The sequence below is a fragment of the Streptomyces sp. NPDC086549 genome, assembly GCF_044746205.1.
GTDB lineage: Bacteria > Actinomycetota > Actinomycetes > Streptomycetales > Streptomycetaceae > Streptomyces.
Genome location: NZ_JBIVBS010000015.1, coordinates 1 through 115,343 on the forward strand (window position 1 = coordinate 1; position 115,343 = coordinate 115,343).

95 protein-coding genes and 5 pseudogenes (1 of these 100 running past the window's edge) are annotated in these 115,343 nt (G+C 70.6%); 60 read left to right on the plus strand and 40 right to left on the minus strand.

The features are described from left to right. Positions 1-20: 20 nt before the first annotated feature. The 3 genes from ACIPSA_RS36745 to ACIPSA_RS36755 form a co-directional block, all read right to left on the minus strand. On the minus strand, positions 21-635 hold the full coding sequence (locus tag ACIPSA_RS36745) for an ATP-binding protein (protein ID WP_402642754.1): 615 nt from the start codon (positions 633-635) through the stop codon (positions 21-23). A gap of 5 nt (positions 636-640) precedes the next feature. Next, entirely contained in the window at positions 641-1,576 is a 936-nt protein-coding gene (locus ACIPSA_RS36750; RefSeq protein WP_402642757.1) for a transposase, read from the minus strand. 1,191 nt (positions 1,577-2,767) lie between these two features. Then, positions 2,768-5,035 (minus strand): (Fe-S)-binding protein, encoded by a 2,268-nt coding sequence (locus ACIPSA_RS36755; protein ID WP_402642759.1) that lies wholly within the window; start codon positions 5,033-5,035, stop codon positions 2,768-2,770. 262 nt (positions 5,036-5,297) lie between these two features. Here ACIPSA_RS36755 and ACIPSA_RS36760 point away from each other — a divergent pair, with 262 nt between their 5' ends. From ACIPSA_RS36760 to ACIPSA_RS36780, 5 genes are all read left to right on the plus strand, one after another. Next, positions 5,298-6,332 carry an MraY family glycosyltransferase gene (locus ACIPSA_RS36760; RefSeq protein WP_402642762.1) on the plus strand — a complete coding sequence of 345 codons (1,035 nt, stop codon included), beginning with the start codon at positions 5,298-5,300 and terminating at the stop codon, positions 6,330-6,332. A 94-nt stretch (positions 6,333-6,426) separates the two neighbouring features. Continuing rightward, positions 6,427-8,274, plus strand: coding sequence for a molecular chaperone DnaK (gene dnaK, locus ACIPSA_RS36765; RefSeq protein ID WP_402642764.1), 1,848 nt, complete (start codon positions 6,427-6,429; stop codon positions 8,272-8,274). Continuing rightward, positions 8,271-8,936, plus strand: coding sequence for a nucleotide exchange factor GrpE (gene grpE / locus ACIPSA_RS36770; protein WP_402642767.1), 666 nt, complete (start codon positions 8,271-8,273; stop codon positions 8,934-8,936). Before dnaK ends, grpE begins: the two co-directional genes overlap by 4 nt. A gap of 33 nt (positions 8,937-8,969) precedes the next feature. Continuing rightward, the gene (gene dnaJ / locus ACIPSA_RS36775; RefSeq protein WP_402642769.1) at positions 8,970-10,151 is read left to right on the plus strand and encodes a molecular chaperone DnaJ; all 1,182 of its coding nucleotides are present in this window, start codon (positions 8,970-8,972) and stop codon (positions 10,149-10,151) included. A gap of 5 nt (positions 10,152-10,156) precedes the next feature. Next, the gene (locus ACIPSA_RS36780) at positions 10,157-10,609 is read left to right on the plus strand and encodes a heat shock protein transcriptional repressor HspR (RefSeq protein ID WP_402642771.1); all 453 of its coding nucleotides are present in this window, start codon (positions 10,157-10,159) and stop codon (positions 10,607-10,609) included. A gap of 52 nt (positions 10,610-10,661) precedes the next feature. Here the strand turns inward: ACIPSA_RS36780 and ACIPSA_RS36785 are convergent, their stop codons facing one another. Further along, positions 10,662-12,653: a fibronectin type III domain-containing protein gene (locus tag ACIPSA_RS36785; protein ID WP_402642773.1), complete on the minus strand. Its 1,992-nt coding sequence runs from the start codon at positions 12,651-12,653 to the stop codon at positions 10,662-10,664. A 294-nt stretch (positions 12,654-12,947) separates the two neighbouring features. On the opposite strand from ACIPSA_RS36785, the gene ACIPSA_RS36790 reads away from it, so the two are divergent. Then, positions 12,948-14,054 (plus strand): substrate-binding domain-containing protein, encoded by a 1,107-nt coding sequence (locus ACIPSA_RS36790; RefSeq protein WP_402642775.1) that lies wholly within the window; start codon positions 12,948-12,950, stop codon positions 14,052-14,054. On the opposite strand, the pseudogene ACIPSA_RS36795 reads toward ACIPSA_RS36790, so the two are convergent. After that, positions 14,047-14,277, minus strand: a pseudogene (locus tag ACIPSA_RS36795) (hypothetical protein); the annotation flags it as partial. The gene ACIPSA_RS36790 and the pseudogene ACIPSA_RS36795 overlap by 8 nt on opposite strands. 350 nt (positions 14,278-14,627) lie before the next feature. Here ACIPSA_RS36795 and ACIPSA_RS36800 point away from each other — a divergent pair. After that, complete coding sequence (locus ACIPSA_RS36800; protein WP_402642778.1) at positions 14,628-15,674, plus strand: LuxR C-terminal-related transcriptional regulator; 1,047 nt, start codon at positions 14,628-14,630, stop codon at positions 15,672-15,674. A gap of 21 nt (positions 15,675-15,695) precedes the next feature. Here the strand turns inward: ACIPSA_RS36800 and ACIPSA_RS36805 are convergent, their stop codons facing one another. Continuing rightward, positions 15,696-16,733, minus strand: a complete 1,038-nt coding sequence (locus ACIPSA_RS36805) for a helix-turn-helix transcriptional regulator (protein ID WP_402642780.1) — start codon at positions 16,731-16,733, stop codon at positions 15,696-15,698. Between the two features lie 273 nt (positions 16,734-17,006). Here ACIPSA_RS36805 and ACIPSA_RS36810 point away from each other — a divergent pair, with 273 nt between their 5' ends. After that, entirely contained in the window at positions 17,007-17,342 is a 336-nt protein-coding gene (locus ACIPSA_RS36810; RefSeq protein WP_402642781.1) for a hypothetical protein, read from the plus strand. Positions 17,343-17,580: 238 nt separating this feature from the next. On the opposite strand, the gene ACIPSA_RS36815 is transcribed toward ACIPSA_RS36810, so the two are convergent. Beyond that, a complete protein-coding gene (locus ACIPSA_RS36815) occupies positions 17,581-17,994 on the minus strand; it encodes a pyridoxamine 5'-phosphate oxidase family protein (protein ID WP_402642784.1) in 414 nt (137 codons plus the stop codon). Between the two features lie 131 nt (positions 17,995-18,125). Between ACIPSA_RS36815 and clpB the strand changes: the two genes are divergently transcribed. Continuing rightward, on the plus strand, positions 18,126-20,723 hold the full coding sequence (gene clpB, locus ACIPSA_RS36820) for an ATP-dependent chaperone ClpB (RefSeq protein ID WP_402643266.1): 2,598 nt from the start codon (positions 18,126-18,128) through the stop codon (positions 20,721-20,723). 3 nt (positions 20,724-20,726) lie between these two features. Here the strand turns inward: clpB and ACIPSA_RS36825 are convergent, their stop codons facing one another. Further along, a complete protein-coding gene (locus ACIPSA_RS36825) occupies positions 20,727-21,227 on the minus strand; it encodes a hypothetical protein (RefSeq protein WP_402642786.1) in 501 nt (166 codons plus the stop codon). A gap of 139 nt (positions 21,228-21,366) precedes the next feature. Here ACIPSA_RS36825 and ACIPSA_RS36830 point away from each other — a divergent pair, with 139 nt between their 5' ends. Further along, entirely contained in the window at positions 21,367-21,900 is a 534-nt protein-coding gene (locus tag ACIPSA_RS36830; RefSeq protein ID WP_402642787.1) for a YbjN domain-containing protein, read from the plus strand. Positions 21,901-21,919: 19 nt separating this feature from the next. Here the strand turns inward: ACIPSA_RS36830 and ACIPSA_RS36835 are convergent, their stop codons facing one another. Continuing rightward, positions 21,920-23,128, minus strand: a complete 1,209-nt coding sequence (locus ACIPSA_RS36835) for a hypothetical protein (protein WP_402642790.1) — start codon at positions 23,126-23,128, stop codon at positions 21,920-21,922. Positions 23,129-23,331: 203 nt separating this feature from the next. Here ACIPSA_RS36835 and ACIPSA_RS36840 point away from each other — a divergent pair, with 203 nt between their 5' ends. Then, on the plus strand, positions 23,332-23,646 hold the full coding sequence (locus ACIPSA_RS36840) for a hypothetical protein (RefSeq protein WP_402642792.1): 315 nt from the start codon (positions 23,332-23,334) through the stop codon (positions 23,644-23,646). A 106-nt stretch (positions 23,647-23,752) separates the two neighbouring features. Here the strand turns inward: ACIPSA_RS36840 and ACIPSA_RS36845 are convergent, their stop codons facing one another. Beyond that, the gene (locus ACIPSA_RS36845) at positions 23,753-24,949 is read right to left on the minus strand and encodes a pyridoxal phosphate-dependent aminotransferase (protein WP_402642794.1); all 1,197 of its coding nucleotides are present in this window, start codon (positions 24,947-24,949) and stop codon (positions 23,753-23,755) included. Between the two features lie 883 nt (positions 24,950-25,832). Here ACIPSA_RS36845 and ACIPSA_RS36850 point away from each other — a divergent pair. The 18 genes from ACIPSA_RS36850 to ACIPSA_RS36935 all read left to right on the plus strand — a co-directional run bounded on the left by ACIPSA_RS36850 (position 25,833) and on the right by ACIPSA_RS36935 (position 45,058). Continuing rightward, on the plus strand, positions 25,833-26,372 hold the full coding sequence (locus tag ACIPSA_RS36850; protein WP_402642797.1) for a DUF2617 family protein: 540 nt from the start codon (positions 25,833-25,835) through the stop codon (positions 26,370-26,372). Between the two features lie 102 nt (positions 26,373-26,474). Then, positions 26,475-28,115 carry a polyamine aminopropyltransferase gene (locus ACIPSA_RS36855; RefSeq protein WP_402642800.1) on the plus strand — a complete coding sequence of 547 codons (1,641 nt, stop codon included), beginning with the start codon at positions 26,475-26,477 and terminating at the stop codon, positions 28,113-28,115. A gap of 205 nt (positions 28,116-28,320) precedes the next feature. Then, positions 28,321-29,151 (plus strand): SRPBCC domain-containing protein, encoded by an 831-nt coding sequence (locus ACIPSA_RS36860; protein ID WP_402642802.1) that lies wholly within the window; start codon positions 28,321-28,323, stop codon positions 29,149-29,151. Between the two features lie 54 nt (positions 29,152-29,205). Next, a complete protein-coding gene (locus ACIPSA_RS36865) occupies positions 29,206-29,994 on the plus strand; it encodes an aldose 1-epimerase (protein WP_402642805.1) in 789 nt (262 codons plus the stop codon). Positions 29,995-30,004: 10 nt separating this feature from the next. Further along, positions 30,005-30,553, plus strand: coding sequence for an orotate phosphoribosyltransferase (gene pyrE / locus ACIPSA_RS36870; RefSeq protein ID WP_402642808.1), 549 nt, complete (start codon positions 30,005-30,007; stop codon positions 30,551-30,553). 202 nt (positions 30,554-30,755) lie between these two features. Then, positions 30,756-31,778 (plus strand): class II fructose-bisphosphate aldolase, encoded by a 1,023-nt coding sequence (gene fbaA, locus ACIPSA_RS36875; protein WP_402642811.1) that lies wholly within the window; start codon positions 30,756-30,758, stop codon positions 31,776-31,778. 66 nt (positions 31,779-31,844) lie between these two features. After that, positions 31,845-33,296 (plus strand): MFS transporter, encoded by a 1,452-nt coding sequence (locus tag ACIPSA_RS36880; protein ID WP_402642813.1) that lies wholly within the window; start codon positions 31,845-31,847, stop codon positions 33,294-33,296. Between the two features lie 144 nt (positions 33,297-33,440). Beyond that, entirely contained in the window at positions 33,441-33,854 is a 414-nt protein-coding gene (locus ACIPSA_RS36885; RefSeq protein WP_402642815.1) for a DUF3151 domain-containing protein, read from the plus strand. A 146-nt stretch (positions 33,855-34,000) separates the two neighbouring features. Then, positions 34,001-34,849, plus strand: coding sequence for a tryptophan 2,3-dioxygenase family protein (locus tag ACIPSA_RS36890; RefSeq protein WP_402642818.1), 849 nt, complete (start codon positions 34,001-34,003; stop codon positions 34,847-34,849). Continuing rightward, positions 34,842-36,065 (plus strand): kynureninase, encoded by a 1,224-nt coding sequence (gene kynU / locus ACIPSA_RS36895; RefSeq protein WP_402642820.1) that lies wholly within the window; start codon positions 34,842-34,844, stop codon positions 36,063-36,065. The genes ACIPSA_RS36890 and kynU overlap by 8 nt, the downstream gene beginning before the upstream one ends. A gap of 221 nt (positions 36,066-36,286) precedes the next feature. Then, entirely contained in the window at positions 36,287-37,201 is a 915-nt protein-coding gene (locus ACIPSA_RS36900; RefSeq protein ID WP_402642823.1) for an alpha/beta hydrolase family protein, read from the plus strand. Between the two features lie 156 nt (positions 37,202-37,357). Further along, positions 37,358-38,413, plus strand: a complete 1,056-nt coding sequence (locus tag ACIPSA_RS36905; RefSeq protein ID WP_402642826.1) for an alpha/beta hydrolase — start codon at positions 37,358-37,360, stop codon at positions 38,411-38,413. Then, complete coding sequence (locus ACIPSA_RS36910) at positions 38,406-39,623, plus strand: acyltransferase (protein ID WP_402642829.1); 1,218 nt, start codon at positions 38,406-38,408, stop codon at positions 39,621-39,623. The genes ACIPSA_RS36905 and ACIPSA_RS36910 overlap by 8 nt, the downstream gene beginning before the upstream one ends. 10 nt (positions 39,624-39,633) lie before the next feature. Further along, on the plus strand, positions 39,634-41,016 hold the full coding sequence (locus ACIPSA_RS36915) for a sensor histidine kinase (protein WP_402642831.1): 1,383 nt from the start codon (positions 39,634-39,636) through the stop codon (positions 41,014-41,016). Further along, complete coding sequence (locus ACIPSA_RS36920; RefSeq protein WP_402642833.1) at positions 41,013-41,693, plus strand: response regulator; 681 nt, start codon at positions 41,013-41,015, stop codon at positions 41,691-41,693. The genes ACIPSA_RS36915 and ACIPSA_RS36920 overlap by 4 nt, the downstream gene beginning before the upstream one ends. 100 nt (positions 41,694-41,793) lie before the next feature. Beyond that, complete coding sequence (locus ACIPSA_RS36925) at positions 41,794-43,146, plus strand: histidine kinase (RefSeq protein WP_402642835.1); 1,353 nt, start codon at positions 41,794-41,796, stop codon at positions 43,144-43,146. Then, positions 43,143-43,808, plus strand: coding sequence for a response regulator (locus tag ACIPSA_RS36930; protein WP_402642837.1), 666 nt, complete (start codon positions 43,143-43,145; stop codon positions 43,806-43,808). Before ACIPSA_RS36925 ends, ACIPSA_RS36930 begins: the two co-directional genes overlap by 4 nt. Before the next feature lie 44 nt (positions 43,809-43,852). After that, positions 43,853-45,058, plus strand: a complete 1,206-nt coding sequence (locus ACIPSA_RS36935; RefSeq protein WP_402642840.1) for a cytochrome P450 — start codon at positions 43,853-43,855, stop codon at positions 45,056-45,058. 10 nt (positions 45,059-45,068) lie between these two features. On the opposite strand, the gene ACIPSA_RS36940 is transcribed toward ACIPSA_RS36935, so the two are convergent. Next, a complete protein-coding gene (locus tag ACIPSA_RS36940) occupies positions 45,069-46,664 on the minus strand; it encodes an ABC transporter permease (protein WP_402642842.1) in 1,596 nt (531 codons plus the stop codon). Next, positions 46,661-47,557, minus strand: a complete 897-nt coding sequence (locus tag ACIPSA_RS36945) for an ATP-binding cassette domain-containing protein (RefSeq protein WP_402642844.1) — start codon at positions 47,555-47,557, stop codon at positions 46,661-46,663. Before ACIPSA_RS36945 ends, ACIPSA_RS36940 begins: the two co-directional genes overlap by 4 nt. Positions 47,558-47,629: 72 nt before the next feature. Between ACIPSA_RS36945 and ACIPSA_RS36950 the strand changes: the two genes are divergently transcribed. Continuing rightward, on the plus strand, positions 47,630-48,133 hold the full coding sequence (locus ACIPSA_RS36950) for a GbsR/MarR family transcriptional regulator (protein WP_402642847.1): 504 nt from the start codon (positions 47,630-47,632) through the stop codon (positions 48,131-48,133). Positions 48,134-48,214: 81 nt separating this feature from the next. On the opposite strand, the gene ACIPSA_RS36955 is transcribed toward ACIPSA_RS36950, so the two are convergent. Then, on the minus strand, positions 48,215-49,051 hold the full coding sequence (locus tag ACIPSA_RS36955; protein WP_402642849.1) for a diacylglycerol kinase: 837 nt from the start codon (positions 49,049-49,051) through the stop codon (positions 48,215-48,217). A 212-nt stretch (positions 49,052-49,263) separates the two neighbouring features. Here ACIPSA_RS36955 and ACIPSA_RS36960 point away from each other — a divergent pair, with 212 nt between their 5' ends. Both ACIPSA_RS36960 and ACIPSA_RS36965 read left to right on the plus strand, forming a co-directional pair. Continuing rightward, positions 49,264-50,547 carry an adenylosuccinate synthase gene (locus tag ACIPSA_RS36960; RefSeq protein ID WP_402642852.1) on the plus strand — a complete coding sequence of 428 codons (1,284 nt, stop codon included), beginning with the start codon at positions 49,264-49,266 and terminating at the stop codon, positions 50,545-50,547. 159 nt (positions 50,548-50,706) lie between these two features. Next, positions 50,707-52,524 carry a bifunctional metallophosphatase/5'-nucleotidase gene (locus ACIPSA_RS36965; protein WP_402642854.1) on the plus strand — a complete coding sequence of 606 codons (1,818 nt, stop codon included), beginning with the start codon at positions 50,707-50,709 and terminating at the stop codon, positions 52,522-52,524. An 87-nt stretch (positions 52,525-52,611) separates the two neighbouring features. Here the strand turns inward: ACIPSA_RS36965 and ACIPSA_RS36970 are convergent, their stop codons facing one another. The 4 genes from ACIPSA_RS36970 to ACIPSA_RS36985 all read right to left on the minus strand — a co-directional run bounded on the left by ACIPSA_RS36970 (position 52,612) and on the right by ACIPSA_RS36985 (position 57,946). Next, on the minus strand, positions 52,612-53,262 hold the full coding sequence (locus tag ACIPSA_RS36970) for a hypothetical protein (RefSeq protein ID WP_402642857.1): 651 nt from the start codon (positions 53,260-53,262) through the stop codon (positions 52,612-52,614). A 73-nt stretch (positions 53,263-53,335) separates the two neighbouring features. Continuing rightward, on the minus strand, positions 53,336-55,762 hold the full coding sequence (locus ACIPSA_RS36975; RefSeq protein ID WP_402642860.1) for a glycosyltransferase: 2,427 nt from the start codon (positions 55,760-55,762) through the stop codon (positions 53,336-53,338). Further along, complete coding sequence (locus tag ACIPSA_RS36980; RefSeq protein ID WP_402642863.1) at positions 55,759-56,451, minus strand: GntR family transcriptional regulator; 693 nt, start codon at positions 56,449-56,451, stop codon at positions 55,759-55,761. Before ACIPSA_RS36980 ends, ACIPSA_RS36975 begins: the two co-directional genes overlap by 4 nt. 139 nt (positions 56,452-56,590) lie before the next feature. Continuing rightward, positions 56,591-57,946: an aspartate aminotransferase family protein gene (locus tag ACIPSA_RS36985; RefSeq protein WP_402642865.1), complete on the minus strand. Its 1,356-nt coding sequence runs from the start codon at positions 57,944-57,946 to the stop codon at positions 56,591-56,593. A gap of 178 nt (positions 57,947-58,124) precedes the next feature. Between ACIPSA_RS36985 and ACIPSA_RS36990 the strand changes: the two genes are divergently transcribed. Further along, positions 58,125-60,281: a protein kinase gene (locus ACIPSA_RS36990; RefSeq protein ID WP_402643267.1), complete on the plus strand. Its 2,157-nt coding sequence runs from the start codon at positions 58,125-58,127 to the stop codon at positions 60,279-60,281. A gap of 152 nt (positions 60,282-60,433) precedes the next feature. Then, positions 60,434-61,969, plus strand: a complete 1,536-nt coding sequence (locus ACIPSA_RS36995) for a substrate-binding domain-containing protein (RefSeq protein WP_402642867.1) — start codon at positions 60,434-60,436, stop codon at positions 61,967-61,969. A gap of 71 nt (positions 61,970-62,040) precedes the next feature. Here the strand turns inward: ACIPSA_RS36995 and ACIPSA_RS37000 are convergent, their stop codons facing one another. Next, positions 62,041-62,790, minus strand: coding sequence for an SLATT domain-containing protein (locus tag ACIPSA_RS37000; protein WP_402642868.1), 750 nt, complete (start codon positions 62,788-62,790; stop codon positions 62,041-62,043). A gap of 247 nt (positions 62,791-63,037) precedes the next feature. Here ACIPSA_RS37000 and ACIPSA_RS37005 point away from each other — a divergent pair, with 247 nt between their 5' ends. The 7 genes from ACIPSA_RS37005 to ACIPSA_RS37035 all read left to right on the plus strand — a co-directional run bounded on the left by ACIPSA_RS37005 (position 63,038) and on the right by ACIPSA_RS37035 (position 69,448). Continuing rightward, complete coding sequence (locus tag ACIPSA_RS37005; RefSeq protein ID WP_402642870.1) at positions 63,038-63,382, plus strand: YbaB/EbfC family nucleoid-associated protein; 345 nt, start codon at positions 63,038-63,040, stop codon at positions 63,380-63,382. Positions 63,383-63,437: 55 nt separating this feature from the next. Then, positions 63,438-64,037 (plus strand): recombination mediator RecR, encoded by a 600-nt coding sequence (gene recR / locus ACIPSA_RS37010; RefSeq protein WP_402642872.1) that lies wholly within the window; start codon positions 63,438-63,440, stop codon positions 64,035-64,037. Further along, positions 64,030-64,689, plus strand: a complete 660-nt coding sequence (locus ACIPSA_RS37015; RefSeq protein ID WP_402642875.1) for a DUF5063 domain-containing protein — start codon at positions 64,030-64,032, stop codon at positions 64,687-64,689. Before recR ends, ACIPSA_RS37015 begins: the two co-directional genes overlap by 8 nt. Positions 64,690-64,850: 161 nt before the next feature. Beyond that, positions 64,851-66,128, plus strand: a complete 1,278-nt coding sequence (locus tag ACIPSA_RS37020; RefSeq protein WP_402642877.1) for an aspartate kinase — start codon at positions 64,851-64,853, stop codon at positions 66,126-66,128. Further along, positions 66,128-67,195: an aspartate-semialdehyde dehydrogenase gene (locus ACIPSA_RS37025; protein WP_402642880.1), complete on the plus strand. Its 1,068-nt coding sequence runs from the start codon at positions 66,128-66,130 to the stop codon at positions 67,193-67,195. Before ACIPSA_RS37020 ends, ACIPSA_RS37025 begins: the two co-directional genes overlap by 1 nt. A 490-nt stretch (positions 67,196-67,685) precedes the next feature. Further along, positions 67,686-68,282, plus strand: a complete 597-nt coding sequence (locus tag ACIPSA_RS37030) for a SigE family RNA polymerase sigma factor (protein WP_402642882.1) — start codon at positions 67,686-67,688, stop codon at positions 68,280-68,282. Further along, entirely contained in the window at positions 68,279-69,448 is a 1,170-nt protein-coding gene (locus tag ACIPSA_RS37035) for a hypothetical protein (protein ID WP_402642883.1), read from the plus strand. Before ACIPSA_RS37030 ends, ACIPSA_RS37035 begins: the two co-directional genes overlap by 4 nt. 89 nt (positions 69,449-69,537) lie before the next feature. Here the strand turns inward: ACIPSA_RS37035 and ACIPSA_RS37040 are convergent, their stop codons facing one another. After that, positions 69,538-70,329, minus strand: a complete 792-nt coding sequence (locus tag ACIPSA_RS37040; RefSeq protein ID WP_402642885.1) for an SURF1 family protein — start codon at positions 70,327-70,329, stop codon at positions 69,538-69,540. 172 nt (positions 70,330-70,501) lie between these two features. Here ACIPSA_RS37040 and ACIPSA_RS37045 point away from each other — a divergent pair, with 172 nt between their 5' ends. After that, on the plus strand, positions 70,502-72,289 hold the full coding sequence (locus ACIPSA_RS37045) for a prolyl oligopeptidase family serine peptidase (protein WP_402642887.1): 1,788 nt from the start codon (positions 70,502-70,504) through the stop codon (positions 72,287-72,289). A 145-nt stretch (positions 72,290-72,434) separates the two neighbouring features. Here ACIPSA_RS37045 and ACIPSA_RS37050 read toward each other — a convergent pair whose 3' ends face one another. Further along, positions 72,435-74,351 (minus strand): NAD-binding protein, encoded by a 1,917-nt coding sequence (locus ACIPSA_RS37050; protein ID WP_402642888.1) that lies wholly within the window; start codon positions 74,349-74,351, stop codon positions 72,435-72,437. A 175-nt stretch (positions 74,352-74,526) separates the two neighbouring features. On the opposite strand from ACIPSA_RS37050, the gene ACIPSA_RS37055 reads away from it, so the two are divergent. Then, positions 74,527-75,618 carry a permease gene (locus tag ACIPSA_RS37055; protein WP_402642890.1) on the plus strand — a complete coding sequence of 364 codons (1,092 nt, stop codon included), beginning with the start codon at positions 74,527-74,529 and terminating at the stop codon, positions 75,616-75,618. Further along, on the plus strand, positions 75,615-76,424 hold the full coding sequence (locus tag ACIPSA_RS37060) for a TIGR03943 family putative permease subunit (RefSeq protein WP_402642893.1): 810 nt from the start codon (positions 75,615-75,617) through the stop codon (positions 76,422-76,424). The genes ACIPSA_RS37055 and ACIPSA_RS37060 overlap by 4 nt, the downstream gene beginning before the upstream one ends. A gap of 101 nt (positions 76,425-76,525) precedes the next feature. Here ACIPSA_RS37060 and ACIPSA_RS37065 read toward each other — a convergent pair whose 3' ends face one another. Continuing rightward, positions 76,526-76,882 (minus strand): carboxymuconolactone decarboxylase, encoded by a 357-nt coding sequence (locus tag ACIPSA_RS37065; protein ID WP_402642895.1) that lies wholly within the window; start codon positions 76,880-76,882, stop codon positions 76,526-76,528. Positions 76,883-77,184: 302 nt separating this feature from the next. On the opposite strand from ACIPSA_RS37065, the gene ACIPSA_RS37070 reads away from it, so the two are divergent. Then, on the plus strand, positions 77,185-80,802 hold the full coding sequence (locus tag ACIPSA_RS37070; protein WP_402642898.1) for an AAA family ATPase: 3,618 nt from the start codon (positions 77,185-77,187) through the stop codon (positions 80,800-80,802). Between the two features lie 88 nt (positions 80,803-80,890). On the opposite strand, the gene ACIPSA_RS37075 is transcribed toward ACIPSA_RS37070, so the two are convergent. The 7 genes from ACIPSA_RS37075 to ACIPSA_RS37105 form a co-directional block, all read right to left on the minus strand. After that, positions 80,891-81,277 (minus strand): hypothetical protein, encoded by a 387-nt coding sequence (locus ACIPSA_RS37075; protein WP_402642900.1) that lies wholly within the window; start codon positions 81,275-81,277, stop codon positions 80,891-80,893. A 135-nt stretch (positions 81,278-81,412) separates the two neighbouring features. Continuing rightward, positions 81,413-82,624: a globin domain-containing protein gene (locus tag ACIPSA_RS37080; protein WP_402642901.1), complete on the minus strand. Its 1,212-nt coding sequence runs from the start codon at positions 82,622-82,624 to the stop codon at positions 81,413-81,415. A 301-nt stretch (positions 82,625-82,925) separates the two neighbouring features. Further along, entirely contained in the window at positions 82,926-83,138 is a 213-nt protein-coding gene (locus ACIPSA_RS37085; RefSeq protein WP_402642904.1) for a peptidoglycan-binding domain-containing protein, read from the minus strand. Between the two features lie 299 nt (positions 83,139-83,437). Further along, complete coding sequence (locus tag ACIPSA_RS37090) at positions 83,438-84,802, minus strand: alkaline phosphatase (RefSeq protein WP_402642907.1); 1,365 nt, start codon at positions 84,800-84,802, stop codon at positions 83,438-83,440. A gap of 225 nt (positions 84,803-85,027) precedes the next feature. Further along, positions 85,028-85,492, minus strand: a complete 465-nt coding sequence (locus ACIPSA_RS37095; protein WP_402642908.1) for a hypothetical protein — start codon at positions 85,490-85,492, stop codon at positions 85,028-85,030. 134 nt (positions 85,493-85,626) lie between these two features. Further along, positions 85,627-85,758 carry a DUF397 domain-containing protein gene (locus ACIPSA_RS37100; protein WP_402642911.1) on the minus strand — a complete coding sequence of 44 codons (132 nt, stop codon included), beginning with the start codon at positions 85,756-85,758 and terminating at the stop codon, positions 85,627-85,629. Then, positions 85,721-86,635 carry a Scr1 family TA system antitoxin-like transcriptional regulator gene (locus ACIPSA_RS37105; protein WP_402643269.1) on the minus strand — a complete coding sequence of 305 codons (915 nt, stop codon included), beginning with the start codon at positions 86,633-86,635 and terminating at the stop codon, positions 85,721-85,723. Before ACIPSA_RS37105 ends, ACIPSA_RS37100 begins: the two co-directional genes overlap by 38 nt. A 178-nt stretch (positions 86,636-86,813) precedes the next feature. Between ACIPSA_RS37105 and ACIPSA_RS37110 the strand changes: the two genes are divergently transcribed. Next, a complete protein-coding gene (locus tag ACIPSA_RS37110; RefSeq protein WP_402642913.1) occupies positions 86,814-87,317 on the plus strand; it encodes an ATP-binding protein in 504 nt (167 codons plus the stop codon). Positions 87,318-87,387: 70 nt separating this feature from the next. Here the strand turns inward: ACIPSA_RS37110 and ACIPSA_RS37115 are convergent, their stop codons facing one another. Both ACIPSA_RS37115 and ACIPSA_RS37120 read right to left on the minus strand, forming a co-directional pair. After that, positions 87,388-88,860: a sensor histidine kinase gene (locus ACIPSA_RS37115; RefSeq protein ID WP_402642915.1), complete on the minus strand. Its 1,473-nt coding sequence runs from the start codon at positions 88,858-88,860 to the stop codon at positions 87,388-87,390. Next, a complete protein-coding gene (locus ACIPSA_RS37120) occupies positions 88,857-89,618 on the minus strand; it encodes a response regulator transcription factor (protein ID WP_402642918.1) in 762 nt (253 codons plus the stop codon). Before ACIPSA_RS37120 ends, ACIPSA_RS37115 begins: the two co-directional genes overlap by 4 nt. 429 nt (positions 89,619-90,047) lie before the next feature. On the opposite strand from ACIPSA_RS37120, the gene ACIPSA_RS37125 reads away from it, so the two are divergent. The 6 genes from ACIPSA_RS37125 to ACIPSA_RS37150 all read left to right on the plus strand — a co-directional run bounded on the left by ACIPSA_RS37125 (position 90,048) and on the right by ACIPSA_RS37150 (position 97,805). Continuing rightward, entirely contained in the window at positions 90,048-91,622 is a 1,575-nt protein-coding gene (locus ACIPSA_RS37125; protein WP_402642921.1) for an IucA/IucC family protein, read from the plus strand. A 32-nt stretch (positions 91,623-91,654) separates the two neighbouring features. Next, the gene (locus tag ACIPSA_RS37130) at positions 91,655-93,415 is read left to right on the plus strand and encodes an IucA/IucC family protein (RefSeq protein ID WP_402642924.1); all 1,761 of its coding nucleotides are present in this window, start codon (positions 91,655-91,657) and stop codon (positions 93,413-93,415) included. Continuing rightward, positions 93,412-94,617, plus strand: coding sequence for a type III PLP-dependent enzyme (locus tag ACIPSA_RS37135; RefSeq protein ID WP_402642927.1), 1,206 nt, complete (start codon positions 93,412-93,414; stop codon positions 94,615-94,617). The genes ACIPSA_RS37130 and ACIPSA_RS37135 overlap by 4 nt, the downstream gene beginning before the upstream one ends. Then, entirely contained in the window at positions 94,614-95,936 is a 1,323-nt protein-coding gene (locus ACIPSA_RS37140) for an MFS transporter (protein WP_402642930.1), read from the plus strand. Before ACIPSA_RS37135 ends, ACIPSA_RS37140 begins: the two co-directional genes overlap by 4 nt. Before the next feature lie 97 nt (positions 95,937-96,033). Continuing rightward, positions 96,034-97,014, plus strand: coding sequence for an ATP-binding cassette domain-containing protein (locus ACIPSA_RS37145; protein ID WP_402642932.1), 981 nt, complete (start codon positions 96,034-96,036; stop codon positions 97,012-97,014). Continuing rightward, entirely contained in the window at positions 97,011-97,805 is a 795-nt protein-coding gene (locus tag ACIPSA_RS37150) for an ABC transporter permease (protein ID WP_402642934.1), read from the plus strand. Before ACIPSA_RS37145 ends, ACIPSA_RS37150 begins: the two co-directional genes overlap by 4 nt. Here ACIPSA_RS37150 and ACIPSA_RS37155 read toward each other — a convergent pair. Then, positions 97,783-100,935 carry an ATP-binding protein gene (locus tag ACIPSA_RS37155; RefSeq protein WP_402642936.1) on the minus strand — a complete coding sequence of 1,051 codons (3,153 nt, stop codon included), beginning with the start codon at positions 100,933-100,935 and terminating at the stop codon, positions 97,783-97,785. The two genes, ACIPSA_RS37150 and ACIPSA_RS37155, sit on opposite strands and share 23 nt — an antisense overlap. A 200-nt stretch (positions 100,936-101,135) precedes the next feature. On the opposite strand from ACIPSA_RS37155, the gene ACIPSA_RS37160 reads away from it, so the two are divergent. Beyond that, entirely contained in the window at positions 101,136-101,507 is a 372-nt protein-coding gene (locus ACIPSA_RS37160; protein WP_402642939.1) for a hypothetical protein, read from the plus strand. 394 nt (positions 101,508-101,901) lie between these two features. Here the strand turns inward: ACIPSA_RS37160 and ACIPSA_RS37165 are convergent, their stop codons facing one another. Next, the gene (locus tag ACIPSA_RS37165) at positions 101,902-102,390 is read right to left on the minus strand and encodes a hypothetical protein (protein ID WP_402642940.1); all 489 of its coding nucleotides are present in this window, start codon (positions 102,388-102,390) and stop codon (positions 101,902-101,904) included. A 204-nt stretch (positions 102,391-102,594) separates the two neighbouring features. Here ACIPSA_RS37165 and ACIPSA_RS37170 point away from each other — a divergent pair. The 4 genes and pseudogenes from ACIPSA_RS37170 to ACIPSA_RS37185 all read left to right on the plus strand — a co-directional run. Continuing rightward, positions 102,595-102,924: pseudogene (locus ACIPSA_RS37170) on the plus strand (SpdA protein); the annotation flags it as partial. Between the two features lie 343 nt (positions 102,925-103,267). Beyond that, positions 103,268-103,642 (plus strand): annotated as a pseudogene (locus tag ACIPSA_RS37175) (replication initiator); the annotation flags it as partial. A 793-nt stretch (positions 103,643-104,435) separates the two neighbouring features. Further along, the gene (locus tag ACIPSA_RS37180; RefSeq protein WP_402642943.1) at positions 104,436-104,903 is read left to right on the plus strand and encodes a hypothetical protein; all 468 of its coding nucleotides are present in this window, start codon (positions 104,436-104,438) and stop codon (positions 104,901-104,903) included. A 623-nt stretch (positions 104,904-105,526) separates the two neighbouring features. Continuing rightward, positions 105,527-107,521 (plus strand): YncE family protein, encoded by a 1,995-nt coding sequence (locus tag ACIPSA_RS37185; RefSeq protein WP_402642945.1) that lies wholly within the window; start codon positions 105,527-105,529, stop codon positions 107,519-107,521. Between the two features lie 846 nt (positions 107,522-108,367). On the opposite strand, the pseudogene ACIPSA_RS37190 reads toward ACIPSA_RS37185, so the two are convergent. From ACIPSA_RS37190 to ACIPSA_RS37205, 4 genes and pseudogenes are all read right to left on the minus strand, one after another. Beyond that, a pseudogene (locus tag ACIPSA_RS37190) lies at positions 108,368-108,529 on the minus strand (aldo/keto reductase); the annotation flags it as partial. A gap of 67 nt (positions 108,530-108,596) precedes the next feature. Then, positions 108,597-108,869: a hypothetical protein gene (locus ACIPSA_RS37195; RefSeq protein ID WP_402642948.1), complete on the minus strand. Its 273-nt coding sequence runs from the start codon at positions 108,867-108,869 to the stop codon at positions 108,597-108,599. A gap of 82 nt (positions 108,870-108,951) precedes the next feature. After that, a complete protein-coding gene (locus ACIPSA_RS37200; RefSeq protein WP_402643270.1) occupies positions 108,952-109,212 on the minus strand; it encodes a hypothetical protein in 261 nt (86 codons plus the stop codon). A gap of 275 nt (positions 109,213-109,487) precedes the next feature. Continuing rightward, a complete protein-coding gene (locus ACIPSA_RS37205) occupies positions 109,488-110,048 on the minus strand; it encodes a DUF5994 family protein (RefSeq protein WP_402642949.1) in 561 nt (186 codons plus the stop codon). A 280-nt stretch (positions 110,049-110,328) separates the two neighbouring features. On the opposite strand from ACIPSA_RS37205, the gene ACIPSA_RS37210 reads away from it, so the two are divergent. Both ACIPSA_RS37210 and ACIPSA_RS37215 read left to right on the plus strand, forming a co-directional pair. Continuing rightward, positions 110,329-110,649 carry a DUF5994 family protein gene (locus ACIPSA_RS37210; protein ID WP_402642952.1) on the plus strand — a complete coding sequence of 107 codons (321 nt, stop codon included), beginning with the start codon at positions 110,329-110,331 and terminating at the stop codon, positions 110,647-110,649. A gap of 596 nt (positions 110,650-111,245) precedes the next feature. Continuing rightward, entirely contained in the window at positions 111,246-111,728 is a 483-nt protein-coding gene (locus ACIPSA_RS37215) for a DUF5994 family protein (RefSeq protein WP_402642954.1), read from the plus strand. Positions 111,729-111,730: 2 nt separating this feature from the next. Here the strand turns inward: ACIPSA_RS37215 and ACIPSA_RS37220 are convergent, their stop codons facing one another. The 3 genes from ACIPSA_RS37220 to ACIPSA_RS37230 form a co-directional block, all read right to left on the minus strand. Further along, the gene (locus ACIPSA_RS37220; RefSeq protein WP_402643272.1) at positions 111,731-112,924 is read right to left on the minus strand and encodes a PP2C family protein-serine/threonine phosphatase; all 1,194 of its coding nucleotides are present in this window, start codon (positions 112,922-112,924) and stop codon (positions 111,731-111,733) included. 137 nt (positions 112,925-113,061) lie between these two features. Further along, positions 113,062-113,574, minus strand: a complete 513-nt coding sequence (locus ACIPSA_RS37225) for a DUF5994 family protein (RefSeq protein ID WP_402642957.1) — start codon at positions 113,572-113,574, stop codon at positions 113,062-113,064. A gap of 248 nt (positions 113,575-113,822) precedes the next feature. Beyond that, a complete protein-coding gene (locus ACIPSA_RS37230) occupies positions 113,823-114,800 on the minus strand; it encodes an STAS domain-containing protein (RefSeq protein WP_402642959.1) in 978 nt (325 codons plus the stop codon). 330 nt (positions 114,801-115,130) lie between these two features. Between ACIPSA_RS37230 and ACIPSA_RS37235 the strand changes: the two are divergent. Beyond that, positions 115,131-115,271 (plus strand): annotated as a pseudogene (locus tag ACIPSA_RS37235) (helix-turn-helix domain-containing protein); the annotation flags it as partial. Here the strand turns inward: ACIPSA_RS37235 and ACIPSA_RS37240 are convergent. Continuing rightward, positions 115,235-115,343, minus strand: partial view of a hypothetical protein gene (locus tag ACIPSA_RS37240; RefSeq protein ID WP_402643292.1) — the 3' end only. 110 nt of this gene lie beyond the right edge of the window; 109 of the gene's 219 nt are visible here — the last part of the coding sequence; its start codon lies off the right edge, out of view; its stop codon occupies positions 115,235-115,237. The pseudogene ACIPSA_RS37235 and the gene ACIPSA_RS37240 overlap by 37 nt on opposite strands.

A 115,343-nucleotide genomic window follows, 5' to 3' on the forward strand; every position in this document is an offset into this window, starting at 1 on the left:
GGATCAGCCTGCCTCCAGCTTCAACCGGTCCCTGCGAGGACCGGCGGCGGGCTTTTCATCCCGCGAGATCCATCAGCGCTTCGTGGCGCACAGCCGACCTCATCGATCACCAGAACGGGGACGCGCGCGAGGCGCAGGAGCTCGTCCTGGAGCTTTCCGGTGGTGTGGGCGGCGGCCAGGCGGTCGACCCACTGGGATGCGGTGGCGAACGCGACGCGGTGTCCGGCCTGGCAGGCGCGGATCCCCAGGGCGATCGCCAGGTGCGTCTTGCCGGTGCCCGGCGGGCCGAGGAAGACCACGTTCTCCTTGCCGGTGATGAAGTCCAGGGTGCCCAGATGGGCCACCGCCTCCCGTTTCAGCCCTCGCAGGTGGGTGAAGTCGAACTCCTCCAGGGTCTTGCGGGCGGGAAAACGGGCCGCGCGGATGCGGCCCTCGCCGCCATGGGACTCGCGGGCGGCGACCTCGCGCTGCAGGCAGGCGGCCAGATACTCCTGATGCGTCCAGGACTCGGCCCTGGCGCGTTCGGCGAGCCGGTCGGCAGCATCGAGCAGGGCCGGCGCCTTCAACGCACGGCTGAGGAAAGCCAGTTCGGCGCCGATGTCCCGGGACGTGCTGGCGCGGGTTCGGGTGGCCATGGCATTTACTCCTCTCCTCCGCCGCCCTCGATCAGATGGAAGACGCGGTCATAGGCCGGCAGATCCGGCTGTGCCACCTCAACCGCCGCGGCGACGGCTCCGCCGGAGCGGTACTGGTGCCGCATCGCCGTGGCGGCATCGGCGTGGTCCGGGTCGGTCAGCGTCTGGTGGCGGGCCCAGCAGCGCGCATGCTCGGCAACCACGCGGCCGTCCAGATGGGCCCGCACCGTTTCGGTGTCCGCCTCGATCCGCACGATCCGCCCGATCGCGGCCGGGTGGACGGAGTAGTCGCAGGTGTCCAGGCGGATGTAGTGGTCCCGGCCGATCCGCACCGAGGTCTGCCACCAGCGCGGCGGCGCGGTCGGGGGCAGCGGCAGCATCGCGGCCCGGTCGGCCTCCCACCTCTCGGCCGGACGGGCCTCAAGGGTGCGGTGCACCCGCCGGTTGGCGACCTCAAGCCACGCGGCCAGCTGCGTGTTGAAGTCAGCCGGGGACGTGAACACCCTGCCGGGCAGGAACGACGTCTCCAGGTAGCCGTTGGCCCGCTCGACCAGCCCCTTCGCCTCCGGGTCGCGAGGCCGACAAAGGACCATCTTGCAGGCCAGAAGCCCGGCCAGCGCCGCGAACTCATGACTGAGCACGGCCCGCCCCTCCCGGCGTCGTCCGATGGCCGCCTCGTTGTCCCAGACCAGCACCCGAGGCACCGCATTCCAGCCGGACAGCAGGTCCCAGTGCCCGCTCACCAGATCGGCGGCCTGCCTCGACGGCAGCATCCGCGCGGTGATCATCCGGGAATAGCCGGCCACGATCACCAGCACCGGCGGGCGGCCCGTCTGCCCGAAGCCCAGCGGGATGTCCGCAGGCGGGAACCACAGATCGCACTGGGCCAGCTCGCCGGGCTGATACGCCGTCCGCGAGACCGGGTCCGCCGGCAGATACACCGGCCGCAGTTCCCGCACCCGGGTCGCGGAGAGCCGGGGCGGAGGCTGGGCCAGCTGAACTGAGCCGAGCCGAGCCGCGCCCAGCGGAGCGGAGCGGAGCCGAGCTGGTCAGTGGCCGTGGGGCCGCCCGCTTCTCGGCCAGTGTCGTGCCTCCGCGAGGCGAGTCAAGGGCGCGTCCGTTCCGCTGCGCTCCACTCCCGCGTCGGCTGACGCCGATGGCCCTCCGGGCCACCCTTGACACGCCTCGCTCCAGCACGGCGGAGAAGCGAGCGGGCAGCCCGGGAAAGTGGGCGCCTTGCCGGTGCCAGTCCCTTGGGCGCGCTGCGTTCGTGACCTTTGCTGTGGGCGCGGCAGCGCCTCGCCTGCACGCCGGGTGGGCTTGGCGGCGAGCGGCCGGTGGGTGGGGGTTGGGGGTTGGGTGGGCGTGGGGTGGGGGTGCGGATGGGGTGGGTGGAACGGGGCCCGATGGGTGCGGATGGGGGTGGGGGGTGCGGGTGAGTGCGGGTGGGTGCAGGGGGGATTGGCCGGTTTGGGTCACGTGTGGGGGCGGTCGGGCCGACTGACCTCGTACTTTGCGGAGGGGGGGTCTTCGGGGCTTGCCCAAAGCTGCCAATTGTTGCCGGGATGGGGGTGGTGAGGCCTCTGTGGCCTGTGATGAGCGGGGAGCTGCCGAGCGTAGTTGGCGTGCGCGACCGATCGGCCGGCCGCGTGACGAGCGCGCCTCCCCGCCGGCCTGGCCTGTGGCCGCCGAGCCGTCCCGGCGTGCATGCGAGGTGCTGGCGCGTCCCTCCGTCGACGGGGGCTGGTCAGCCCACCGGAGGGTCGACACCGGGTTGGGCCACTGCTCTTCCGGGCCGCTCGCTCGCTTCTGACCCGTGCTGGAGCGGGCCGGGTCAAGGGTGGCCCGGAGGGCCATCGCCGAAGGCGACGCGGGAGTGGAGCGCAGCGGAACGGGAGCGCCCTTGATGCGGACCGTGGAAGCACGACACTGAGGGGAAGCGAGCGGACCGACAGTCGGCCCGCAGGGCCCCCGACCCACGTGCACGTCAACGCCCTCCATCAACGCCCTCGGCCCATCCACATAACAGCGCCCCCTGCCCACCCACACGACGACGCCCCCTGCCTGTGCGTGGCAGGGGGCGTCGTATCGGGGCTCTCAGCAGCCGGCTACATCACCGGCTACGTCGCCGGCTACTTAACCGGCTCGGGCTCCGGCTCGTTCTCCGTTTCCGCCGCGCCCGCCGGGTCGACCGGCGTCCTGACGGAGTCGAGGAGGAGCTGGGCGACGTCCACGACCTGGATGGACTCCTTGGCCTTGCCGTCGTTCTTCTTGCCGTTCACGGAGTCCGTGAGCATCACGAGGCAGAAGGGGCAGGCCGTCGAGACGATGTCCGGGTTGAGGGAGAGGGCCTCGTCGACGCGCTCGTTGTTGATGCGCTTGCCGATCCGCTCCTCCATCCACATGCGGGCACCACCGGCGCCACAGCAGAAGCCGCGCTCCTTGTGGCGGTGCATCTCCTCGTTGCGCAGGCCCGGGACGCTGGCGATGATCTCGCGCGGGGGCGTGTAGATCTTGTTGTGGCGGCCCAGGTAGCACGGGTCGTGGTAGGTGATGATGCCCTCGACCGGGGTCACCGGGATCAGCTTGCCCTCGTCGACGAGGTGCTGGAGCAGCTGGGTGTGGTGGATGACCTCGTAGTCGCCGCCGAGCTGCGGGTACTCGTTGCCCAGGGTGTTGAGGCAGTGGGGGCAGGTCGCGACGATCTTCTTCGCGGACTTCGGCTTCTTGGTCGACTCGTCCTCGTCGTCCTCGCCGAAGGCCATGTTGAGCGCGGCCACGTTCTCCATGCCGAGCTCCTGGAACAGGGGCTCGTTGCCGAGGCGGCGGGCGGAGTCACCGGTGCACTTCTCGTCGCCGCCCATGATCGCGAACTTCACGCCCGCGATGTGGAGCAGCTCGGCGAAGGCCTTCGTCGTCTTCTTGGCGCGGTCCTCCAGGGCGCCGGCGCAGCCGACCCAGTAGAGGTAGTCGACCTCGGAGAGGTCCTCGATGTCCTTGCCGACGACCGGGACCTCGAAGTCGACCTCCTTGGTCCACTCCAGGCGCTGCTTCTTGGCCAGGCCCCAGGGGTTGCCCTTCTTCTCCAGGTTCTTGAGCATCGTGCCCGCCTCGGAGGGGAAGGCGCTCTCGATCATCACCTGGTAGCGGCGCATGTCGACGATGTGGTCGACGTGCTCGATGTCGACGGGGCACTGCTCGACGCAGGCGCCGCAGGTGGTGCAGGACCACAGGACGTCCGGGTCGATGACGCCGTTCTCCTCGGCGGTGCCGATCAGCGGGCGCTCGGCTTCGGCCAGGGCAGCGGCGGGCACACCGGCCAGCTGCTCCTCGGACGCCTTCTCCTCGCCCTCCATCGTCTTGCCGCCGCCGGCCAGCAGGTACGGCGCCTTGGCGTGCGCGTGGTCCCGCAGCGACATGATCAGCAGCTTGGGGGAGAGCGGCTTGCCGGTGTTCCAGGCGGGGCACTGCGACTGGCAGCGGCCGCACTCGGTGCAGGTGGAGAAGTCGAGGAGCCCCTTCCAGGAGAACTGCTCGACCTGGGAGACGCCGAAGACGTCGTCCTCGCCCGGGTCCTCGAAGTTGATCGGCTTGCCGCCCGAGGTCATCGGCTGGAGGCCGCCGAGGGCGGTCTCACCGTTCGCGTTCCGCTTGAACCAGATGTTCGGGAAGGCGAGGAAGCGGTGCCAGGCGACACCCATGTTGGTGTTCAGCGAGACCACGATCATCCAGATGAACGAGGTGCTGATCTTCACCATCGCGGTGAAGTAGACCAGGTTCTGCAGCGTGGCGGCGCTCAGGCTCTTGAAGGCCACGACCAGCGGGTACGAGGCGAAGTAACCGGCCTCGTAGCCCTCGACGTGGTGCAGCGCGCCCTCCAGGCCGCGCAGCACGTAGATGGCCAGGCCGATGGTGAGGATGACGTACTCGACGAAGTACGCCTGTCCGGCCTTGGAGCCCGCGAAGCGCGACTTGCGGCCGGGGCGGGAGGGAAGGCTCAGCAGGCGGATCGTGATGAGCACGGCGATGCCCAGGACGGTCATCACGCCGATGAACTCGGTGTACATCTCGAACGGCAGGAAGTCGCCGATGACCGGCAGCGCCCAGTCGGCCTTGAAGAGCTGGCCGAACGCCTGTGCCAGGGTCGGCGGGAGGGTGAGGAAGCCGACGGCCACGAACCAGTGGGCGAAGCCGACGATGCCCCACCGGTTCATCCGGGTATGGCCGAGGAACTCCTTCACCAGCGTCACACTGCGCTGATAGGGATTGTCTGTCCGGCTGCCGGCGGGCACGGGCTGGCCGAGCTTGAAATACCGGACGAACTGACCGATGGCGCGTGCGAGCAGGGCGACGCCGACCACGGTCAGGACCAGCGACACGATGATCGCGGCGAGTTGCATGGGGGCTCCTCGGGCCTGCGAGGGTCTTTTCGGGTTCCCGAGCGGGTTCCTCGAAATTACTAAGCGGTAACTTATGCAGTCCGTCTGAGACTACCCGTATCTCTCCTCGCACTGTAGCCAGGGGCAAGGTGATCTGGATCGCTGAGGGGAGCCTGAGGTGACTGAGGTGACTGAGGTGAGCTGACTGGGGGGCCTGAGCCCGACGAGCGATCCGATCGTGTTATTCATACCGAATTGCTGCATTTGCCCCTACTTTGGATCCGTGCTCTACGGGACCCTCGCCGCCTCCACCGCCCTCCTGCTGTCCGCCCTGCTCGCGGCGCTGCTCCGGGTGCCCGGCCTGCGCGCCGGGCTCGTCGAGCGGAGGCAGGCGGGCGCGGCGCGGCGGCGGCCGGTGCCGCTGCTCGGGGGCGTGGCCGTGCTGGCCGCCACCTGTCTCGTCGCCGGGGTGGGGGAGTGGACGCGGGCCGCGCCGCTGGGGGGCGGGGTCGACGAGCTGCTGATCGCGGGCGCCGGTGTCGCCGTGCTCGGGCTGGTCGCCGACGTGTGGCGGCTGCGGGCGCGGGTGCTCACCGCCGGTACGGCGGTCGCCGCCGCGTGTGTCGTGCCGTACGGCGGGACGGGCGTCCCCGCGGGGATCCTGGCCGTGGGCTGGATCGTCTTCGTCGCCCTCGCCTTCCGGGCGCTCGACCACGCCGACGGGCTCGTCGGCACGGTCGGGGTGATCACCGCCTTCGGGGTCGGGGCCTGCGCCGCGGCCGAGGTGATGGACGGGCTGGCCGTGCTGCTCAGTGTGCTCGCCGCCGCCCTCGCCGGATTCCTCATGCACAACTGGCATCCCGCGCGGATCGGGCTGGGGTCCTGCGGATCGCTGTTCACCGGGTTCCTGCTCGCCTCCGCCGCCGTGTTCACCCAGGCGGGGCGCGGCCTCGGGGAGGGCGTGGGCGTGCTGTTCTCGCTCACCGTCCTCGGCACCGCCGACCTCGCCCTCGTGGTCCTCTCGCGGCGCACGGCCCGGCGGTCGCTCCTCAGGAGCGGGCCCGACCATCTCGGCCACCGGCTGCGGCGGCTCGGGCTCACCCCGCGGGGGACCGTGGTCCTGCTCGGCGTCGGTGCCTCCGTCGGGGTGCTCGTCGGAGTGCTTGCCCACACCGGCCGGGCGGGGGACGGGGCCGTGCTGTGGGTGGCGGGCGGGGCGCTTGTGGCCGTACTCCTACTCCTTCGAATTCCTGTCTACAGCCCCCGTCGTATGGTGTCCTCGCAGGTCACAGGTCAGTTGCGTGTAAGGAGCGGATAAGAGTTGAGTCTGTGCGACTCAGGTCTGTTGACCCAGCGGCGAGCCTCATGCACACTTGAGTCCGTTCCACTCAAGTCAGCTGGAGGAAATCACCATGGCACGTGCGGTCGGCATCGACCTGGGCACGACTAACTCCGTCGTCAGCGTTCTTGAAGGCGGCGAGCCCACCGTCATCACCAACGCCGAGGGTGCCCGGACCACGCCGTCCGTCGTCGCCTTCGCCAAGAACGGCGAGGTGCTGGTCGGCGAGGTCGCCAAGCGCCAGGCGGTCACCAACGTGGACCGGACCATCCGGTCCGTGAAGCGTCACATGGGCACCGACTGGAAGATCCAGCTGGACGGGAAGGACTTCAACCCCCAGCAGATCTCCGCCTTCATCCTGCAGAAGCTGAAGCGCGACGCCGAGGCCTACCTGGGCGAGAAGGTGACCGACGCGGTCATCACCGTCCCGGCCTACTTCAACGACTCCGAGCGCCAGGCGACGAAGGAGGCCGGCGAGATCGCCGGTCTGAACGTCCTGCGTATCGTCAACGAGCCCACCGCGGCCGCGCTCGCGTACGGCCTCGACAAGGACGAGCAGATCATCCTGGTCTTCGACCTCGGTGGCGGCACGTTCGACGTCTCGCTCCTGGAGATCGGCGACGGTGTCGTCGAGGTGAAGGCCACCAACGGCGACAACCACCTCGGTGGCGACGACTGGGACCAGCGCATCGTCGACTTCCTGGTCAAGCAGTTCGCGGCCGGCCACGGCGTGGACCTCGGCAAGGACAAGATGGCTCTGCAGCGTCTGCGTGAGGCTGCCGAGAAGGCGAAGATCGAGCTGTCCTCTTCCACCGAGACCTCGATCAACCTGCCCTACATCACGGCCTCCGCCGAAGGCCCGCTGCACCTGGACGAGAAGCTCACCCGGGCCCAGTTCCAGCAGTTGACGGCCGACCTTCTGGAGCGCTGCAAGACGCCGTTCCACAACGTCATCAAGGACGCCGGCATCAACCTCTCCGAGATCGACCACGTCGTTCTCGTCGGTGGATCCACCCGTATGCCCGCCGTCGCCGAGCTCGTCAAGGAGCTGACCGGCGGCAACGAGGCCAACAAGGGTGTCAACCCGGACGAGGTCGTCGCCATCGGCGCCGCCCTCCAGGCCGGTGTGCTCAAGGGTGAGGTCAAGGACGTCCTGCTCCTCGACGTGACCCCGCTGTCCCTCGGTATCGAGACCAAGGGCGGCATCATGACGAAGCTCATCGAGCGCAACACCACGATCCCGACCAAGCGCTCCGAGATCTTCACGACGGCCGAGGACAACCAGCCGTCCGTGCAGATCCAGGTCTACCAGGGCGAGCGCGAGATCGCGGCGTACAACAAGAAGCTCGGCATGTTCGAGCTGACCGGTCTGCCGCCGGCGCCGCGTGGCGTCCCGCAGATCGAGGTCGCCTTCGACATCGACGCCAACGGCATCATGCACGTGACCGCCAAGGACCTGGGCACGGGCAAGGAGCAGAAGATGACCGTCACCGGCGGCTCCTCGCTGCCGAAGGACGAGGTCGACCGCATGCGCCAGGAGGCCGAGAAGTACGCGGAGGAGGACCACGCCCGCCGCGAGGCCGCCGAGACCCGCAACCAGGGCGAGCAGCTCGTCTACCAGACCGAGAAGTTCCTCAAGGACAACGAGGACAAGGTTCCGGGCGAGATCAAGACCGAGGTCGAGGCCGCGATCGCCGAGCTGAAGGAGAAGCTCAAGGGCGAGGACACCGCCGAGATCCGCACCGCCACGGAGAAGGTCGCGGCCGTCTCCCAGAAGCTGGGCCAGGCCATGTACGCCGACGCCCAGGCCGCGCAGGCCGCCGGCGGCCCCGAGGGTGCCACCGCCGGTGGTGCCCGGGTCGACGACGACGTCGTGGACGCCGAGATCGTGGACGACGAGCGCAAGGACGGTGCCGCGTGACGGAGGAGACCCCGGGCTTCGAGGAGAAGCCCGACGTCCCCTCCGGCGCCACCCCCGAAGACGCCGAGTCGAAGGCCGCTTCCTCCGCTTCGGCGGAGGGGGCGGCCCCGGCCGGGGACGCAACTGCACAGAACGCCGGTCTGGTCGCCCAGCTGGACCAGGTGCGCACGGCGCTCGGTGAGCGCACGGTGGACCTCCAGCGCCTTCAGGCGGAGTACCAGAACTACCGCCGCCGCGTCGAGCGCGACCGGGTAGCGGTCCGGGAGGTCGCCATCGCGAACCTCCTGACCGAGCTCCTGCCCGTGCTCGACGACATCGGCCGCGCGCGGGAGCACGGCGAACTCGTCGGCGGCTTCAAGTCCGTCGCCGAGTCGACGGAGACCGTCGCGGCGAAGATGGGGCTGCAGCAGTTCGGCAAGGAGGGCGAGCCCTTCGACCCGACGATCCACGAGGCCCTGATGCACTCGTACGCGCCGGACGTCACCGAGACGACGTGCGTGGCGATTCTGCAGCCCGGGTATCGCATCGGCGAGCGCACCATCCGCCCCGCGCGGGTGGCCGTCGCCGAGCCGCAGCCCGGCGCGCAGACGGTCAAGGCCGAGGGCGCCGACGAGGGCGCCGCGGCCGACGACAAGGAGAGCGGTGGCCCGGAGGAGGGCTGACGTAAACACTGAGCGGAAGGAGGGACGTCGAGGATGAGCACCAAGGACTTCATCGAGAAGGACTACTACAAGGTCCTCGGCGTCCCCAAGGACGCCACCGAGGCCGAGATCAAGAAGGCGTACCGGAAGCTCGCCCGCGAGTTCCACCCGGACGCCAACAAGGGCAACGCCAAGGCGGAAGAGCGCTTCAAGGAGATCTCCGAGGCGAACGACGTCCTCGGCGACACCAAGAAGCGCAAGGAGTACGACGAGGCACGCGCCCTCTTCGGCAACGGCGGTTTCCGTCCGGGGCCGGGCGCGGGCGGCGGCTCCTTCAACTTCGACCTGGGTGACCTCTTCGGCGGAGCCGGAGGCGGCAGCGCCCAGGGCGGAGGAGGCTTCGGCGGCGGGTTCGGGGACGTCCTGGGGGGCCTGTTCAACCGAGGCGGTACGGGGACGCCCCGTACCCAGCCGCGCCGCGGCCAGGACATCGACACCGAGGTCACCCTCAGCTTCACCGAGGCGATCGAGGGCGCCACGGTCCCGCTGCGGATGTCCTCGCAGGCACCGTGCAAGGCCTGCTCCGGCACCGGCGACAAGAACGGCACACCGCGTGTGTGCCCGACCTGCGTCGGCACGGGCCAGGTGGCGCGGGGTTCGGGCGGCGGCTTCTCGCTCACCGACCCCTGCCCCGACTGCAAGGGCCGCGGTCTGATCGCCGAGCACCCCTGCCTGGAGTGCAAGGGCAGCGGCCGCGCCAAGTCGTCCCGGACCATGCAGGTCCGCATCCCCGCGGGGGTGACGGACGGTCAGCGCATCCGGCTGCGCGGCAAGGGCGCGCCCGGCGAGCGGGGCGGCCCGGCGGGCGACCTGTACGTCGTCGTGCACGTCGGCACGCACCCGGTGTTCGGCCGCAAGGACGACAACCTCACGGTGACCGTCCCGGTGACGTTCGCCGAGGCTGCTCTCGGCGGCGAGGTCCGGGTCCCGACCCTCGGCGGCCCCGCCGTCACCCTGAAGCTGCCTCCGGGCACGCCCAACGGCCGCACCATGCGGGCGCGGGGCAAGGGCGCGGTCCGCAAGGACGGCACCCGCGGCGACCTCCTGGTCACCGTCGAGGTGAGTGTCCCCCAGGACCTGACGGGGAAGGCTCGTGACGCGCTTGAGGCGTATCGCGAGGCGACCGCGGACGAGGACCCGCGGGCGGAGCTGTTCGAGGCCGCGAAGGGAGCTTGAGAGTGATGGAAGGCCGTCGACGTAACCCGTATGAACTGACCGAGGAGACCCCGGTCTACGTCATCTCGGTGGCGGCCCAGCTCTCCGGCCTGCACCCGCAGACGCTGCGCCAGTACGACCGTCTGGGCCTGGTCTCCCCCGACCGCACCGCGGGCCGGGGCCGCCGCTACTCGGCCCGCGACATTGAACTGCTGCGCACCGTCCAGCAGTTGTCGCAGGACGAGGGCATCAACCTGGCCGGCATCAAGCGCATCATCGAACTGGAGAACCAGGTCGCCGCGCTGCAGTCCCGCGTCGCGGAAATGCAAGCGGCCCTGGACGGCGCGGCGGCCGCGATGCAGCAGCGCGAGGCCGCCGTCCACGCCTCCTACCGGCGGGACCTGGTCCCGTACCAGGAGGTCCAGCAGACCAGCGCGCTGGTCGTGTGGCGGCCGAAGCGGCAGCAGTCCTCGGACTGACGCCTGTGACGAGGGGCCCGGAGACGGCAGTCTCCGGGCCCCTTCGCGTTGTTCAGGAGACCGGCGGTACGGCCACGCTCACGAGGACCGGGAGCGAGGTGGTGCCGTCGGCACGCACGCCGGAGACCTGGTACCACAGAGTCGTCCCCGTGGGGACGTCGTGGTCGTAGACCGAGGTGTATTCCGACTCGGGCAGTGCGTCGAAGGTTCCGGTCTGCGGATTCCAGCGGGAGAAACGGGCGCTGCCGTAGGTCTCGGTGCCCGCGGGCGACCACATGTCCACGTGTACGGTGCCGGTGCTCCAGACCGACGCGGAGGCCATGTGGGTGGCCCCGGCGGGCGTCTCCACCGTGGGCGTCAGATCGTGCTCCACGGTGTGGGCCGTGGCGCCGCCGCCGACGTTGCCGGCGAAGTCGACGGCCTTGACGACGTAGCAGAGTTTCTCGCCGTCCGCGGGGCCGACGTCCTGGTACGAGGTGGCGCCCGCGTCGGCATAGCCGATGTGCACGGCGTCGGAGCAGCTGACCGAGTCTCCGTCGACGACGGTCGTGCCGCGCAGCACGGAGTACTGGTAGAGGTCGGCGTCGGTCACGGGGGCCCAGGTCACGACCGTTCCCCAGTCCTCGGCGGCCGCCGTCGCGGAGGCCGGCGCCGCGGGAGCCTGTGCGTCGGTGCCGGTGGTGGCGGCCACCTCGGCGCCCGCGATCGACTCCGTACCAGCCTTGTCGTAGGCCTTGACCACGTAGCGGTAGGCGGTGTTCTCGCCCGCCGAGTAGTCCGTGCACAGGTGCTGGACGGTGCCGTCGGCGAGGGTGCGCCGCCAGGTGTCGCAGCGGTCGGTCACCTCGACCCGTCCGGTGCTCGCGCCGCCGGTCCGGTAGACCCGGAAGTCCACGTAGTCCCCGGCGGTCTTGTCGTCCATCCGCCAGGTCAGGGTGACCGCGCTGCGCCTTGGAAACGCCTGGACGCTCGCCGGGGCGGCCACCAGGCGCCGTGCCGCCTTGAGCGGGGTGTAGGCGGTGATCCGGCCGCTGACGTCGACCGCCGCGACCTGGTACTTGTACTCGGCGGAGCGGGCCACGCCGGTGTCGGTCAGCGAGGTGCCGGTGGGCACCCAGTAGATCGAGGGCTCGCCGTCGGCCTTGCGGACCACGCGGTAGTGGACCGCGCCGGGCACCTGGTCCCAGGCCAGGGCGATCCCGGAGTCGGTGCCGGTGGCGGTGAAGCCGGTCGGGACGGTGACGGCGAAGCTGGTCACGGTGGCGCGCGCGGTCTGGGCCGAGTCGTTCCCGGCCTTGTCGTACGCCGTGACGATGTACTCGTACATGTCCCCGGTGGCGGGCGGGACGTCGGTGTACGAGGTGGCCGTGGTCCCCGAGGACAGCTGCCGCCAGGCGCCACTGCCCGCCACCTGCCGGTAGACCCGGTACCCGGCCAGGTCCATCTCGGCGTTCTTCGGCCAGGTCAGCTTCGTCTGCTGGGTGTCGGCCGCATACGTGGCGTTGAGGCCTGCCGGGGCGAGCGGGGCGGTCTTGTCGTAGGTGGCCGAAGTCCGCGGCGCGTACGTGAACTTGACCTTGGCGGCCCCGGTCCAGTTGACGTAGTCGATCCGCAGGGTGTGCTTGCCCCGGGGGATCGTGAGGTTCCGGCTCTTCGACCGTGAACCCGCCGTGTTCGACCAGAGGTCGATCTGGCGGCCGCCGTCCAGGTAGACGCGGATTCCGTCGGTCCCGGAGGCGGTGACGGCGAAAGGACCGCCGGATCCGAAGTCACGGGTGACGGTCCATCGGACGCCGAAACCGTCCTTGGGCAGGCCGGAGAACGGTGCGCCGGTGCCCCAGTCCTGGTCGATCGCGCTGTCGCAGTCGGTCTTCTTCGGAGTGCCCGAGAAATTGGTGTTCGCGAAGAACTTCCGGGTATAGACCGGCGAGGCGCAACCGGTGGCCGCGGAGGCGGGTGTCGCAAGGGCGCCGAGCAGGCCGCCAGTCGTGGCGAGCACGAGGGCGGTGGCGGCCGCGGCGGTCATGCGTCTGGCTGGGTTCATTCGATCCTCTGGTCGAGTCGGAACAACGGCTTCCGGCCGTCGGTGATCACGACTCGCGAGGAATGGAGTTGGTTGTACGGATCTTTGCCCTCCCATGAACTTCCGTTCGATGGAGGGTCCGTAAAGAGTGTTTGGAGGTGATTCCGTTCCCTCTTCACAAGAGCAGCGGAGCGTGCTGTTGCGCACTCGTTAAGTGATTCCGCTTGACGCCAGGTGCGGCGGACGCGTTGTCTTTTCAGACATCTGGGTCGCAAACAGCCCCACGTCCGGAACGCACCTGAAGTGAGCCCCCGAATGCGTCGTATCGCCATATCCGTGGCAGCCTCCACGATGACCCTCTCGCTCGCCGGCTGCGGCGTGCTGAACGCTTCGGGGAGTTCGGCCGACGCCAGCCCGACCAAGGGCAACGACCTCACGGTGGGGCTGCTGCTGCCGGAGACGGCGAACACGCGGTACGCGAAGTTCGACTACCCCATCATCAAGAACAAGGTCGCCGAGCTCACCAAGAAGCAGGGCAAGGTCGAGTACGCCAACGCGGCGGCGGACGCCGACAAGCAGGCCCGGCAGATGCAGCAGATGGTCGCCGACAAGGTCGACGTCATCCTGCTCGACGCGGTCGACTCGCACGCCATCGCGGGCGAGGTGAAGAAGGCCAAGGAAGCGGGCATTCCGGTCATCGCGTACGACCGTCTCGCCGAGGGCCCGATCGACGCGTACATCTCCTTCGACAACGAGCTCGTCGGCGAGGTGCAGGCCCGCACCCTGCTGGAGGCCCTCGGCTCGAACGCCGACACCTCCGACAAGGTCGTCATGGTGAACGGCTCGCCGACCGACCCGAACGCCAAGCAGTTCAAGTCGGGCGCGCTGTCCGAGCTGAACGGCAAGGTGACGATCGCGGCGCACTACGACACCAAGGACTGGAAGCCGGAGAACGCCCAGGCCGAGATGACCGAGGCGATCAACCTGATCGGCAAGGGCAACATCGCCGCTGTCTACTCCGCCAACGACGGCATGGCGGCCGGTGTCATCAAGGCCCTCAAGGCCGCCGGCGTCACGGCCATGCCGCCGATCACCGGCCAGGACGCCGAGCTGGACGGGGTGCAGCGGATCGTCACCGGCGAGCAGTACATGACCATCTACAAGTCCTACCCGGCCGAGGCCGAGGCCGCGGCGGAGATGGCCGTCGCCAAGGTCCAGGGCAAGGACATCCAGTTCGACGCCCTCACCCAGGACCACGTCGACAGCCCGACCAACAAGAACATCCCGTCCCAGCTGGTCACCGTGACCGCCCTGACGCGGAAGAACATCAAGAGCACGGTCATCGCGGACGGCATCTACAAGCTCTCCGACATCTGCGACGCCACGTACAAGGCGGCGTGCGCGGCGATCCACCTCAAGTAGCCGGTCGGGCCCTCCTCCGAGGGCCCTTCACGCAGGTCAATGCGGCGGGGGCGTGAGTGTTCACCCGCGAGGGTGCGGGACGACGGCTGCGTGGCCGTCCACGCGTACGACACGCCGTCGGCGCCCGCAGGTTGTCCGCCAGGACGCGGAAGTCCCCGGCCGCGTCCCGGATCAGGCCGATTCCGGCCACATGGACGCGCACCTCGCCTGGCGGCTCGGCCGCCTGGGCGGCGGGTGGGTCATGCCCCGGTCGGTGCCGGCGCGGGCCGTCCGATCGGGCCGGAAGCCCAGTTCACCAGGTCCGGCCCAGGCGGCTGCCCCGGCCTGACGGAGGTGCCGGGCCGGGGCAGCGCCGGGTGTCCGGACATCCGGGGCAAGCGGTACAACGATGTACCTCTGGCCAGAGGTTCACCACCATCAGCTTGTTGCAATGGGAGGGGATGAGGCCGGGAGGAACCGGGTGATACCGGTGGTTTGCGGCGAGAGTGGCGCGGGGAGCCGTGTTGCGGAGCCGGATCCGTCCGCGCATAGTTGCGCCACGGAAGTGGCAGCAAACCGGGGGTGGAATGGGCGATGGCCGGGCACGGAACGGAGGAGCATCCACACGGTGCCGACCGACTGTGCGGGGCCGGGGACCGCGTGTATTCCCGGGCCGTACGGCGGGGCCGCGTGCCGCGCTCGGACGCCGCGCCGGTGCCCTGCCTGCTTGAGCTCGCCCTGCTGCACCCGGACCCCGACGACATGGACTGGCTGGTGCCGACCTCCCCGCAGGAGGTCATGACCCGGCTGCTGCGCGGGGTGTACGACGAGGTCAGGGAGAGCCAACGGCGGGTCGGTACGGCCGTGGCGGCCTTCGAGCGGTACTCCGGGCTCGGCCGCCAGCTCCAGGCGTCGGCGTCGGCTTCGCCGGAGGGCACGGCGATCCGGGTGCTGGACGGGCTGTCCCGGATCCAGGCCGCGATGGACGAGGCGACCGAGGCCTGCACGACCGAGGTGCTGACGGTGCAGCCCGGCGGCATCCGGCGGGAGGCCGAGCTCACCGAGGGCCTGCACCGGGCGCTGACGCTGCGCGGCCGGGGCGTGCGCATGCGCGACCTGTACACGCACGTGGCCCGGCACGGCCAGGGCCTGCTCAACTACCTGGAGCTGATGGGTGACGCGGTGGAGGCCCGGACCCTCGACGAGGTCATCGACCGGCTGATCCTCTTCGACCGTACGGTGGCCTTCATCCCCGCCAACGCCGACCGCACGATGGCCCTGGAGCTGCGCCACCCGGCCCTGGTCGAATACCTGGTGACGGTCTTCGAGCGGCTGTGGCGTCTCGCGGTCCCGCTGACGGCTCCGCTGCCGGACACCGGCATCGAGGGCATCTCCCACCGCGAGCAGTCCATCGCCGCGCTCCTTGCGGAGGGCCACCAGGACGCGGTGATCGCCGAGCGGCTGGGCATCAGCGTCCGTACCTGCCGGGCCCATATCGCCCGGCTGTCGGAGACGCTGGGTGCGGTGAGCCGGACCCAGCTGGGCGTGCGGATAGCACAGGTGGGGCTGGACGGGGCGCCGCGCGGCGGCGAGCCGGTCACGGTCAGGATCGCGGATCAGGAATCCCGGACCGTCCGATGAGGCAGCCGAGCCGGGCCCGGCTCATCCCTGTGCCCGTCCCGGGGGCGGTGAGGTGTCCTGGTCGAGGATCCCCGACTGGGCGATGCGGTAGCCGAGCTGGGCGCGGCTGCCGCTGCCCAGGACCTGGGCCAGCTTGGCGATGTGGGCGCGGCAGGTGCGTACGTTCATGCCCAGCCGACGGGCTATGGCCTCGTCGACATGGCCCTCCACCAGGAGCTTGGCGATGGAGTGCTGGATCTCGGTGATGCCGCCGGAGTCGGCCGCGTACGGGCCCCCGGCGCTCATCGGAACGGCCCGGTCCCACAGGTACTCGAAGACCTTCATGAGATAGCGGACCAGGCCGGGGTGGCGCAGCTCCAGGGCGACCTTCTGGTCGTCGCGGGCCGGGATGAAGGCGATCGCCCGGTCGACGATGATCAGACGCTCGACCAGTTCGTCGATGGTGCGGTACTCGACCTGGCCGTCGGAGAGCTGGGCCGAGTACGCCAGCTTCTCCGGGTTGTAGCGGGCCGTGTGCTGGTACAGGCTCCGGATCTTCACACCGCGTTCGAGCAGGGCCCGGTCGCGTTCCAGGCCCTGCAGCAGGCTGGTCTCCGATATGCGGTCGGACGGCTGTACCGTGACGAGTTCGGTCCGCACCTGTGAAGTGGCAAGGTCGAGCGCCGCGTTGATCCGTTCACCGCCTTCGAGGACAGTGATGGAGTCGCTGGGCATGCTCACTTCGGCGCCGATCGACATGAACGGCTCGAATATCTGGGACAGTTCGACCGACAGGTTCCTGCGTTCGGTGATCTCGCGCTCGATCGGGTTGAGTCGCCGGGCCAGTGCGATGGCCGGCGGGACCGGGCGGAGCCAGCTGGGATCGTCGGGATCGGGGTGGAGGAGGGCGAGTTCCATCAGGCAGGGAGCGGACTCCGCGTCCGTGCGGGCCACGCGTCCCGCACGCAGAGCGGTGGCGTAAAGGCTGCTGCCTTCGTCACACAGCTCGGTTATCGCGTGAGGATGTGTCGCTTTCGCCTGATGCGTTGCCAAATCTCCACCCCCCAGGGTCCTGAACATGCAGGAACATGATGCACCGATTGTGTGGCCACCACGTGCCCGAATGAGCCATCGTCGTACCTGGCGGGGGAAAAGGGGACCTTCAAGTGAGGACGAAGCCGACAATGCGTAACAGGCTGCTTCGCTCGGTGCTAGGCGCCGCCTTTTCCGCCCTGATAGCCGTCGGGGTGCTCAGTGGCATCTCCGGCGCGAAGAGTGACCTCAAGGCGATCACCGAATGGCCTTCGGTGGCCGCGCACACCGACGCGACGGCAGCAGGAGCTGGGAGCTGACGTGACCACCCCACCCGACGACCGATCCTTCCGCCGTGAAATGGCCACTGCCTACCGGTCCGGCTGGCACTTCATCGACCTGGTCACCGCCATCCCCCACGGCGGTGACTCGCTGATGGTGACCGTCTTCGGTGAGCCGGTCGTCGTCACGCGGGACGAGGACGAGGACGTACGGGCGTACCGGTGCCTGCGCAAGCCCCGTGGTGCGCCGCAGCCCGTGCGATGTGCCGTCCGGTACGGAATGATCTTTGTGAACCTGGACCAACGAGACCATCGGCTGGCGGAGCCGGAGGTTTCGGATGTGAGGACCATCTCGGCCACCCCCCGCAGTGCCTGACGCGATTCCCCCGTCGTAAAAGATCGCTCAGGTACTTCCCCCCGCAGCGGCGTCACCGTGACCTGAACACGGTGACGCCGCTGCAGTTTTGCGGGGGACATTTCGGTGTACGGGCGGTTTTCGGTCTCGTCGACGGTGGCCGGATTCCGACGGGGCGTGTTTCCGCCGCCCTGGGCGGTCATTCGCGGTCGTCTGCGGTCGTCTGCGGTCGTGCGCGGTCGTCCGAGGTCGTCCGAGGTCACCCGCGCCCCAGTGCCCGCTCCACCTCGATCTCGATCAGCACCCGGTTCGGGTTCGGTGAGGGCGTCCTTTCGTAACGCTCGGCATAGCGCCGCTCCGCCTCCGCGACCCGGTCCGGGTCGGCGTGCAGGAAGGCCCGCCCCTCCAGCGTCGCCCAGCGCCGGCCGTCGACCTGGCAGACGGCGACCCGGGCGCCGAACGGAGCGGCCGCGAGGACGTGCGCCGCCTTCGCGCTCGACTTGTTCGTCAGCACCCGAGCAAGCCGCGCCCCGGGGTCGTATGTCACGCCGACAGGTACGACGTGCGGGCTGCCGTCCGGGCGGAGCGTCGTCAGCGTGCACAGGTGGCGCTCCCGCCAGAAGGCGAGGTACGACGCGTCCGGGGCGCCCGGGTCTACGGAGTATGTACTCATGGGTCCGGAAGCTAGCTCCTCAAGGCTCCCCGCACCTACCTTGAGTGGAATAGACTCAACTTTGTGTACGCTGGTTAAGTCAGCAGTGGGAGATGCGGCAGACAGCCGAAGCCGAGGAGGAGAACGCGAACGTGGACGCCGAGCTGACCAACAGGAGCCGGGACGCGATCAACGCGGCCACCAACCGGGCCGTGACCGAGGGGCACCCGGACCTCACGCCCGCCCATCTGCTTCTGGCTCTGCTCCAGGGGCAGGACAACGAGAACATCGTCGACCTGCTGGCCGCGGTCGACGCCGACCAGGCCGCCGTACGGTCCGGAGCGGAGAAGGCCCTCGCCGCGCTGCCCAGCGTGACCGGATCCACCGTCGCGCCCCCGCAACCCAACCGCGAGCTGCTCGCCGTCATCGCGGACGCGGCCGAGCGCGCGAAGGAACTCGGCGACGAGTACCTCTCCACCGAACATCTGCTCATCGGCATCGCCGCGAAGGGCGGCGCCGCCGGCGACGTGCTCTCCCGGCAGGGGGCCACCGCGAAGAAGCTGCTGGACGCCTTCCAGAAGGCGCGGGGAGGACGCCGGGTGACCACCACCGACCCGGAGGGGCAGTACAAGGCCCTGGAGAAGTTCGGCACCGACTTCACCGCCGCCGCGCGCGACGGCAAGCTCGACCCCGTCATCGGCCGGGACCAGGAGATCCGCCGCGTCGTGCAGGTGCTCTCCCGCCGCACCAAGAACAACCCCGTGCTCATCGGCGAGCCCGGCGTCGGCAAGACCGCCGTCGTCGAGGGGCTCGCCCAGCGGATCGTGAAGGGTGACGTCCCCGAGTCCCTGAAGGACAAGCGGCTCGTCGCGCTCGACCTCGGCGCCATGGTCGCCGGGGCCAAGTACCGCGGTGAGTTCGAGGAGCGCCTGAAGACCGTCCTCGCCGAGATCAAGGGCTCCGACGGGCAGATCATCACCTTCATCGACGAGCTCCACACCGTGGTGGGCGCGGGCGCGGGCGGCGACTCCGCCATGGACGCCGGCAACATGCTCAAGCCCATGCTCGCCCGCGGTGAGCTGCGCATGGTCGGCGCCACCACCCTCGACGAGTACCGCGAGCGGATCGAGAAGGACCCGGCGCTGGAGAGGCGCTTCCAGCAGGTGCTGGTCGCCGAGCCCACCGTCGAGGACACCATCGCCATCCTGCGCGGGCTCAAGGGCCGCTACGAGGCCCACCACAAGGTGCAGATCGCGGACAGCGCGCTGGTGGCCGCGGCCACCCTCTCCGACCGGTACATCACCTCCCGCTTCCTCCCCGACAAGGCCATCGACCTGGTCGACGAGTCCGCCTCCCGCCTCCGCATGGAGATCGACTCGTCCCCGGTCGAGATCGACGAACTCCAGCGCGCCGTCGACCGGTTGAAGATGGAGGAACTGGCCCTCGACAAGGAGACCGACCCGGCCTCCCGCGAACGCCTGGAGAAGCTGCGCCGCGACCTAGCCGACAAGGAGGAGGAGCTGCGGGGCCTCAACGCCCGCTGGGAGAAGGAGAAGCAGTCCCTCAACCGGGTCGGCGAGCTGAAGGAACGCCTCGACGACCTGCGCGGGCAGGCCGAACGCGCCCAGCGCGACGGCGACTTCGACTCCGCCTCCAAGCTGCTGTACGGCGAGATCCCCGCCCTGGAGAAGGAGCTGGAGGCCGCCTCCGAGGCCGAGGAGGAGGCCGCCCGGGACACGATGGTGAAGGACGAGGTCGGCTCCGACGACATCGCCGACGTCGTCGCGTCCTGGACCGGCATCCCCGCCGGCCGCCTCCTGGAAGGCGAGACGCAGAAGCTGCTGCGCATGGAGGACGAGCTGGGCAAGCGGCTCATCGGCCAGGCCGAGGCCGTACGGGCCGTGTCGGACGCCGTGCGCCGCAGCCGCGCCGGCATCGCCGACCCGGACCGCCCCACCGGTTCCTTCCTCTTCCTCGGCCCGACCGGCGTCGGCAAGACCGAACTCGCCAAGGCGCTCGCCGACTTCCTCTTCGACGACGAGCGGGCCATGATCCGCATCGACATGTCGGAGTACAGCGAGAAGCACAGCGTGGCCCGTCTGGTCGGCGCGCCCCCCGGCTACGTCGGCTACGAGGAGGGCGGCCAGCTCACCGAGGCCGTGCGCCGACGCCCGTACAGCGTGGTGCTGCTCGACGAGGTGGAGAAGGCGCACCCCGAGGTCTTCGACATCCTCCTCCAGGTGCTGGACGACGGGCGGCTGACGGACGGTCAGGGCCGCACGGTCGACTTCCGCAACACCATCCTCGTCCTCACCTCCAACCTGGGCAGCCAGTACCTGGTCGACCCGGTCCTCGGCGAGGAGGAGAAGAAGGGGCAGGTGCTGGAGACGGTCCGGGCCTCCTTCAAGCCGGAGTTCCTCAACCGGCTCGACGACCTGGTGGTCTTCTCCGCGCTGAACAAGGAGGAGCTGGGCCGGATCGCGCGGCTCCAGATCGACCGCCTGGCCAAGCGCCTCGCCGAGCGCCGCCTCGCCCTGGAGGTCACGCCCGAGGCCCTGGCCTGGCTCGCCGACGAGGGCAACGACCCGGCGTACGGCGCCCGGCCGCTGCGCCGTCTCGTCCAGACGGCCATCGGTGACCGCCTGGCCAAGGAGATCCTGGCCGGCGAGGTCAAGGACGGCGACACGGTCCGCGTGGACGCCTTCGGCGACGGGCTGATCGTGGGCCCGGCGACCGGGAAGACGCTGTGACGCTCACTCGGTGAACGCGGAGAACCGTACGAGGGCCCGGTCCGGGCCCTCGTACGTGACGCTGACGGACACCCCGTCCGCGCCGAAACCGGTGGCGGTGCTGCCCGGTACATGACCGCCGTAGTCGTCGTCGCCCGGCGTGAGACCCAGCTCCAGACAGAGGTCGGCCGTGTCGTCGCAGGACTCGCCCAGCCGGTCCGGATCGTCGGCAGCGTCGGGATATGTCTTCTTCAGCCAGTCGTGCACGCCGTCCCTCGGCATCCGGAACCGGGCCCAGTAGTCGGTGTCCATCCACGCCCGCACCGAGCAGTCGGTGTCGTACGCCCCGTCCGGCAGTTCCGCCCCGCCGAAGGCGAGTGCCTCGGCGCACGGCACCTTCTCGCCCTGGTCCGGGTCCCAGGTCATGAGCCTCCACACGGTCACGACCAGCCAGAGCATGCCCAGCGCGGGAAGCACCGCGATCGCCGCGATCAGCCACCGCCTTCTTCGCCCTTGCGCCCCCACGACGACCCCCTTCGTTCACGGGTTCTCCGCCCGACCGGACGGATCATGTCAGCCGACGGCTGACAGGCGGGGGCGGGGCTTGCCACCCCCCTCCCCGCATGGGGGAGGATGACAGGATCCGTACGAAGGGAAATTCACGGTGACCATCGACCCGTCCTCGATTCCGAACTTCGGGGGCCAGCCCGAGCCGCAGCCCCAAGGACCGGCGGGCCCCGTCGTCCCGGATCAGGACCTCGTGAAGCAGCTCCTCGACCAGATGGAGCTCAAGTACGTCGTCGACGACGAGGGTGACCTCGCGGCGCCGTGGGAGCAGTTCCGTACGTACTTCATGTTCCGCGGGGAGGCCGAACAGGCGGTCTTCTCGGTGCGCACGTTCTACGACCGCCCCCACAAGATCGACGAGAAGCCGCAGCTGCTGGAGTCCATCGACGACTGGAACCGGCGGACCCTGTGGCCCAAGGTGTACAGCCACACCCACGACGACGGCACCGTCCGCCTCATCGGCGAGGCGCAGATGCTGATCGGTACCGGCGTCGACCTCAATCACTTCGTCTCCTCCACCGTCAGCTGGGTGCGGGCCGCGATCGAGTTCGACAAGTGGCTCGTCGAGCAGCTCGGCCTCGAGCAGGAGATCGACGAGGCGGAGAAGCCCGAGGACGACGACGAGGAGTAGGACCTCGGCACCCGCTCGGTTACAGCGGCGTGTGGGCGAACACCACCAGATACGCGCCATACACGAAGGAGAGCCCGGCCAGGGCGCAGACCACCACGGTCGCGTGCCACGGCCGGGCTCTCGCCGTCCGCACCAGCGCCCGTGCCAGCGGCAGCAGCAGCGGGAACGCGGGCAGCAGGAAGCGCGGCTTGGACTCGAAGAAGCCGGAGCCGCCCAGCGCGATGAGGAGCAGGACGCCGCTGTGGACGAGGAGGGGGAGCGGGGCGCGGTCGACGACCAGCAGCACGTACATCAGCACGCCCGCCGCCACGATCACCATCGTCATGGGGAAGACGAACCGGTTGCCGTGCAGCAGGAGCTGACGGACGAAGTGCAACGACCCGCGCCCGAAGTCGAACCGCGACCCCCACAGCCGCTGCACCTCGAAGTACCCGCCCAGCAGGTTCCCCTTGCGCCGGCCGACCCAGAGCACGTACGCCGTCCACCCCAGCGGGGCGAGCGCCGCGCCCGTCCACAGCCTGTGGGAAACGCGGCCGCCGCGGCGGCGCACCCGGTACGCCTCGCAGGCCGCCGCCGCGATGACGGCGGCGGCGACCGCGAAACCGTTGGGCCGGGACAGCCCGGCCAGCGCCGCCAGGCTCCCGGCCCGCAGCCAGTTCCCGCTCAGCACCGCGTACAGCGACCAGGCGGCGAAGGCGGTGAGCACCGGCTCCGTGTACGCCATCGACAGCACGACGGAGTGCGGGAGCAGCCCCCAGAGCAGCACCAGCGCCGTGCCCACGGCCCTGCCGTGCAGCCGCGCCCCGATCGCGTAGATCCCGCAGGCGGCGACCCCGGCCGCGGTCCACGAGACGATCAGCCCGGCGGCGCCCCCGCCCAGCGGGGTCAGGGCGGTCACGATCCGCACCAGCGCCGGGTAGAGCGGGAAGAAGGCCAGGTCGCTGTGGATGACGGTGGGGTGGAAGTACAGGGTGCGGCCGTAGCCGTGCGCGGCGATGCCCAGGTACCAGACCGAGTCCCAGGACCGGCCGAGCAGGGCGAGCGGCTGTCTGCCGGTGGCCCAGGCGGCCACGGCGAGCACGGCCGCCCCGGAGATCCGGGCGACGGCGAACAGCCCGACGGCGACCCCGCTCGCCGCGGCGAGCGACAGCCGGGGGCCGACGCGTTCCCGGGGGCCGGGCTGCTGTGTGACGGCGGGAGAGGCGAGGGTGGTGCTGGCGTGGCTCACATCTCCGCACCTTGCAGGGGGGCGGGCCGGGGCGCGAGCAGAAGACATCCGAGCGGGTGTGCTTCCCCGCGAACCGGCGTGGCGGCGTGACACGCCGTCCTTCGTCTGCCTTGCCCGACCCGCGCTCGGGATGGGCGAAGATCGGTCACGACCATTCAGGAGCTCGGTCACGACCGACTCAGCCGACCGAACCGGGGGCAAACGTGTTCACCAAGAAGGAAACGCACTTCGTCGTCCTGAACGACCTCGACAAGGCACGCGCCGCGCTTCAGGAGGCGCTGGGAAAGGCCGAGCGTGACGAGGCGCCGGGGCTTCGGCGGGCGCTGGAGATAGTCGACGGGATCGGCGCGGGCGGGGACCCGCGGGTGCGCTGGGCCCGGGAGGTGCTCGCCGGGCAGGGCATCGACCCGCGGGCCCGGGAGGTCCACGCGGTCAAGGCCCTGCGCGAGGCCCTGCCCGGGCTGAGTCTCGTCGCGGCCGTGGACCTGGTCCGCCAGTGCCAGGCGGCGGCCGCCTAGCCGACCCTGCCTGGCCCGGCCCGGCCCCGCCTAGCCCGGCCTGGCCCTGTCGGCCCGGCCTGGCCCTGTCGGCCCGGCCTGGCCCTGTCGGCCCGGCCTGGCCGCGTCAGAGGCTGCGCAGGCGCTCCACGGCCTCCCGCAGGACTTCCTCTCGTTTGCAGAAGGCGAAGCGGACGAAGGGGGCGCCCGCGTCGCGGTCGTCGTAGAAGACGGCGTTGGGGATGGCGACCACGCCCGCGCGTTCGGGCAGGGCACGGCAGAAGGCGAAGCCGTCCTTCTCGCCGAGCGGGCGGATGTCGGTGGTGACGAAGTAGGTGCCGGCGGGCTTGAAGACCTCGAAGCCCGCCTCCGCCAGACCCGTCGCCAGCACGTCCCGCCTGGCCAGCATCGAGTCGCGGAGACCGGTGAAGTACGAGTCCGGCAGCGAGAGGGCCTCGGTCACCGCGTACTGGAACGGCCCCGACGCCACGTACGTCAGGAACTGCTTCACCGAGCGCACCGCCGCCACCAGCTCCGGCGTGGCCGTCACCCAGCCGACCTTCCAACCGGTGAAGGAGAACGTCTTCCCCGCGGAGCCGATCGTGACCGTCCGCTCCCGCATCCCGGGGAAGGAGGCGAGGGGCAGGTGCTCGGCGTCGTCGAAGACCAGGTGTTCGTAGACCTCGTCCGTGACCACCAGCAGGTCCCGCTCCACCGCCAGCTCCGCGATCGCGGTCAGCTCCGCGCGGGTGAGGACCGTGCCGGTCGGGTTGTGCGGGGTGTTGATCAGCAGCAGGCGGGTGCGGTCCGTCACCGCCGCGCGCAGCTCGTCGAGGTCCAGGCGGAAGCTCGCGCCGGCCCCGTCGATGTGCGGGCGCAGGGTGACCGGGACGCGGATGCCGCCCGCCATCGCGATGCTCGCTGCGTAGGAGTCGTAGTACGGCTCGAACGCGATGACCTCGTCACCCGGTTCGAGCAGCGCGAGCAGGGAGGCGGCGATGGCCTCGGTGGCGCCCGCCGTGACCAGGACCTCGGTGTCGGGGTCGTGGGACAGGCCGTAGCGGCGCTGCTGGTGCGCGGCGATCGCGGTGCGCAGCTCGGGGATGCCGGGGCCCGGCGGGTACTGGTTGCCGTGGCCCTCGCGCAACGCGCGCACGGCCGCTTCGCGGATCTCCTCGGGGCCGTCCGTGTCGGGGAAGCCCTGGCCCAGGTTGATCGACCCGGTCCGCAAGGCCAGGGCGGACATCTCGGCGAAGATCGTCGTCCCGAACTCGGCGAGCCGACGGTTGAGCAGAGGGCGTGCGCTGGAGGTCATGCCGGTCATCCTGCGCCGAAGCTCTGGAGTTCCTCAACTCTGCTTTGGCGGAAGAGGCGGCCGGGCATCCCCGTGTCACGCGGCGGTCACACGGCGGCCGCACGAGTGGCGAGGCGCCCACGGGGGGCCGCTTCGGGGGAACGGAAGGAGGGTGACGCCATGGTCGTCGGCATCATCCTGGCGGTGATCGCGGTCCTGTTCGTCGGGGCCGTGGTGAGGGGGGCGCGCAAGAACCGGTACGGCAAGAGGTACCGGAGCGGGGCCCGGTCGTCGTCTTCATCGTCCTCGTCGTCGTACGACGACGGCGGCGGCAGCTGGTGGGTGGCGGGCGGCGCGGGCGCCGGCTCGTCCGGGGGGAACCACGGGAACGGAGGCCACCACGGGCACCACGGGGGTCACTCGTGCGGCGGCGGACACTCCTCCTGCGGTGGCGGGTCGTCGTGCGGAGGAGGGTCGTCGTGCGGAGGGGGATCGTCGTGCGGCGGCGGAGGCGGATGCGGGGGAGGCGGCTGACACGGGGCAGCTGAGCTCCGGAAGAACAGGGGGAACCGTATCCGGGCCGCACATCGGGCGCCCGTCGGGAGAAGACATCCGGCGGGCGCTCCGGCGTATGCGCGGGGCGCCAGGCGCGCTCTGTGGTTGAACAGTTGAGCTGTTGAGCCCCCTGAGGGATGGAAACCCCACGAACTTGGGTAAAAACGCTGTGGCGGCGCCACAGTTCATGATTCCCTCTAAAACACCAACGCAGCCCCTCGGACGTCCTGCAGACACCTTTCCCCGGCTGGGCCGGCGGGGCCCACCGGGCGGACGTGGCCGATCTTCCGGTACCGACCGAGGTGCTTAGGGCCACACTCCCTCTTCTTCTCTCTTTGCGTGCTAGCGGAGCCGACCCATGCTCACGACCCTGAACACCTCCTACACCGATACGCGCGCGGCCGACCTAGCCTGGGCCCTGGGACGCGAGCCGCTCCCCGCCCTCGCCACGCTCGACCTCGAACTGGCTGGGGCAAAGCTCCAGTTGAGACTCCTTGGCGCGTCCCACCAGGTACTCCTGGAAGAGGAGCAGGGAGGCTGTTCGGAGACGGTGGCGTGCATCCCGGGGTCCAGCACGCCCCTGCCGCTGGGCGTCGCCAAGCGGGTCGGCGACTGGGAGTACGAGTTCGCGGCCCGCGTGGAGGTCCTCTCGCCCGGCTCCTTCGCGGGCCGGGCACAGGAGTTGCTGGCCCTCGTCTCCGACCACCCGCAGGGCCTCGCCGGCGTCTTCCCAGGCAGCCCCCACGCCTTCACGGCGCTGCTCGCCCAGCGGCACGAGGGCCAGGTGCACTGGCGCACCTGGCACGCGTATCCGCAGGACGGACAACTGGTGGCGACCCGGACGCGGGTGGGCGCACGGGTGCCGGCGGCTCAACTCGACCAGCCGGAAGGCCCCTAGGGCAATCAGCGGGACGACACAAACGCGTGGCGTGTCAACTGCCCTTCAGATCCACACGTGTGGGTGACGAAGCGTACCGAGCGTGTGACGTAACGTCGCAGAGTGATCGAACCGCACGCGCCCGTCCGACCCGGCACACCGCCGCCCTGGGGCGCCCCCGCGCGGCTGCCCGTACGGCCCGGGACCGGGCGGTTCCTGGTCCTCGCGTGCGTCTTCGTCTGCGCGGCCTGCGGACTCGTGTACGAACTCGAACTCGTCGCCCTCGCCTCGTACTTGATCGGTGACTCGGTCACCCAGGCATCCGTCGTGCTGTCCGTCATGGTCTTCGCGATGGGCATCGGTTCCCTCGTCGCGAAACGGCTGCGCTGGCACGCGGCCGCCGCTTTCGGCGCGGTGGAGGCGACGCTCGCGCTCACCGGCGGATGCAGCGCGATGGCGCTGTACGCGGTCTTCGCCTGGACCGGCGGCTGGGGCGGCCTGTGGGCCAACGGCCCCCGCTGCCTCCTGGTCGCCTTCTCCCTCGCCATCGGCCTCCTCATCGGAGCCGAGGTCCCGCTGCTGATGGAGCTGATCCAGCGCATCCGGCGCCAGGACGCGGGCGGCGCGGTGGCCGACCTGTTCGCGGCGGACTACGTGGGCGCGCTGGTCGGCGGCCTGGCCTTCCCCTTCCTGCTGCTGCCCTTCCTGGGCCAGTTGACCGGCGCCCTGCTCACGGGCACGGTCAACGTCGTCGCCGGCGGAGCCCTGGTCCTCGGCCTGTTCCATCGCGACCTCACCCGGCGCGCACGCTGGGTGCTGCTGATCGCCAACCTCACCGTGCTCGGCGTCCTCGCCTCCGCCGCCGTACTCGTCGACGACTTCGAACGGGCCGCCCGGCACGCGGTGTACGGCAAGGACGTACGCGTCGCCCTCCAGACCGGCGTCCAGGAAGTGGTCCTCACCGGTGGCACGCACGGCCGCCCGCTCGACCTCTTCCTGGACGGCCGGCTGCGGGTCGGCGGCCGTGACGAGCGCCGCTACCACGAGGCGCTGGTCCAGCCCGCGGTACACGGCCCCCACGCGCGCGTGCTGATCCTCGGCGGCGGGGACGGGCTGGCGGCGCGGGAGGTGCTGCGCCATGCGGACGTACGGCGGGTCGACGTGGTCGAACTCGACGCCGGTCTCGTCCGGCTGGCCCGCCACGACCCGGCGCTGTCACGCCTCAACGGCCACGCGTACGACGACGACCGTGTGCACGTCACCACCGCGGACGCGTTCTGCTGGCTGCGCGGGGCGCCCGCGGCGGCGTACGACGTCGTGATCGCCGACCTGCCCGATCCCGGCATCACCGCCAGCACCAAGCTGTACTCGCAGGAGTTCTACGGTCTGGCCCGGCGGGTCCTGGCCCCCGGCGGACGTCTGGTGGTGCACGCGGGGCCCGTCTCGGCCCGCCTCCGCGTCTTCTGGACGGTGGACGCCACCCTCCGGGCGGCCGGTTTCGCCACCGCCCCCTACCGGGTCCCCGGCCACGACTCCGGCTTCGCCGCGGGCCCGGACCGCTCCGTCGGCGCGTCCCGCGCCCCGCACGACTGGGGTTTCATCCTGGCCGCCCCGGGAGCGTCCACGCCTGAGCTGAACCTGGATCCCCGGGGGCCACGACCGCGAACGCTCACCCGGACGGCCCTGGCGGCGGACGCCCGAGCGGCGGCCCGTACGCGGATCGGGGGGTTGCCGGCCTCGACGCTGGTGCACCCGCGGTACTGAGCGAGCGGCGAATTCACTTTGCGTCGAGCGGCGACTTTTCGGCTCCGGCCGGGATTATCAGCCCGTCCGGCGATTGAGGACGAGGCCGTCCAGGCCGAAGCGGGGGTCTGGGGGCGGCTGCCCCCGGTGGACGACACCAGCACCGAGTGACTTACCAGCGCAGGGGAGGGTACACACCGCCCCCACCTGGGTAGGCTTCGCGGACATGGAGCACGACGTCTTCGTTCCGGTTGCGGCCGAGCGGCTGAGAGAGGCGCTCGCCGACCCCGCGCGGGTCGCCCGGGCGGTTCCCGGGCTCCAGCAGGACGCCGGCGCCGAGCCGGTCGCGGGCCGGCTGAAGGTGCGCGTCGGCAGTCACTCCGTCACCTACCGCGGGTCGGTCCGCGTCACCCCCAAGGAGGACGGCTCGTACGCCGTCGAGGGGGACGCCACCGAAGCCCGCGGCACCGGCTCCGTCAAACTCGCCCTCACCCTCCGCCTGCGGGACACGGACGGCGGCACCACCGTCACCGTCGACGGCACGGCTTCCGCGGACGGGCGCGTCGCGGAACTGCCGGCGGAGGCGGTGACTTCGGCGGCGACACGCCTGCTGAACCGCTTCGTGGAGAGGCTGGGCGCGGAGACGGAGGAGCCCGAGGCCGAGCCCGAGGCACACACCTCGGTCTTCGACACCGAGATCCCGCCGCCCTCCCTGGCCCCCTCCACGGACGACGACATCCACGAGGCCATTCCGGACGACGTCCACGAGGACGTCCATGAGGACGTCCAGGACATCCATGAGGACATCCAGGACGTCCCTTCCGGTGATTTCACCGAGTCGGCCGAACCGCCCGCCGAGGCGGCGCACGCGCGGCGCACGATGATCGGCCGCAGCGCGGAGGAGGTGGACCACGCTCCGCCGCGCGGCCGCTACGCCCCCGTACCGGCCCCGCAGACCGTCGCCGCGCACACGACGCTCCGCTGGGCGGCACCGGCCGCGGCCCTGGTCCTCGCGTCGGCGATCGTGGTGGGCCGGGCGCTGCGCAGACGCCGCTGACCGGCCTCTGACGACTCGTCGGCGTCCTCTTGATCCCCCCAGTAGGGTCGTCCCGTGAGTAACAAAGACATCACGCTGACCGCGGGCGACGCGGAAGCGACGGTGCAGCCCGGCAACGGCGGCCGTATCGGAGGGCTCCGGGTCGGTGGCGTCGAACTGCTCCGGCAGGGCGACCGCTTCGGCTGCTTCCCGATGGTCCCCTGGTGCGGCCGCATCAGGGACGGCCGCTTCCTGAACGGCGCCACCGCCCACCAGATGCCGCTCAACTCCCCTCCGCACGCCATCCACGGCACCGCCCGCGACGGCGCCTGGCGCATCGCCCGCGTCAGTGCCGAGGAGGCGGTCGTCACGTACGACCTGGCCGACCCCTGGCCCTACTCCGGCCGAGTCACCCAGGTCGTCGCCCTGGCCGAGGACTCCCTGACGCTCACCATGTCCGTGGAGACGTACGACTCGTCCTTCCCGGCACAGATCGGCTGGCACCCGTGGTTCAACCGGAACCTGGGGGGAGAGGACGCACAGCTCGCCTTCAGCCCCGCCTGGCAGGAGGAGCGCGGCGACGACCACCTGCCCACCGGCAACCGCATCGACCCGAAGCCCGGCCCCTGGGACGACTGCTTCGGCATGCCCGGAGGCGTCGACGTCACGCTCACCTGGCCGGGCCAACTGGAGCTGAAGGTGGCCAGCCGGGAGGAGTGGGTCGTCGTCTACGACGAGCAGGAGGCGGCCGTGTGCGTCGAGCCCCAGACGGGACCGCCGAACGGCCTGAACACCCTCCCGCGCCTGGTCACTCCCCTCGAACCGCTGGAGGCCACGACCACCTGGAGCTGGCGCCGCCTCTAAGCTGGTCGGCATGACGGACGTACGCGGCGCGCTGCTGCAGCAGATCAAGGACAAGGCCGTGGTGCACGGCAAGGTGACCCTGTCGTCGGGCAAGGAAGCCGACTACTACATCGACCTCCGTCGGATCACGCTGGACGGCGAGGCCGCGCCGCTGGTCGGTCAGGTCATGCTCGACCTGACCGGCGAGCTGGACTTCGAGGCGGTCGGCGGGCTGACGCTGGGCGCCGACCCCGTCGCGACCGCGATGCTGCACGCCTCCGCCGCGCGCGGGAAGGTGCTCGACGCCTTCGTCGTACGCAAGGCGGGCAAGGCGCACGGCCTGCAGCGCCGGATCGAGGGGGCGGAGGTGAAGGGCCGCCGTGTCCTCGCCGTCGAGGACACCTCCACCACCGGCGGCTCGGTGCTGACCGCCGTCGAGGCGCTGCGCGAGGCCGGTGCGGAGGTCGTCGCCGTCGCCACGATCGTGGACCGGGCGACCGGTGCGGCCGAGGCGATCGCCGAACAGGCCGGGGTGCCGTACCTGTTCGCCTTTTCGAAGGACGACCTGGGTCTCGACTGACGTACGGCATTGACGTACGGCATCGGCATTGACGCACGGGGTTGACGCACGGCCTTGACCAGGGCGTGACCACTACTTGACCAGGGGCATTGAGCATCGGCTCGTGTCTGGAAAGATGGGGCTGACGATGACGTCAAACCCAAGGTCTAGGTCAGGGCCGTAGTACGCAGATCTTCAACCCGCACACTCAAGGAGCGGACAGATGCCCATCGCAACCCCCGAGGTCTACAACGAGATGCTCGACCGGGCGAAGGCAGGCAAGTTCGCCTACCCGGCCATCAACGTCACCTCGACCCAGACCCTGCACGCTGCGCTGCGCGGTTTCGCGGAGGCGGAGAGCGACGGCATCGTCCAGATCTCGACCGGCGGTGCGGAGTTCCTCGGCGGTCAGTACAGCAAGGACATGGTGAGCGGCGCGGTCGCGCTCGCCGAGTTCGCGCACATCGTCGCGGAGAAGTACCCGGTCAACATCGCCCTGCACACGGACCACTGCCCGAAGGACAAGCTCGACGGGTACGTACGTCCGCTGCTCGCGCTCTCCGAGGAGCGCGTCAAGGCCGGCCGCAACCCGCTGTTCCAGTCCCACATGTGGGACGGCTCCGCCGAGACCCTGGCCGACAACCTGGCCATCGCGCAGGAGTTGCTCGAGCAGGCCCGTCGCGCCAACATCATCCTCGAGGTGGAGATCACCCCGACCGGTGGCGAGGAGGACGGCGTCTCCCACGAGATCAACGACTCCCTGTACACCACGGTCGAGGACGCGATCCGCACCGCCGAGGCGCTCGGCCTGGGCGAGAAGGGCCGCTACCTGCTGGCCGCCTCCTTCGGCAACGTGCACGGCGTGTACAAGCCGGGCAACGTGGTCCTGCGTCCCGAGCTGCTGAAGGAGCTGAGCGAGGGCGTCGCCGCCAAGTTCGGCAAGACGTCTCCGTTCGACTTCGTCTTCCACGGCGGCTCCGGCTCCACCGAGCAGGAGATCCAGACCGCGCTGGAGAACGGCGTCGTGAAGATGAACCTGGACACGGACACCCAGTACGCCTTCACCCGTCCGGTCGCCGCCCACATGTTCCAGAACTACGACGGCGTCCTGAAGGTCGACGGCGAGGTCGGCGACAAGAAGGCCTACGACCCGCGTACCTGGGGCAAGCTGGCCGAGGCGTCGATGGCCGCCCGTGTCGTCGAGGCGACGCAGAACCTGCGGTCGGCCGGCAACAAGATCAAGTAAGCACGTCCGACGACGTATACAGCGGACCCGGTGCCACGGCACCGGGTCCGCTGTATATCTGGAGGCATGTCCGACGTCCGGCTGGCCTCATCCCAGGGCAGGTGGATCCTGCTCACCACGATCCTCGGCTCCAGCATGGCCCTGCTGGACTCGACCGTCGTCAATGTCGCCCTCCCACGCATCGGCGACGACCTGAACGCGAGCCTGGCCCAGCTGCAGTGGACGGTCAACGCGTACATGCTCACCCTGGCCGGGCTGATCCTGCTGGGCGGCTCCCTGGGCGACCGCTACGGCCGCCGCAAGATCTTCGTGCTGGGCGTGGTCTGGTTCGCCACGGCGTCCCTGCTGTGCGGGCTCGCCCCGAACGCCACCGCCCTCGTCGCCTCCCGCGCCCTCCAGGGCATCGGCGGCGCCCTCCTCACACCGGGCTCCCTCGCCCTGATCCAGGCCTCCTTCCATCCGGACGACCGGGCCAGGGCCGTCGGCCTGTGGTCGGGGTTCGGGGGTGTCGGGGCGGCCGTGGGCCCGTTCCTGGGCGGCTGGCTGGTGGACGGCCCCGGCTGGCGCTGGGTGTTCCTGCTGAACGTCCCGCTGGCCCTCCTGTGCGCCCCCATCGCCGTACGGCACGTGCCCGAGTCCTCCGCCGGCGGCCAGGGCCGCTTCGACGTCCTCGGCGCGGCCCTGGGCGCCCTGGGGCTGGCTCTGGTGACGTACGCGCTGATCGAGGCCCCCAGCGGGTCGTTCGCCGTCGCCCTCACCGCGGTGGCGGGGCTGGCGGCCGGCGTCGCCTTCGTGTACGTCGAGAAGCACCGGCCCGACCCGATGCTGCCTCTCGACATCTTCGCGTCGCGCCAGTTCACGGCCGTCAACCTGGTCACCCTGTGCGTGTACGCGGCCTTCGGCGGATTCTTCTTCCTCACCGCGCTCCAGCTCCAGGTCGTCTCCGGATACTCGGCCCTTCAGGCAGGCACGGCACTGCTGCCGACCACCGTCCTGATGCTGCTGTTCTCGGCCCGCTCGGGTGCCCTCGCCGACCGCATCGGCCCCCGAATCCCCCTCACCGTCGGCCCGCTCCTCTGCGCCGTCGGGCTGCTGCTGATGCTGCGGGTGGGCCCGCACGCGGTCTACGTGCGGGACGTCCTCCCGGCCCTGCTGGTCATGGGCACCGGCATGGTCGTCCTGGTCGCCCCGCTGACCGCCACCGTCCTCGCCTCCGTGGACACCGCGCGGGCGGGCCTGGCCAGCGGCATCAACAACGCGGCGGCCCGCGCGGCCGGCCTGATCGCGGTGGCCTCGCTGCCGCTGCTGACCGGGATGGGCCCGGAGGCGTACCGCTCGGCGGACGCCTTCGACGCCGCGTTCCGCAGGGCGATGCCGATCTGCGCGGGGGTGCTCGTCGTCGGGGCGGTGCTGGCGTTCGCCTTCGTACGGCGTCCGGCACCGGACTGCCGCCACCCGGAATGCCTCAGGCACGGCTGTGTGACATCGCCGCCGCTGGAGCCGGGGCGCCGTACGTGACTCCGGCCCACCGCACTTGGCCGCGGGTCCGTGGGGAGTGGCCCAGGGGGCGCAGTCCCGCAGTCCCGCAGTCCCGCAGTCCCGCAGTTCCGTAGCCCCGCAGCCCGCGACGCCCGGTGCGCCCCGGTGCGGGAAACTGAACACATGACGATTCACGAGAACCTCCTCGGGGGCCCGCCCCCGACCCACCTCCCCGACGACCCGGAGCCCCGTGAGCTGCTCGCCCAGGGCACGGCGCCGGCGGACGTCGCGGCCAAGTACCCGACCTCCTCGCTCGCCTGGGCCCAGCTGGCCGACGACGCGTTCGAGCGGGGCTCGGTCGTGGAGTCGTACGCCTACGCCCGTACGGGTTACCACCGCGGTCTGGACGCGCTGCGCCGCAGCGGCTGGAAGGGCCACGGCCCCGTCCCCTGGGAGCACGAGCCGAACCGCGGCTTCCTGCGCGCCCTGCACGCCCTCGCCCGCGCCGCGCAGGCGATCGGCGAGCAGGAGGAGTACGAGCGCTGCACGCAGTTCCTGAAGGACTCCTCGCCGACGGCGGCCCAGACGCTGGGCTGACCGGCGCTCGCGGTGTGGCCCGTCCGGCACTGGACGGGCCTTGCCGTGACCGGGGGGGATTACGGAGGATGCCCTTGGGGACCGGGGCCCCCGTGCCGGAATCGGCAGGGGCGGACCGCTACCCGTAGCAACAACAGGAGACAGCGATGTCCCAACAGGCTCACCGGTCCCCCGAGGCTCAGGAGCCCGAGACTCCGCATCTCGACTTCGCGGGCACGACGCCGTACGAGGACTACGTCAAGGCGGACGTGCTCACCCACCTCCAGCACACCCTCTCCGACGATCCCGGAGAGATGGTCTTCCTGGTCACGACCCAGGTTATGGAGCTGTGGTTCACCGTCATCGTCCACGAGTGGGAGACCGCGGCCAGGGCACTCCGTGAGGACCGGATCCCCGTCGCGATCGACGCGCTGAAGCGCTCCGCGCACGAGCTGGAGGCGCTGAACGCCTCCTGGAAGCCGCTCGGCCGGCTCACCCCCGCCCAGTTCAACGCGTACCGCTCCGCCCTGGGCGAAGGCTCCGGTTTCCAGTCGGCGATGTACCGCCGCATGGAGTTCCTGCTCGGCGAGAAGTCCGCGTCGATGCTCGTCCCGCACCGGGGCGCGCCGCGCGTCCACGCGGAGCTGGAGAAGGCGCTGCACGAGCCGAGTCTGTACGACGAGGTGGTACGGCTCCTCGCGCGCCGCGGCCACCCGATCCCCACGTCCGTCCTGCGCCGTGACGCGTCGCTGCGCCACGAGCCCTCGGAAGCCGTAGAGGCCGCCTGGACCGCCGTCTACTCCGGCGACCAGGACGCCGAACTCGCCCTGCTGGGCGAGGCGTTGACCGACGTCGGCGAGCTCGTGTGGCGCTGGCGCAACGACCATCTGGTCGCCACCCGCCGCGCGATGGGCGCGAAGCCCGGCACGGGCGGCTCGGCCGGGGTGGCCTGGCTGGAGAAGCGCGCGCAGAAGAACGTGTTCCCCGAGCTGTGGACGGCGAGGTCCCATGTCTGACCTGAGCATGCGCGCGGAGAAGCTGGACTCCGAGGACGAACTCGCGCACCTGCGGGGCCGGTTCGTCCTCGACTCTGTGTCCGATCATGCGGCTGACGCCGCGGGGGTCTACCTGGACGGCAACTCACTCGGCGCGCTGCCCGCGAACGTCCCCGGGCGGGTCGAGGACGTCGTCCGCCGTCAGTGGGGCGAGCTGCGCATCCGCTCCTGGGAAGAGAGCGGCTGGTGGACCGCGCCCGAGCGGATCGGCGACCGCATCGCTCCGCTGGTCGGGGCGGCACCGGGGCAGATCGTCGTCGGCGACTCCACAAGCGTCAACGTCTTCAAGGCACTTGTGGCCGCCGTACGGATGGCGGGGGAGGGCCGGGACGAGATCCTGGTCGACGCCACGACCTTCCCCACCGACGGGTACATAGCCGAGTCGGCCGCCCGGCTGACCGGCCGTACGCTGCGGCCGGTGACGCCGGCGGAGGTGCCGGGCGCGCTGTCCGGGCGTACGGCCGCGGTCCTGCTCAACCACGTCGACTACCGCACCGGCCGCCTGCACGACCTGCCCTCGCTCACGTCGGCGGTGCACGCGGTGGGCGCGATCGCGGTCTGGGACCTGTGCCACAGCGCGGGCGCGCTGCCGGTGGGCCTGGACGAGCACGGTGTGGACCTGGCGGTCGGCTGCACCTACAAGTACCTGAACGGCGGCCCGGGTTCACCGGCGTACCTGTATGTGCGCAGCGAACTGCAGGACCGCTTCGACTCGCCCCTGCCCGGCTGGAACTCCCACGCCGACCCCTTCGGCATGCGCACGGACTACGCGCCGGCGCCGGGTGCCCTGCGCGGCCGTGTCGGCACGCCGGACATCCTCTCCATGCTCGCCCTGGAGGCCGCGCTGGAGGTCTGGGACGACGCCTCCGTGCACGCGGTGCGCGCCAAGTCCCTCGCCCTGACGGACTTCTTCCTGGAGTGCGTGACGGCGTACGTCCCGGAGGGCGCCGTCGCGTCGCTGACTCCGGCGGCCCACGAGGAGCGCGGCAGCCAGGTCGCGCTGCGCTGTGCGGACGCCGGTGACGTGATGAAGCGGCTGATCGAGCGGGGGGTGGTCGGGGACTTCCGGAACCCCGACGTCCTGCGCTTCGGGTTCACGCCGCTGTATGTCGGGTTCGCGGACGTGGAGCGGGCGGCCCGGGTGCTGGGGGAGGTGCTCGGGCAACTGCCCCGGTAGCCGCCGGAATTCACTGCCCGGCCCGTGGACACGCGGGCCGGGCAGTGGTGCGCCAGGGGAGGAGAACCGTTTAACCTCACCCAGCGTCACATCCCCGTGTCCCCGCACGTCACTGGCCTGATACCGTCCCCGCCAACGGCCGTTTTATCACCTGGTCCGCCAAACCCTCCCCCAGTGCCGAAGGCCTGGGCGGTACCCCATCGTCGCTGAGAGGTTGGAGCATGCCGGACGACGCCGCCGCAGCCCGCGCCGCCGCCGAGGAGGAGTCGGCCTTCTCGCACCCGCCGGTCGACCCCGACGCCACGGCGGCGTACGGAGACCACCCCGACCAGGTGATCGACTTCTACACCCCGCGCGGCACCGAGTCGTCGGCATCGGACTCGGCACCGGACTCGGCACCGGACTCGCTCGCCCCCTTGGTCGTGGTCCTGCACGGCGGAGCGTGGCGCGCGCCGTACGACCGCCGCCACATCACCCCCTTCGCCGACTACCTGGCCCGGCGCGGCTTCGCCGTGGCCAATGTCGAGTACCGTCGCGGCAGCATGATCCCCGCCCAGGGCGGGGAGGGCCCGGTCGCGGGCCGCTGGCCGGACACCTTCGACGACGTCGCCGCCGCGCTGGACGCCCTTCCCGCGCTCGTCCGCGAGGCGCTCCCGCAGGCCGACCCGCGCCGCACGGTGATCACCGGCCATTCGGCGGGCGGCCACCTGGCCCTGTGGGCCGCGGCCCGTCACGTCCTGCCCGCCGACGCCCCGTGGCGCACGGGCCGGCCCGCCCCGCTGCGCGGCGTGGTCGCCCTGGCCCCCATCGCGGACTTCGCGATCGCGGGGAAGCTCGACGTCTGCGGCAACGCCGCCCTCCAACTCCTGGGCGGCGAAGAGAAGTTCGCGGAACGTCAGCCGTACGCGGACCCGGCCCTGCTGCTTCCCACCGGCATCGCGACCACGCTCGTCCAGGGCCGCACGGATGTGGTCGTGCCGCAGGCGGTGGCCGAGTCGTACGCGGACGCGGCGGCCAAGGCCGGGGAGGTCGTGGGGCTGACGCTCCTGGAGGACGTCGGTCACTTCCCGCTGATCGACCCCGCGGCGGACGCGTGCGCGGTGGTGGCGGAGGAGATCGCGCAGCTGGCCTGGTGACGCGGGCGCCCTGTGAGGGGAACCCCGGTCATACCCGTAGTACCTGAGAGCTACGGCAGAGAACAGCTCCCTGGCGGGACGCGGACGACGGGTCCCGATTTCTAACTTCGCCTTCAGACAAGCCCGGTGGCCGGGCGGACTGGAGGGGAGTCGACCATGGGGCTTGAGCGGTCCGGGACCACAGGGGCCAACGACGCCGAATCATCCGTCGCCGCGCGGTCCGGCGACGACGGATCACCCGTTCCCGAGCGGCACCGCACGCGCAGGTGGCGTCGCGTCCTCGTCTCCACGCTCATCACCGCCGCCGTGGTGGTCCCCCTCTCCGCTGCCGCCCGACCGGAGATACCCGCCCCGGCCCCCGCCGCCCTCGCCCCGCCGACGGCGGCCACGCTGGAAGAGGCGTACACCGCGAACCGCGCCGACGCCGCCGAGGCCTCCCGTATGGCCGCCGCCCACGGCGACCGCCACCGCGCCGCCGCCGACCGCTCGCTGGCCTCCCCGTCCCGCCGCTTCCTCGCCTTCGACGGCCGAGGCTCCGGCCGCGCGACGGAGGTCATCGGCGACCTGGCCCGCGCCGGCCACGTCGCGGTCCTGGTCCCCGGCTCCGACACCTCCATCGACACCTACGGCCGCTTCCACAAGGCGGCGGCCGCTCTGTACGCCGAACTCACCCGCCGTGCGCCCGCCCACGACCGCGTGGCCGTCGTCGCCTGGCTCGGCTACGACACCCCGGGCACGGTCAGCACCACGGTCACCACCACGGGCCGCGCCGAACAGGCCGCACCCCGTCTGCGCGCGTTCGTACGGGAGCTGCGCGGTGTCGTGGGAGACGGCACGCACGTCTCCGCCGTGTGCCACTCCTACGGCTCGGTCGTCTGCGGCCGCGCCGCCGCCGGCCTGGACGTCGACGACCTCGTCCTCATCGGCAGCCCCGGCACGGGCGCCGACTCCGCGGCCGCGCTGCGCACCCGGGCCCGCGTGTGGGCGGCCCGCGGTTCCGGCGACTGGGTGGCGGACGTACCGCATGTCAGCGCCGACCTGTTCGACACCACCATCGGCTTCGGCACCGACCCGGTCTCCCGGGCCTTCGGCGCCCGTGTCTTCGACGCCGCCGACGCCGGCCACAGCGGCTACTTCACACCGGGCTCGACCGTCCTCGCCAACCTGGCCCGGATCACCCTCGGCGAGACCTCGGAGGTGACCCGTGCGTGAGTCGGCCCCGCGCCGCGCGCTGAACGGGATACGGCAGGGCGCCCGCCGCGTGGACACCGCCACGCCCGCCTCCCGGGACCGTGCCGTCGACGCCCTGCGCGCCTTGGCGATCCTCGGTGTCGTCCTCGGCCACTGGCTGGTCACGGCCCTGGTCGCGGACGACGGCTCGCTGCACACGGCAAGTCCGTTGCAGCACATGCCCTGGCTGGCGCCCGTCTCCTGGGCCGTCCAGACCCTCGCCGTCTTCTTCCTGGTGGGCGGCCATGTGGCGACCCGCGGCTACGCCTCCGCCCGGGCACGCGGAACGACCTACGGCGAGTGGCTGCGCGGCCGCCTGTCCCGGCTGTTCAGGCCGGTGGCCGCGTTGCTGACCCTGTGGACGGTGGCGACGGCGGGCCTGCTCGTCTCGGGCGCCCCGTACGAGACCATCCACACCCTCGTCAAACTGGCCCTGTCCCCACTGTGGTTCCTGCTGGTCTTCGCGGCCCTGACGGCGGCGACCCCGCTGGTGACCCGGCTCAACCCGCTGTGGCCCCTGGCCGTCGTCATCCACGTGGACCTCCTCCGATTCGGGCTGGGCGGAGCACCCTCCTGGCTCGGCTGGGTGAACCTGGCGGCGGGCTGGCTGGTGCCCTACAGCCTGGGCGCGGCCTGGACCCGGGGCGAACTGGAGGGCCGACGGGCGGGCTGGGTCCTGTTCACCGGCGGCGCGGCGGCCACCGCGGGGCTGGTCGTGTGGGCGGGGTATCCGGCGTCGATGGTCGGTGTCCCCGGTTCCGCGATCTCGAACCTCAACCCCCCGACCCTGGCGGCCGTGACCTTCGGACTGGCCCAGTGCGGGCTGGCCCTGCTGCTCCGTGACCGGCTGCGCCGCGCGATGACCCGCCCGGTGGCCTGGGCCGCGGTGGCGCTGGTCAACCTCTCCGCGATGACGATCTTCCTCTGGCACCAGACGGCTCTGATGGCCACGACGGCCACGGCCTTACCGGCCGGCCCCCTGCCCGGCCTGCACACCGTCCCCGACGACCTGACCTGGGTGGCGGTCCGACTGGCCTGCCTCCCCCTGTTCGCCCTGACCCTGACCCTGTGCTGGACGGCCTTCCGCTCCTGTGAACAGGGCCCCCGCCGGCCCAAGGACCGCCCTTCCCGGGTGATCCGCCGCCACCCCCACCCACGCCGACCACAACCGAAGAAGTCCCGCCATGCCTAGGGTTGACTAGATGACCCCCACGGACCCGGCGGCCGCCGACGGCGAGAACCCCCCGCAAGGGCCACCCGCACCCGCACCCGGAACCGCGAAACCCCTGCTCCACCGCCTGCGCACCACTGGACACCGCTGGCTCCGAGTCCTGAAATACCTGGTCACGGCGTGGATCGCCCTGGGCATCAGCCTGGCCGGCAGCGACAACATCTCCACGTCCTACGGTCTCACCACGGAGGACGGCCTGCTGGCCGGCTTCGCCCAGGGTCTGGCCGTCGTGCTGGCCCTGTCGCGTCCCGTCCCTGCCTGGGCCCTCTCCCTCGCCGCGACGGTCGTCACGGCCACCGCGGTCCGTCCCAACCTCGCGGAAGGCGGGCACCCCAGCCCCGACTGGCCGTGGACAACCCCCCAAGTCACGGCCCACGCCTTCGTGTTCCTCCTCCTCGCGCTGCGGCTCCCGACCAGACGAGCGCTCGCCGCACTGGCCGTGACGGGCCTGGCGACCTACCTCGTCGAAGGCGTCGGTGGCGGGGCGGGATACAGCGCGACCGGCATGGGCGCGGTCGCCGTCTTCGCCGTGGCCGTACTCGTGGGCACCGCCCTGCGCGGCCGCAGCGAGGCCCGCACCCAGTTGGTCGAGCAGGAGACGATCACCGCGGAGGAACGGGCCCGCCGCACCCTGCTGGAGGAGCGCAGCCGTATCGCGCGCGAGCTGCACGACGTGGTCGCGCACCACATGTCGGTGATCTCGATCCAGGCCCAGGTGGCCCCGCACCTGGTGGAGAACCCCTCCGAGGAGCTGAAGGAGAACCTGGCCGGCATCCGCCAGAACGCCCTGGAGGCACTCACCGAACTGCGCCGGGTACTGGGCGTCCTGCGCTCGGAGAACCCGGACGACCCGGACAACCCGGCCCCGGACGCTCCACAGCCCACCCTCGACCGGCTCGACGCGCTCATCGAGAACACCCGGGCCGCCGGCCTGGACGTGGTCACCGACATCCGGGGCGAACCCCGCCCCTACCCACCCGGCGTGGAACTGTCCGCGTACCGGATCGTCCAGGAGGCACTCAGCAACGCCCTGCGCCACGCACCGGGCTCCAAGGTCAGGGTGGAGGTCAGCCACTTCTCCGAGGGCGTCCACCTGGGAGTCATCAACTCCCGTCCCCAGTACCCGGTTCCCCCTTCCCCGGGCACGGGCCACGGTCTCCTGGGCATGCGCGAACGCGCGACAATGCTCGGCGGCCACGTCACGGCCACCTCCACGCTGCACGGCGGCTTCATGGTGACGGCCTTCCTGCCCCAGGAATCCCCCACGCCCGCACTCACCGACGGCGCGAAGCCCCCGCAGAGGCCAGTCGCATCGCCGACCGCATCTCCCGACGAAGGAGACAGAACCCCATGACACCCGGCGGAGAAACCATCCGCGTACTGATCGCCGACGACCAGCAAATGGTCCGCCAGGGCTTCACCGTCCTGCTCAACACCCAGCCCGACATCGACGTGATCGGCCAGGCGGTGGACGGCAGGGATGCCATCGCCAAGGTCTTCGAACTGACCCCGGACGTGGTCCTGATGGACATCCGCATGCCCGAACTGGGCGGCATCGAGGCCACCCGCCGCATCACCGTCGACGACCCCACCGTCAAGGTCCTGGTCCTCACCACCTTCGACCTGGACGAGTACGTCTACGAGGCGCTCCGCGCCGGCGCCTCCGGCTTCCTCCTCAAGGACGCCTCCGCGGACAAACTCGCCGAGGCGGTCAGAGTGGTGGCCGCCGGAGACGCCCTGCTCGCCCCCGGCATCACCCGCCGCCTGATCGCGGAGTTCTCCCGCCTGGACGGCTCCCGTCGCGCCCCGCTGAAGCAACGCGTCGGCGACCTGACGGAACGCGAGACGGAGGTGCTGGCCCTGATCGCCCAGGGCCTGTCGAACGCGGAGATCGCCGAACGGCTGGTGGTGGCCGAGCAGACCGTGAAGACCCACGTCGGCCGCATCCTGGTGAAACTGGGCCTGCGTGACCGCACCCAGGCGGCGGTGTTCGCCTACGAGTCGGGTCTGGTCCGCCCCGGAGCCCACTGAAAGCACCCCTGGCCTGCCCCTCGTAGTACTTGAGACGGATCCTGAAGGACCCTCTCAGAGGTGACGACCGCGGCCCCGGCGCCCGCCTACCGTTTTCATCGTGACCGAGACGCCCCAGACGCACACGACGCCGGACGACGAGTTCCAGCCGTACGTACCGCGCAGCCCCGAGTACCGGGCGGCCGTGGAGGCCCTGCGCGGGCTGCGACAGGACCTGTTCCACGACGCCTTCGCCTATGCCCCGCTGCCCCGGAGGGATGTCGACGGCCGGCTGACCCGCCGTCTCTCCGGCCGTATGCGGGAGTACGCGGCCTGGAGGACGCACGCGCTGGTGGTGGCCGCGGGCGCGGTGGCGATGCTCAACGGGTTCTGGAGCAGTGGCACCAGCGGCGCCACGTCCCTGCTGTGCGGGCTCCTCGCCCTGATCCCGGTCCTGCTGACCCTGGTCCGTCCGGTGGGGGCCTTCTGGCTGTCCCTCGCTGCGACGCCGGCTGTCGCGATCCTGGGCTCGTCCTGGGACAACTGGCCGTGGCTGCCGGGCAGCTTCATCGCCCACCTGGTGGTGCTCACGGTGGTGGCGGTACGGACCCGCCCGCGCACGGCGGCCTGGATGTGGGTGCTGACCGCGGGCTACGGCTTCACGGCCGAGAACACGTGGGGATCGAGCCACTACAACACCAACGTCGGCCCGATGCTGGTGCTTTCGGCGATGGTCCTGCTGGCCGTCACGGTCTGGCACATACGCCGGGACGCCGCGCAGGAGGTGACCGCCCAGCAGACGGTGACGGCCCATGAACGTTCTCGCCGCACGCTCCTCGAGGAGCGCACGACCATCGCCCGTGAGTTGCACGACGTGGTCGCCCACCACATGTCCGTGGTCGCCATCCAGGCGGAGGCCGCGCCGTACCGGGTGGAGAACCCGCCGCCGGAGCTGGAGAAGGCCTTCGCCACGATCCGGGAGAACGCGGTGGCGGCGCTGACCGAGCTTCGCCGCGTCCTCGGCGTGGTCCGCGCGGAGGACTACGAGGCCCCGGACGCCCCACAGCCCACCCTCGCCGACCTGGACTCCCTGCTCGCCAACGTGCGGGAGACGGGGCTCGCCGTGGAGAAGACGGTGACCGGCGCGGTGTGCGAACTCCCGCAGGGGGTCGAGCTGTCGGCGTACCGGATCGTGCAGGAGGCGCTGAGCAACACACTGCGGCACGCGCCGGGGGCGAGCGCACGCGTCGAGATCGGGTACGTCCTCGGCGGGCTCGGCCTGCGTATAGTCAACGGCCCGCCGCCCGCGGCGGCCCTCCTGAAGCCCTCGCCTGGTGCCGGGCACGGCATCACCGGGATGCGGGAGCGGGTCTCCATGCTGAACGGCGGGATGACCGTGGGCGCGACGGACGACGGGGGCTATGAGGTGACGGTGTTCCTGCCGGTCGCCGCAGTGAGCGACGGTGAGGCATGACGATCCGTGTACTGATCGCGGACGACCAGATGATGGTGCGCGAGGGCTTCTCGGTCCTGCTGAACGCGATGCCGGACATCGAGGTCGTCGGCGAGGCCGTCAACGGCCGCGAGGCGGTCGAGCGGGTGCGGGAACTCGCCCCGGACGTCGTGCTGATGGACATCCGGATGCCCGAGCTGAACGGCATGGAGGCGACGAGGGAGATCGTCGCCGCGGACAGCACGGCGAAGGTGCTGGTGCTGACCACGTTCGACCTCGACGAGTACGTGTACCAGGCGCTGCGCGCGGGAGCCTCCGGCTTCCTCCTGAAGGACGCCTCGGCCCGCCAGCTCGCCGACGGGGTACGGGTGGTGGCCTCCGGTGAGGCGCTGCTCGCCCCCTCGGTGACGAAGCGCCTGATCACGGAGTTCTCGAAACTCTCCCAGGCGCCGCGCCCCCTGCAGCCCGCCCACACGACCTACGGCGTCCTGACCGAGCGGGAGACGGAGGTCCTGGTCCTGATCGCCCAGGGCCTGTCGAACGCGGAGATCGCCGAGTGCCTGGTGGTGGCCGAGTCGACGATCAAGACCCACGTCAGCCGCATCCTGGTGAAGCTGGGTCTGCGCGACCGGACACAGGCGGCGGTGTTCGCCTATGAGGCGAGGCTGGTCACGCCGGGTTGAGCCACCCCTGGTCAGGAGGGTGGCGGCCGGGCTAGCGTCCGTTCATGGCAGCCTTTGATCCGTGGGACCCGGCGTTCCTCGCCGACCCGTACCCCGCCTATGACGAGCTGCGTGCCCGGGGCCGCGTGCACTACTTCGAGCCCACGAACCAGTGGCTGGTCCCGCACCACGCGGACGTCTCGGCGCTGCTGCGCGACCGCCGCCTGGGCCGCACCTACCAGCACCGCTTCACGCACGAGGACTTCGGCCGCACCGCGCCACCGCCGGAGCACGAGCCGTTCCACGTCCTGAACGACCACGGGATGCTCGACCTGGAGCCGCCGGACCACACCCGGATCCGGCGCCTGGTGTCGAAGGCGTTCACCCCGCGCACGGTCGAGCGGCTCAAGCCGTACGTGGCCGATCTCGCCGGGAAACTGGTGGACCGGCTCGTCGAGGCGGGCGGCGGGGATCTGCTCGCGGATGTCGCCGAGCCGCTCCCCGTGGCCGTCATCGCGGAGATGCTCGGGATCCCGGAGGCGGACCGGGCCCCGCTGCGACCCTGGTCGGCGGACATCTGCGGGATGTACGAACTGAACCCGTCCGAGGACGTGGCGAGCAGGGCGGTGCGGGCGTCGGTCGAGTTCTCGGAGTACCTGCGGGAGCTGATCGCCGAGCGTCGTAAGGAACCCGGCGACGATCTGATCTCGGGCCTGATCGCGGCGCACGACGAGGGTGACCGCCTGACCGAGCAGGAGATGATCTCGACCTGTGTCCTGCTGCTGAACGCGGGTCATGAGGCCACGGTGAACGCCACGGTCAACGGCTGGTGGGCCCTGTTCCGCAACCCGGCCCAGCTGGCCGCCCTCCGCGCGGACCACTCCCTCGTCCCGTCCGCCGTCGAGGAGCTGATGCGCTACGACACCCCGCTCCAGCTCTTCGAGCGCTGGGTCCTGGACGAGATCGAGATCGACGGCACGGTGATCCCGAGGGGCGCGGAGATCGCCATGCTCTTCGGCTCCGCCAATCACGATCCGGCGGTGTTCACCGCCCCCGAGAGCCTCGACCTCACTCGCGAGGACAACCCCCACATCTCCTTCAGCGCGGGCATCCACTACTGCATCGGTGCCCCGCTGGCCCGCATCGAACTGGCGGCCTCGATGACGGCCCTGCTGGAGAAGGCCCCCATGCTGAGCCTGGCGGCGGAGCCGCGGCGGAAGCCGAACTTCGTGATCCGGGGGCTGGAGGGGCTGAGCGTGGAGGTGGGTTGAGTCCGCACCGTCAGGTGGTCAGGTCCCGCCTGCGCAACCCCGCCAGCCCCGCGCCCACCAGCGCCACGGCCGCCCCCGAGAGGACGAGCACCGGCCCCCACTCCATTCCTCCGCCCGGCAGCTTCGGCAGATGTCCGAACGGGGAGAGGTCCAGCACGATCCGGGGTGCGTCCAGGGCCGGGCCGATCCAGCCGATCAGCAGGACGGCCACGGCGACTCCCCAGGCCGCCGTCGCCAGCCGGGGTGTCAGTCCGTACAGCAGGACCGCCACCCCGCCGATCACCCACACCGCCGGGAGCTGCACCAGGCATGCGCCCAGAATCGGCCCGATCTCCTTGCCGTAGCCGACGGCGAAGCCGAGTCCGGCCAGGAGCATGATCAGGGCGGAGCCGCCGAAGGTGATCACCAGATGGCCGGCGGCCCAGCGGAGGCGTCCCACCGCGCATGCCAGCACCGGTTCCGTGCGGCCCGACGTCTCCTCGCCGTGCAGGCGCAGGACGGACCCGACGACGTACAGCGACGCGATCAGGCCGAGCATGCCGACCATCGACGCCAGGAACGCGTCCGTGAGGCCGCTCTGGCCGCCCATCCGCTCGAAGATCTCCCGCGCCTTGGCGTTGTCACCGACCAGGTCGGCCGCACCGTCGGTGAGCCCGCCGTACACCACTCCGGCGAGGAAGAAGCCGACCGACCAGCCGAGCACGCTGCCCCGCTGGAGCCGCCAGGCCAGCGCGCCCGCCGTGCCGAGGCGGCCGGTGGGCGGTCCCGGCCGGGTGGGCAGGAAGCTCATGCCGATGTCCCGGCGGCCCGCCAGCTCGTAGGCGACCACGGCCTGTACGGCCACCGCCGCCGCGAACAGCAGCAGCACCCACCAGCGTTCGCCGGCGAAGGACCGCTGGTTCTCCAGCCAGCCCAGCGGGGAGAACCAGGTCAGGACGGACGAGCCGTCGTCCGTGGCGGAGTCGCCCGCCGCGCGCAGCACGAAGGCGGCCCCGAGGACCCCCGCCGTCAGGCCCCGGGCCAGCCGAGCGCTCTCCGTCAGCTGGGCGACGATCGCCGCCATCGTGGCGAAGACCATGCCGACGCCCGCGAGGCCGAGGCCGAAGGACAGGGCGCCCGAAGCTCCCCGCCCGGCCAGGCCGGCCGTGACCAGCAGCGCCAGCAGGGCGTTCGCGACGGCCGCCGCCAGCAGCGCCGCCGTGAGGGAGGCCCGGCGGCCCACCATTCCGGAGGCCACCAGCTCCTGGCGGCCGCTCTCCTCCTCGTCCCGGGTGTGCCGTACGACGACCAGCAGGCTCATCACGGCCACGAGCTCGGCGGCGGTCAGGCCCACGCGCCAGGCCGTCAGCGCGCCGATCGAGGTGTCGAAGACCGGTCCGAGCAGGGCGCGGAAGGAGGCGTTCGTCTCCATCTGCTGGACCAGGTCGGCGCGTTCGGCCGTGGTGCCGTACAGGGTTTTCAGGGTGCCCGGCATGGAGAGGACCATGAGCGCGTTCACGGCGACGAAGACCGGGATCATCACCCGGTCGCGGCGCAGCGCGAGGCGCAACAGGGCGCCGGTGCCCGCCAGGTGGCGGCTCGACCTCGGTACCGCGAGCGTGGTCATCGGGCCGCCGCCTCGTCCTGGTAGTGCCGCAGGAACAGCTCCTCCAGCGTGGGCGGCGTCGAGGTCAGGGACCGTACGCCGGACTCGCTCAACTGCCGGAGTACGGCGTCGAGTTTGTCGGTGTCGACCTGCAACCGCACCCGCTTTCCCTGTACGTCGAGATCATGGACGCCCGGAAGCTGCGCCAACCCATTGGGCGGGCCCGCGAGTTCGGCCGTCACGCTGGTGCGCGTGAGGTGGCGCAGGTCGGCGAGCGAGCCGCTCTCCACGGTCCGGCCGCTGCGGATGATGCTCACGCGGTCGCAGAGCTCCTCGACCTCGCTCAGGATGTGGGAGGAGAGGAGGACCGTGCGGCCGCGGTCGCGCTCCTGCTCCACGCAGCGCTGGAAGACCTCCTCCATCAGCGGGTCGAGGCCCGAGGTGGGCTCGTCCAGGATCAGCAGGTCGACGTCGGAGGCGAAGGCGGCGACCAGGGCGACCTTCTGCCGGTTGCCCTTCGAGTACGTGCGCCCCTTCTTGGTGGGGTCCAGTTCGAAGCGCTCGACCAGCTCCGCCCGGCGCTGCTTGTCGAGCCCTCCGCGCAGACGGCCGTACAGGTCGATGACCTCGCCGCCGGAGAGGTTGCGCCAGAGGGTGACGTCGCCGGGGACGTAGGCGATCCGGCGGTGCACCTCCACCGCGTCCCTCCACGGGTCGCGGCCGAGGACCTGCGCGGCGCCCGAGTCGGCGCGCAGCAGGCCGAGCAGCACCCGGATGGCGGTGGACTTGCCGGCGCCGTTGGGGCCGAGGAAGCCGTGCACCTCGCCGGTCTCGACGTCCAGGTCGAGGCCGTCCAGGGCGTGCGTGCGGCCGAAGGACTTGTGGAGCCCGGAGACCGTGATTGCCTTCGTCATGGACCCGAACGTACGCGTACTTCAGAAAGTTGTGAAGTTAAGGAACTGAGTGAACTCCGATAGGCTGGTGGCATGGCGGAGTCAACGGAGTCCAAGGCGGTGGAACGGGACCCCGAGGCGGTCTCACGGTTCGTGGAGCACTTCGCGGCACAGCTCGTCGAGGCGGGTGTGCCCCGCATGCCGGCCCGTGTCTTCGCCGCCCTGCTCGCCTCCGACACCGGTGTCCTCACCTCGGCGGAGCTGGGAGAACAGCTGCAGATCAGCCCCGCGGGCGTGTCCGGGGCGGTGCGCTACCTGGCCCAGGTCCACCTGGTCTCGCGGGAGCGGGAGCCCGGCTCGCGGCGGGAGCGGTACCGGGTGCACAGCGACCAGTGGTACGAGGCGCTCACCAACCGCGAGGCGCTCATCAAGCGCTGGGAGGAAGCCCTGCGCGAGGGGGTGGCGAGCCTGGGAGCCGGCACCCCCGCGGGGAGCCGGCTCGCCGAGACCCTCGCCTTCTTCGAGTTCGTCGAGGGCGAGGTCGAGGCGATGATGGAGCGGTGGCGTGTGCACCGCGAGAAGACCTTCGGCCGGTGAGGCGGGGAACCGGACACCACCGGGCTCCGGGCGCCCGGTGAGGGCCGACCGGAGGACCGACTGGGCCGACCAGCGGACCGACTAGGCAGAGGACGGCAGAACCAGCCCCCAGGCCCCCTCCGCCACCCGCCAGGTCCGCCTGCGCACCGGACCCGACACCACCGCGTCCGCCCGGTACCGGAAGTCCGCCCCGGCGACGGTCACCGTCTGCCCCGAGACCAGCAGCGGGTTCGCCTCGGCCCCCACCGACAGCGGCCGCACCTCCACCGAGGCCATGCCACCCGTACCGGGGGCCACCGACACCGCCTCCACCGGCTGGTCCAGGTCCACGACCGTCTCACCGTCGACCTCGACCCGGAGCCGGGAAGGGCCGGGGGCCGGAACGGTGGCCAGGCGGGCCGGGCGGGGGGCCAGGGTGCGGACCAGGGAGCGGTACCTCGTGCGCAGCCAGGGCCGTCCCGGAGCGACACTCACGGGCTCGCCGGCAGCCGCCCGGACCGGCGCCGGCGGAATGCCCAGCGCCCCCAGCACCACCCCGTCGCTGTCGTCGACCAGCAGGTCCAGGCGCCGCTCTGCCCCGTCCAGCACGGCCCGCGCCGCCGCCACCGCACCGGCCGGTACGCCGAGGGACTCCGCCAGGGCCGCGTCCCCGACCGGCACCACCGACAGCGCGCATCCCGCCAGCTCCCGCTGCCGGTGCAACAGGGACACCGCACGGATCAGGGCGCGGTCGTCGCCGACCACCACCGGCCGCCGGGACCCGCGCCGGGCCAGCGCGCGGGCGAATTCCTCGGGCCCGTCCGGCAGGCACACCTTCGTCGCCGCACCCGCGCTGAGCACGTCTTTCGCGATCCGTACGGACTCCCCGTCCGCCTGCCGCGCCGCCGGATCGATGATCACCAGCAGCTGTTCGGACATCGCGAAGGTCGCCACCTCGGTCCTGCCTCGCTTCCTCGGGTAGCATCTTTGTGCAAGAGCCCCTTGCGCTATTGCGCCAGGGGCTTCGTCTATTCCGGGGCATCCGGTCCGACGGTTGTGCGACCAAAGGCGGTCGCGGTGGTACGCGGCGGTGAACCTTACGCCCACGCCCCTGACCTTGGACATGCCCCGCCCGGAAGGGGTGTACGCGCGTGCCCGCACTTGTGCTGCTCGGTGCTCAGTGGGGTGACGAAGGCAAGGGGAAGGCCACCGACCTGCTCGGTGGCTCGGTGGACTATGTAGTGCGCTACCAGGGCGGCAACAACGCCGGCCACACGGTGGTCGTCGGCGACCAGAAGTATGCACTCCACCTCCTCCCTTCCGGAATCCTCTCTCCCGGCTGTACGCCGGTCATCGGAAACGGCGTCGTCGTCGACCCGTCGGTCCTGCTCTCCGAGCTGAGCGGTCTGAACGAGCGCGGCGTCGACACGTCGAAGCTCCTGATCAGCGGTAACGCGCACATCATCACCCCGTACAACGTCACTGTCGACAAGGTGACGGAGCGCTTCCTGGGCAAGCGGAAGATCGGGACGACGGGGCGCGGTATCGGTCCGACCTACTCGGACAAGATCAACCGCGTCGGGATCCGGGTCCAGGACCTGTACGACGAGTCGATCCTGGAGCAGAAGGTCGAGGCGGCGCTCGACGTCAAGAACCAGCTGCTCACCAAGCTGTACAACCGGCGCGCCATCGCGGTCGGCCAGGTGGTCGAGGAGCTGCTGGGCTACGCCGACAAGCTGAAGCCCTATGTCGCCGACACGGTCCTGGTCCTCAACCAGGCCCTGGAGGACAACAAGGTCGTCCTGTTCGAGGGCGGCCAGGGCACGCTCCTGGACATCGACCACGGGACCTATCCCTTCGTCACCTCCAGCAACCCCACCGCGGGCGGTGCCTGCACCGGTGCCGGCGTCGGCCCGACGAAGATCAGCCGGGTCATCGGCATCCTCAAGGCGTACACGACCCGCGTAGGCGCCGGTCCCTTCCCGACCGAGCTCTTCGACGCGGACGGCGAGGCGCTGCGCCGCATCGGCGGCGAGCGGGGTGTGACGACGGGCCGGGATCGCCGCTGCGGCTGGTTCGACGCCGTCATCGCCCGTTACGCCACCCGCGTCAACGGCCTGACCGACTTCTTCCTCACCAAGCTGGACGTGCTGACCGGCTGGGAGCAGATCCCGGTCTGTGTCGCGTACGAGATCGACGGCAAGCGCGTCGAGGAGCTCCCCCACTCGCAGTCCGACTTCCACCACGCGAAGCCGGTCTACGAGAACCTGCCGGGCTGGTCCGAGGACATCACCAAGGCGAAGTCCTTCTCCGACCTCCCGAAGAACGCCCAGAACTACGTCAAGGCGCTGGAGGACATGTCCGGCGCCCCGATCTCCGCGATCGGCGTGGGTCCGGGCCGGGACGAGACGATCGAGATCAACTCGTTCCTGTAAGTCGCTTGGAAACGCGGCGCCTTGGGCCGGTCATGGACATCCTTGACCGGCCCATGGGCTGCTCCTGGTTCCCCCCGGATCCGGCGGAAGGCAAGCATCTACGCGGGTAGTTGCCGTCTTTCCCCTCTCCCAGTGTTCTCCCAGTTCCAGGAGCCCCGTATGCCCGTCAATCCCATGAACCGCAGGCAGTTCATGCAGAAGTCGGCCGTCACCGGTGCCGCCGTCGCCGCCGCCGGTGCGGCCGGCACCGGTACCGCCGAGGCCGCCGACCACAGACCCGAAAAGGCGCCCCGCACCTGGTCGTTCTCCATCCTGGGTACCACCGACCTGCACAGTCACGTCTTCGACTGGGACTACTACAAGGACGCCCCCTACAGCGACAAGGCGGGCAACTCGGCCGGCGTGGCCCGCGTGGCCACCCTCGTCAAGCAGCAGCGCGAGGCGAAGGGCGAGGGGCGCGTCCTGCTCGTCGACGCCGGCGACATCATCCAGGGCACCTCCCTGGCCTATTACTTCGCGCGCGTCGACCCGATCACCGGCACCGACGGCAAGCGCGGTCCCAAGCACCCGATGGCCGTCGCCATGAACGCCATGCGCTACGACGCCGCGGCCCTCGGCAACCACGAGTTCAACTACGGCATCGACACCCTGCGCAAGTTCGAGAGCCAGTGCCGCTTCCCGCTGCTCGGCGCCAACGCGCTGGACGCGAAGACGCTGCGGCCCGCCTTCCGGCCGTACACCGTGAAGCGGATCTGTGTGCCGGGCGCCCCCGACATCAAGGTCGGCATCCTCGGCCTCACCAACCCGGGCATCGCGCTGTGGGACAAGGACAACGTCAGCGGGAAGATGGTCTTCCCCGGGCTGGTCGAGCAGGCGAAGAAGTACGTGCCGCGGCTGCGCGCCCTCGGCTGTGACGTCGTCTTCCTCACCGACCACTCCGGCCTGGACGGCTCCTCCTCCTACGGTGACGCGCTCCCGTACGTGGAGAACGCCTCCAACCTCGTCGCCGAGCAGGTCCCCGGCATCGACGCCATCCTCGTCGGCCACACCCACGTCGAGGTGCCGTCGTACACCGTCAAGAACGCGGAGACCGGTGAGGAGGTGCTGCTCTCCGAGCCGTACTGCTGGGGCTTCAGGCTGAGCGTCTTCGACTTCGAGCTCGAACTGCACCACGGCCAGTGGAAGGTCACGAGCAAGACGGCGCAGACCCTCAACCCCAACTCGGTGGACGAGGACCCGGAGATCAAGAAGCTCCTCCAGGCCGACCACGAGCTGGTCGTGAAGTACGTCAACACGGCGGTCGGCACCTGTACCGAGGACCTCTCGGCGGCGGAGTCCTGCTGGAAGGACGTGCCGGTCATGGACTTCATCCACAAGGTGCAGATGGACACGGTGAAGTCGGGCCTGTCGACGGCGGACGCGGCACTCCCGCTGATCTCGGTGGCGGCCCCCTTCAGCCGCACCGCGGACATCCCCCAGGGCAGCGTCACCATCAAGGACATCGCGGGGCTCTACATCTACGACAACACCCTGTACGGCAAGAAGCTCACGGGTGCCCAGCTCAAGGACTACCTGGAGTACGCGGCGAAGTACTACCACCAGGTCCCGGCCGGCACGAAGGTCGACACCGCGACCCTCACCAACGCCAACAACTTCTGGGACTACATGTACGACACCGCGGCGGGTGTCTCCTACGAGATCGACATCGCGCAGGCGGAGGGGTCGCGGATCAAGAACCTCACGTACAACGGCGCGGCCGTCGCCGACGACCAGGTGTTCGTCGTGGCCGTCAACAACTACCGCGCCAACGGCGGTTCGGGCTACCCGCACATGGCGTCCGCCGACATCGCCTACAGCTCCACCAACGAGATCCGCCAGCTGATGATCGACTACGTGGTGGCCAAGGGCGCCCTGAACCCGGCCGACTTCGCGGTCGCCAACTGGAAGCTGACGCAGGACGGCACGCCGGTGTTCTGAGCCCGGCCGGTCCCGGCGGCCCGCGCCGCCGGGACCACCTCGTGAAGAAGCGGAGCACCCTGCCGGAAGCCATGATTCCGGCAGGGATCAGCTGAAGACGATCATCGATCCCTGTGCCAGGCTCCGGGTCGCCGCCGCGTGCAGGCCCAGCCAGACGTGCCGTTCGCGGGCGAACGGGCTGGGGTCGTACGGCGCCGGGACCGCCGGTTCCTCCAGCTCCGTGGGGGCCCGCGGTGGCTCCGGGGCCGCCGGCGGGTTGGCCGGGTCGATGCCGATCGACGGGGCCACGAACTCCAGCTCGCGCAGCAGCGTCTGGGAGGAGCCCAGGGGGCCGCCGCCCGCCAGCAGGTCGTCGTTCGACAGGGGGTTCGGGAAGTCGACGGGGACGTACGCGCCCGCGTGGTCGTAGTGCCAGACCAGGTGCGACTGCTGGGCCGTCGACTCGAACATCTCCAGGAGCTGCTCGTAGTCGCCGCCGAGGTCGTCCACCGGGGTCACCGGCAGTCCGCACATCTGGAGGAGATAGACCCGGCGCAGGAAGTGCAGCGCGTCGTAGTCGAACCCGGCCACCGGGGCGACGTCCCCGGACAGGCCCGGCATGTACTGGTACACCGGCACCGGCGGGAGCCCGGCCTCGGTGAGCACCTTGTTGTATTGCGCGAGTTCCTCGGCGAACGGGTTGTCGGGGGTGTGGCACAACACGTCCACGAGCGGCACCAGCCACAGATCACAGGCCAAAGAGAGCTCCTCGCATCGGCACGCGTACACGCATTGCAGGTGGTCAGGGAAGGGTAGTCGGTGCGGCGCAGAGTCAGCCCCCCTCGTGCAGGTCCCATACCCACACACCGCCGGTCCACCTCCCCGGACGGCCGGTGAGCTTCTCCAGGGCCTTGCGCAGGGCGTCGTCGTGGTCCTGCGGCGCGACCACCAGGACACCTGCCTTCCAGTAGGCGAAGTCCTTCCTGGCCTGCGCCTGCCAGTTCTTGCCGATGGTCGGGACCACGCCCGTGTAGGCCACGTCCCGCAGCATGTTGGAGGTGTAGCGCGGGGAGGCGCCGTAGATGCCGATACGGTCCTTGCCGTAGGGCCCGTTGAAGTAGCCGCCGGGCAGCTTGAAGCCGAGGCCGGCCGCCGTCTGCCAGTGCAGGGCCTCCGCGGCGCCGGGATCGGGCAGCGGCAGGGGGACGAGCGACTCGCCCTCGTGGACGTACGACTTCCACATCCCGTCCGCGATGAACGCCGGCACCTCCACCCGCTCCGCGGATTTCAGCGGCGCCGGGACCAGCGGCAGCAGGGCGAGGAGGACGCCGAGGAACCCGAGGTACATCGTGCCCACGGCGCGCGTCGCCGCCAGCCTGTCCACCGCGATCGCCAGCAGCATGCCCAGCGCCGGGGCGCAGATCATCGCCAGCCGGCCCTCGATGACCGACTCGAAGAGCGGCTTGTGGGCGAGCAGTGCCCACGGGCCCGGGTAGACGGTGTCGGTGAGCGGGAGGCGGATCTTCGGGCCGAGGGAGAGCACCGCGGCGGCCACCGCGGTGAACGCCAGCGCCCTGACAAGTGCCCGCTCCCAAAGCCGTACGACGATCGCGAAGGCGAGGGCGATCAGCGGCCAGCCGTAGAACGCGTTCTGCTCGGTGGGGTTGAGGGACAGCGCGTTCGCCGTCTCCGCGTCGCCCGCGACCAGGGAGCGCTCGGCGAAGGCGAGCAGGGAGAGGGGGCTGTTGCCCGCGTTGTCGCCGTGCAGGACGCTCTGGTAGCTCTGCGGGCCGGCGAACTGCCAGTACAGGGGATAGGCGACGAGGGGCAGGCAGACCGCGCCGCCGATCAGCAGGCCCTTGAGCAGCGGGCGCCAGGCCTCCTTCGCCAGGTCCCGGCGGACCACCGCGTAGGCGGCCGCGAACAGGGTCAGGCCGATCGCGGCGAGCAGGAAGGGTTCCTCGCCCAGAAAGACCTGGTAGGCGGCCATCAGGCCGAGGACGATCCCGTCCCGCACCACCCGCGTGCCCGCGCACAGACGCAGGGCGCGGTCGATGATCAGCGGGATCATGAAGAGGATCACGAAGTTGGGGTGCGCGTTGGCGTGGCTGACCATCGGGGGCGCGAAGGCCGCCAGGGACGCGCCGAGGAAGGCGGCCGCCCGCTGCCGTACGACCCGTTTCACGATCAGCCAGTACCAGGCGACCGCGGTGGCGGCAAGGCCCAGCGTCATGCAGAGGCTCAGCGCGACCGCCGGGCCCGCGAGGAGCGTGACCGGCGCGAACGGGACGGACAGGCCCAGCATGACCGTGTTGGCCATCAGGTTCACGCCGTCGGGGAAGCCCTGGAGGTCGGTGAAGAGGGGGTTGCGCAGGTGGGCCACGTTGTCGGCCGTCACCGAGAAGAACCACTCCCACTGGTTCTGGTCCTGCAGGGAGTCGGGGAGGTAGCGGTGGTCCGGGTCGAAGAAGCGGCCCGAGTACAGGGCCACCGCCATCAGCAGGAAGAGGGTGGTGACCAGGAGGTCGGCGGGGCGCAGCGCACGCGCTCTGAGGCGGGCCAGGTCGGCGAGGACGCGGGCGTAGTCGAAGGGACCGACCTTGGAGCCGGGCTGGTGGCTCCAGCGGACCGGAACCTCGGCGACCGGCCAGTCGGAGCGGCGGAAGTGCTGGAGCACCTCCACGTCTATCCCCCAGCCGTCGAGCCGGGAAGCGGCGAAGGCCTCGCGGGCCCGGTCGCCCTCGAAGAGCTTGAAGCCGCACTGGGTGTCCCGTATGCCCGGCACCGCCGTGGTGCGTATCAGGAGGTTTCCGGCGCGGCCGAGCAGCTCGCGCACCCGGTGCTGGTGGTTGTCGATCGCCGCGCCCGGCACCGAACGTGAGCCGATCGCCGCCGTGTGCCCCTCGCTGAGCGCCTTGTCGAGCCGCTCCAGCTCCTCTATCGGGGCCGCCAGGTCGGCGTCGGTGACCAGCACCCGGCGGCCGCGCGAGGCCGCGACACCGAGGCGCAGGGCGTTGCCCTTGCCGCGGTTGCGGGGACTGGTGACGAGCTGGACCCGCGGGTGCTGTAACTGCGGGACCTCGCGGGTGCCGTCGGTCGACCCGTCGTCGGCGACGATCACCTCCCACTCGCCCCAGCGGCCCTCGGTCTCGCTCAGATAGGCGGTGACGGCGTCGAGGGTGGGGCCGAGACGCTGTTCCTCGTTGTAGGCGGGGACGACGACGGAGAGGTCGATCACCTCGGTACGGCGGCCGCTCATCCGGCGGCCAGCTTCTCGATGAGGGCGAGGGAGTGCGCGTTGTACGCGGCGACGACGGCTCGGGCCGTCGTGAAGTCCTGGCGTGCCAGGGCGTCGACCAGTTCGGTGTGGCCGGACCAGAGCCGGCCGCGCAGGTCGGTCAGGCGGCGCAGGTACTGCACCGCGCACACCCAGGACTGGACGCGCAGCCGGTGCAGGAAGTCGGCGAGGTAGGGGTTGCCGAACAGGGCGCTCAGCTCGCGCCAGAAGCGCAGGTCGTAGCCGATCAGCACGGTCAGGTCACCGGCGGCGGCAGCGCGCTGCGCCTCCTCGCCGCGCCGGCGGACCGTGGCGAGCGCCGCCGCCGTACGGGGGTCCTCCGGGTCCCGGAAGGCCGGGTGGCCGCCGACGAGGGACTGGAACATGCCGTCGATGACCAGGCTGCGGGCCTGGATCATGCCGCGGTAGTCGTCGAGCGAGCACTCGGGGACGCTGAAGCCGCGGTGCTGGTCGGCCTCCAGGATGCCCTGCGCGGACAGGTCGACCAGCGCCTCGCGGACCGGTGTCGCCGAGACCCCGTACTGCTCGGCGATCTCCTTGACCGTGAACTCCCGACCTGGCTGGAGCCGGCCGGCCAGCACCTCGTCACGAAGCGCGTCAGCGATCTGCTGGCGCAGGGTGCTGCGCGTCACGGCGCCGTTGCCGGGCATGGTCGGTGGCCTCTCCTCACACGTGCGGGTGACGTACTCGTCTGTATCTACGAGCACGCCACCTTACGCGTTCGGGTTGCGCCCGATGAGCTTCGGTGTTGCGGTCCTCACTCAGGCCCTGTGGCTCAGGCCCTGTGGCTCAGGCCGTGTACTCGTCGGCCACGCTCAGGGCGGTGTCCAGTGCCGCGAGCCCCTCCTTCAGTTCGGCCTCGGTCGCGTTGCAGGGTGGGACGACGTGGGTGCGGTTCATGTTGACGAAGGGCCACAGGCCGTTCTTCTTCGCGGCTGCACCGAAGGCGGCCATCGGCGCGTTCGCCTCGCCCGCCGCGTTGTACGGCACCAGCGGCTCCCGGGTCTCCCGGTTCTTCACCAGGTCGAGGGCCCAGAACATGCCCACACCGCGCACCTCGCCGACGCTCGGGTGCCGCTCGGCCAGCGCGCGCAGCCCCGGCTCGACGACGGTGGCGCCCAGGTTCTTCGCGTTGGTGACGACACCCTCCTCCGCCATCACGTTGATGGTGGCGACGGCGGCCGCGCAGGCCAGCGGATGGCCGGAGTACGTCAGCCCGCCCGGGTAGGCCCGTTTGCCGAAGGTCTCCGCGATCTTCCCGGAGATGGCGACCCCGCCGAGCGGCACGTATCCCGAGTTCACGCCCTTGGCGAAGGTCATCAGGTCGGGCACGACGTCGAACAGATCGGCCGCGAACCACTCACCGGTGCGCCCGAACCCGGCCATGACCTCGTCCAGGACGAACACGATCCCGTACTTGTCGCACAGCTCCCGCACGCCGGCGAGATAGCCGGGCGGCGGAACCATGATCCCCGCCGTGCCCGGGATCGTCTCCAGGACGATCGCGGCGATGGTGCCCGGCCCCTCGAAGGCGATCGTCGTCTCCAGGTGCTCCAGGGCCCGCGCGCACTCCTGCTCCTCGGTCTCCGCGTAGAAGCGGGAGCGGTAGAGGTAGGGCGCCCAGAAGTGGACGACACCGGCGGTGGCGCTGTCGGAGGCCCAGCGGCGCGGGTCGCCGGTGATGTTCACCGCCTGCTGCGTGCCGCCGTGGTAGGAGCGGTACGCCGACAGCACCTTCGCGCGGCCCGTGTGCAGCCGGGCCATGCGCACCGCGTGCTCGATGGCGTCCGCGCCGCCGTTGGTGAAGAAGATCTTGTCCAGGTCGCCGGGGGTCCGCTCGGCGATCAGCCGGGCCGCCTCGGACCGCGCCTCGATGGCGAAGGCGGGCGCGAAGGTGGTCAGGCGTGCGGCCTGCTCCTGGATCGCGGCGACGACCTTCGGGTGCTGGTAGCCGATGTTCGTGTAGACGAGCCCGCTCGTGAAGTCGAGGTAGCGCTTGCCGTCGTAGTCCCAGAAGTACGACCCCTCGGCGCCGGCGACGGCGAGCGGGTCTATGAGCTCCTGGGCGGACCAGGAGTGGAAGACGTGTGCGCGGTCCGCGGCCTTCACGGCGGCGCCGGCTTCGGGATTCGGCTGAGGGGTCATGCGGGCGAGCGTAAATGTCCGCGATGCGAACGCGGTATCGGCGTCCTGTTCCCTGGTCGGAGGGTTTCCGCGACAGATTGTCTGTTACGGAACCGTGGACACCGCTCCATGCGACTCCCCACACGACCGCACTATTCTCGGTCCGTTGCACACCTACGGGGGGAAGGCGGCGCAGCCCATGGAGAAGCTGGCACCCGGGGATCCGCAGAGGATCGGGGCGTACCGGCTGCTGGCGCGGCTCGGCGCGGGCGGCATGGGGCACGTGTACCTGGCCCGGTCGGACCGGGGCCGTACCGTCGCCGTGAAGCTGGTGCGCGAGGAACTCGCCACGCAGGAGGAGTTCCGGGCGCGGTTCCGGCAGGAGGTGCAGGCCGCGCGCCGGGTCGGCGGTCACTGGACGGCTCCCGTGCTGGACGCGGACACCGAGGCCGTCGTGCCGTGGGTGGCCACCGGGTATGTCGCCGGACCCAGCCTCCAGCAGGTCGTGGGGCGCGACCACGGTGCCCTGCCCGAGCGTTCGGTACGGATCCTGGCGGCCGGGCTCGCGCACGCGCTCAAGGACATCCACGCCGCCGGGATCGTCCACCGCGACCTCAAGCCGTCCAACGTGCTGGTGACCATCGACGGGCCGCGCGTCATCGACTTCGGCATCGCGCGGGCGCTGGAGACCCTGGCCGGGGACGGGCTCACCCGCACCGGCTCCCTGGTCGGCTCGCCCGGCTTCATGGCGCCCGAGCAGGTGCGCGGCGACCGGATCACGCCCGCCTGTGACGTCTTCTGCCTCGGCTCCGTGCTCGCCTACGCGGCGACCGGCAAGCTCCCCTTCGGGGCCGCGCACAGTGGTGTGCACGCCCTGATGTTCCGTATCGCCCAGGAGGATCCGGACCTGGAGGGCGTGCCCGAGGGCATCGCCGACCTCGTCCGCGACTGCCTGAGGAAGGACCCGGCCGCCCGGCCGACACTGGACCGGATCCTGGAGCGCACCGGCGCGGAGGACACGGTGTCCGGGGGGCGCTCGCGGGATCCGTGGCTGCCCGGGGCGCTGGTGGCCCAGCTGGGGCGGCACGCGGTGCGGTTGCTGGAGGCAGAGGATCCGGAAGGCGAGGCGGAGGGGCCGCAGGGGCCGGACTCCCGGCCTGCCCCGCCGCCGTACGCGCCCGGCGGGGACCGGACGCCCGACCGTACCCCGGAGCGGGCCGCCGAGCCAGGCCCCGGCGGGGACCGTGTGCCCGGCCCGGGCGGGGACCGGATGCCCGACCCCACCCCCGCCTGGATCCACCAGCAGGACCCCGCGCCCGGCCAGGGCCACGGCCCGGGGCAGGGCCAGGGCCACGGCCCGGGTCAAGGCCCGGGGCAGGGCCAGGACCGGGTGCCGGACCGTGCGCCCGCGGCCTCCCCCGAGCACGCCCCCGCGTCCGACGACGCCTCCGTGCCGCCCCCGCCGGGGGACCCGCGGTCGGCGGGCCGTCCGGGGGTGAACCACCTCCCCACGATGGTCGCGGGGCACACGCCCCCGCCGGGGACGCCGCCGGCCCACCCGGCCTACGGCTATCCGCAGCAGCACCCGCAGCCCTCCGCCTACGGCCACCCGCAGCAGCCCGGCGCCGGGGCCTGGCCCGGTTCCGGGCAGTCGTACAACCCGTACGCGGGCGACCCGTACGCGGGCGGCGTCGGCTCGACCCCGCCGTACGGCCCGCCGCCGGCCGGCTCCACACCGTCGTACGGACCCGGCGGCGTCCCGCCGCGGGAGCCGGGCCGCAACGGCCGGTCCACGGCGCTGCTCGTCGTGGTCGCGCTGGTCGTCGCGCTCGCCGCCGGCGGCTCGGTGTACGGGCTGATGAAGGGCGGCGGCAGCGACGACAAGGGCGGCGGCACCGCCGCCTCCTCCCCGGCCACCGGCGCGCCCAGGACCACCGGCCCGACCAGCTCCGGGCCCGCCCCGACCACCTCGCGGCCCACCTCCTCGGCCCCCTCGGACGGCGCGATCCCGGCGGGGTACCTGGGGACCTGGGAGTCGTCGATCGACAACACCAACGGGCACAGCACCCGCGAACTGACCATCCAGCAGGGCGACGTGGGGGACAACGTCCTCACGCTCGTCGCCGACGGGCCCACCGACGCGGGCGGTACCTACCACTGCGTCTTCGCGGCGAGGCTCGCCGAAAAGCCCAGCGGCAACGGCCCGTTGGAGATGGGCCCGTCCACCGTCACCTCCGGCGAACCGCGCTCGTCCTGCACGCCCGGCGAGGCCACCGAGGTCACGCTGCTGTCGGACGGCAGGCTGCGGAGGGCGAAGAACGGCAGCGCGGAGAGCCTGACCTACACCAAGCGGTGAGGGGCGGGAGTCCCTGGGGCGTCCGCGAACTCACCTTCCCTCCGGGGCCGTTGAACGTCCAGCGAACTTCAGCCGACGCGACCGGAATGTGTCCTCCGGCGCGCGTACTGTGACCCCACCATTCGACTCCGGGGAGTGGCGGGGGCACCCACATGGAGTGGCTGAGTGCGGAGAACGTCGTAGCCGTCGGTACGGCGGTGCTGGGTATCGTCGCGTCGGCCGGCATGGTCTGGTACGAGCGCCGGGTGCCCCGCCGCAAGAGAGTCGGCTACCGCGTACAGATGGACAACCCGATAGGCGACGACATCCGTTCGGGGCGCGCCAACCGCCGGCTGGGCCTCTTCGACGAGGCGCCGGTCATGGCGGACGCGACGCTCGTCCTGCTCCGGGTCGAGAACGACGGCTCGCAGGGCATCGACCGCGACGACTACACCAGTCCCGAACGGCACGGTCTGACGGCGGTGTTCACCGACCGCACCGTGCGGGGCGTGTCGGTCACGCAGCCGACCGACACCGACCACCTGATGGACCACTTCACCCCCGACCGGGGGTTCGGGTACGAGGGCAACACCCTGCGCATTCCGCGCGTCCCGCTCAACAAGGGCGACCACTTCAAGCTGCTCGTCCTGCTGTCCGGCGGGGACGTGGGCCGCGAGATCCGGATCGTCGGGGGGATCCGGGAGGGCGAGGTCCATCCCAACCGCAGCGCCACGCCCGACGACAAGCCGCCCCTGTTCAGCCGGGCCTCCCGGATGATCACCATCATGCTCACGGTCTGCGTCGTCACACTCGCCGCCATCGTCGTGCTCCGGGACGACACCCCGCCGCCGATCGGCTGCGAGAAGGGCTCGCTGAGGGTCACCGGCTCGACGGCCTTCGCGCCCGTGCTGCGGGAGGTGGCGCAGAAGTACGAACGGGACTGCCGGGGTTCGACGGTCACGGTCGACCCGCACGGCTCGACGGCGGGCGTACGGGAACTGGACGCCACCGGCGCCCAGGGGAAGAAGAAGGGCTCACCGCCCCTCATCGCCTTCTCGGACGGCCCCAAGCCCGGCGACATGCCGGAGCTGCGCGAGAGCCGGGTCGCGGTGTCGGTCTTCGCGCTGGTGGTGAACGACGACGTGGGCCTGAGGAACCTGTCGACGGCGGACGTACGACGCCTGTACGGCGGCGAGATCACCGACTGGCGCCGGCTCGGCGGCCCGGACCTCCCGGTCCGTCTGGTCAGCAGAGACGCCAACTCCGGTACGCGGCAGGTCTTCCAGCGCCGGGTGCTGGGCCGGGGCGAGATCGCCAACTCCTCCGTCGACTGCGTCCACAAGGACGACGCGACGGCCCCGGTGACGCGCTGCGAACTGGACTCCACCGACCAGGTCCTGTCGGAGGTGGCCGAGCTCAAGGGCGCCGTCGGATACAGCGAACTGAATCTGGCCACCCGCGCGAAGGGCCTGCACATCCTCGACCTCGACGGCAACGCCCCGTCGGTGGACGCCATCGAACATCACAGGAGCGCCTACCCCTACCGGGAGATCGAGTACGCGTACACGTACGGCCAGCCTCCGGCGGACTCCCTGGTGTCGAGCTTCCTGACGTATCTCTCCCGGGGCAACGGCCAGGACGTGATCCGGACGCACGGTCATGTGCCGTGCTGGACTCCGGAGGGCATGAAGCTGTGCGCGGGACCTTGAGAACGGTTCGATCCGTGGAGTCGCGGGAGGGCGCGGAGACCTGAGGCCGCGGGCGCCGGCCGCGGCCCGGGTCACCTCGGCTCGGGCGGCCGCTGCCTCGGCATGTTCGGCCGGGCACCGGCCCCCGGCGGCATCGGGAACCGCCCCTGGAGAGAACCCGTGTCCGGGCGGGGAACGGCCGCCACCGCCGACTGGATACCCAGCGGCGCGGCCCCCGTGCGGAACTCCACCATCCAGTCCGCGGTCTCCGTGCGCACCAGCTCCGTCACATCCTCCGAGAACCGCCGCAGCACCCCCAGGCACCGCTCGGCGGCCTCGCTCGCCGTCCCCTCGGCCGGCCCCAGCACCTCCCGTACGCACTCCGACGCCCAGTCGAACTGGAGCACCTGAAGCCGGCGCTGCACGGCCTGCGCCGTCGCCACGTCCCTTATCCATCCGGACGTCAGCCCGAAGTACCGGTCCACGCCCGCGCACGCCACCGCGAGCATCAGCGCCAGATAGCCCCAGGCCGCCGCCCCGTCGACCGCCCCGGTCAGGTCCAGCAGGGGCAGCATGGCCCCCGACACCGCCCCCGACGCCGCCCCCACGCGCAGCGCCCGCGCCCCCTGCCGCTTCCACACCCGGTCCGCGAGATACCAGGCCGCCGTCTCCAGCGCCCTGCGCTCCACCCAGCGGTACAGCTCGTCCAGCCGCTCGGCCGGCTCCCCCCAGTTCCCGAGCGGAAACGTCCGCCCGGTCAGATCGCCCGGCCGCAGCCCGGCCGCACCCTCGCCCCGCCCGTCCTGAGGCGGACCCTCGGGCTGCATCTCCGGCTGACCCACCCGGCACTCCCTACTGATCACGACCGGTCACTTTGCGTGACATTGGATGCTGACGCGCGTGACCTTTCCTACCGCCCAATGGGTGGCGAAGGCGTAGCTTTCGCCTCTTTTCCGCCTGGAAGGGGGCCTTGATCAGGTATAGGCCCCACCGCAATTCCACTCGAAAGAGTGGCGGGGCGATGGCTGCGTGGACCACGTAGGCTCGTGCACAACGGAGAACAACGAAGAACCGAATCAGGAGCTGATCGTGATCCCCGGTGGTGGCCAGCCCAACATGCAGCAGCTGCTCCAGCAGGCCCAGAAGATGCAACAGGACCTGGCGAAGGCCCAGGAGGAACTGGCGAACACCGAGGTCGACGGCCAGTCGGGCGGCGGCCTGGTGAAGGCCACGGTCACCGGCGCCGGCGAACTGCGCGCCCTCGTCATCGACCCCAAGGCCGTGGACCCGGACGACACCGAGACCCTCGCGGATCTGATCGTCGCGGCCGTCCACGCGGCCAACGAGAACGCCCAGACCCTCCAGCAGCAGAAGCTGGGCCCGCTGGCCCAGGGTCTCGGCGGCGGCAGCGGTATCCCCGGCCTGCCTTTCTAAGACGGGCGGCGGCCAACTACGGTACGTACTGGAAGACTCCAGGAAGGGCAGTCCGTTGTACGAAGGCGTGGTCCAGGACCTGATCGACGAGTTGGGGCGGCTGCCCGGCGTCGGTCCCAAGAGCGCGCAGCGGATCGCCTTCCACATCCTGCAGGCCGAACCGACGGACGTACGGCGCCTGGCCCAGGCCCTCCTGGAGGTGAAGGCGAAGGTCCGCTTCTGCGCGACCTGCGGCAACGTTGCCCAGGAAGAGCTGTGCGGGGTCTGCCGGGACCCCCGCCGCGACCTGTCGGTCATCTGCGTGGTCGAGGAACCCAAGGACGTGGTCGCGATCGAGCGCACGCGTGAGTTCCGCGGCCGCTACCACGTGCTCGGCGGCGCGATCAGCCCGATCGAGGGCGTGGGCCCGGACGATCTCCGCATACGAGAGCTCCTGGCCCGCCTGGCGGACGGCACGGTCACCGAGCTGATCCTGGCCACGGACCCCAATCTCGAAGGCGAGGCGACGGCCACGTACCTCGCCCGCATGATCAAACCCATGGGCCTCAAGGTCACCCGCCTGGCCAGCGGCCTCCCGGTGGGTGGCGACCTGGAATACGCGGACGAGGTCACGCTCGGCCGCGCCTTCGAGGGGAGACGACTCCTAGATGTCTGACGCCACGCTGCACGCGACCGACCAGAACCCGGACGACTTCGTGGTCCAGATCGCGGACCAGGTCGAGAGCTTCCTGGTGGCCGTCACGGAGGTCGCGAAGGGTGACGAGCCGGACTCGGCGGTCCCCTTCCTCCTCCTGGAGGTCTCCCAGCTGCTCCTGGCCGGCGGCCGGCTCGGCGCGCACGAGGACATCGTCCCCGAGGAGCGCTACGAGCCCGATCCCGGATTCGAGCCGGACGTCGACGAGCTCCGCGAGAACCTGGCCCGCCTGCTGGACCCGGTGGACATCTACTCGGAGGTCTTCGACCCCTACGAGCCGCGCACGGCCCCCGTCCCGGCCCGCATCTCCGACGACCTCGCGGACGTCATCGCCGACCTGCGTCACGGCATGGCCCACTACCGCGCGGGCCGCACCACCGAGGCCCTGTGGTGGTGGCAGTTCTCCTACTTCTCCAACTGGGGCTCGACGGCCTCGGCGACCCTGAGGGCCCTGCACTCCGTCCTGGCCCACGTCCGCCTCAACCAGCCCCTGGAGGAGCTGGACGGGCTGGACACCGACCAGGGCATCGGCGACGAGACCCTGGAGTTCGAGGCGGGCCGGGTGATGGAGCAGGAGATCGCGGCCCCGCTGCACATGCGGCCCGGTCCCTGAAGTCCTGCGTGAAACGTAAGTCACAGTCATCACTTGCGTGACATTGGGCAGGGAAGTCACGGAGCGGGTGGCCGGACATCTCACGATGCGGTTCCCCGGAGGTAAATTTCGGACGCTCGTTAGACTGAGCGGGCAATCGACGGACTGAGCGAGGAGCGCACGTGGGCCTTGTCGTGCAGAAGTACGGAGGCTCCTCCGTAGCCGATGCCGAGGGCATCAAGCGCGTCGCCAAGCGGATCGTGGAAGCGAAGAAGAACGGCAACCAGGTGGTTGTCGTGGTTTCCGCGATGGGCGACACGACGGACGAGCTGATCGATCTCGCCGAGCAGGTATCGCCGATGCCTGCGGGGCGTGAGTTCGACATGCTGCTGACCGCCGGAGAGAGGATCTCCATGGCCCTGCTGGCCATGGCGATCAAAAACCTGGGCCACGAGGCCCAGTCCTTCACCGGCAGCCAGGCAGGCGTCATCACCGACTCGGTCCACAACAAAGCCCGGATCATCGACGTCACACCGGGCCGTATCCGGACCGCGCTGGACGAGGGCAACATCGCCATCGTCGCCGGTTTCCAGGGCGTCAGCGCCGACAAGAAGGACATCACCACGCTCGGGCGCGGCGGGTCCGACACCACGGCGGTGGCCCTCGCGGCCGCCTTGGACGCCGAGGTCTGCGAGATCTACACCGACGTCGACGGCGTGTTCACCGCCGACCCGCGGGTGGTGAAGAAGGCGAAGAAGATCGACTGGATCTCCTTCGAGGACATGCTGGAGCTCGCCGCCTCCGGCTCCAAGGTGCTGCTCCACCGCTGTGTGGAGTACGCGCGCCGGTACAACATCCCGATCCACGTCCGGTCCAGCTTCAGCGGGCTGCAGGGCACGTGGGTCAGCAGCGAGCCGATCGAGCAAGGGGACAAGAAGGTGGAGCAGGCCATCATCTCCGGTGTCGCGCACGACACCTCCGAGGCCAAGATCACGGTCGTCGGCGTGCCCGACAAGCCCGGTGAGGCCGCCGCCATCTTCCGTGCGATCGCCGACGCCGCGATCAACATCGACATGGTCGTGCAGAACGTGTCCGCCGCCGCCACGGGTCTGACGGACATCTCCTTCACCCTGCCGAAGACCGAGGGCCGCAAGGCCATCGACGCCCTGGAGAAGAACAAGGGCGGCATCGGCTTCGACTCGCTGCGCTACGACGACCAGATCGGCAAGATCTCCCTGGTCGGCGCGGGCATGAAGACCAACCCGGGCGTCACCGCCTCCTTCTTCGAGGCGCTCTCCGACGCGGGCGTGAACATCGAGCTGATCTCCACCTCCGAGATCCGCATCTCGGTCGTCACGCGCGCCGACGACGTGCCGGAGGCCGTCCGCGCCGTGCACACCGCCTTCGGGCTCGACTCCGACACCGACGAGGCCGTCGTCTACGGAGGCACCGGCCGCTGATGGCTGCGACCGGACCGACCGTACGTCCGACGCTCGCGGTCGTGGGAGCGACCGGGGCCGTCGGCACGGTCATGCTCCAGATCCTTTCGCAGCGCAAGGACGTCTGGGGCGAGATCCGCCTGATCGCCTCCCCGCGCTCGGCCGGCCGCAAGCTGGTCGTGCGCGGCGAGGACGTCGAGGTGGTGGCCCTGTCGGAGGAGGCCTTCGACGGGGTCGACGTCGCCATGTTCGACGTACCGGACGAGATCGCCGCGCAGTGGGCGCCTGTCGCCGCCGCCCGGGGCGTGGTGGTGGTCGACAACTCCGGCGCCTTCCGGATGGACCCGGACGTGCCCCTGGTGGTGCCCGAGGTCAATCCGCACACGGCGCGCATACGGCCGCGGGGGATCATCTCCAACCCCAACTGCACGACCCTTTCGATGATCGTCGCCCTGGGCGCGCTGCACGCCGAGTTCGGGCTGCGCGAGCTGGTGGTGTCGTCGTACCAGGCGGTGAGCGGGGCCGGGCGGGCCGGCGTCGAGACGCTGCGGGCCCAGCTGTCCCTGGTCGCCGGTACGGAGCTGGGGACCTGCCCCGGTGACGTACGCCGGGCCGTGGGGGACAACACCGGGCCGTTCCCGGAGCCGGTCGCGCTGAACGTCGTGCCGTGGGCCGGGTCGCTGCGGGAGGACGGCTGGTCGTCGGAGGAGATGAAGGTGCGGGACGAGTCCCGCAAGATCCTCGGGCTGCCGAAGCTGCCCGTCGCCGTGACCTGTGTGCGCGTGCCGGTGGTCACCACGCACTCCCTCACCGTCCACGCCCGCTTCCAGGGCGAGGTCACCGTCGACGGCGCCCGCGAGATCCTCGCCACGGCGCCCGGTGTCGTGCTCTTCGACAATCCGGCCGCCGGTGAGTTCCCCACCCCGGCGGACGTGGTGGGTACCGACCCGACCTGGGTCGGGCGGGTGCGGCGGGCACTCGACGATCCCACCGCGCTCGAACTCTTCGTCTGCGGGGACAACCTGCGCAAGGGAGCGGCCCTCAACACGGCGCAGATCGCCGAGCTGGTGGCGGCGGAGTTGTCGTGATGCCTGAGCCGCACAGGAAAAGTCCCGGGTAGGAGCAGATCCCTTTGCAGGATCTGTGTAAGGTGCATGTGGTCCGGGCCATGGTCCGGACCACTTGAACCGGGCCCCCTCGGTGTTCGAAGATTTTCCTCCCCGCCCTCCGCAACCACGCGGAGGGCGGGGAGCGTCTTTGCGGACGCCCTTCAGGGGCGTGGGACGCGATGAACCGGGCGTGGGGACGCCGTGATCCGGGCGTGGGGACGCCCGTTCATATGGGACATAGGGGAAGAGCGGGTCGCATGACGGCACTTGAGGCTCCGTCGGGTGTACTGCCGGCCACGGAAACGTTGTCGGCGGCGTCACCTGGCGCGTCCGGCGCAAAAGTGATGCTCGGCACGTACAACCCCAGCGGGGTGAAGCGTGTCCAACTGACGTGGCAGAGGTACTCGAATTCACGGCGGTTCCCCGCGGCACGGCCCTTCGGCCGCCCCGCGCGGCGCTCCGACCCCGCATGCCCGGTACGCCCGGCGGCATGCCGGTGATCGCGCCCATGCCCACAGCGCGGCCGGCCCGCATACCGAATCAGCGTGACGGCGGCGAGGAGTCCGTGGCGGCCGGCACGACCGTCGACCACCTCACCGAGACCTACCGGGCGCACTACCGCTCGCTGCTCGGCCTCGCCGCACTCCTCCTCGACGACACCGCCTCCTGCGAGGACGTCGTCCAGGAGGCCTTCATCCGCGTCCACTCGGCCCGCAAGCGCGTCCGGGACCCGGAGAAGACCCTCGCCTACCTGCGGCAGACGGTCGTCAACCTCTCCCGCTCGGCCCTGCGCCGCCGCATTCTCGGCCTGAAGCTCCTCTCCAAGCCGATGCCGGACATGGCGAGCGCCGAGGAGGGCGCGTACGACCAGCTGGAGCGCCGGGACCTCATCAAGGCGATGAAGGGCCTGCAGCGCCGCCAGCGGGAGGTCCTGGTCCTGCGCTACTTTGCGGACATGACCGAGGCGCAGGTCGCCGAGACGCTCGGGATATCCCTGGGCTCGGTGAAGGCGTACGGCTCGCGTGGCATCGCGGCACTGCGGGTGGCCATGGAGGCGTCGGCATGAGAGAAGAAGCCGAAGGGCGGGACTCCCATGAACGGCACGAGCCCTACGCCTGGCACGAGCCCACGGAACAGCACGAGCAAGAGCACACGCAATCGCACGCTGGGAACGGAACTGTGAACCACGGCCCCGAAGAAATGGGCCCCGAGGGGCTCGGCTCGGACGAGCTGGCGCTGCGCCGGATGCTGCACGCGGCCGTCGAGGACGTCGAACCGAGCGACGGCACGCTGGACCACCTGCGGCGCGCGGTGCCCGCCCGACGGGCGCGCAAGCGGCAGGCCGTCGTCGGCATGGCCGCCGCCGCCCTGTTCATCGGCACCGCCATCCCCGCCCTCGTGCACGTCTCCAACTCCGGCGGTTCCGACCCCAACACCTCCAACGCCGCCCAGGCCTCACAGGCCCAGGGCGGCACGAACCAGGGCAAGAACCCGGACGGCGGGGCCAGCACCGCGGGTGGCTCCAGCGGCAAGCCCTCGGACAACGGGCAGAACGGCACGAAGGGCGGGGACAAGGGCAAGACCGGTGGCGGCGACACCGGCTCGACCAACGGGGTCGGCCCCTCGGCGTCCGTCGGCGCGGGCACTCCGGTGTGTACGGCGGCCCAGCTGGGCTCGGCCTCCGGGACCGTCAACGCCCCCGACTCCGCGGGCGCCGTCTACGGGACCTTCCGCGTCACGAACGTCTCCACCACCAGCTGCACCGTCGGCGGAGCGGGCAGTGTGAGCGCCCTCGCGCAGGGCGCCGCGGATCCCGCCAAGGTCGGTGCGGCACGGCACGCGTCCGGGGACGCGGCGGCCGGGCTGCCCGACCCCTCCCTGGAGGTCGCCGGCCTGGTCCTGCAGCCCGGCGCGGCCTACGAGGAGAAGTTCGCCTTCGTGCCCTCGGAGACCTGCCCCACCACCGGCAGCGGCAACAACGGCGGCACGGACCCCAGCAGTCCCTCTCCCTCGCCGTCGCCCACGCAGGACGCCAGCGCGGCCGGGGGCACGGACGCCGGCGGCGGCACGTCCTCGGGCGTCACCACCCAGCTGCTCACCGAGGACGGCACGGCCGACGGCAGCATCGTGGTGACCTACACGCCGGAGGCGGGATCGCCCGCAGGCTCGGTTACGGTGTCCAACGCGTGCGCGGGCACGGTCTACTGGACCGGGGTGCTGTCGGCGTCGTAGCCCGTTGTGGTCCGTCGTGAACCGCAGCCGTACGTCCCGGACGCCCGGGGGGCGTCGTACGGCTCAGACGCCCGACGGCGTCGTACGGCTCAGACGCCCGACGGGCTGGAGACGCTCTCCTCGTCCGGCACCAGGCCCAGCGCCGCGTCCCGGAGGAACTCCACCTCGCGGCGCAGCAGCCGGAACCACATGAAGACCACGAAGCCCGCGAAGACGAACCACTCACCGGTGTAGCCGAGGTTCTGGAACGCCTTCAGGTCCAGCCCGGTGTCGTCCGGCGCGGTCGCGGGCACGGCCTTCATCCCCGAGTCGCCCTTGTCCAGCGTGACCCACGCGTCGTACACCCGGTACGGCACGAGGTTCACCAGTGAGGCCGCGCTGATCGCCGCCGTCTGCCCGGACGGCAGCCCGCCCTGAGCGGTGACGCCGTTGTCCCCCGGCGTCTCGGACGCCTGCAGCGCACCGGTGACGGTGACCTCGCCGGAGGGCGCGGCAGGCGCCTTCGCCGGGTCCGCCTGGCCCGGCAGCCAGCCCCGCACCACCGGCAGCGCCTTGCCGGAGTCGGTGCGCAGCAGCGTCAGCACGTAGAAGCCGTGCTTGTCGCCCAGTTCGCGGTCGGGCACGAGGAACTGCTCGCCGTACCGGCCGGTCGCGGTGGCCCGTCTGCCCGACGTGCTCTTGTCGACGGGCAGCAGTTCGGCCAGCGGCCGGGCCGGCTCCGACGCGCCCGACGAGGCCTGCTCGGTCGCGCTCCGGTGGTCCTGCACCCGCGCCTCGAACCGGCTCAGCTGCCAGGACCCCATGAAGACGCAGAAGGGGATGGCGAGCAGTACGAAGACGTTGATGCCCCACCAGCGGGGTGTCAGCAGAAACCGGTACACGCCCCCAACGGTACGGGTGCCCGGAACCGGATCCTTTGTCGGGTCCGGTTGGCGTTGTCGGGTCGGGCTGCCGCTGACGTGTCCGGTTGCCGCCGGAAGTTATCCACAGGCTGAGGACACCCGCCAGCGCATTGTGGGCGCGGCCAGGCACTATGGGGCCATGACTGGGGCGATGAGTGAGAGCAGCATGCAGGACTGGGAGAAGCGGTTCCGGGCGCCGAGGGTGTCGCTGCCCGACTGGGCGCAGGACGCGCCGGACCGCTCCCTGTTCGTGTCGAACGCGACGGGGACGTATGAGCTGTATGCCTGGGACCGCGCGACGGGGGAGCAGCGGCAGGCGACGGACCGGCCGAACGGCACGACGGACGGTCTGCTCTCTCCTGACGGCGCGTGGATCTGGTGGTTCGACGACAAGGACGGCGACGAGTTCGGGGTGTGGCGCCGCCAGCCGTTCGCGGGCGGCGAGGACGAACCCGCCGCGCCGGGCCTGGAGCCCTCCTACCCGGCGGGGCTCGCGCTCGCCCGGGACGGCCGCACGGCGGTCGTCGGCCGCTCGACGGACGAGGACGGGACGACGTTCCACATCTCGCGCGACGGCGAGGAGCCCGTCGAGTTCTACCGCCACCGCGAGTCGGCCTACATCGGAGACCTCTCCCACGACGGCACGCTGATCGCGATAGAGCACACGGAGCACGGCGACGCGATGCACTCCGCGCTGCGCGTCCTGCGCCAGGACGGCACGCAGGTCGCCGAGCTCGACGACACCAAGGGAGGAGCCGAGGAGCTGGGCCTGGAGGTGCTGGGCTTCGCCCCGGTCGACGGCGACACCCGGCTGCTCATCGGCCACCAGAGACGCGGCCGCTGGGAGCCGCTGGTGTGGGACGTGGCGACGGGCGGGGAGACCGACCTGGCGCTGGACCTGCCGGGTGACGTGAGCGCGGAGTGGTATCCGGACGGCTCCGCCCTGCTGATCGCCCACGGCTTCGAGGCCCGCAGCGAACTGTTCCGCTACGACCTGGGGACGGGCGAGCTGGCGAGCATCCCGACCCCGACCGGCTCGGTCTCCGGTGCGACGGCCCGCCCCGACGGCAGCGTGGAGTTCCTGTGGTCCTCGGCCGCCGAGCCGCCCGCGGTCCGCTCGACGACGGGCAAGGTGGTCCTGGATCCGCCCGGCATGAGGTGCCCGGGTTCGGTGCCGGTGGAGGACGTGTGGGTGGAGGGCCCCGGCGGCCGCATCCACGCCCTGATCCAGAAGCCGGCCGGGGCGACGGGTCCCCTGCCGACGGTCTTCGACCTCCACGGCGGCCCGACCTGGCACGACAGCGACTCCTTCGCCGCGGGCCCGGCGGCCTGGGTGGATCACGGGTACGCGGTGGTGCGCGTCAACTACCGGGGCTCGACGGGCTACGGCAGAGCCTGGACGGACGCGCTGAAGCACCGGGTCGGTCTGATCGAGCTGGAGGACGTGGCGGCGGTCCGCGACTGGGCGGTGTCGTCGGGTCTGGCCGACCCCGACCGGCTGATCCTCACGGGCGGCTCCTGGGGCGGCTACCTCACGCTCCTCGGCCTCGGTACCCAGCCGGACGCCTGGGCCCTGGGCATCGCGGTCGTTCCGGTGGGGGACTACGTCACGGCCTACCACGACGAGATGGAAACCCTGAAGGCGATGGACCGCACCCTCCTCGGCGGCACCCCCGAGGAGGTCCCGGACCGCTACCGGGCGTCCTCCCCCCTCACCTACGTCGACGAGGTCAAGGTCCCCGTCTACATCTCCGCCGGTGTCAACGACCCACGCTGCCCCATCCGGCAGGTCGAGAACTACGTCGACCGGCTCGCGGCGCGGGGCGCGGTCCACGAGGTGTACCGCTATGACGCGGGGCACGGGTCCCTGGTCGTGGAAGAGAGGATCAAGCAGGTGGGGCTGGAGATCGACTTCGCGGAGCGGCACTTGGCGAACTAGGCGGGACTGCCGGCGCTCGGGGCGGTCGGCGTCTTGCGGGACAGGGGGCCGGAGTGCCGCTCGTCCTGGCGGGTCGTTCGTCCTGGCGGGTCGGATGCCGGTGCGGCTTTCGGCCGACCGAGCCGGGCTCCGGTGACCTTTCGGCCTACCGGGGCGGGTGGGCTGGTGGGAGGACGGGGTCCAGGGGCGGAGCCCCTGGCGGGGGCTGGGGCGGAGCCCCAGGGCGGCCGAGCAGTTCCGCCAGCCCCCTGCGGGTGGCGGCCAGCACCACCCGCTCCCCGGCACGCAGCACATGGTCGGCCGACGGCGACTGCCGCCCCTCCAGCGCCAGCACCCGCCAGGCCCCGGCCCGGAACGCCCCGTCCACCGTCCGCCCCTCCAGCTGCGGGTGCCCGCCCACATCGAGGACCGCGAAGAGCAGCACCCGCCGCTCGACGGGAATCGCGCCCAGGATCTGCCGGCCGAGCATCGCCCCGGCGAAGGCGGGTGCGGCCAGGTGCGTCACGCTGCGGCTCCGGGTCAGCGCACGTGGATGCGCGGCCCGGAGGGTGCGGTACACGGCGGTCGCGAAGTCGTCGTCGTACAGGCGCAGGACCACCCGCAGGTCCGGCCGCACGGACCGCGCGTACAGCACGGCCTCCAGGTTCGTGGTGTCCGCACTGGTCACCGCGAGCAGCGCGTGCGCCCGATGGATCTTGGCGGCCTCCAGGACCCCCTCCTGGGTCACGTCGCCGAGCACCACCGGCACCCGCAGCCGCCGCGCCGTGGCGAGTCCCCGGGCCTCGGGGTCGGCCTCCACGCACACCACGGGGATGTGCAGCTCCCGCAGCCGCGTGAGCACCCGCGTGCCGATCTTGCCCAGCCCCAGCAGCACCACGTGCCCGCCCAGCCCGCGCGGCGGCTTGCGCAGCGCGGACGCGGTCCGGAAGGTGCCGAGCGCCTCCAGCACCGCGGCCAGCAGCACCGGCAGCAGCAGCAACCCGACGAGACCGGAGAGGAGTTGCAGGATCTGCCGCCCGAGGGGCGCTTTGAGGGCCGGGTCGTCGATGGCGAACAGGTCCAGCAGCGTCAGATAGAAGGCCCGCAGCGGATGGATCTCCGTCACCAGCGACAGGGCGACGGCCAGCGCGACCACACACCCCACCAGCCCGGCCAGCGACCACCGCAGCCGCCGGGAGAACAGCGAGGCGAACGGCGGTACGACCCCGGCACGGCCGGCGGGCAGCGGTGCCCCGGCGGCGTACGACACCTGCTCCAGTACGACGGTTCCCCGTCCGTCGGCCTCCCGTACCTCCGCCTCGTCGGGCAGCAGCCGCGGTCCCCGCGTCCCGCTGCCCTCGGCGCCGTCCGCGCCGGCCGGATCGCTGCTCGTCGCCGACAACAGCGCCAGGGTGCACAGCCCGGGGTCCACGACCTGCCCCTGACGGGCCGGCGGCCGTTCCACCGCACGCAGCAGCAGGCCGTCCGTCTGGACGACCTTGCTGGTGCCGGCGACCGCCGTCGCGGCCAGCGCGGGTGCGGCGGTGTCGGCGTCGGACAGCACGGTCGTCGACGCGTCGCCCCCGGCTCCCTGGTCCGTGCCGTCTCCGGCCGCCAACGCCGAGGCCTGGTCGAGGAGTTCTTCGATGTGCTGGCCCAACCTCCGGTTGTAGAGCCTGAGGACGAGCCGCAGCCTTGGGTTGAGTCGGCGGGCGGTCAGCGCGGCGCGGATGTTGGTCTCGTCGTCGTCGTACACGAGCGCCAGCGCGGCGGCCCGCTCCACACCGGCCTCGGCGAGTATCGCCTCGGTCGGCTCGGCGGCCGCCAACAGCCGCTCGCCACGGGCGGGTTCACCGCTGCCGGGGGCGCCGTTGCCGCCGTTGCCGTTGGTCGCGGTCCGTCCCACGGCCGCGCTCACCACCCGGTCCAGCAGTGTCGCCGAGGCCGCCCGCGCCCGCCCGATGACCGGCGGCCGTGCCGTGCGCTCGCTCGGCGGCACGACGAGCGTCACCTGCTCGCCGTAGACTCCGCGCAGTTCGGTGGCCAGCCGGTGCGCGAGCCCGTCGTCGCCGCACACCACCATGTGCGCCGGCGCATTACCGTGGCCACCCTGATACGGAACGCTCCCCACAAGGGCAAAGAGTGCCCCAACGGGACGGATGGTTCCAGCAACGGGCTGAACGCCCGTGCCCGGACCGTCGTACCGAGGGGGAGGGAGAACAGCGAAGCAGCGCCCGTACGCCGGAGGGACCCGACCCGTGGCCATCACCGAAGAAGCCCCGCCCGGGGCCGCCCCCCGCGACGCGGCGCCCGGCACCGGCGAGCGGCCCGACGGGACGGCCGGCGAGCGACCCGGCAAGAGCCCCGACGGGCGGTCCGGCGAGCGGCCCGACAAGGAGGGCTGGCACCTCAACTCGCCGCTCGCCCTGACGATGCTGATGCTCCTGGTGGTGGTGTTCCAGGGCCCGGTCCGCGGTGCCCTGTCCACGCCGGTGATGCAGAGCTGGATGACGGTGTTCGTCGCGGTCGTGGTCCAGGCCCTGCCGTTCCTGGCCCTGGGCGTGCTGCTGTCCGCGGCGATCGCCGTCTTCGTGCCGCCGTCGTTCTTCGCCCGCGCCCTGCCCAGCCGGCCCGCCCTGGCCGTGCCGGTCGCCGGGATGGCGGGAGCGGTGCTGCCGGGCTGCGAGTGCGCGTCGGTCCCCGTGGCCGGGGCGCTGGTCCGCCGAGGCGTGACCCCCGCCGCCGCGATCGCGTTCCTGCTCTCCGCCCCCGCGATCAACCCGATCGTGCTGACGGCGACGGCCGTCGCCTTCCCCCGGAACCCCGAGATGGTCCTGGGCCGATTCGCCGCCAGCTTGCTGGTGGCGTGCGTGATGGGCTGGCTGTGGCAGCGCCTCGGCCGCACGGACTGGCTGCGCCTGCCGTCGCACGCCTCGCACGAGGGGCAGAGCAAGGGGGAGGCGTTCTGGGGGTCGGTCCGGCACGACATGGTGCATGCCGGTGGCTTCCTGGTCCTCGGCGCGATGGCCGCGGCGACGCTGAAGGCGGTGGCCCCGGCGAGCTGGCTGCGCACGGCCGCCGACAACCCGGTGTTCTCCGTCCTCGCCCTGGCCGTCCTGGCCGTGGTGCTGTCGATCTGCTCGGAGGCGGACGCGTTCGTGGCGGCGTCGCTGACCCAGTTCTCGCTGACGGCCAAGCTGGCGTTCCTGGTGGTCGGCCCGATGATCGACCTGAAGCTGTTCGCGATGCAGGCCGGCACCTTCGGCCGCGGGTTCGCCCTGCGCTTCGCCCCCGCCACCTTCGTCCTCGCCATCGCGGGCGCGGTCCTGACCGGGGCGGTGCTGGTGTGAACCGGCAGGCACAGGCGGCGGTCCTGTTCCTGATCGGTGCGGCCCTGCTGCACGCGGGCTTCACCGACCTCTACCTGCGCTACGTCAAGGCGGGCCTGCGCCCGCTGCTGCTGGCGGCGGGCGTGGTGCTGATCGTGGCGGCGCTGGCGACGGCCTGGTACGAGTGGAAGAACGCGCGCCGGAAGAAGCAGGAGGCCGGCACCGGCACCGGCACCGGCACCGGCACCGGTGCCGGTGCCGGTGCCGGTGACGGTGACGACGGCCACGGCACCGGTGACCACGGCCACGACCATGGTCACCGCGAGCCCCGCATCTCCTGGCTCCTCGTCCTCCCCCTCTTCGCCCTCATCCTGGTGGCCCCGCCGGCCCTGGGGTCGTACAGCGCGATGCGCGCCGGTACGGCCCTGCAGAAGCCGTACGGCTACATGAAGTTGCCGTCGGGTGACCCCGTGCCGGTCAACCTGGTCGACTACGCGGGCCGCGCGGTCTACGACCACGGCCGTTCCCTGGGCGGCCGCAGCGTGCGGATCACCGGCTTCGTCGCCGTGGACCGCGCCGGGACCCCGTATCTCGTCCGCATGGCCCTCAACTGCTGTGCCGCGGACGCCCAGCCGGTGAAGATCGGCCTCACCGGGAAGATCCCCCCGGTCCTGCAGCCGGACGCGTGGCTGGAGGTGACGGGCACGTACACCACGAAGCAGACCCGGGACCCCGTCAACAACGGCCCGATCCCCTTCCTCCGGGTCACCGGGTCCAGGCCGGTGCCGACACCGCACGATCCCTACGACGAGACCTGGAACAACTGAGGGGGAGAACAGCTGAGGGGGGAGCAGGCCGAGGTCACCCTTGTGGCCAGGTCCGCGCTGAGGACCTGGCCACTGGCTTGGACCGCGGGCCCGCCGTTCGCTCAGGAGGTACCGCGCCCCTGACTCGATGCCTCGGCGATCACCTCGGCATCGGCCTCCGCCATGGCGATGGCGAAGCCGAACGCCTCGGCGATGTGCCCCGCGGCCGACATGACACGTGCCGTGCCCACGACGGGCGCGATCGCCACGAGAACGTCCTGCACCTGCTCGGACGTCAGATTGGCCTGCGCTGCGGCACCGGCGTGAGCCAGGTAGCTGATCGCCGGCGCGTCCATGGCCACGAGCGCGGCGACACGAGTGAGGATCAGCGTGCCCTCGTCCATGCCGCAGCGCTCGATCGAGTCGACCGTCATGGCGGCGAGCGTGTCGAGAACCGGTGTCTCAGATGTTGCGGCCATGTGCGGACCACCTTCCGGTACCGAGCGGACCGACCGGAGCACCCGCGGAACGCCGGAGCCCTCGTGTGTCGGCGACTTGCCCTTCAACCGTAGGAGCCCGGCAAGTCCCCCGCATGTCGGTCACTCGTGGCTGTCCCGGACCTGCGCCGGCTGTGCGCGCGTGGCGTACCAAAGTCCCCGCGAGTGTGGGCCAGTTGTCCGATTGAGCGCGGTTCGACCGGCCATTTCTGCTAGTCCTGTGACAGGGGAGGCGGGCACTGGCCCGCGGCAGCGCGAGGGGCGTTGCCCAGGAGGGGACACACGTGAGCACGACACCACGGGACTTGGTCATCGCCACCGAGGTCATCGCCACCGAGCAGAAGGCCGTCGACCGCGCATACGACTGCTACGAGGCACGGCTCGCGGAGATGACCTCGCAGTCCGCGGCGACGGCGTCCGCGAGCGGAAAGGACAGCATCGCGGCCCGCCAGGGAGCGGAGACCACGGCGGAGGAGTACGGCGGTCTTGGGGGAGAGGCTCTGGTCATCAGCCGGGTCGACGTCCTGGAACCGGGTGACTCCGAGCCGGAGACGTTCTATGTCGGGCGGCGTCATGTCTTCGACACCGAGACCCGCGATCAGGTGGTGGTCTCCTGGACGAACCCGATAGCGGTGCGCTGGCACAACGCCCGGCCGGAGACGCCCGGCGAGGTGCTCCTGCGGCGCCGGTTACGCTGCAGCGAGCGTACGGTCGAGGACTTCCTGGACGAGATAGCCCCGGCCGCGGAACCGCACACCGGCTCGTGGGCACCCGGGCGAGAGGCCACCGTACCGCCGGCCTTCGAGGAGGAATCCGCCCCGTTCGACGCCCCTGAGGAGGTCGAAGCCCCGGAGGCACCGGACGAGACCTCCGGCCGGTCCGCGGGAGGCGACGCCGGACGGCTGCTTCCCGTCCCGTCACCATCACTGTCCCCTTCGCCGCCCCCGTCCCCGTTGCCGCGGGACGTCCGCCGCAGACAGCGGAGGAAGCCGCAACCGGTCGACGAGTTCCTCCTTCGGGAACTGCGCCGCTCCCGCAGCGGCCGGATGCGGGACATCGTCGAGACGATCAGACGTGACCAGATGGCTCTGGTCACCGGCTCACCCGCGGACATCCTCGTCATCCAGGGCGGGCCCGGCACCGGGAAGTCCGCGGTCGGTCTGCACCGCGTGACCTGGCTCGTCAACAACGACCACTTCCGCGCACAGGACATCCTGGTCGTGGGACCGCACCAGCACTTCCTGGAATACGTCGGGCGCGTACTGCCCACCCTCGGCACCCGCAACGTCACCGCGGTGCAGCTGGCCCGCCTCTGGGAAGGGGACGTCCGGGGCACGGACTCCGCCGCCGCGCGGCTGGTGAAGTCCGGCGAGCGGATGGCGGCCGTGCTCCGCAGGCGAGTGGAGAGCGAGTGCCGGCCCGAAGCCCTCGATTCCCTCGTCACCTCCCCCTCGCACGACCAGGACGAGCCGGCCTTCGTCGTCGCCGTGGGCAGCACGTCCTTGCGTCTGCCGCGCTCGGAGGTGCTCGGTCTCCTCCGCGACGCCCGGGAGGGCTCCGGAGCCTACCGGGCGCGCCGGGACCGGTTCCGTACCGTGGTGGTGGACCGGCTGCTGGGTGAACTCGTCCGGATCGCTCCGCGGCGCAGCAGGGACGCGACCGTGCGCCGCGACCTGGAGCGCAACCGGCAGGTCACGGCCCTCGTCGACCGGATCTGGCCCGCGCTGAGCCCTGAGGAAGCACTGCGCGGTCTGCTCAACTCGCCCACCAGACTGAGCGAGTGCGCCTCGCGGATCCTCGACGACGGCGAACAGGCGGCCCTTCAGCGGCCGAAGGCCGAGAGCGCCGCCGAAGAGCCCTGGACCGTCGACGACCTGGTGTGCATCGAAGAGCTGCGCTTCCTCATCGCGGGCGAGACCCCGCAGAGGTACCGGCACATCGTGGTCGACGAGGCCCAGGACCTCACCCCGATGCAGGCGAGGTCCCTGCGCAGACGCTGCCCGACCGGCTCGATGACCGTACTCGGCGACCTGGCGCAGGCCACCGGACCGCACTCCTACACCGCCTGGGACCGGCTGGGCGGCCTCCTGTCCGATCAAGGGCACTGGCGGGTGACGGAGCTGAACACCAGCTACCGGGTGCCGGCGGAGATCATGGACTTCGTGGCGCCCCTGGCCCGAGCCGTCGCGCCCTCCCTGCCCTACCCGACGGCTGTGCGGCGGGCCGGCGGCGAAGCGGTACGGCTCGTCCCGACGACTCCCTGGGAGCTGCTGGACGAGGCAGCGACCCGTACGGCACGACTCGTCGGTACCCATGACGGGCAGTCCCCGAGGTCGATCGCCGTCATCGTGCCCGACGACTCGGACTGGATCGACGAGGTCCGCCGACGCGTCGACCACGCGGACGGCATGAGCGAGGAGACGGCACGGACCGTGTCCGTACTCCCCGCGGCCCAGGCCAAGGGCATGGAGTTCGACCACGTGATGGTCCTGGAGCCGACGACCATCGCCGACCGTGGTCCCGCGGGACTGCGCCAGCTGTACGTCGCCCTGACCCGGAGCACCCAGACACTGACCGTCCTGCACACGACACCACTGCCGAAGGAACTCGACGTGGCCGACGACGGCGCGGACCCCGAAGTCTCCGATGCTTCCGCCGCCGATGAGCTGCCGGTCGGCACCTCCGTCGAGGTGCGGGTGCTCGGCCCCGGCCCCGGACCTCATTGGAAGGTCAACGCCATCGCCCCGGCGACGGAGCGAACCCTCCTCCTCGTTTCCCGCCACGGCGAACCCGCTCCGACCGCGGGCGCCCGGCTGGACGGCTGGGTGACCCGGAACGAAGGGCAGGTGAGCCTGGTTTCGACCGGCGACTTCGGCCGCAGACCCATTTCCGCCCGGATGGCGCCCCGCTACGAGGACGCACTCGGCGTCCTGCACGACATCGCCCACGGAGACGGCACGGCTCCGCCCGAAGCAGCGGTCCGCCTCTCCGAACTGAAAGGCATGGCGAACCGTTGCCTGCGCCGCGACCGGGTCGACTGGCTGAGCGTCTGGCGCCTGCTGGGCTCCGCCGACCGGGACCGCCTGGGCGATCTGGCGGATCTCGCCCAGCGCACACGTCAGGCGGTGGCGTCGGACGCCCTGGGCCTGCGAGCCGCCCTGACGGACGACCCGGCGTTCCGTCACTGGGCCGGCGCGCTTGCCCGGGCCCGGGACGAACTGCGCCGTCGACTCGACACCGAGCCGGAGTCCGAGGCGGAAACGGCATCCGACGCCGACACGGCATCCGACGCCGACACGGCATCCGACGCCGAGCCGGAGTCCTACGCCGAGCCGGAGTCCGAGACCGGCAGCGCGCCCGAAGCGATCACGGCTCCACAGTCGGCGGAGCCTCGGAAGACACACGAACAGAAGGACACCGATCCCATGGACACATCCGCTGCCCTGGACACCAGCACCGCCCCTTCCGGCGGACGGCCGGCGTGGAGCGAGGCACTGGCGCGGGAACTGGCCGTCGCGGCCCAGACCGACAGGGACTGCAACACTCACGAGGCCGTGCGCTTCGAGTTGAAGGCCGCGCTTCTGCGAGCGGGACTGCGCCCCTCGGATTCCCCCGTGGCCGATGTGATCCTGGACGGCGAGAACGGTCTCTTCCGCTACGAAGTGCTCGGCGTCGGCCGTGCCGGCCACGCGGACCTGCGCGCGGGAGCGATCCGCCTCATGGAGCTCGACCACATCGAACCCAGCATCGCGGACCGCCGGTACCTGGTCCTGTCCGAGCCGCCGACGGAGGACTGGGCACCCGACGCGGTACGGGAAGTCTTCGGAGTGAACGTCGTATGGCGGACCGCTGGCGGGTGGGACGGCCGGGACACGCGAACAGCCCTGCACCTGGCTGACTGACTGACCGGAAACCGTGCAGGGGCCCGATCCACATGCGGATCAGGCCCCTGACCTGGTACTGCGCTGACGCGACGCTATGTCCGAGGGACTACGAGAACACGAAGATCAGGACGCCTCCGCGGTGAGTGAAGAAGCCGTGGTGGTCGAAGCGGTTGTCGAAGCGGAACCCGTGGTTGTCGAAACGGTTGCCGAAGCGGAAGCCGTTGTCGAAGCGGTTGTCGAAGCGGAACCCATTGTCGAATCGGTTGCCGAAGCCGAACCCGTTGTCGAAGCGGTTACCGAAGCGGAACCCGTTGTTGTCGAAGCAGCGTCCGTTCCAGTCATCGCGGTTGCCGCACGACCAGTCGGTGGTCACCCGAGTGTGCACGGCAGGGGATGCCGCGGCCGTGCCTGCCGCACCGATCGCAGCGCCGCCGGCCATCAGAATGGCGGTCGCGGACACCGCGGCGAGACGCGTCACGCGTTGTGCTCGCATGATGGATGCCCCTTTCCCTACCCCCCGGATTGGTGGCTCTCTAATAAGTACGCTGACGGCGCCCTTTTGGATTGCCACGCTGGTCCGGGTCCACTGGTCCGGGTCCACTGGTCCAGGTCCACTGGTCCGGGCCCGCTAGTCCAGGTCCGCCTGCCAGAGGTCGGGGCCGAACACCTCGTACTGGATGTCCTGGGGCGCGACGCCCCGCTCGAGCAACTTGCTGCGCAGACCCTGCATGAACGGCAACGGGCCGCACAGGTAGTACAGGGCGTGATCGGGCAGATCGACTGCCGCGGGGTCCATCAGTCCCTGGAAGACGCCGTTCAGCGGCTCCATGCTCTCCACGCCCTTCTCGTACCAGGCGTACAGCGCCGCCTTCCGCAACTCCAGGACGTCGCTCACGACCTGGCGGCGCAGGGGGAACGAGGGCTCGTCGAGATCGGCGTGGAGGACCGTGATGTTCAGCCCGGACCCGGCCTTGGTGAGGTGCGAGAGCATCCCGGCCACCGGGGCGATCCCGATGCCCGCGGTGGCGAACACCACCGGCCGTCCCGAGTCGTCGAGCACGACGTCGCCGTACGGCACCGACAGCGTCAGGATGTCGCCCACGTCCACCGTGTCGTGCAGGAACGTCGACATCTCCCCGTCGGGCTCGTCACCGACGCCATGGACCCGCTTGACCGAGAACTGGCGGTGTTCCCCGTCGTCGGCCCGGGTCAGGCTGTACTGGCGCGGCTGGACCACTCCGTCCGGCATGGTCATCCGTACCGTCACGTACTGGCCGGGCAGCGAGGTCTTCACCAGACGGTCGTCGATCCGCTTGACCACGAGGGTCACCACGTCGGGGGTCTCCTGGATCTTCTTCTCGACCTTCCACTGCCGCCACACCGTCTCCGGCCTGACCCCACGCGCGCTGTAGAGGCCGCGTTCCTGGTTGATCAGGGCGTTGGCCATCAGCCAGTAGACCTCGTCCCACGCGGCGGCGACCTCCGGGGTGACCGCGTCGCCCAGGACGTCGCCGATCGCCCACATCAGGTTGTCGTGGACGATCCGGTACTGATCCGGGCGGATGCCGAGGGACGCGTGCTTGTGCGCGATCCGCTGGAGCAGGTGCTCGGGGATGTGCTCCGGTGATTCCACCAGTCCGCTCGCGAACGCCGCCACCGATCCGGCCAGCGCCTTCTGCTGATCTCCGTGGGCCTGGTTGCCGCGGTTGAAGACGCCGTTCAGGAGTTCCGGATGCTCGGCGAACATGTGCTTGTAGAAGCGCTGGGCGATTTCTCCGATGTGCTCGGCGACGACCGGCAGCGTTGCCGTGACGACAGGCCGAGAGGTGTCTGAGAGCATGGCAGGTCCCTCCAGCGAGGACGTGCGGATCCCGGCCGTGGTCCCTGAACGGCGGCGGTCGCACGAGGGCGTCGAAGGGGCCGGCCGAAGCAGAGGCAAGGAGCCCCAGGAAGATCGAGGGAGATCGAGGGAGACCCTCTGGGCGGGCGGCGGCGAGGCCGATCCGGGACGGGCGGCCGCCTGTCGGGAGGCGTCCTGCTGCCACGGCCAGGATCTGGACTTGTCCTCCCAGGCTATGACGCGCCCCGGAGCCGGGCGAGTCGGCCCACGGGCCCCGGCCGCCCGGCCGGTGATGGGTCGCTCAGGCTGGATACGGGTCGTAACAGTCCAGGGCAGGACGGTAGAGCACCTGCCAGGTGCGGCCCTCGATGACACCGCTCGGCGGCAGGCCGTGGCAGCCCTGGATCCACTCGATCTTCTTCACCATCACGGAGTCGAAGACCCCGTTGACGGCCAGCTTGGGCGGCTGGCCGCCCCATACGTTGCTCAGGCACTGGGCCTGTTTGACGGCCACGCCGGTGTCACCGTACGTAATCGTGGGCCGAAGCGTCGATGGCGCGTAGGAACACTGATTCGGGGCGGCTACGGCGACCTGTGGCACCGCCGGGCCGAGTGCCGCGGCCGTGCAGAGCGCCACGCCCAAGATGACCGAAACGCTCTGTCGCATACCGCTCCTTCCGGCCCGCGGATATCGCCATGATCTCGCACATTCGGCAACACCCGCGAGTCGCGACCCGCGAAGACGAAGACGAAGACGAAGACGACGAAGGGGAACGGTGGCGGCCGTTCCCCTCCCCTCCCTCACCCGCGGGTTCAGCGCAGACGCAGCGCCTCGCGGATCGTGGTGAACAGGTCGGTCTGGTTGGTGACGCCGAGGACGCGGAAGGCCTGCGGGCCCTGGGCGGCGATGCGGACCTCGGTGCCGGTGTGCTCCTGGGACTGGCCCGGGGTGTTGGTCGAGTAGTTGACCTTCAGCTGCTGGCCCTCGTCGGTGACGAGGGTGGAGGACAGGCCGGGCGGAGTGGCCTCCAGCGGCACGATCTGGCTGGTGTGGCCGTGGTCGGCGGTGGTGACCACGAGGGTGTCGGGGTGCTTGGCCGCGTAGGCGCGGGCGACCTTCACCGCACGGTCGAAGGCGGCCGTCTCGCCGATCTGGCCGCAGGGGTCGGCGGCGTGGTCCTGCTTGTCGATCGAGGCACCCTCGATCTGCAGGAAGAAGCCCTTGTCGGAGTGCTTCTGCTTCTGCTTGGCCTCCAGCAGCTGGATCGCCTTGGTGGCGGAGTCCGCGAGGCTCGGGGTCGTGGACGGGCGGTTCGGGTTGGAGGTCACGCACCGCTGCGGGTCCGTGCCGCCGACGGCCGCCGCCTTGCCGGTCCACTCGACCGGCACGTTGCCGGTGGCGAACAGGCCCAGCACCGGCTTGCCGGCCTTCACGCTCTTCAGGCCCGAGCTGTCGGTGACGACCTGGTAGCCGAGCTTCTGCGCCTGCTCGGTGACGGTGAGGCCCTTGTACTTGCCGTCGGTGACCTTCTGGTCGAAGCGCTGCTTGCCGCCGCCGATGAGGACGTCGACCTTGTGGTTGACGGACTGCTCGGCGATCGAGCCGGGGCCGCCGGCCGCGATCGTGTCGGTCGGGCACTTGGCCATGTCGGCCGGGCCCTGGCAGGACCGGTCGGTGACGTGCGAGGCGAGCACGGCCGGGGTGGCGTCGGTGAGTTCGGCGGTGGTGACGCTGCCGGTGGCGTAGCCGTTCTTCTGGGCCAGCTCCAGGACCGTCCGGACCGCCTTGTCGGTGCCGGGAGTCTTGGAGATGCGGCCGTTGACCGTCTTCATGCCGGTGGCCCAGCCGGTGCCGCTGGCGGCGGAGTCGGTGACGTAGTCCGGGGTGCCGTCGGCGTGGACCGCGTAGGTGGTGTAGGCGCCGGTCAGCGGGAACTTGTCCATGTTCAGGCGGCCGTTGGCGCCGACCGTGTAGTCGCGGGCGAGGGTGATCTCCGAGTCGCCCATGCCGTCACCGATGAGCAGGATGACGTTCTTGGCCTTCCCGCCCTTGATCGCTTCCTTCGCCTGCTGCGCGTTGTCGAAGGCACCGGCGACGGTCGTGACGGCCACGGCGGCCGTGGTGGCGGCGACCAGGGCGGTGGCGACCGCGAGGCGACGGCGGGTGGGTCTGAACATGGATACGACTCCTTGAAGCGTCCGCGGGCGGATGCGTTGACCAACGCAGGCCAGATCACCAGGAGTTGGCAAAGGAGAGGTAAACGACTGGTCGTGTCGGCGTATCCGGAACATGACACGCGCGGGAGGCTCGTGCCGGACGAGTGCGAGCCTCCCATCGGCCAGCGCGTCGCTCTTGACGTAAATCCCGCCGCTTGGACCCGCCGGATGCGAGCTGACCTCGCTTCACTCGGCGTAGACCTCACCGGTACCGGCGTCGACCATCGTCTGCGACGGTTCACAGCCGTCGCCGTCCTTGTCGGGCGTGCACCGTGCGTCGTTGACGTTCACGGACCACACGACGCGCCAGGAGCCCTGCCAGCCCTTTGCGCGGTCGGCTTTCAGCACGTCCGCGTGGATCCGGAGCGCGTCTGGATCGGCACCGATCCTGCCCTGATCCTTCCTTACGATCTCCTCGGCCCGCTCGGCCGAGATCAGCTCGGCGGGGAGCTTCACATGCTCGGGTCCAAAGTCGACCAGCAGCTGGGAGACGCGCCCGGCGCGGTTGATCTGCACGTCGAGGCTGCGCGGCATCACTACGCCACGCTCCTTGAACCGCCAAGACGTGAGCCAGCCGAACTCGGCTTTGCTGCCGACGGGTTGGGTCTCGTGCCGGGAGGCCGCCTCGGCCCACGGGTAATGGGCCTTCATGTAAGAACGGGCGATGCGGTAGGCATCCTGAGCGTCGTGGGGCGTGGCCGAGCCCGGGACAGGGAAGCTCGCCTGTGTCGGTTGGCTGGAATCCTCGAAGCTCACGCTCAGTTGGCGGCCGCCACCTGGCCGGCTCAGACGCGGTGCCGGTCGGTCTTCAACTCGCCTATGAATGACGCCCAGGAATCGACCTCGAAGGTCAGAGCCGGACCGTGAGGGACCTTGCTGTCACGGACGGGGACCACGCCCCGGAATCCGCCGGCCACCTCGACGCAGTCGCCCCCTTCCTGATTGCTGTAGCTGCTCTTGCGCCAGGCGGCGCCGCTCAGATCGGGATGGGACATTCGCTCCATGGTTGTAGCCCTCCATCACGGATCGGATCACGTCGAGAGACATGAGCGGGGGCAGGGCTTCCGCCCGTAGCCGATCGTAGGTCACCACAAAGCGCTCAACCTCGGTCGGATCCTCGACGAGTTGGCCATAGTGCGCCCCCTCCGTGTAAGCCACTTCCGAGCGGTCCGGCAGCGTCAGAACCGTCAGTGAACCACCCATCGCACCATGCTCGCCTTGATCGAATGGCAGCACCTGCACGGTGATATGACGCTCTCTTACTGCCTCAAGCAGACGTGCCAACTGCGCCCCCATCACAGCGCGCCCGCCGATCGGTCGCCTCAGAACCGCCTCGTCCAGCACGACCCACAGCTCTGGCCGATCGGGCGAACGGAGCCGTTCCTGCCGTCCCATGCGCGCGGTGAGGCGCTCTTCCAACTGTTCGTCACCGCTGAGCGTCACACCGACGCTCAGAACTGCCCGCGCGTAGTCCTGCGTCTGCAACAAACCGGGCACCACATGCGCCGCGTACTGCCGGATGGACACAGCCCGCTCCGAATGCGCGATAAACGCCCGCGACCAGTCCGGAAACGCCTCCCGATACACATACGGCCACAGCTCGACCAGCAGGTTGTCCGCGCCGAGAACGGTGTCGAGCGCACGGGCCAGCTCCAGCGTCGGCTTCGCACCTGAGGCACGTTCGATCTGCGTGATCCGGGTGCTGACGACATGCACCCGCCGGCCGAGTTCGGCCTGCGTCAGCCCGGCCGCCGTACGGAGCTTGCGGACCCGCGAACCGAACAGCGCCGCCATCGACGTACCGGGATCAATTCCGTTGGCCAAGGCGTCACTTCCGTTCCTTATGAAGCGAAAGGTAAGGCTGTGTCACCTATCGAGCGTAGGGCTGCCGGACGACTCTTGAGTACGGAACGTGATGACTCGCCTACCCGGCGGGACGTCTCAGGGTTCGACAGGCAAGGACGGGCACGCTGTGCTGACAGGAACGACCACCGCGGGCGAAGAACCGCGAAGGAGTGCCGAAGCTGCCGTGGGGGAAGCCGTCCTCACCGCGCAGTTCGCCTCCTCGCCGCGAGGTGCGCGGCTCGCTCGGCGCCTCGCCGTGCGGCGAATGGAGGAGTGGGGTCACCCGCCGGCGTCGGACGTGTCGTGCGCGGCCGCTCTCGTCGTCGGCGAACTCGCCGCCAACGCCGTGCAGCACGGCCGTGTTCCGGGACGTGACTTCGGTCTCCGGCTCGCCCTCGACGAGGTGTCGGGCCTGGTCCGGATCGAGGTCGCCGATGCCGACGCCACGACACGGCCGCCGGTCGCGCCACCCTCGTCGGACCCTGACGCCGAGTCGGGCCGCGGCCTCCTCCTGGTCGACATCCTGGCCGAGCGCTGGGGCTCGACACCTCGGCATCCCGTGGGCAAGACGGTCTGGGCGGAGGTGTCGACGGACGCTTCAACACCGGTGATGGCCCTGTTGTCCGGTTGACGGCGGGTCGCGCACCGATTTCCGCCACTTCTGAGGCAGGGGAGGCGGGCCTTCGCCCGCGACAGCGGGCTCAGCGCTGCGGGAGGGGGTTGCACAAGTCGACGTCCGTGGAGATGACCGGGCGTTCCCGGTGAGGGTGACTCCCGGCGCACCGCAGTCGCACGACGGCGTCGAGCCCGCCGCCAGGGGCTGCCTCCAGGCTGACCTCACCACCGCTGGCCCGGGTGAGATGCCGGACCATCGGCAGGCCGAGTCCCGTTCCGTCGTGGTCGGCGTCAGGAGCCCGCCAGAACCGGTCGAAAGCCTTTCGCCGTTCGTCTTCGGTCATGCCGGGTCCCTCGTCGATCACATGCAGCTCGGCCACGGGCGACGTGCGGCCGCCTTCCCTCCCGGCGGTGACGGTTGCCAGCGTGATGGCGGTTCCCGGCGGGCAGACGCGCAGAGCGTTGGAGAGCAGGTTGTCGATGATCTGCTCCAGTGCGCCCGGCACCGCCCATACCCGAACGGTTCCGGCTGCGGCTCCGGCTCCGGAGACGATGATGTCGACCTGTTGCTCATCGGCGAAGGCCGTCCAGATGGCCGCGCGATCGGCCACGACGGCGTTCAGATCGACCTTCTCCGGCTTGATCGCGGAGTTCTCCAACCGGGCGAGCGCGAGCAGCCCCTGCACCATACGACTGAGCCGCTCCAGTTCCCCGACTGCTTTGTCGAGGCTGTCCTGGGCACAGGGGGCGAGGTGCGGCTCGAAGTTCTCCAGGCGCAGACGTAGTGAGGTCAGCGGGGTTTTCAGCTGGTGGGACACCTCGGAGGCAAACGCCTGCTGAGCCTGGAGCAGGTGCTGGAGCCGGGTCGCGGTCGTCGTGAACGACGCGGCGAGGCGACGCAGCTCCGGCGGCCCGCGATCGGTGGGCGGCGGATCGGTGAGCCGGCCTTCGGCGAGTTGTGCGGTGGCGCGTTCCAGGGCCCGGACGGGGCGGGTGATCGAGCGGGCGAGCACGAAGCCGATCAGGGAAACGGCGGCCAGCACCCCCAGCCCGACGACGGCGAGAGCCAGCCAGACGGCACGGACCCTTGCCTTGAGCGGGCCCAGCACATACACGGTCCGCACCACACAGGGGACGATCGCCTCGGAGCCACCCGGCACGGTCACGAAGAGGACCTCGCCGCCTGTGGACGGGTCGGTCCGAGTACCGACGGCGGGGTCGTCGTGCAGTGCGGTGGAGATGTCCGGCTCGGCGGACAGGTCCTTGCCGACCGCGACCGCGGCCGCCGTGTCGGTGAGAACGACGCCTTTGCTGCCGGTGACCAGCACGCGGCTGTCGGTCCGCCGCCCATACGCGCGAGCCAGTTCGGGCAGGTCGGCCGCCAGCCCGTGCTCCATCTTCTCTTCGCAGACCGCGGCGAGCGTCATCGCCCCCTGCTGCGCCGCACGGGAGAAGCGGGACAGCTCGCTGCGGGCGTAGAAGATGCCGAACGGCACTTCGAGCGCGAGCAGGACGAGCAGCATGAGGCTCAGATGGCTGAGCAGGAGGCGACGCGTCACCGAGGCCCTCCGCCGCGCGCCGGTACCGCGGCGGACGCGGCGTCGACGTGTGCCGGGGGGACCAGGCGGAAGCCGATGCCGCGGATGTTCTCGATCCAGGAGGAGTCGCCGAGTTTGCGGCGCAGCGCGGCGATGTGGACGTCCAGGGTCTTGGTGGGACCGAAGAAGTTCGGTTCCCATGCCGTGTCGAGAATCTGCCGGCGGGAGCAGACGGCCCCGGGGTCTTCCGCAAGGCAGGTGAGCAGGTCGAACTCCTTCGGGGCAAGGGCGATGGGCGCCTGGCGCAGAGTCACCTGCCGGGTACGGCGGTCGATGGTCAGCGGGCCGATCCGCTGGACGTGGGAGGTCCCGGGCTGTGCCAGGTCGTCCGAGGGATCCGCCTCCTCACGGCTGTTGTCCGGCACCGCGGGTCGGGTGCGGCGGGTGACGGCTCGGATCCGGGCGACGAGTTCCCGTACGCCGAACGGCTTCGAGACGTAGTCGTCCGCGCCCAACTCGAGACCGAGCACCCGGTCCACCTCGTCGTCTCTGGCTGTGATCATGATGATCGGCACGGACGAGCGGGATCGGAGGGCACGGCAGACGTCGATGCCGTCCATGTCGGGCAGCCCCAGGTCCAGCAACACCATCTCCGCCTCGGGCGCGGCGAGGCCGTCGGTCCCGTTTCCGGCGTGTTCCACGACGAACCCGAAACGGCGCAGCCCCTCCGTCAACGGTCCGGCCACCCGGTCGTCGTCCTCGATCAGCAAGACACGCATACCGAAAGGCTCACAGACTTCTGCCGGAGCGTGCAGCGCAAACGCCGGAAGCTCCCCCGAGGTGGTGATCCTTTCTCCGCGGCCGGCCGGGTCCACCACGGATGGCGTATCCGCCGAAGCGCGGCGCGATGACGACATCCAGGACATGGACAGCGTGGAGCAAGGCGAGAGTTAAGACCTTGAACACCGGTGTTCAACGGCCCAGGTGACAGCCGGGAGCTGATCCGGGGTGAGGTCGCGTGGAGGGGAGTGTTCTCGGCGGAATCGACTGGAGGTGCGGAAGGGAAAACGCTTCATCGGAGGAATCCGGGATCCCCGCTGTATTTGCTCTGGCAATCTGCTTGATCGTCGTCCCGTAGCGTCGATCGCACGGCCGGTGCCACTGGAGCACCGCGCGACAAGCACCCTCATTAGCACCTGGGATGCCCCATGCCCCTTGATGAACTACGCCTCACGCGCCCGGACCTGGTGGAGCCCTTCACGGCCGCGCTCCCGGGAGCACGTGCCACCGTGCTCGGCCGGCTGTGGGGCGCCTTCGTACGAGAACCCCTGCCCGGCGTGACCGGGCACCGCCGGGAGTCCGACAGCCTGGTGGTCGGGCTGCGACAGGGTGGCTCACTGTCGGCGGCGCAGTCCTGTGCGCGGCCGTTCGCCGAGGTGCCCGACGACTTCGTCGTGTCCGGGCCCGAGGGGCCGATCAGCGGGCCGGCGGAGCTGCTGGCGCAGCTCGGCCTGCGTACCCCCGAGGCGGAGCGACTGGCGGCCGAGCTGGACAACAGCGTGGTCAACCTGGCACTGGCGCGGGCCGCGAACGCCGGCGGGAGGGCCCGCCCGGACGACTCGGCGGACGCCGAACAGGCGGTGGTCGACGGGCACCCGCAGCATCCCTGCTGCCGGACTCGCACCGGCATGTCGGTCACCGACGTGCTTGCCTACGCCCCCGAGCACCACCCGGTGGTCCGGTTGGCGCTGCTCCCCGTCCCGGCCGATCGCTGGCAGAGCGCCGGCACATGGCCGCGGGCGCTGCGTGAGGGTGACACGATCCTGGTCCCGCTGCATCCCTGGCAGCGGGACCATGTGCTCGCGCGCCATCCCGACCTGGTCGTCGTGGACGAGACGATCCCGGCCCGGCCGTTGCTGTCGTTGCGCACCCTGGCACCGCAGGGCGTCCTGCCGGGCTGTCACATCAAGACGGCGCTGGATGTGCAGGTCACCAACTACCGGCGCACCATCTCCCCGGCCGAGGTCGCCGACGGGCCCCTCCTGTCCGACCTCGTCTCGGCCCTCGTCGACAAGGCCGGGTACGGCGGCAGCCTGCGCATCCTGCGTGAGCTGGGCGGCGGAGCGGTGTGCGTGGACGGACGGCCCTCCGCGAGCCTGGCCGCGATGATCCGGGAGTCGACCGAGTGCCACCTCGACGCCGGGGAGATCGCGGTTCCGCTCACCGCCGTCCACGCGACAGGAGCCACCGTGCTGTCGGGAGATCCGGTGCGCTGGCTGGCGGACTTCGCCGGGCTCGTTCTCCCGCCCGCGCTGGCGCTGCTGTCCATGGGGGTGGCATTGGAGGCTCACGGCCAGAACACGCTGGTCGTGCTGCGAGACGGTCGGCCGGTGCGGGTGCTGTACCGGGATCTGGACGGCGTACGAGTGAGCCCACGCCGTCTGGCTCGGTGCGGTTCCACGCTGCCGCCGCTGCTCGGCACCCGCGCGGGAGACGACGTGGACGCACTCCGCACCAAACTCTTCGGCGGCCTGGTCAGCGGAGTCTTCAGCGAGCTGGTCGACGTCTTCGCCCGGACACATGCGGCCGACCCCCGACAGTTGTGGGGCGCCGTGGCCGAGGTCGGCCGCCAGGTGTACGCCGGCCTGCCGGACCAGGGGGACGCGGCAGCGTTCTTCGGCGACACGATGCCGCTGAAGGCGACCATCGCCATGCGCCTGGCCGAGAACCCGGGCAAGGCGCAATGGACACCCGTTCCCAACCCCCTGGCGCCGTGCCCCTGAAATCCGACCCGTCGTCCCACTGGAGGGACCGTATGACCACCGGCATGACCACCGGCATTGCCCCCCACACCAGGACCGCCGCCGCAACCGTCACTCCGTCGGCCACCGCAACCGTCACCCCATCGGCCGCCGAACCGTCGCAGACGGCGGACACCGTCACCGCCCACACGCTGCTCAACTGCCTGATCCGCGAGGTGTCCGCCCCCGAGCACCAGGTGACGGTCGACGACGACCACCTCCTGCTCCGTCTGCCCCGCCGCGGCCTTCTGCTGCGTTGCCGACTGCGCCGAGTCTCGCTGATCGGAGCGCACCGCTTCCTGGGCCCGGCGCAGCGGCTCGACAACGACGCCTGGACGACCGTCGGCTGGAAGGAGCTGGCCGGCTACATCCAGGACGAACTGGAACTGCGCACGGGCATCGCCAACGACGAGTTCCTGAGCCAGGTGGCGGACAGCCGGGAGACGATCCGCACCGCACTGGAAGAGCGGGCGGGCGTTACGCCGCACGCGGACCGGTATGTGGCGTCGGAGCAGTCCCTGGTGTTCGGCCATCGCTTCCACCCCACTCCGAAGGCACGCACCGGCGACTCGGCGGACTGGCTGGCGTACGGCCCGGAGACCGGTGCTCGCTTCCGTCTGCGCCACCTGGCAGTGCGCCGTCATCTTGTGCGTGAGGAGGGCGAGCTGCGCGAGATGGATGCGCTGTGCCCGACGACGGATCCGGAATTCGTGATACTGCCGGTGCACCCCTGGCAGTACCGGCTGCTCCAGGGCCACGACCGCCTGCGTGAGGCACTGGCAGCCGGCGATGTCGCCGACGCCGGGACGAGCGGACCGGAGCTGGTGCCGACCGCTTCGGTGCGCACGCTGTACCACCCCGACAGCGACACCTTCCTGAAGTTCAGCCTCAACGTCCGCCTCACCAACTGCGTCCGCAAGCACGCCGGTTACGAACTGTCCGGCACCGTCGCCCTCAACCGTCTGCTCCAGCCCCTCTTCGCCGGCCTGGCCGGCCGCTTCCCGGGATGCGCGCTCCTGGCCGAGCCCGGCTACCGCACACTCGACACCGCCGAGGACACCGCCGACGACACCGCCCTCCTGGAGGGCCTCGGGGTAGTCGTCCGCTCAGGCCTGCGCCACCACCTGCGCCCCGAAGTGACCCCCCTGCTCGCCGCCGCGGTGGCGGACGAGTACCCCACCAGTGCGGCCCACGTCTCCCATCTGCTCGCCCGCGGTGACGGTGACGTTCTGGCCTGGTGGGACGCGTACTTGGGACTGCTGCTGCCACCGGTGCTGGCCGCCTATTTCGAACACGGCGTCGTCCTCGAACCCCACCTGCAGAACGTCGTCGTCGGTGTGAAACCCGACGGCACCCCGGCGCAGATGCTCTTCCGCGACCTGGAGGGCACCAAGCTCCTGCCCAGGCATCACCGGGACACCCTCGACAACCTGCCCGAGGACGTCCGGGGGCCCCTCACCTACGATCCCGAACGCGGCTGGAACCGAGTCGCATACTGCCTCCTGGTCAACCACACCGCCGAAGTGCTCGGCACCCTGGCCGACCTCGACCCGACGCTGGAACCCGCCCTCTGGGGCCTGGTCCGCGACCACCTCGACGCCTACGCCCGCACCGCCGCCGAACCGCCACGCCTGCGCGCCCTGCTGTCCGGCGTACCGCTGCCCGCCAAGGCCAACCTCCTCCTGCGCTGGGCCCGCAAGGCCGACCGGCACGCCACTTACGTCCCCCTGCCCAGCCCGCTCGGCGCGGGCTTTCCCCGCGAGGTGATCCGGTGAGGTCCGCACTGCTCGACCATGTCGGCCGCATGACCGACGACGACCTGCCCGCCTACGTCTACGACCTGCCGGGCCTGCGCGAGCACGTTCACGCGATCCGGGCCGCACTGCCGGAACGTGTCGAGCTGTTGTACGCGGCCAAGGCCAACTCCGACCCCGCGGTCCTGCGGACCCTCGCCGAACACGTCCACGGCTTCGAGGTGGCCTCCGGCGGCGAACTGGACCACGTCCGCGCCATCGTCCCCGACGCACCGATCGCCTTCGGCGGCCCAGGCAAGACACAGCAGGAGCTGACCCGCGCGCTGGACGCGGGAGCCGAGCGCCTGCACATCGAGAGCGAACACGAACTCCGCCTGCTCACCACTCTGCTGGGCGAGCGGACCGTGGAGGTACTGCTGCGCGTCAACCTGCCCGTCGACGTGGGCCGAGTCGCCCTGGCCATGGGCGGTGGGCCGTTCGGCATGGATCCCGTACAACTGGACCGCTGCCTCAAGGTGATGGAGTCAGTCCCGGGCGTCCGACTGCGTGGCCTTCACTTCCACCTTGCCAGCGGCCTCCAGGCCCAGCCTCATCTCCTGCTCGTCGACAAGGTCCTTGCCTGGGCCGAGAACTGGGCCCGTGATCGCGGAATCGACCTGAGCGAAGTCAACGTCGGCGGCGGAATGGGTGTCGACTACACGCATCCGCCCAGAGTGTTCGACTGGCCCGCCCTTGGCGCCGGACTGCGCCGGATCCTCGACCGCCACCCCCACCTCACCCTCCGGATCGAACCAGGCCGCTCGGTCACCGCCTACTGCGGCTGGTACGTCACCCAGGTGCTGGATATCAAGTTCAGCCGAGGGCACGCGTTCGCCGTACTGCGCGGCGGCACCCACCACCTGCGCACCCCAGCCGCGAAACAGCACGACCAGCCCTTCGAGGTGATCCCCGACGACATCTGGCTCCGGCCCTGGAACCGTCCGGAGGTCCGAGACGAGCCGGTGACGCTGGTCGGACAGCTGTGCACGCCCAAGGACGTACTGGCAAGCCGGATCATGATCGAACGGCTGCGCGTCGGCGACCGGGTCGCCTTCGCCATGGCCGGCGCCTACGCCTGGAACATCTCCCACCACGCGTTCCTCATGCACCCCCACCCGACGTTCCACCACATCGACGATGCGGAGGTGCCTGTCCCGGGCACATACGCCCCTCTGACGTCATGAGCGCCGGCTCCGGCATGCCGGTGACGGCCGCACTCACCGTCCGGAACTTCCGTCGCTACCTGCTAGGGCAGCTGGTCTCCAACATCGGCACCTGGATGCAGCGCGCCGCCCAGGACCTGCTCGTCCTCCACATCACCGGCAACAGCGGCCGTGCGGTCGGCATCGTGACCGCACTGCAGTTCCTGCCGCAGACCCTGTTCGGTCTGACCGGAGGCGTCCTGGCCGACCGGTACCCCAAGCGGCGGCTTCTGCTCCTGACCCAGACAGCCATGGGAGTGCAGTCACTTCTGCTCGGACTGCTGACCGTCACCGGGGCGGTGAGCCTGCCGTCCGTCTACGCGCTGGCCTTCGCCCTCGGTACGGCCACCGCGGTGGACAGTCCCGCCCGCAACGCGTACATCTCCGAACTGGTCGCCCGCGAGCGCGTGGCCACCGCGGTCAGCCTGAACTCCGCCCAGTTCAACGTGGCCCGCGCCGTGGGCCCCGCCCTCGCCGGCCTGACCGTCGCCGCCTTCGGCACAGGTCCGGTGTTCCTCGTGAACGCCGCCTCGTACCTGGCCGTCCTCTACGGTCTGATCACCATCCGTACGGACGAGCCGGACGCGCCAGACGCCCGCGGTCGGCCACGACCCGGCCGTATCCGACCGCGTGACGCCTTCCGCCACATCGCCCGCACCCCGGAACTGCTCCTGCCGATCGGTCTCATCGCCTTCGTCGGTACCTTCGGCCTCAACTTCCAGGTGGCCATCTCGCTCGTGGCCGTCAAGGTCTTCCACACGGGCGCCGCCGCCTTCGGTTGCCTCTCCGCCGCTTACGCCCTGGGCAGCCTCATCGGGGCGATCCACGGCGCGAGCCGCGGGAAGCCTCCCAGCGCTCGACGTCTGGTCACCGCCACCGTCGTCTTCGGGGCACTGGAAGCCGCGCTGGGCCTGATGCCGGGATACGGCACCTTCATGGCCCTGCTGATCCCCACCGGTTTCGCCGCGGTGACCGTGACCACCACCGCCAACGCGCTCACCCAGCTCCATGCCGGCCCACACCTGCGGGGCCGCGTCATGTCCGTCTACTTCCTGGTCCTTCTCGGCGGCACCCCCGTAGGAGCCCCGCTGGTCGGCCTGCTGTCGGACACCCTCGGCACCCGCTCGACCCTGCTGCTGGGCGGCGTCATCTCAGCGACCTCCGCGCTCGCACTCTCCGCCTTGATCCCGGGCCGAACCCAACGGCTCGCCCGAATCACGAGAGCTGCCTCAGCTGCCTCCGTAACCAGCCCACCCCTCACCTCAGCTCGACCAGCGAGGGACCGGCCGGCAGATCTCTGACGGTCAGCCGCTCGGTTTCAACGCTCTGAAGCCTTCTCCCGTGGGCTGAAACCGTGGTGAAGCCGTTCTGAACCGCCGTGGCCGCAAGCTCTGCGGCATGACGACGACAGGCCACGAACTCGCGATCGCAGCCACCGGGTTGCGCAAGTCCTACGGGGACAAGACCGTCCTCGACGGCATCGACATCCACGTGCCCACCGGGACGATCTTCTCGCTCCTCGGGCCGAACGGCGCGGGCAAGACCACGGCGGTCAACATCCTGTCCACCCTGATCTCCGCCGATGGCGGACAGGCCCGGATCGCCGGGCACGACCTCACCGCCGAGGCCCAGACGGTACGTGCCGCCATCGGGGTCACCGGACAGTTCTCCGCCGTGGACGGGCTGATCACCGGCGAGGAGAACATGCTCCTGATGGCCGACCTGCACCACCTCTCCCGTGCTGAGGGCCGCCGGGTGACCGCCGAACTGCTGGAGCGGTTCGACCTGGTGGAGGCTGCGAAGAAGCCCGCGTCCACCTACTCCGGCGGCATGAAGCGGCGCCTCGACATCGCCATGACCCTGGTCGGCAACCCGCGGATCATCTTCCTCGACGAGCCGACCACCGGCCTCGACCCGCGCTCCCGCCACACCATGTGGCAGATCATCCGCGAACTGGTCTCCGGCGGTACCACCGTCTTCCTCACCACCCAGTACCTGGACGAGGCCGACGAACTCGCCGACCGCATCGCGGTGCTCAACGGCGGCAAACTTGTCGCCGAGGGCAGCGCCGAGGAACTCAAGCGGCTCGTCCCGGGCGGGCATGTCCGGCTGCGGTTCTCCGACCCGGTGGCGTACGAAAAGGCGGCCACCGCGCTGCGCGAGACCACCCGCGACGACGAGGCCCTCGCCCTGCAGATCCCCAGCGGCGGAAGTCAGCGCGAGCTGCGCGCCATCCTCGACTGGCTCGACGCCGCCGGCATCGAGGCCGACGAACTTTCCGTGCACACCCCTGACCTGGACGACGTGTTCTTCGCCCTGACCGGCACCGTCGACACCGCCGCCCCCGCCCCCGCCGCCGACAAGGAGACCGTCCGATGAGCACCGCCACCCACGCCGTCCGTGACAACCTCACCATGCTGCGGCGCAACCTCCTGCACGCCCGCCGCTACCCCTCCCTCACTCTGAACCTTCTGCTCACCCCGGTCATCCTGCTGCTCCTCTTCGTCTACGTCTTCGGCAACGTGATGAGCGCCGGCATCAACGGCGGCCACGCGGACCGGGCCGACTACATCGCCTACCTCGTCCCCGGCATCCTCTTCCTGACCGTGGCCATGACCTCGCTCGGCACCGCGGTGGCCGTGTGCACGGACATGACCGAGGGCATCATGGCCCGGTTCCGCACGATGGCGATCTCCCGCGCCTCCGTGCTGATCGGCCACGTCATCGGCAGCGTGATCCAGACGATGATGTCCCTGGTGCTGGTCCTGGGCATCGGGCTGGCCATCGGGTTCCGGCCCGACGCGTCGCCGGTGGAGTGGATCGCGGCGGCCGGGCTGATGGCCCTGGTCAGCCTCGCGCTCACCTGGCTCGCGGTCGGCATCGGTCTGATCAGCCCCAACCCCGAGGGCGCCAGCAACATCGGTACTCCGCTGGTGATGCTGCCGTTCCTGTCCAGCGCGTTCGTGCCGGTGGACGCCATGCCGGGCTGGTTCCGCTGGTTCGCCGAGTACCAGCCGTTCTCGCCCTTCATCGAGACCCTGCGCGGGCTGCTGCTGGGCAGCGAGATCGGCACGAAGAACGCACTGCTGGCCATCGGCTGGGGCCTGGGGCTGACCGTGCTGGGCTACTTCTGGGCCAAGGCGAAGTTCAGCCGCGAACCGAGGCAGTGAGCTCGTGCAGGGCCGCCACCCGCAGTTCGTCCCGCCCCAGGGCCCCGTACCCCGACCTCGCGTCGGCGTACGCGGCCCCGTCCGCGTTCTCGGCCGCCTGCCGGGACCGCGCCGAGGACAGGGTGGGCAGATCCCGCATCACCGGCATCCGCTCCGCCAGCGCCATCAGCCGTACCGCCGACGTATCGCCACGGGCCAGCCCGACGAAGCCGAGCGCCAGCAGCACCGTGCCGTACACCGGCAGTTCCACCACATCCCCGGCACCGGGGGAGCCGGAGCCGGACAGCATCCCGAGCAGCCGTTCCCGCAAGTGCTCGGCCAGGTGGGCCACCGGCTCCAGCCGGCCGTGCTGCGCGTGCGCCGCGAGCGCGACCGCCTGCACCTGAAGTGACCATGAATCCAGGAAGGGATCGTCCGCCGCCAGCAGGCTGGCCTCCCGTATCCCCCCGGCCGCCTGTCGCCACAGGCCGAGGCCGACCTCGGTCAGCCCACGGGCCAGTGCGAGCTCCGCCCGGGCCTGCAGCAGTTCGGGAGTGAAGACCTGGGCGGACTCCGGCTGCCGGTCCGGGGCGGCGAGGCCCAGCCAGTACTCCGCCTCGTCGACATCCCCGAGCTGCAGACAGGCGGACACCAGCGCGTAGCGGACGCCGATCGCGTCCGACCAGTCACCGACCTCACCGAGCGCGTCCGCGGCCCGCAGATGGTCGTACGCCTCCGCGCCGCGCTCCGTCTTGAGGCACAACTCGCTGATCCGTCCATGACTGAGCAGCATCATGATCGGATTGTCCAGCGGCTCGACCGCGGCGAGCATCCGGCGCGCGCATTCGAGCGCGCGCTCCGTCTCGTACGCGGATTCCCACAGGTAGCTGGCCACACCCGACGCGATGCCCGCCAGCATGGGCTCGTCGGCGTCGCACAACTCCTGCAGCCGCGCGTACCGCGGCGGGTCCATGTCCGGTACGGCACACAGCACGACCGCCAGTGCCCGCAGCACGGTGTCCGGCCGGGCGGGCGGCAGGCGGCGCAGCGTGGCGAGCTGGCGCGCGGCGTGCGGGCCGTAGCCCATGAAGAGGCCGGCCGTGCAGATCGCCGCCGCGCTCCGGGCCGCCTCCACGTCCTCGGGGTGCTCCGGTCCCGGGCGGAAATGGGACAGCGGCCCGCCGGTCTCGGCGGCGAGGGTGACGAACCGGATGTAGTTGTTGCCGAAGGACCACAGGGAGGCCAGTACGGCGGTGAGGGCGGCGATGGCCGGCCCGTCGGTACGGGCCAGGGCGTGCCGCAGCGCCAGGACGAGGTTGTCCTGCTCGGTACGGACGCGGTCGAAGGAGGCCAACGCGTCGTCGCCGTACATCGCGTCGTGGTGCGCCCGGCCGAAGTCCCGGGCCCAGGAGAGGAACCGGTCGGTCACCGCCTCCTCCTCGCCGGCGTCGGCGCGCTTGGCGGCGCCGAACTCCCGCAGCGTCTCCAGCATGTGGAAACGCACCCCGGAAGGGCTCTCGCCCACCTTGACCAGGGACTGACCGGCCAGCTGCTCCAGCAGGTCCAGCGCGCCCCCGGTCTCGCCGAGCACGTACTCCGCCGCGTCCTCGGCGAAGCCCCCGGGGAACACCGACAGCGCGCGCAACGCCGCCCTCCCCTCGGGCTCCAGCAGGTTCCAGCTCCACTCGACCACGGCCCGCAGCGTGCGATGCCGCTCGGGTGCGTCCCGGGCGCTGCCGCGCAGCAGTGCGAAACGGTCCCGGAGCCGGTGCGCGATGTCGGTCACGGAGAGCACCCGTACCCGGGCCGCGGCCAGCTCCACGGCCAGCGGCAGCCCGTCCAGATGACGGCAGATCTCGGCCACCTGGCCGGCGGGCAGGTCCACACCGGGCCTGGCGGCCCGCGCCCGCTGCTCGAAGAGTTCGACGGAGGTCGCCAGGGACAGCTCCGGCAGGGCGTACACGGACTCCGAGGTCAGCCCCAGCGGAGCCCGGCTGGTGGCCAGGACGCGCAGCTCCTTCGACCGCGACACCAGCGCCTGTACGAGACCGGAGGCGCCGGTGATCACATGCTCGCAGTTGTCCAGCACCAGCAGCGCCGGCCCGGGGCCCAGCGCCGCGACGATCCCGCTCACCGCATCCTTGCCGCCCGCGAGTTGGCGGCCGTCCCCGCCGCCGACGGCCGAGGCCACCTCATCGGTCACGTCGTCGTCGGCGGTGACACCGGCCAGGGTGACGAAGTGCACGAGGGGCTGCTCGGCCGCCCGGCTCACCGCGTGCGAGAGGCGGGTCTTGCCCAGCCCGCCGGGGCCGACGACCGTGACCACCCGGGCGCCGCGCAGCAGCCCGGCCAGGGCGGCGATGTCGGTATCCCGGCCCAGCAGCGGGTTCGGCTCGTGCGGCACGCCATGGCGAGCGGGTGGCGCATCCGCACGCAGCAACTCCTGGTGAACGGACCTCAGCCTGGGCCCCGGATCGGCCCCCAGTTCATCACGCAGCCTGCGGCGATAGGCGTCGTACCGGGTCAGCGCCGCGGCCCGGCCCGCGGTGGCGTCCTCGCAGCGCAGCAGCTCCGCCAGCACCTCCTCGTCCCGCGGCAGCTCCCGGCTCAGCTCGGCCAACGGCGCGGCGGCCTCCTCCCGGCGCCCGACCCGGGCGAGAGCGAGCGCCCGCGCGCGCACCAGCGAACGGAACGCCCCGACACGCTCGGCGCGCAGCGCCACCACCGGATCGTGCAGCTCCTCGCCCGCCCCGGCGCCCAGGCTCCCGTCCCACAGCGCCAGCCCGGCCTCGGCCTGCGCCAGGGCGCCGTCGTGATCGCCCGCCCGCGCGCGCTCGGCGCTCGCCACCTCATGCAGCAGCAGTGCGGAACTGTCGACCTGCGCTTCCTCCAGTGCCAGCCGGTACCCCGTCGGCGTACTCACGATCAGCTCGGCACCCAGCTGCGACCTGAGCCGCGACACCAGGACCTGCACCGCCTTGCCCGGCCGCTCCGGCAACTCGTCCGGCCACAACCCCTCCACCAGCCGCCCCGTGCTGCAGCCGGTACGCAGATCCTCCGCGAGCAAGGCCAGCAGCCCGCGCAACCGGGGCGCGGTGATCTCCCGTCCACGACAGGCGACTTGGGGCAGCAGGGTCAGCTCGGTCATCACGTGTGCAGATTAGTGCTGTGACCGCAGAGGTTCGCCGGGCCGGCCGTTGTGGAGGCTGGATGTGCGGTGGTACGAGGTCGCCGCGGACGGATCGCAGCCATCCGCGCAGCCCCGGGGCCCGCACCGCTGTCCGCACCCGAAACCCCTGTCATCCGTCCACAACCTCCCGAGACAGCGCGACCAGCGGGCAGGATGGCCTCATGACAAAACTGTCCGCACGGTCGGTCCGTCGTGCCTCCTCCGGCTCAGTACTGTCTTTGTGGTCGCAGGACTCCGTGTTGTCGATCGGCTCAGTGGGATCGGTGCTGTCCGTGGGGTCCGTCGGTTCGGCCTTGTCGGTCGGCTCGATCGGAAGTGCCTTGTCGGTCGGCTCGATCGGTTCCGCCCTGTCGCTGATTTCAACCGGGTCGTGGCTGAGTACGGGATCGTTGTTTTCCGCGCAGTCTCGGTGGTCGGTGCTGTCCTGGCGTTCCTCTCGCGGTTTCCTGGCTGTGGGAGCGGTAGGGACAGCGGCCGGAGGCGCCCTGTTGTTGGCCCAGATGCTCCGCAAGGCCGAAACCGGCGCCGAATGACCTCGATCGGATTGCGAGGACATTTCGCTCGGCGGTTCAGACCGGAATGAGCGCTTGAGCCCGTGATGCAAGGTCGCGCGCTGTTCCCCGCCCGATCTCGTGCGCTTGTGGTGCGAGCCGCAGAGTGGGGGCGGTTGTGCGTGTAGGGGCCCGTTGTCAGTGCTCATGGTTAGAGTCCCAGACGCGCGGCCGGCTTCCGAGGTGTCCAGCTCTGGAGAGCAGCTGCATCCCCGATCATGGCCCCGTAAGCGTCGGGCGCGTCGGGCGCTCTGTGGACCTGCGAATGAACTGGCGCAGCAGCACTCGGCGGCCTCGGCTGTGCCCCGGTTGCGGGGTGGCCGGGCCGCCGGAGTCGGCCGGTGGCGGGGCGTCAGGGCCGCCGCCCCGGACATCGCTAGGTGAGATGGAGCGTGACGTCGGTCTCCTTGGCGAGGTTGGTGCCGGTCAAGTAACCGCGGGCGTTCTTGTAGATGCCTGTGCCGCCGGTGATCGCGAGCGTGAAGTGGGTGGGGAAGCTCTCGACCACTGGGGCGAGTCCCTGGAGGGTGATGTCACCTTTGGGCAGGTGGAGGGTGACGTCGCACTGCCGCTCGTCCGGTGCAAGGCTGGTGACCGTGCACACGAAGCCGTCGCTGCCGACCCTTCGGCCGTTCTGGAAGAGCTCTTCGTTTCCGATTTGCTGGTCACCGAGGCTCAGCCCGGGCGGGTTCACCTGGAGGCTGGTTGACTGCCGCACGATGCCGACCAGCTTGATGACCTGGCCCTCACCACCGCCACCGAGGGTGTCGGGGGCCGGGGCGGCAGCGTGTGCGAGTGGTGAGCAGGCAAGGACAGCGGCCAGAGCAGTCCCGGCAACTGATCCCAGTGCCTTGAAATGGCGCATTGTGCGTCTCCTGGCGAGAAGTGATGAAGCTTGTATAAGTGATGCTTAATCACTTATGTGTCTCTGCTTATCTCATCAGCTTCGCCGCAGATCGCGACGCGCCGGGCGCGCATGGAGTCCGACCCGATCGGGTGTCGGCAGAAGGAGGATTCGGCTCGTGCGCATCCCGGACCAAGCTGACGTTTCGAGACGGTGAATGGCTAGTGGCTACGCATCCTCGTCGCCGGGTGGCCCGCGGTCGGCTTCCTCGGCGGAACCCTGCTCGCCCATTCCGGGCCCGAGGGGGCCGATGAGGTCGACCTCTCAAAACACCAGGTCAAGCCCGAATCCCATTCCGAACCACCCCAAGAACTCGCCATCGCGGCTTCGCCCGAACGTCAGCCCGTGCCTGTCCCGGTTGCCCTGGTCGAGCACGCCCGCAAAGTCGCCGACGAACACGGCGTCCGGATCGGAGCCGGCATCGACACCTCGACGCTGCGCGCCCGGCTGGGTGTCCCGATGCCGATCGCCGAGGCCGTCGCCGCTCAGCTCTGAAGGCGAATCCCGTTGAGGGCGGCTATCTCTTCCGCCGCACTCGCTGAGTTCCTACGACGGCCAGAAGGATCAGCACCTCAAGGCAGCACGTGGTGATCACGGTGGCCCAGGACTCGCCCACCCACCATCGGCCCGCCACACAGGCGAGCCCAAGCGCCAACGCGATCCCACCGAAGGCGATCAGCCTCCGCACTCCCTGCGGCATGGCGCCTGTCTATACGGCGTCCCACCCAACAGGCAAGCCAGTAAAGGGAAGGACACCGCTCTTGCCCGCCAACCGCCGCTCCCGTGACGTCACCCGCATCGGCCCCGTCCAGGTCGCCACCTCGTACGACAACCGGGGCGTAGAGCGTGGACCCTTGGCGCAGACAGGGGCCTCGAACACCTCCGTCTCCGTGTCTGGGCCCACATGCTCGGCTTCCGCGGCCACTTGTCCACCAAGTCCCGGCGGCACTCGACCACCCTCGGAGCCCTCCGCGACGCCCGCGCCGAATGGCGCCGAGCCCAAGCCGAAGCGGCGACCGGGACAGCGCACGACACGACTCCCGTTCTCGCCCACTGGGTCTTCGCCGGCGCATCCCCGCCGGGGCCCTCGGACACTTCATCGCAGGGCAGACGGAGCGCGCTGCCTGATGACCAAGAGCCGGAGTTGATCTTCTGTAACAATTCGTCGATGCTCCCTGATGGAACACTGACGCAGGTATCGGCTGCTTCGTAGAAACCGTCGGCATATACGCCGCCCACACGGCGATATACGCCTCTTGCTGCGCTGTCCGGTAGATCGCGCATGAAACATTTCCCGCCTTGCCTGGCGCCTCGGCAAGATTCGAACCTGCGGCACCCTCTATAGGGGCGAGGCTGGGGGAATATAGGCGTGACCTGGGAATCCCCATCTTGGGCAGCGTGGGGCGGTGTGCACCCTGGCGAACCTCGATTCCCCGTGAGTTCCTGTCCGTTCTGGCACGGAAGTGGCACGCCCCGCGGCCCCCTCGTTGCGAACTGCAGGCGGGACGGTCGCTGAGGCCTCTGGGCCTGGTTGCTGAGCAGGCAGCGGCTGTCGAAGGCCGTTGGCGGTTCACGCAGTTGAGGTACTTCGCTGCTGTACGGCAGTTGCTCGTGCCAGGGGACTGACGATCCAATTTCAGGCTGTGCGTAACCCCTGGGGCATGCCTCACGGCGACCAAGGGTCGTCGATCCGCCGGGAATGCTGTGTATGTCGAATTCCCTTGATCGGCTATGCGTCGGACACCTCGCAAGGGCTCCCGTCTCATTCGAAAAACCCGGTTCATACGGCATTGCGAACCCGCGCCCCGCTGCAAGTCGCGCGCTGGGTGACGATCCCGACCGAGGTCAGCCGCCCATGACCAGCGTGAGCATGCCGAACCTGGCGGGCGCCAACTCCGTAACCTCCAACTTCACGAAGTACACGTCACATTGATCAACGCGCCCCCCGTTGTTAACCTCATGACCATGCCAACACTCCGTTGGGAAAAGCTCACAGAAGGAACCCTGTGATCAAAAGACGCTCTCTTGAACGCATAGGTACCGTCGCGGGCGCGCTGTCCGCCGCCGTCCTCCTTGCCGTCACCCAGGCATCCGCCGTCACCGCCGAAGTCGAGCGTGCTACCGCCCTGACTGGCCCTTCCACCACCGACGGCTGGCTGTGTACGTCTGTCGGCCCCAGTACCGCGCACACGGCCCAGGCCTGTTACTCGAGCCTGGGCGACTGGCTCAACATCTATGACGGGAAGGCGGACGGCTACTCCGCCGTCATGGACTGGGAAATCCGCGACCCCAACAACAAGGTCTACCGGTACGGCGCCACGTTCAACGCCGACGGCGATGGCGCCGACCGCTACAAGAACAAGGACTTCCCCGAGACCAATTACTCGATTCGGTTCCGTACCTGCCTCGGTCACTGGTCGACCAAGTTGATCGAGGCGGGCACGTGTTCCGCATGGCTGACCACGTCTACCTGATCTGCACCTGACGGTGCCGGGTCGGTGCCGGCGCGGAGTGGTTGTTCAGGTGCTCGGGATCCGGCAGTCCTTCGAGTAGGCGCCGCCTCTTGTCGCGGGCTACCTCGACCTGGTGGCGGTCCCCGAGCGGGGCCCAAACCTTGGCCAGGTCCCCACGCTGAAGGCCGGAACGACCGGTCCGCGCCTCGGATCTGACATCACGTACCACTCTCCCCGACTCCCATCCCGTCTGCTCGGCTCTGCCTGGGTCGATTGCGGACGGGATGAGAGCTCCCCGCGCACACCACATTCGACCGGCACTCGCGAAGCGCGCCCCCGCCCCCGCCATCTCGGAGCCTGAGCGCCCCCGCCGGAGGCATGTCCTGACGTGTGGATCCGATCGCCGAGTCGCTGATCGGGCTACCAGGTCTCGGCCCGCAGCATCCGGCAGGCCTCAGCCGTGGCGTACCTGCTTTCTGAGCACAAAGCGTCTTGCCGTCTGTACGCGCGTGCCGCATCTCGCCCACTTCTTTGATCATCGTTGACCCCCGTTTGCCTCTGCTGTCACAGGTGTGACCTAGGCTCCGGATACTTCCCCACTTCAACAACAGGGGCTCTTTTCGTTCCGGGGGTTCGAAGTCACCGTGCGCATACGCACTCTTCCGGCCGCGACGGCACTCGCGGTCCTCTTCAGCTCGGCCGCGCTCGCGGTCACCTCGGCCGCGCCCGCGCTGGCCGACTCCAGCACCATCCTGCCGGTCAAGTCGACCGGAGACGTCGTTGTGGACGGCGTCCACCAGCGGGTCTTCATCAGCGACCCGACCAGCGGAAAGGTCGTCGCAACCGACTACAGCGGCACGGTTGTCGGCACCGTCGACTCGTTGCCCGGCGTCCGCGGCCTGGAACTGTCCGCCGACTCCGGCACCCTGTACGCGGCTGTCGAGGACGCCGACGCGATCGTCGCCATCGACACGGCGACCGCCACCGAGGCCCATCGCTACCCGACGGGCGACGGCACCCAGCCCGAGTATCCGGCCCTCGCCGGCGGCAAGCTCTGGTTCGGCTACCGCGGCAACGGCAGCGGCAACATCGGCTCGCTCGACCTGAGCGGCGCCGACCCGGTCGTCGCCCTCCACCAGGACACCACCCGTACCTGGAACGACGCCCCGATCCTCGGCTCCTCGGCCGGCGCCCCGGGCACCATCGTCGCGGGCGCACCGGGGCAGAGCCCGGTCGAACTCGCCGTGTACGACGTGTCGTCGGGCTCGGCGAACCGCACCGCGTACGCCTGGGATCCGGGCAGCAGCAGCAACCTCACCGACCTCGCCGTCACTCCGGACGGCAAGGACGTCGTCACGGCCAGCGGCGCCCCCTACAAGCAGGAGGTGTTCAAGCTCTCGGACCTGTCGGAGGACGGCAGCTACACCACCAACCCCTACCCGAACGCGGTCGACATCGCCCCGAACGGCGCCGTCGCCGCGGGCACCTTCTCCTGGTACGACCCCGACGTCCACATCTTCGAGCCGGGCGTCTCCACGCCGGTACGGCAGTACGACTTCCCGAATACCGGCACCAGCAGCGGCTCCGACACGCTCGCGGCCTCGGGTCTCGCCTGGGCGCCGGACGCCAGCAAGCTGTTCGCGGTGTCGTACAACGACGCGGACGTGTACTCGCTGCGCGTCCTCGACGACCCGACCAAGGCGGACACCACCCTCACGGCGACGGCCCCGGCCACCGCCACGCGCGCCAAGTCCCTCACCGTCACGGGCAAACTGGTGTCGAACACCGTGTTCCCGTCCGGCACCACGGTCTCCGTCACCCGCACCGACGACGAGTCCCCGGCCGGCAAGGCGCTCGGCAAGGCGACGGTCGGCGCCGACGGCTCGTACACCTTCGCCGACACCCCGCCGGCCGGCGGCAAGGTCACGTACACGGTCGGCTACGCGGGCGACGAGTACCACGCGGGCGCCACCGCCACGAGCACGGTGAACGTCACCCGCACGGCGACCACGGTGACGCTCGACAACAACGGCAAGGTGTACGCGTACAACAGCGCAGTGAAGTTCACGGCGCACCTTGGGACGACGTACAAGAACCGCACCGTCGAGATCTACGCCAACCCCTACGGCGCGGACAAGCCCGAGAAGCTGGTCAAGTCCGGCACGGTCGACTCCTCCGGCAACCTGTCCGTCACTCTCTCCCTGACCCGCGACACCAAGCTCACCGCCAAGTTCACCGGCGACACCCGGTACGCGCCCGCGACGGCCACCAGCACGGTCGGCGCGCAGGTCAAGGTGTCGACCGCGCTCAGCGGCTACTACACGAGCAAGACGGCGTGGAGCCAGACGTACCGCTACTTCCACAAGTCCAAGGACCCCGTCTACGACACGACGATGACGCCGTACCCGGGCCGCAAGTACAAGGTGGAGATGCAGGGTTACTACGAGGGTGCCTGGCGCACCACGCACTCCGAGTACCTCGTACTCGGCTCGGGCGGCAAGGACACGCTCGAGCTCACGGGCACCCCGCCGACGGGCGTCCGCTTCCGGATCCGGTCGTCCTACATCGACACGACGTCGGGCGACAACGTGAACTCGACGACCCACGGGACCTGGAAGTACCTCATCTTCACCAGCTGACGTCCGGTACTTCTCACCGAAGACCGACGTGACGGGCGCGGGTCTGCTGCTGAAGCAGGCCCGCGCCCTTGGCGTTCGCCACGCCGAGGAAGCACAGGACCGCCGGCACCGGGCGATGGTCGGCGGCGGTCGGGCCGCGCGGGGGCTACGGCAGGAGAACGCGCCGTCGACGGACGCGACGCGCTTGGCGCGCCCGGCGAGCCCGGTAGCCGAGGCCCGCGAGGGATCCGCGCCTCCCACGCCGCCCTCCGTGATGACGATCAACCGTGTCCCCCTCGTCTGCCGAGGGTCACGTCGGCCCTGGACGCACGAGAGTTCCTCGACCGTCGCTGGACCCCGTTCGGCCGCCTGTGCCGCCTCGCTGACGGCTCTGGGCTCCGCCTGGCCACGCGCCGCGGATCAAGCTTCGTGTACCTGGCCTGCTTCCGCCCCTGCGGGGCAGGCGAGCCCGGCCGCCGGCGCGAGCGCGTCGGAGGAGGTTGCCCCGGCAAGTCGACGGTGGGGAGACCGCCTGTCGGATGGTCCGAGCCGTAACCCAGCGGGCGGCTCCCAAACGGTTCCCCAAAAGTCCCGTGAAACCACTCAGGGGCCCGACCCGCTAAGCGGATCAGGCCCCTGACCTGGTACTGCACTGTCGGGGTGGCGGGATTTGAACCCACGACCTCTTCGTCCCGAATGAGGTTCGGTCAAGACCGCCACCGGGCAGTTTGCTGTTTTGCCTGGTCAGGGCGTTGGGATAGGGCGGCCTCGGGTGGTCTCGAAGGGGTTTGGGGGGCGGGTTGGCTCCCGGATGGCTCCCAGTTCTGCTGCCCTTTGCTGGCCGGCTCCGTTTGGGGTGGGTGCGGTTCAGGCGTCGAGGCGGCGCTTGGCGAGCCAGGTGACGATCTCGGGGTCGTGGTGGTCGAAGAACAGGGAGCTGCCGGTGTCCAGGGTGGCGATCTGGGCCATCTGCTCGTCGGTGAGCTGGAAGTCGAAGATGTCGATGTTCTCGGCCATGCGCCGCCTTCGGTCACCTCATTCCGAGGCGCAGGTGGTCTGCCGGGTCCCTTCCCTCCTGCGGACGGTGCGCGCCGTGTCAGCCACTGTCCTCCTCCTCGGTCTCCATGAACTGGATCCCCTTGTGCGTCAGTGTGACCATCGCGGGTGTGTTTCCTCGCGTCCAGTCGACCTGGATCAGTCCCTCGGCCGCCAGGTACGTGCAGGCGGCGGCCAGGTCCTCCTCGGGCATCGCGGGATCCTCGCGCAGCTGCGCCCCGGTGAGGCCGAGGAGGCGGTTGCCTTCCAGGGCCTCGTACAGGGTCTTCATGATCGTCTCGCGGTAGTGCCGCCGCTCGTGCAACGTCGTCATGGTCGCCTGCCTCTCGTGCCGGCACTGACGCAAACCCGTACGTCTGGGGCGGTGTCCTCCTTCCCCGCTGAGGGCCTTCTCCTCAGATTTCATCCGGCTGCGTGTGATCGTCCCGGGAAGACTGGCTGGCCAACAGCCAGGAGCGCGCCGGCTCCGCCATGCGCGTGGTGTCAACGGTGAGGTGGAGACGTGTTCCGCCATCGGGGCCTGCGGGGTAGCTGCGCGCTTCGGCGGCGGCGAAACAACGGCGGAGAATCTCCGCGACATGACGCGCCGCCTCCGGGTCCGCGGCGACGATACGAATCTCCGCGTGCCCGGCCGACGGCAGTTCTGGTGACATCATGGTGACCCCTTGCTCATTCAGGACGATGTGCATCAGGGGCGACGTGACGTGCCCGTGAGTGTGACGACCGTCGCCGCACACCCGCCCCCAGCTGGAAGGTTTGCGTCATCAGCGGCGCGGTGGCAGGTGGGCTCTTACGGGACCGCCAACCGGTTCCCGGTAGGGCGTCGCTGTAGCGGAACGCCCCGATCCTTTCTTCATGCTGCGCGTTGAGCCGGTGGATCAGGAACATTCCCGCGATGATCACGGCGACGGTGCCGGATGTCTCCACGTGGTCACCTTCTCAGTGCGGAGCTGAAGATCCCGACCGCGGCTCCGGCCGCCGACGCGGCTCCGCCGTCGGTCTCCCATTCCTCTTCCCGGCTTTGAGCCTCTGCCGCGTCGTGGCTGATGGCCTCGTCGGCCATCAGACGGCTGGCGGTGCGGATACCTCCCGGAACGGTTACTGCTGCCATCAGCCGGGCGGCGGCGGTCGGCTCCGTCTCCGGAGGGATCACCAGCAGGTCCAGGCGGCCCACCGTATAGGAGAAGAGGATCACTTTGTTCGGGTCCTGCTCGTCGGCGAACCAGCCGACATGCACCGTGTGACCCGTGACGATGACCTTGCGTGGGATGACGGGCCAGTGGGCCGGGTTCACGGTGACGTGGGTGATCCGACCCCAGCACGCGTCCAGCGCGTCTGTCAGAGTGGGGATCTCCCGGAGGAGATCACGGGAGCGGGGCCACCAGGCGCCGTCCAGAAGACCTGGGACTGAGCCGGTCGGGGTCAGGGACAGCCGGGCCGGCGCCGAAGGCAGGCGCTCTTTGATGATCGTAGGTTCGATGGTCGCGGTCATGACGCGGACCTGTCCCCGAGCCTCTTCTTGGAGGCCGGTGTTGTTGCTCGCCGGGAACGACACCGGCATGGCGGCCGATGTGCGAAGTGCTCCCGGTCCGTTCACTCTACGCCGTTCCGAGGTCCCGGAGCGTACACGTGAGCAGGCACTTCACCAACAGGCAACAAGTCCGGAACCGCGGGTGGACGCAACCGGTGCGGCAGCGCGCGACTTACCGTGAGAGGACGAGGTCCCGCGTTCGGTGGAGACACCGAATCCCGCGGACAGGCGGACACACACCATGACCGAATCCGACATCCCTCGCGCGCCCCGGCTCCTGACGGACGCGATCCACCGGGCCGCGAAACCCGGGACGGTTCTGCTGCGGCTGGAGACGACACATTCCCGGGAAGGCAACCTCGACGGCGCGTGGTGGCCGCGGTCCCGCGACATCGGCGCGGAGCTGCCCGACCTCCTCCACGTGCTGACCGGTCACCTCGGCCCCGTCACGCGCGTCGGCCTGGACGCCACCGCATGGGACGGACTTCCCACGCGCCTATCATCGCGCTGTAGATCATGCACGACCGGTGGCCCGGACCCTCTTGAGCTGGAGCCATGTTGAGGAACTTGCCGCCTATGTCGCGCGACAGCACTTCAGTGAGCATCCCCGTCTCTTCGGTGTCCACCACCCGCCACACCGGCCCCTGGGGTACCTCCAAACCACAGACCGTGCATTTTCGCTGCGTTACGCACAGGAACACGCGTCTCATGCTGAGGGAGGCGAATTGGGGCACGCCGCCTTCCCACGGTGCCGCGGTAGTTGAGCCGCGCGAGGCAGTGTTCGGAATCTGGGTGAGCGATGCCTCGATCTGTGGGAGAGCGTGGACTTGCCGATCCAACCCAACCGACGGTGCGACGGCGGGGCTTCCGGAGGGTGGTGCGGATTCGAACCTGCGACACCCGCTTGAGGATTCCCTGGAGTGGGCTGTGGCCTGCGGGAACAGCGGCTGAACGGCGTCTGGACCGGAAAAACACCCCTCCATAGCTCTCGTGTTTCACGGGGTTTTCCGGCCTCATGTGTCCCGAATCCGTTCTGGCCGGCTGGCTTGCCCGGGACGGGGCGAATCCGGAAAATCGGCGCCCGTGGCACGAGGAGTAGCGTGTAAAAGGCGAGACGAGTCCTGTGATCGCCCCGAGTCCCGAAGACAGGTGATCCTCATGACTGGCTCCGATGCACGGCCTGTTTCGCGGCATCTGCCCAGCGGTGTTCACGAGGCCGTGCAGCCGGGGTGTGCGTTGCTCCGGCTGGAGACCACGGAGTCGCGCGAAGGTGTCCTCGACGGTGCGTGGTGGCCGCGGTCGCGCGACATCGCCGCCGAGCTGCCCGCGCTGCTCAGCGCCCTCACCGGCCACCTCGGCCCCCTCACGCGCGTGGGGCTGGACACCACGGCCTGGGAAGGGCTCCCGACGCGGATTGTCGTCGACGACAAGGTGGTACACATCGACTCCTTTCCGCTGGGCGACGAGACCGTGCTGATCACCCGAGGCGACCAGGACATCTTCTCGCTGCTGGTGGTTCCGCCGGACACAGCACCCGAGGCCGCTCACGCCGCGATGGCACAGGCCGTCCGGGCCGACAACGTCACCCAGGCGAATCAGATACTCATCGACACCGCGAGCGCGCAGGTGCCGCCGGAGTGAGATCAGCCGCGCCACTCCAGCAGGAGCAGCGTCGCGTCATCCGTGGTGTGTCCGCCCCGCGCCCGCATGAGCGTGTGGGACAGGGAGCGCGCCACCGCCCGGATTCCGCGGCCGGTTCTCTCCAACTGGTTCACCCAGTCGATCATCTGCTCCTCCCCGAACTCCTCCTCCCCGGCATCGTGCTCCTCGATCAGCCCGTCGGTGAAGCACAGGAGGCGGTCCCCCGGCTCCAGCTTCATCTCGCTCGTCAGCGGCTCCGGACCCCCGAGGCCGACAGGGAGGGTCGTCGGACCGGTCAGCCGCAGTGTGACGCAGTGATCACGGACGAGCATCGGTGACGGGTGCCCGGCGTTGACCCACTGGAGATGCCCCGTCGTGGTGTCCAGCTGCAGCATCTGCGCGGTGACGAAATGCTCGGGGCCGAACTGGTCCGCCACAGCGCGGTCCATGAAGGCGTAGATCTCCGGCAGCCCGGTGCCGGCGCGGCGGGCGTGGCGGTAGGCGCCGATGGCCACGGTCGCCATCGTGGCCGCGTCCAGTCCGTGCCCCATCGCGTCGATCATGGCCACTTGGAGGACGTCTCCGTTGAGGGCGTAGTCGAAGCTGTCACCCGCCACGGCATAGGCGGGTTCCAGGATCCCGGCCACGGCGACCCGAGGCATGATCATCGCCAGCGGTGGCAGCAGAGCCCACTGGATCTCGGCGGCGACGCTTATCGGTTCCCTGCGTCGGACACCGAAGAAAAGGTCGGAGTAGCCGTGCTTGGTCACCAGCAGGTCCGCCACCAGGCCGGCGACCCTGCGCAGTATGCGGCGGTCGTGTTCATCGACGCTGTCCAACGTCACTGCCATGACCCCGACCTGATCGCCGCCGTCCAGCAGCGGCAGGAAGATTCGCACGCCGTCATCCTCGGGCAGCTCGACGGGTTGAGCGTCGAGAAAGCAGCGGCCCGCCTCGGAGTCGTCGATCACCTGCGGTTCCCCGTCCGTGAGGCCGTCGCCGGGCAGGGGTACGAGCAGCAGCTGGCCGTAGTCCTGCAGCAGCACCTGCGGCCGGCGGCCCCCGAGCCGCTCCACCACGTCAGCGACCAATGGCCCGATGAGATGGGGCGGCAGTTCATGCGCGCGATCGAGGACCTCTCCCAGCAGAGCTTCCCCGAAGCTCTCGGAGCGGTCCGCGCGCTGTCCGGCCATCATCCCCTCACCCGCCATGTTCCGAGTCGATCGGAGCGGCGGGCGGGGACGGCGCAGGGTCTGCCAGTCTCATCGCTCCGTCGAGGTCGTAGACGCTCCGGGACTGGCCCCGTCACCCGGGCCCGTCCGGATAGGGCCTCTCACCTGAGTGCGGACCCTCCTTCCGACTCCCATGTGTCCTGTCCGTCGAGGCCGCTTTCGGTGAGTGCCAGCAGGCGCGGAGCCGGCAGTGGGTTCCCGGGGTCGGCGGCGGCGGTCAGCAGCCGGGTGGCGACTCCGGCCGGCTCGTCCGGGGGGATCACCAGCAGTTCCCAGCGTCCCACGGTGCCGCAGTCCACGGTGATGGCATGCGCCTCGGCGGCAAGATCGGTCAGGACCACCTCGATCACATGGCCGGGCGCCATCACCTCCTGCGGGGCATCGGGCCAGGCGGCGGTCCCCACGGTGACGTGGGTGACGGTGCCGATACTCGGATCCAAGGAGCCGACCAGCGCGGGCAGCTCCAGTTCCAGTGCGTCGCAGCGCGGCCACCACGCGCCGTCCAGCGGGCCATGGCTGACGCCCGGCGTGAGGCGCAGCCGGGGCAGGGGCATCCGGTAGGAGCAGCCTTCATCTGGTGCCGTACCTTCGGCGGGCTCTGTGATGGCGTTCATCGTACGATCCCGTTCCGGGCGGCTGCCGGCCGCCCGTGTCTGTCACTCGCCGGGAACGGCGCCGCCGTGGTCGTGCGCCCGAAAGCTCTCGGTACCTGTCAGGTTACTCCCGGCCGTGGCGGGCGGCCCGGTGTGCAGCCATCGCGGAGAGGCAGGCAGCCATCGCGTGAAGACACGTCCGTACAGCGGACGACGGGGGGTGACCGCCCCGGCCGGTACGACCGTCGGCTCATCGCCCCTCTGCCGAATTATCGGCGTGCCAAGGGCGGCAGCCCTTCGACAGACAGGGTCAACACGCAAGGGGCGACGGGGCCGGGCAGCCCGACGACCTCACCCATGTTCTGCCAGCCCCAGGACGAGAGGGTGGCTTGTCCTGTCTGGTCGGCAGGATGCAGCAGGGTGACTCCGAGGCGGGAGTGCAGGTCCGTGAGCAGACGCTGTTGCAGGCGGCGGCCGATATCGCGGTGCTGAGCGTGCGGATGGGCCACGACCTGGGTGAGGACGACGAACCGTGCTCGGGAGGTGAGCCGCTGGACGATCCCCTGGAGCGTTCCGTCGAACCCCCGGCGGCCGGAACCGTCAGGACCCACCGGAAAACCGAAGGCGCAACCGACCAGCACCGTCGTCTCCGCGACCAGCAGGGCGAAGCCGGGGCGGTGGGCAGTGACCGCCAGGCGGTGCAGGAAGTCTCCACGGTCGTGGTATGCCTCACCCAGGGTGCCGGCGACGGACGCCGCAGCCAGGTCCGCGATGTCCTCGCGCATGTCTTCGGCCTGCCAGCGGGTCAGCCGGCGAAGCCGGATTCCGTCCTTGAGGACCGGGTGATCCGGCCGACGAGCGGGGTCTTGGGACGCCCGCGTCCCGGTACTCATGAGGGCGCCGGGCGCGGCGGGTGGCACGGGGCGCACGGGGGCCGTAAGGAGCAGCGAAGTGGATCCGGTGGCATCGAGGAGCCGGGTGATCTGCGCGCACGGGTGCTGCAGCCTCAGGCAGGCGTGGACCCGGCCGGCGCGCAATGATGCCGACCGGAGGACGTCCAGGCCCCCCGCGTCGCAGGAGCCGACCGTGGTCAGGTCGATGTCGATCACGGTGACACCGTCCAGCAGACACTGCTCCAACGCGGCCCGCAGCAACGGCGTCGTGGCCGGCCCGATGTCACCGGCAAGCGTGACGAACGTCCGCTCCCCTCGGTTCCGCCGATGGATGTCCAGCCGGGAAGGAGCCATCACGCCTCCCCTTGGTGGGGGCGCGGAGCCGCGCCCGTGCTCAGCGCGGCCCCAGCCATGATGAGCTTGCGCAGATGCTTCGACCGCGGCGGACATGATGTGCCGACCCGTCTCCGCGCCGACCACTGGGGCGGCCCGGAATCGTCTCTCGCCGAGGACGACCCGGCGTGGCGGCCGGAGTGCGTGATGCCCTCGGTACTTCAACCGTACGTCGGCCGTAACCGGAAGCGGCTGCGACGAGGGCGCGCCAGGGCCCCTTCCGCTGAGGCACGGCCGAGGTCCGCACGTCTCCGCGAATGCCGGACAGGCCCTGGAGGAGCCGTGGCACAGATGGCCGAGGCACAGAGCGAGGCGAGACGGATCGGAGAAGTGATTCGTCAGGCACGCGTGTTACAGCAGCGCTCGCAGAAGGACGTCGCTGCCGCACTTGGGTATCACCAGTCAAAGGTGAGCCGCCTGGAGAGTGGCCGGCGGGCGAGAGCCTGCTCGGCGAGGAGTCGGAGCAGCGCGAGCACCCGGGGCAGAACTTCCTCCGAGATCTCG

Excerpts from the sequence above, each read along its gene's own strand:
- ACIPSA_RS36745 (WP_402642754.1), bottom strand. The coding sequence starts at position 635 with ATGGCCACCCGAACCCGCGCCAGCACGTCCCGGGACATCGGCGCCGAA.
- ACIPSA_RS36755 (WP_402642759.1), bottom strand. The coding sequence starts at position 5,035 with ATGCAACTCGCCGCGATCATCGTGTCGCTGGTCCTGACCGTGGTCGGC.
- dnaK (WP_402642764.1), top strand. The coding sequence starts at position 6,427 with ATGGCACGTGCGGTCGGCATCGACCTGGGCACGACTAACTCCGTCGTC.
- dnaJ (WP_402642769.1), top strand. The coding sequence starts at position 8,970 with ATGAGCACCAAGGACTTCATCGAGAAGGACTACTACAAGGTCCTCGGC.
- ACIPSA_RS36780 (WP_402642771.1), top strand. The coding sequence starts at position 10,157 with ATGGAAGGCCGTCGACGTAACCCGTATGAACTGACCGAGGAGACCCCG.
- ACIPSA_RS36785 (WP_402642773.1), bottom strand. The coding sequence starts at position 12,653 with ATGAACCCAGCCAGACGCATGACCGCCGCGGCCGCCACCGCCCTCGTG.
- ACIPSA_RS36790 (WP_402642775.1), top strand. The coding sequence starts at position 12,948 with ATGCGTCGTATCGCCATATCCGTGGCAGCCTCCACGATGACCCTCTCG.
- ACIPSA_RS36800 (WP_402642778.1), top strand. The coding sequence starts at position 14,628 with ATGGCCGGGCACGGAACGGAGGAGCATCCACACGGTGCCGACCGACTG.
- ACIPSA_RS36805 (WP_402642780.1), bottom strand. The coding sequence starts at position 16,733 with ATGTTCAGGACCCTGGGGGGTGGAGATTTGGCAACGCATCAGGCGAAA.
- ACIPSA_RS36815 (WP_402642784.1), bottom strand. The coding sequence starts at position 17,994 with ATGAGTACATACTCCGTAGACCCGGGCGCCCCGGACGCGTCGTACCTC.
- ACIPSA_RS36845 (WP_402642794.1), bottom strand. The coding sequence starts at position 24,949 with ATGACCGGCATGACCTCCAGCGCACGCCCTCTGCTCAACCGTCGGCTC.
- ACIPSA_RS36850 (WP_402642797.1), top strand. The coding sequence starts at position 25,833 with ATGCTCACGACCCTGAACACCTCCTACACCGATACGCGCGCGGCCGAC.
- ACIPSA_RS36860 (WP_402642802.1), top strand. The coding sequence starts at position 28,321 with ATGGAGCACGACGTCTTCGTTCCGGTTGCGGCCGAGCGGCTGAGAGAG.
- pyrE (WP_402642808.1), top strand. The coding sequence starts at position 30,005 with ATGACGGACGTACGCGGCGCGCTGCTGCAGCAGATCAAGGACAAGGCC.
- fbaA (WP_402642811.1), top strand. The coding sequence starts at position 30,756 with ATGCCCATCGCAACCCCCGAGGTCTACAACGAGATGCTCGACCGGGCG.
- ACIPSA_RS36880 (WP_402642813.1), top strand. The coding sequence starts at position 31,845 with ATGTCCGACGTCCGGCTGGCCTCATCCCAGGGCAGGTGGATCCTGCTC.
- ACIPSA_RS36885 (WP_402642815.1), top strand. The coding sequence starts at position 33,441 with ATGACGATTCACGAGAACCTCCTCGGGGGCCCGCCCCCGACCCACCTC.
- ACIPSA_RS36890 (WP_402642818.1), top strand. The coding sequence starts at position 34,001 with ATGTCCCAACAGGCTCACCGGTCCCCCGAGGCTCAGGAGCCCGAGACT.
- kynU (WP_402642820.1), top strand. The coding sequence starts at position 34,842 with ATGTCTGACCTGAGCATGCGCGCGGAGAAGCTGGACTCCGAGGACGAA.
- ACIPSA_RS36900 (WP_402642823.1), top strand. The coding sequence starts at position 36,287 with ATGCCGGACGACGCCGCCGCAGCCCGCGCCGCCGCCGAGGAGGAGTCG.
- ACIPSA_RS36905 (WP_402642826.1), top strand. The coding sequence starts at position 37,358 with ATGGGGCTTGAGCGGTCCGGGACCACAGGGGCCAACGACGCCGAATCA.
- ACIPSA_RS36915 (WP_402642831.1), top strand. The coding sequence starts at position 39,634 with ATGACCCCCACGGACCCGGCGGCCGCCGACGGCGAGAACCCCCCGCAA.
- ACIPSA_RS36920 (WP_402642833.1), top strand. The coding sequence starts at position 41,013 with ATGACACCCGGCGGAGAAACCATCCGCGTACTGATCGCCGACGACCAG.
- ACIPSA_RS36930 (WP_402642837.1), top strand. The coding sequence starts at position 43,143 with ATGACGATCCGTGTACTGATCGCGGACGACCAGATGATGGTGCGCGAG.
- ACIPSA_RS36935 (WP_402642840.1), top strand. The coding sequence starts at position 43,853 with ATGGCAGCCTTTGATCCGTGGGACCCGGCGTTCCTCGCCGACCCGTAC.
- ACIPSA_RS36940 (WP_402642842.1), bottom strand. The coding sequence starts at position 46,664 with ATGACCACGCTCGCGGTACCGAGGTCGAGCCGCCACCTGGCGGGCACC.
- ACIPSA_RS36945 (WP_402642844.1), bottom strand. The coding sequence starts at position 47,557 with ATGACGAAGGCAATCACGGTCTCCGGGCTCCACAAGTCCTTCGGCCGC.
- ACIPSA_RS36950 (WP_402642847.1), top strand. The coding sequence starts at position 47,630 with ATGGCGGAGTCAACGGAGTCCAAGGCGGTGGAACGGGACCCCGAGGCG.
- ACIPSA_RS36955 (WP_402642849.1), bottom strand. The coding sequence starts at position 49,051 with ATGTCCGAACAGCTGCTGGTGATCATCGATCCGGCGGCGCGGCAGGCG.
- ACIPSA_RS36965 (WP_402642854.1), top strand. The coding sequence starts at position 50,707 with ATGCCCGTCAATCCCATGAACCGCAGGCAGTTCATGCAGAAGTCGGCC.
- ACIPSA_RS36975 (WP_402642860.1), bottom strand. The coding sequence starts at position 55,762 with ATGAGCGGCCGCCGTACCGAGGTGATCGACCTCTCCGTCGTCGTCCCC.
- ACIPSA_RS36980 (WP_402642863.1), bottom strand. The coding sequence starts at position 56,451 with ATGCCCGGCAACGGCGCCGTGACGCGCAGCACCCTGCGCCAGCAGATC.
- ACIPSA_RS36985 (WP_402642865.1), bottom strand. The coding sequence starts at position 57,946 with ATGACCCCTCAGCCGAATCCCGAAGCCGGCGCCGCCGTGAAGGCCGCG.
- ACIPSA_RS36990 (WP_402643267.1), top strand. The coding sequence starts at position 58,125 with ATGGAGAAGCTGGCACCCGGGGATCCGCAGAGGATCGGGGCGTACCGG.
- ACIPSA_RS36995 (WP_402642867.1), top strand. The coding sequence starts at position 60,434 with ATGGAGTGGCTGAGTGCGGAGAACGTCGTAGCCGTCGGTACGGCGGTG.
- ACIPSA_RS37015 (WP_402642875.1), top strand. The coding sequence starts at position 64,030 with ATGTCTGACGCCACGCTGCACGCGACCGACCAGAACCCGGACGACTTC.
- ACIPSA_RS37025 (WP_402642880.1), top strand. The coding sequence starts at position 66,128 with ATGGCTGCGACCGGACCGACCGTACGTCCGACGCTCGCGGTCGTGGGA.
- ACIPSA_RS37030 (WP_402642882.1), top strand. The coding sequence starts at position 67,686 with ATGCCCGGTACGCCCGGCGGCATGCCGGTGATCGCGCCCATGCCCACA.
- ACIPSA_RS37035 (WP_402642883.1), top strand. The coding sequence starts at position 68,279 with ATGAGAGAAGAAGCCGAAGGGCGGGACTCCCATGAACGGCACGAGCCC.
- ACIPSA_RS37045 (WP_402642887.1), top strand. The coding sequence starts at position 70,502 with ATGAGTGAGAGCAGCATGCAGGACTGGGAGAAGCGGTTCCGGGCGCCG.
- ACIPSA_RS37050 (WP_402642888.1), bottom strand. The coding sequence starts at position 74,351 with ATGGTGGTGTGCGGCGACGACGGGCTCGCGCACCGGCTGGCCACCGAA.
- ACIPSA_RS37065 (WP_402642895.1), bottom strand. The coding sequence starts at position 76,882 with ATGGCCGCAACATCTGAGACACCGGTTCTCGACACGCTCGCCGCCATG.
- ACIPSA_RS37075 (WP_402642900.1), bottom strand. The coding sequence starts at position 81,277 with ATGCGAGCACAACGCGTGACGCGTCTCGCCGCGGTGTCCGCGACCGCC.
- ACIPSA_RS37080 (WP_402642901.1), bottom strand. The coding sequence starts at position 82,624 with ATGCTCTCAGACACCTCTCGGCCTGTCGTCACGGCAACGCTGCCGGTC.
- ACIPSA_RS37090 (WP_402642907.1), bottom strand. The coding sequence starts at position 84,802 with ATGTTCAGACCCACCCGCCGTCGCCTCGCGGTCGCCACCGCCCTGGTC.
- ACIPSA_RS37095 (WP_402642908.1), bottom strand. The coding sequence starts at position 85,492 with ATGAAGGCCCATTACCCGTGGGCCGAGGCGGCCTCCCGGCACGAGACC.
- ACIPSA_RS37105 (WP_402643269.1), bottom strand. The coding sequence starts at position 86,635 with ATGGCGGCGCTGTTCGGTTCGCGGGTCCGCAAGCTCCGTACGGCGGCC.
- ACIPSA_RS37120 (WP_402642918.1), bottom strand. The coding sequence starts at position 89,618 with ATGCGTGTCTTGCTGATCGAGGACGACGACCGGGTGGCCGGACCGTTG.
- ACIPSA_RS37125 (WP_402642921.1), top strand. The coding sequence starts at position 90,048 with ATGCCCCTTGATGAACTACGCCTCACGCGCCCGGACCTGGTGGAGCCC.
- ACIPSA_RS37130 (WP_402642924.1), top strand. The coding sequence starts at position 91,655 with ATGACCACCGGCATGACCACCGGCATTGCCCCCCACACCAGGACCGCC.
- ACIPSA_RS37140 (WP_402642930.1), top strand. The coding sequence starts at position 94,614 with ATGAGCGCCGGCTCCGGCATGCCGGTGACGGCCGCACTCACCGTCCGG.
- ACIPSA_RS37145 (WP_402642932.1), top strand. The coding sequence starts at position 96,034 with ATGACGACGACAGGCCACGAACTCGCGATCGCAGCCACCGGGTTGCGC.
- ACIPSA_RS37150 (WP_402642934.1), top strand. The coding sequence starts at position 97,011 with ATGAGCACCGCCACCCACGCCGTCCGTGACAACCTCACCATGCTGCGG.
- ACIPSA_RS37160 (WP_402642939.1), top strand. The coding sequence starts at position 101,136 with ATGACAAAACTGTCCGCACGGTCGGTCCGTCGTGCCTCCTCCGGCTCA.
- ACIPSA_RS37165 (WP_402642940.1), bottom strand. The coding sequence starts at position 102,390 with ATGCGCCATTTCAAGGCACTGGGATCAGTTGCCGGGACTGCTCTGGCC.
- ACIPSA_RS37195 (WP_402642948.1), bottom strand. The coding sequence starts at position 108,869 with ATGACGACGTTGCACGAGCGGCGGCACTACCGCGAGACGATCATGAAG.
- ACIPSA_RS37200 (WP_402643270.1), bottom strand. The coding sequence starts at position 109,212 with ATGATGTCACCAGAACTGCCGTCGGCCGGGCACGCGGAGATTCGTATC.
- ACIPSA_RS37205 (WP_402642949.1), bottom strand. The coding sequence starts at position 110,048 with ATGACCGCGACCATCGAACCTACGATCATCAAAGAGCGCCTGCCTTCG.
- ACIPSA_RS37210 (WP_402642952.1), top strand. The coding sequence starts at position 110,329 with ATGACCGAATCCGACATCCCTCGCGCGCCCCGGCTCCTGACGGACGCG.
- ACIPSA_RS37215 (WP_402642954.1), top strand. The coding sequence starts at position 111,246 with ATGACTGGCTCCGATGCACGGCCTGTTTCGCGGCATCTGCCCAGCGGT.
- ACIPSA_RS37220 (WP_402643272.1), bottom strand. The coding sequence starts at position 112,924 with ATGATGGCCGGACAGCGCGCGGACCGCTCCGAGAGCTTCGGGGAAGCT.
- ACIPSA_RS37225 (WP_402642957.1), bottom strand. The coding sequence starts at position 113,574 with ATGAACGCCATCACAGAGCCCGCCGAAGGTACGGCACCAGATGAAGGC.
- ACIPSA_RS37230 (WP_402642959.1), bottom strand. The coding sequence starts at position 114,800 with ATGGCTCCTTCCCGGCTGGACATCCATCGGCGGAACCGAGGGGAGCGG.